109 protein-coding genes and 2 riboswitches (2 of these 111 cut by a window edge) are annotated in these 115343 nt (G+C 46.3%); of the genes, 64 read left to right on the plus strand and 45 right to left on the minus strand.

The genetic code is table 11. From position 1 onward, the window contains the following. A protein-coding gene (locus ICN42_RS00275) for an acetylornithine transaminase (RefSeq protein ID WP_216249228.1) crosses the window boundary here: on the plus strand, nucleotides 1-831 show its 3' portion. It extends 363 nt beyond the left edge of the window; only the last 831 of its 1194 coding nucleotides appear in the window; its start codon lies off the left edge, out of view; it ends in the stop codon at nucleotides 829-831. 56 nt (nucleotides 832-887) lie between these two features. Here the strand turns inward: ICN42_RS00275 and ispH are convergent, their stop codons facing one another. Next, the gene (gene ispH / locus ICN42_RS00280) at nucleotides 888-1853 is read right to left on the minus strand and encodes a 4-hydroxy-3-methylbut-2-enyl diphosphate reductase (RefSeq protein ID WP_216249230.1); all 966 of its coding nucleotides are present in this window, start codon (nucleotides 1851-1853) and stop codon (nucleotides 888-890) included. Nucleotides 1854-1856: 3 nt separating this feature from the next. Beyond that, nucleotides 1857-2303 carry a peptidylprolyl isomerase gene (locus tag ICN42_RS00285; RefSeq protein WP_216249233.1) on the minus strand — a complete coding sequence of 149 codons (447 nt, stop codon included), beginning with the start codon at nucleotides 2301-2303 and terminating at the stop codon, nucleotides 1857-1859. Nucleotides 2304-2333: 30 nt separating this feature from the next. On the opposite strand from ICN42_RS00285, the gene radC reads away from it, so the two are divergent. From radC to rpmG, 3 genes are all read left to right on the plus strand, one after another. Further along, a complete protein-coding gene (gene radC / locus ICN42_RS00290; RefSeq protein WP_370625988.1) occupies nucleotides 2334-3029 on the plus strand; it encodes a DNA repair protein RadC in 696 nt (231 codons plus the stop codon). A 144-nt stretch (nucleotides 3030-3173) separates the two neighbouring features. Beyond that, nucleotides 3174-3407 (plus strand): 50S ribosomal protein L28, encoded by a 234-nt coding sequence (gene rpmB / locus ICN42_RS00295; protein ID WP_011903570.1) that lies wholly within the window; start codon nucleotides 3174-3176, stop codon nucleotides 3405-3407. A gap of 11 nt (nucleotides 3408-3418) precedes the next feature. Beyond that, the gene (rpmG, locus tag ICN42_RS00300; RefSeq protein WP_015421876.1) at nucleotides 3419-3586 is read left to right on the plus strand and encodes a 50S ribosomal protein L33; all 168 of its coding nucleotides are present in this window, start codon (nucleotides 3419-3421) and stop codon (nucleotides 3584-3586) included. Nucleotides 3587-3665: 79 nt separating this feature from the next. On the opposite strand, the gene ICN42_RS00305 is transcribed toward rpmG, so the two are convergent. The 3 genes from ICN42_RS00305 to purN are packed head-to-tail and all read right to left on the minus strand — an operon-like array spanning nucleotide 3666 to nucleotide 7098. Then, a complete protein-coding gene (locus tag ICN42_RS00305) occupies nucleotides 3666-4865 on the minus strand; it encodes a fatty acid desaturase (RefSeq protein WP_255539191.1) in 1200 nt (399 codons plus the stop codon). Nucleotides 4866-4894: 29 nt separating this feature from the next. Next, nucleotides 4895-6472: an RsmB/NOP family class I SAM-dependent RNA methyltransferase gene (locus tag ICN42_RS00310; protein WP_216249254.1), complete on the minus strand. Its 1578-nt coding sequence runs from the start codon at nucleotides 6470-6472 to the stop codon at nucleotides 4895-4897. Continuing rightward, on the minus strand, nucleotides 6469-7098 hold the full coding sequence (gene purN / locus ICN42_RS00315) for a phosphoribosylglycinamide formyltransferase (protein WP_216249257.1): 630 nt from the start codon (nucleotides 7096-7098) through the stop codon (nucleotides 6469-6471). Before purN ends, ICN42_RS00310 begins: the two co-directional genes overlap by 4 nt. A 51-nt stretch (nucleotides 7099-7149) precedes the next feature. Here purN and ICN42_RS00320 point away from each other — a divergent pair, with 51 nt between their 5' ends. The 5 genes from ICN42_RS00320 to dut are packed head-to-tail and all read left to right on the plus strand — an operon-like array spanning nucleotide 7150 to nucleotide 13192. After that, a complete protein-coding gene (locus tag ICN42_RS00320; RefSeq protein ID WP_216249260.1) occupies nucleotides 7150-8100 on the plus strand; it encodes a bifunctional riboflavin kinase/FAD synthetase in 951 nt (316 codons plus the stop codon). Then, nucleotides 8075-10954, plus strand: a complete 2880-nt coding sequence (gene ileS, locus ICN42_RS00325; RefSeq protein ID WP_370626010.1) for an isoleucine--tRNA ligase — start codon at nucleotides 8075-8077, stop codon at nucleotides 10952-10954. The genes ICN42_RS00320 and ileS overlap by 26 nt, the downstream gene beginning before the upstream one ends. Before the next feature lie 26 nt (nucleotides 10955-10980). Beyond that, on the plus strand, nucleotides 10981-11475 hold the full coding sequence (gene lspA / locus ICN42_RS00330; protein WP_216249265.1) for a signal peptidase II: 495 nt from the start codon (nucleotides 10981-10983) through the stop codon (nucleotides 11473-11475). A 9-nt stretch (nucleotides 11476-11484) separates the two neighbouring features. After that, on the plus strand, nucleotides 11485-12696 hold the full coding sequence (gene coaBC / locus ICN42_RS00335; protein WP_216249267.1) for a bifunctional phosphopantothenoylcysteine decarboxylase/phosphopantothenate--cysteine ligase CoaBC: 1212 nt from the start codon (nucleotides 11485-11487) through the stop codon (nucleotides 12694-12696). A 46-nt stretch (nucleotides 12697-12742) separates the two neighbouring features. After that, complete coding sequence (gene dut / locus ICN42_RS00340) at nucleotides 12743-13192, plus strand: dUTP diphosphatase (protein ID WP_216249270.1); 450 nt, start codon at nucleotides 12743-12745, stop codon at nucleotides 13190-13192. Nucleotides 13193-13251: 59 nt separating this feature from the next. On the opposite strand, the gene clpA is transcribed toward dut, so the two are convergent. Together clpA and clpS are read right to left on the minus strand one after the other, a co-directional pair. After that, nucleotides 13252-15558 (minus strand): ATP-dependent Clp protease ATP-binding subunit ClpA, encoded by a 2307-nt coding sequence (gene clpA / locus ICN42_RS00345; protein WP_216249271.1) that lies wholly within the window; start codon nucleotides 15556-15558, stop codon nucleotides 13252-13254. Then, the gene (clpS, locus tag ICN42_RS00350) at nucleotides 15555-15911 is read right to left on the minus strand and encodes an ATP-dependent Clp protease adapter ClpS (protein ID WP_062310600.1); all 357 of its coding nucleotides are present in this window, start codon (nucleotides 15909-15911) and stop codon (nucleotides 15555-15557) included. The genes clpA and clpS overlap by 4 nt, the downstream gene beginning before the upstream one ends. A 275-nt stretch (nucleotides 15912-16186) precedes the next feature. Here clpS and ICN42_RS00355 point away from each other — a divergent pair, with 275 nt between their 5' ends. Together ICN42_RS00355 and ICN42_RS00360 are read left to right on the plus strand one after the other, a co-directional pair. After that, a complete protein-coding gene (locus ICN42_RS00355; protein ID WP_011903586.1) occupies nucleotides 16187-16390 on the plus strand; it encodes a cold-shock protein in 204 nt (67 codons plus the stop codon). A gap of 122 nt (nucleotides 16391-16512) precedes the next feature. Further along, on the plus strand, nucleotides 16513-16968 hold the full coding sequence (locus ICN42_RS00360) for a DUF192 domain-containing protein (protein ID WP_216249274.1): 456 nt from the start codon (nucleotides 16513-16515) through the stop codon (nucleotides 16966-16968). 6 nt (nucleotides 16969-16974) lie between these two features. Here ICN42_RS00360 and ICN42_RS00365 read toward each other — a convergent pair whose 3' ends face one another. From ICN42_RS00365 to argF, 4 genes are all read right to left on the minus strand, one after another. After that, on the minus strand, nucleotides 16975-17715 hold the full coding sequence (locus ICN42_RS00365) for an alpha/beta hydrolase (protein WP_216249278.1): 741 nt from the start codon (nucleotides 17713-17715) through the stop codon (nucleotides 16975-16977). A 71-nt stretch (nucleotides 17716-17786) separates the two neighbouring features. Continuing rightward, a complete protein-coding gene (locus tag ICN42_RS00370) occupies nucleotides 17787-18092 on the minus strand; it encodes a pyrimidine/purine nucleoside phosphorylase (RefSeq protein WP_216249281.1) in 306 nt (101 codons plus the stop codon). Between the two features lie 45 nt (nucleotides 18093-18137). After that, nucleotides 18138-19367, minus strand: coding sequence for an argininosuccinate synthase (locus tag ICN42_RS00375; protein ID WP_216249284.1), 1230 nt, complete (start codon nucleotides 19365-19367; stop codon nucleotides 18138-18140). A 58-nt stretch (nucleotides 19368-19425) separates the two neighbouring features. Further along, nucleotides 19426-20373: an ornithine carbamoyltransferase gene (argF, locus tag ICN42_RS00380; protein WP_216249286.1), complete on the minus strand. Its 948-nt coding sequence runs from the start codon at nucleotides 20371-20373 to the stop codon at nucleotides 19426-19428. A 153-nt stretch (nucleotides 20374-20526) separates the two neighbouring features. On the opposite strand from argF, the gene ICN42_RS00385 reads away from it, so the two are divergent. Beyond that, nucleotides 20527-20841 (plus strand): DUF3579 domain-containing protein, encoded by a 315-nt coding sequence (locus tag ICN42_RS00385; RefSeq protein ID WP_216249289.1) that lies wholly within the window; start codon nucleotides 20527-20529, stop codon nucleotides 20839-20841. A gap of 75 nt (nucleotides 20842-20916) precedes the next feature. Here ICN42_RS00385 and rpsT read toward each other — a convergent pair whose 3' ends face one another. Continuing rightward, a complete protein-coding gene (gene rpsT / locus ICN42_RS00390; protein ID WP_216249292.1) occupies nucleotides 20917-21183 on the minus strand; it encodes a 30S ribosomal protein S20 in 267 nt (88 codons plus the stop codon). 154 nt (nucleotides 21184-21337) lie between these two features. On the opposite strand from rpsT, the gene murJ reads away from it, so the two are divergent. Together murJ and ICN42_RS00400 are read left to right on the plus strand one after the other, a co-directional pair. Continuing rightward, nucleotides 21338-22891: a murein biosynthesis integral membrane protein MurJ gene (gene murJ / locus ICN42_RS00395; protein ID WP_216249294.1), complete on the plus strand. Its 1554-nt coding sequence runs from the start codon at nucleotides 21338-21340 to the stop codon at nucleotides 22889-22891. A gap of 5 nt (nucleotides 22892-22896) precedes the next feature. Then, nucleotides 22897-23739, plus strand: a complete 843-nt coding sequence (locus tag ICN42_RS00400) for a SirB1 family protein (RefSeq protein ID WP_216249296.1) — start codon at nucleotides 22897-22899, stop codon at nucleotides 23737-23739. Nucleotides 23740-23771: 32 nt separating this feature from the next. On the opposite strand, the gene ICN42_RS00405 is transcribed toward ICN42_RS00400, so the two are convergent. Next, nucleotides 23772-24431 (minus strand): DedA family protein, encoded by a 660-nt coding sequence (locus tag ICN42_RS00405; RefSeq protein ID WP_216249298.1) that lies wholly within the window; start codon nucleotides 24429-24431, stop codon nucleotides 23772-23774. Nucleotides 24432-24498: 67 nt separating this feature from the next. On the opposite strand from ICN42_RS00405, the gene miaA reads away from it, so the two are divergent. After that, entirely contained in the window at nucleotides 24499-25503 is a 1005-nt protein-coding gene (gene miaA, locus ICN42_RS00410; RefSeq protein WP_216249300.1) for a tRNA (adenosine(37)-N6)-dimethylallyltransferase MiaA, read from the plus strand. Between the two features lie 13 nt (nucleotides 25504-25516). On the opposite strand, the gene purM is transcribed toward miaA, so the two are convergent. Further along, nucleotides 25517-26569 (minus strand): phosphoribosylformylglycinamidine cyclo-ligase, encoded by a 1053-nt coding sequence (gene purM / locus ICN42_RS00415; RefSeq protein ID WP_216249302.1) that lies wholly within the window; start codon nucleotides 26567-26569, stop codon nucleotides 25517-25519. 73 nt (nucleotides 26570-26642) lie between these two features. Here purM and ICN42_RS00420 point away from each other — a divergent pair, with 73 nt between their 5' ends. The 6 genes from ICN42_RS00420 (at nucleotide 26643) to panB (ending at nucleotide 31920) form a co-directional block, all read left to right on the plus strand. Then, nucleotides 26643-27632 (plus strand): AI-2E family transporter, encoded by a 990-nt coding sequence (locus ICN42_RS00420; RefSeq protein WP_216249304.1) that lies wholly within the window; start codon nucleotides 26643-26645, stop codon nucleotides 27630-27632. Between the two features lie 12 nt (nucleotides 27633-27644). After that, nucleotides 27645-28403: a DnaA regulatory inactivator Hda gene (gene hda / locus ICN42_RS00425; protein WP_216249319.1), complete on the plus strand. Its 759-nt coding sequence runs from the start codon at nucleotides 27645-27647 to the stop codon at nucleotides 28401-28403. A gap of 6 nt (nucleotides 28404-28409) precedes the next feature. After that, complete coding sequence (locus ICN42_RS00430; RefSeq protein WP_216249322.1) at nucleotides 28410-29090, plus strand: HAD family phosphatase; 681 nt, start codon at nucleotides 28410-28412, stop codon at nucleotides 29088-29090. Continuing rightward, nucleotides 29087-30487 (plus strand): polynucleotide adenylyltransferase PcnB, encoded by a 1401-nt coding sequence (gene pcnB / locus ICN42_RS00435; protein ID WP_216249323.1) that lies wholly within the window; start codon nucleotides 29087-29089, stop codon nucleotides 30485-30487. Before ICN42_RS00430 ends, pcnB begins: the two co-directional genes overlap by 4 nt. A gap of 72 nt (nucleotides 30488-30559) precedes the next feature. After that, nucleotides 30560-31087, plus strand: coding sequence for a 2-amino-4-hydroxy-6-hydroxymethyldihydropteridine diphosphokinase (gene folK / locus ICN42_RS00440; protein ID WP_216249325.1), 528 nt, complete (start codon nucleotides 30560-30562; stop codon nucleotides 31085-31087). Nucleotides 31088-31104: 17 nt separating this feature from the next. Next, a complete protein-coding gene (panB, locus tag ICN42_RS00445; RefSeq protein ID WP_216249328.1) occupies nucleotides 31105-31920 on the plus strand; it encodes a 3-methyl-2-oxobutanoate hydroxymethyltransferase in 816 nt (271 codons plus the stop codon). Nucleotides 31921-31933: 13 nt separating this feature from the next. Here panB and dnaJ read toward each other — a convergent pair whose 3' ends face one another. From dnaJ to hrcA, 5 genes are all read right to left on the minus strand, one after another. Then, nucleotides 31934-33067: a molecular chaperone DnaJ gene (gene dnaJ / locus ICN42_RS00450; protein ID WP_216249330.1), complete on the minus strand. Its 1134-nt coding sequence runs from the start codon at nucleotides 33065-33067 to the stop codon at nucleotides 31934-31936. 99 nt (nucleotides 33068-33166) lie between these two features. Beyond that, nucleotides 33167-35101 (minus strand): molecular chaperone DnaK, encoded by a 1935-nt coding sequence (gene dnaK / locus ICN42_RS00455; RefSeq protein WP_216249332.1) that lies wholly within the window; start codon nucleotides 35099-35101, stop codon nucleotides 33167-33169. Between the two features lie 175 nt (nucleotides 35102-35276). Continuing rightward, complete coding sequence (gene grpE, locus ICN42_RS00460) at nucleotides 35277-35837, minus strand: nucleotide exchange factor GrpE (RefSeq protein ID WP_216249334.1); 561 nt, start codon at nucleotides 35835-35837, stop codon at nucleotides 35277-35279. A gap of 100 nt (nucleotides 35838-35937) precedes the next feature. Then, a complete protein-coding gene (gene hemH / locus ICN42_RS00465) occupies nucleotides 35938-37032 on the minus strand; it encodes a ferrochelatase (protein ID WP_216249338.1) in 1095 nt (364 codons plus the stop codon). Nucleotides 37033-37075: 43 nt separating this feature from the next. Further along, a complete protein-coding gene (hrcA, locus tag ICN42_RS00470) occupies nucleotides 37076-38098 on the minus strand; it encodes a heat-inducible transcriptional repressor HrcA (RefSeq protein WP_216249341.1) in 1023 nt (340 codons plus the stop codon). A gap of 37 nt (nucleotides 38099-38135) precedes the next feature. Here hrcA and ICN42_RS00475 point away from each other — a divergent pair, with 37 nt between their 5' ends. Beyond that, the gene (locus ICN42_RS00475) at nucleotides 38136-39041 is read left to right on the plus strand and encodes an NAD kinase (protein ID WP_216249344.1); all 906 of its coding nucleotides are present in this window, start codon (nucleotides 38136-38138) and stop codon (nucleotides 39039-39041) included. A 26-nt stretch (nucleotides 39042-39067) separates the two neighbouring features. Then, the gene (gene recN / locus ICN42_RS00480; protein WP_216249347.1) at nucleotides 39068-40738 is read left to right on the plus strand and encodes a DNA repair protein RecN; all 1671 of its coding nucleotides are present in this window, start codon (nucleotides 39068-39070) and stop codon (nucleotides 40736-40738) included. A 5-nt stretch (nucleotides 40739-40743) separates the two neighbouring features. On the opposite strand, the gene glnE is transcribed toward recN, so the two are convergent. Next, nucleotides 40744-43560, minus strand: coding sequence for a bifunctional [glutamate--ammonia ligase]-adenylyl-L-tyrosine phosphorylase/[glutamate--ammonia-ligase] adenylyltransferase (glnE, locus tag ICN42_RS00485; RefSeq protein WP_216249350.1), 2817 nt, complete (start codon nucleotides 43558-43560; stop codon nucleotides 40744-40746). Nucleotides 43561-43638: 78 nt separating this feature from the next. On the opposite strand from glnE, the gene ICN42_RS00490 reads away from it, so the two are divergent. From ICN42_RS00490 to ICN42_RS00505, 4 genes are read left to right on the plus strand one after another with little or no spacing between them, the layout of a single operon-like run. Beyond that, on the plus strand, nucleotides 43639-47799 hold the full coding sequence (locus ICN42_RS00490) for a YhdP family protein (protein WP_216249352.1): 4161 nt from the start codon (nucleotides 43639-43641) through the stop codon (nucleotides 47797-47799). Nucleotides 47800-47803: 4 nt separating this feature from the next. Continuing rightward, on the plus strand, nucleotides 47804-48637 hold the full coding sequence (locus tag ICN42_RS00495) for a carbon-nitrogen hydrolase family protein (protein WP_216249354.1): 834 nt from the start codon (nucleotides 47804-47806) through the stop codon (nucleotides 48635-48637). 24 nt (nucleotides 48638-48661) lie between these two features. Next, nucleotides 48662-50152, plus strand: a complete 1491-nt coding sequence (gene tldD, locus ICN42_RS00500) for a metalloprotease TldD (protein ID WP_255539192.1) — start codon at nucleotides 48662-48664, stop codon at nucleotides 50150-50152. Nucleotides 50153-50171: 19 nt separating this feature from the next. After that, on the plus strand, nucleotides 50172-51296 hold the full coding sequence (locus ICN42_RS00505) for a 3-deoxy-7-phosphoheptulonate synthase (RefSeq protein ID WP_216249357.1): 1125 nt from the start codon (nucleotides 50172-50174) through the stop codon (nucleotides 51294-51296). A gap of 38 nt (nucleotides 51297-51334) precedes the next feature. On the opposite strand, the gene ICN42_RS00510 is transcribed toward ICN42_RS00505, so the two are convergent. Continuing rightward, nucleotides 51335-51904: a cob(I)yrinic acid a,c-diamide adenosyltransferase gene (locus ICN42_RS00510; RefSeq protein WP_216249359.1), complete on the minus strand. Its 570-nt coding sequence runs from the start codon at nucleotides 51902-51904 to the stop codon at nucleotides 51335-51337. A 27-nt stretch (nucleotides 51905-51931) separates the two neighbouring features. On the opposite strand from ICN42_RS00510, the gene ICN42_RS00515 reads away from it, so the two are divergent. The 5 genes from ICN42_RS00515 to proC are packed head-to-tail and all read left to right on the plus strand — an operon-like array spanning nucleotide 51932 to nucleotide 57453. After that, nucleotides 51932-53437, plus strand: a complete 1506-nt coding sequence (locus ICN42_RS00515) for an FAD-linked oxidase C-terminal domain-containing protein (protein WP_255539280.1) — start codon at nucleotides 51932-51934, stop codon at nucleotides 53435-53437. Next, nucleotides 53437-54585 (plus strand): glycolate oxidase subunit GlcE, encoded by a 1149-nt coding sequence (gene glcE, locus ICN42_RS00520; RefSeq protein WP_216249361.1) that lies wholly within the window; start codon nucleotides 53437-53439, stop codon nucleotides 54583-54585. Before ICN42_RS00515 ends, glcE (ICN42_RS00520) begins: the two co-directional genes overlap by 1 nt. 8 nt (nucleotides 54586-54593) lie before the next feature. Next, a complete protein-coding gene (glcF, locus tag ICN42_RS00525) occupies nucleotides 54594-55874 on the plus strand; it encodes a glycolate oxidase subunit GlcF (protein WP_216249363.1) in 1281 nt (426 codons plus the stop codon). After that, nucleotides 55871-56596 carry a YggS family pyridoxal phosphate-dependent enzyme gene (locus ICN42_RS00530; protein WP_216249365.1) on the plus strand — a complete coding sequence of 242 codons (726 nt, stop codon included), beginning with the start codon at nucleotides 55871-55873 and terminating at the stop codon, nucleotides 56594-56596. The genes glcF (ICN42_RS00525) and ICN42_RS00530 overlap by 4 nt, the downstream gene beginning before the upstream one ends. Continuing rightward, a complete protein-coding gene (gene proC / locus ICN42_RS00535; RefSeq protein ID WP_216249366.1) occupies nucleotides 56593-57453 on the plus strand; it encodes a pyrroline-5-carboxylate reductase in 861 nt (286 codons plus the stop codon). Before ICN42_RS00530 ends, proC begins: the two co-directional genes overlap by 4 nt. Nucleotides 57454-57460: 7 nt before the next feature. Here the strand turns inward: proC and ubiA are convergent, their stop codons facing one another. Next, on the minus strand, nucleotides 57461-58318 hold the full coding sequence (gene ubiA / locus ICN42_RS00540; RefSeq protein WP_255539193.1) for a 4-hydroxybenzoate octaprenyltransferase: 858 nt from the start codon (nucleotides 58316-58318) through the stop codon (nucleotides 57461-57463). Between the two features lie 48 nt (nucleotides 58319-58366). Then, on the minus strand, nucleotides 58367-60457 hold the full coding sequence (gene recG / locus ICN42_RS00545; protein WP_216249372.1) for an ATP-dependent DNA helicase RecG: 2091 nt from the start codon (nucleotides 60455-60457) through the stop codon (nucleotides 58367-58369). A gap of 30 nt (nucleotides 60458-60487) precedes the next feature. Between recG and queA the strand changes: the two genes are divergently transcribed. The 5 genes from queA to secF all read left to right on the plus strand — a co-directional run bounded on the left by queA (nucleotide 60488) and on the right by secF (nucleotide 66000). After that, entirely contained in the window at nucleotides 60488-61522 is a 1035-nt protein-coding gene (gene queA, locus ICN42_RS00550; protein ID WP_216249374.1) for a tRNA preQ1(34) S-adenosylmethionine ribosyltransferase-isomerase QueA, read from the plus strand. An 8-nt stretch (nucleotides 61523-61530) separates the two neighbouring features. Beyond that, nucleotides 61531-62688, plus strand: coding sequence for a tRNA guanosine(34) transglycosylase Tgt (tgt, locus tag ICN42_RS00555; RefSeq protein WP_216249376.1), 1158 nt, complete (start codon nucleotides 61531-61533; stop codon nucleotides 62686-62688). A gap of 122 nt (nucleotides 62689-62810) precedes the next feature. Next, a complete protein-coding gene (gene yajC / locus ICN42_RS00560; RefSeq protein ID WP_216249379.1) occupies nucleotides 62811-63137 on the plus strand; it encodes a preprotein translocase subunit YajC in 327 nt (108 codons plus the stop codon). 25 nt (nucleotides 63138-63162) lie between these two features. Continuing rightward, complete coding sequence (gene secD, locus ICN42_RS00565) at nucleotides 63163-65022, plus strand: protein translocase subunit SecD (RefSeq protein WP_216249381.1); 1860 nt, start codon at nucleotides 63163-63165, stop codon at nucleotides 65020-65022. 3 nt (nucleotides 65023-65025) lie between these two features. After that, on the plus strand, nucleotides 65026-66000 hold the full coding sequence (gene secF, locus ICN42_RS00570) for a protein translocase subunit SecF (RefSeq protein WP_216249385.1): 975 nt from the start codon (nucleotides 65026-65028) through the stop codon (nucleotides 65998-66000). Nucleotides 66001-66015: 15 nt separating this feature from the next. Here secF and ICN42_RS00575 read toward each other — a convergent pair whose 3' ends face one another. Together ICN42_RS00575 and purB are read right to left on the minus strand one after the other, a co-directional pair. After that, nucleotides 66016-67392, minus strand: coding sequence for a 3-deoxy-D-manno-octulosonic acid transferase (locus tag ICN42_RS00575; protein WP_216249387.1), 1377 nt, complete (start codon nucleotides 67390-67392; stop codon nucleotides 66016-66018). A gap of 2 nt (nucleotides 67393-67394) precedes the next feature. Next, a complete protein-coding gene (gene purB / locus ICN42_RS00580) occupies nucleotides 67395-68774 on the minus strand; it encodes an adenylosuccinate lyase (RefSeq protein ID WP_216249390.1) in 1380 nt (459 codons plus the stop codon). 94 nt (nucleotides 68775-68868) lie between these two features. On the opposite strand from purB, the gene ICN42_RS00585 reads away from it, so the two are divergent. Continuing rightward, nucleotides 68869-69483, plus strand: coding sequence for a glutathione S-transferase N-terminal domain-containing protein (locus tag ICN42_RS00585; RefSeq protein ID WP_216249393.1), 615 nt, complete (start codon nucleotides 68869-68871; stop codon nucleotides 69481-69483). Nucleotides 69484-69502: 19 nt separating this feature from the next. Here ICN42_RS00585 and mnmA read toward each other — a convergent pair whose 3' ends face one another. After that, the gene (gene mnmA, locus ICN42_RS00590) at nucleotides 69503-70618 is read right to left on the minus strand and encodes a tRNA 2-thiouridine(34) synthase MnmA (RefSeq protein WP_216252780.1); all 1116 of its coding nucleotides are present in this window, start codon (nucleotides 70616-70618) and stop codon (nucleotides 69503-69505) included. A 174-nt stretch (nucleotides 70619-70792) separates the two neighbouring features. On the opposite strand from mnmA, the gene ICN42_RS00595 reads away from it, so the two are divergent. The 4 genes from ICN42_RS00595 to ICN42_RS00610 all read left to right on the plus strand — a co-directional run bounded on the left by ICN42_RS00595 (nucleotide 70793) and on the right by ICN42_RS00610 (nucleotide 74228). Continuing rightward, nucleotides 70793-71923: a Re/Si-specific NAD(P)(+) transhydrogenase subunit alpha gene (locus tag ICN42_RS00595; protein ID WP_216249407.1), complete on the plus strand. Its 1131-nt coding sequence runs from the start codon at nucleotides 70793-70795 to the stop codon at nucleotides 71921-71923. A 24-nt stretch (nucleotides 71924-71947) separates the two neighbouring features. Next, nucleotides 71948-72286, plus strand: a complete 339-nt coding sequence (locus ICN42_RS00600; RefSeq protein WP_114691891.1) for a proton-translocating transhydrogenase family protein — start codon at nucleotides 71948-71950, stop codon at nucleotides 72284-72286. 32 nt (nucleotides 72287-72318) lie between these two features. Beyond that, a complete protein-coding gene (locus tag ICN42_RS00605) occupies nucleotides 72319-73686 on the plus strand; it encodes an NAD(P)(+) transhydrogenase (Re/Si-specific) subunit beta (protein WP_216249409.1) in 1368 nt (455 codons plus the stop codon). Nucleotides 73687-73781: 95 nt separating this feature from the next. After that, nucleotides 73782-74228 carry a cupin domain-containing protein gene (locus tag ICN42_RS00610; protein WP_216249411.1) on the plus strand — a complete coding sequence of 149 codons (447 nt, stop codon included), beginning with the start codon at nucleotides 73782-73784 and terminating at the stop codon, nucleotides 74226-74228. Between the two features lie 82 nt (nucleotides 74229-74310). On the opposite strand, the gene oxlT is transcribed toward ICN42_RS00610, so the two are convergent. The 7 genes from oxlT to ICN42_RS00645 form a co-directional block, all read right to left on the minus strand. Then, on the minus strand, nucleotides 74311-75579 hold the full coding sequence (gene oxlT, locus ICN42_RS00615) for an oxalate/formate MFS antiporter (RefSeq protein WP_216249413.1): 1269 nt from the start codon (nucleotides 75577-75579) through the stop codon (nucleotides 74311-74313). A gap of 368 nt (nucleotides 75580-75947) precedes the next feature. Beyond that, nucleotides 75948-76223: a hypothetical protein gene (locus ICN42_RS00620; RefSeq protein WP_216249415.1), complete on the minus strand. Its 276-nt coding sequence runs from the start codon at nucleotides 76221-76223 to the stop codon at nucleotides 75948-75950. 71 nt (nucleotides 76224-76294) lie between these two features. After that, entirely contained in the window at nucleotides 76295-76642 is a 348-nt protein-coding gene (locus ICN42_RS00625) for a hypothetical protein (protein ID WP_216249419.1), read from the minus strand. A gap of 172 nt (nucleotides 76643-76814) precedes the next feature. Beyond that, complete coding sequence (gene groL, locus ICN42_RS00630; protein WP_216249423.1) at nucleotides 76815-78464, minus strand: chaperonin GroEL; 1650 nt, start codon at nucleotides 78462-78464, stop codon at nucleotides 76815-76817. Nucleotides 78465-78490: 26 nt separating this feature from the next. Continuing rightward, a complete protein-coding gene (locus ICN42_RS00635) occupies nucleotides 78491-78781 on the minus strand; it encodes a co-chaperone GroES (protein ID WP_015421939.1) in 291 nt (96 codons plus the stop codon). A gap of 468 nt (nucleotides 78782-79249) precedes the next feature. After that, entirely contained in the window at nucleotides 79250-79627 is a 378-nt protein-coding gene (locus ICN42_RS00640) for a DUF779 domain-containing protein (RefSeq protein ID WP_071539722.1), read from the minus strand. Nucleotides 79628-79703: 76 nt separating this feature from the next. Beyond that, nucleotides 79704-81224: an aldehyde dehydrogenase family protein gene (locus tag ICN42_RS00645; RefSeq protein ID WP_071539723.1), complete on the minus strand. Its 1521-nt coding sequence runs from the start codon at nucleotides 81222-81224 to the stop codon at nucleotides 79704-79706. A gap of 231 nt (nucleotides 81225-81455) precedes the next feature. On the opposite strand from ICN42_RS00645, the gene ICN42_RS00650 reads away from it, so the two are divergent. The 4 genes from ICN42_RS00650 (at nucleotide 81456) to panD (ending at nucleotide 84196) form a co-directional block, all read left to right on the plus strand. Next, nucleotides 81456-82616 (plus strand): sigma-54-dependent Fis family transcriptional regulator, encoded by a 1161-nt coding sequence (locus tag ICN42_RS00650; RefSeq protein WP_071539724.1) that lies wholly within the window; start codon nucleotides 81456-81458, stop codon nucleotides 82614-82616. A gap of 211 nt (nucleotides 82617-82827) precedes the next feature. After that, on the plus strand, nucleotides 82828-83100 hold the full coding sequence (locus tag ICN42_RS00655) for a hypothetical protein (RefSeq protein WP_216249427.1): 273 nt from the start codon (nucleotides 82828-82830) through the stop codon (nucleotides 83098-83100). A gap of 180 nt (nucleotides 83101-83280) precedes the next feature. Beyond that, nucleotides 83281-83370: riboswitch (glycine riboswitch) on the plus strand. A 3-nt stretch (nucleotides 83371-83373) separates the two neighbouring features. After that, nucleotides 83374-83478: riboswitch (glycine riboswitch) on the plus strand. Between the two features lie 110 nt (nucleotides 83479-83588). After that, nucleotides 83589-83777, plus strand: a complete 189-nt coding sequence (locus ICN42_RS00660) for a hypothetical protein (protein ID WP_216249429.1) — start codon at nucleotides 83589-83591, stop codon at nucleotides 83775-83777. 59 nt (nucleotides 83778-83836) lie between these two features. Beyond that, a complete protein-coding gene (gene panD, locus ICN42_RS00665; RefSeq protein WP_216252781.1) occupies nucleotides 83837-84196 on the plus strand; it encodes an aspartate 1-decarboxylase in 360 nt (119 codons plus the stop codon). 351 nt (nucleotides 84197-84547) lie between these two features. On the opposite strand, the gene ICN42_RS00670 is transcribed toward panD, so the two are convergent. From ICN42_RS00670 to ICN42_RS00685, 4 genes are all read right to left on the minus strand, one after another. Then, nucleotides 84548-85171, minus strand: coding sequence for a tyrosine-type recombinase/integrase (locus ICN42_RS00670; RefSeq protein ID WP_062310081.1), 624 nt, complete (start codon nucleotides 85169-85171; stop codon nucleotides 84548-84550). Nucleotides 85172-85348: 177 nt separating this feature from the next. Then, on the minus strand, nucleotides 85349-86008 hold the full coding sequence (locus tag ICN42_RS00675) for an MIP/aquaporin family protein (RefSeq protein WP_216249434.1): 660 nt from the start codon (nucleotides 86006-86008) through the stop codon (nucleotides 85349-85351). Continuing rightward, nucleotides 86005-86484, minus strand: coding sequence for an arsenate reductase ArsC (locus ICN42_RS00680; protein ID WP_216249437.1), 480 nt, complete (start codon nucleotides 86482-86484; stop codon nucleotides 86005-86007). The genes ICN42_RS00675 and ICN42_RS00680 overlap by 4 nt, the downstream gene beginning before the upstream one ends. Further along, the gene (locus ICN42_RS00685; RefSeq protein ID WP_216249439.1) at nucleotides 86481-86810 is read right to left on the minus strand and encodes a helix-turn-helix transcriptional regulator; all 330 of its coding nucleotides are present in this window, start codon (nucleotides 86808-86810) and stop codon (nucleotides 86481-86483) included. Before ICN42_RS00685 ends, ICN42_RS00680 begins: the two co-directional genes overlap by 4 nt. A gap of 112 nt (nucleotides 86811-86922) precedes the next feature. Here ICN42_RS00685 and arsD point away from each other — a divergent pair, with 112 nt between their 5' ends. Continuing rightward, nucleotides 86923-87282, plus strand: a complete 360-nt coding sequence (arsD, locus tag ICN42_RS00690) for an arsenite efflux transporter metallochaperone ArsD (RefSeq protein ID WP_216249441.1) — start codon at nucleotides 86923-86925, stop codon at nucleotides 87280-87282. Between the two features lie 19 nt (nucleotides 87283-87301). Continuing rightward, nucleotides 87302-89062, plus strand: coding sequence for an arsenical pump-driving ATPase (gene arsA, locus ICN42_RS00695; RefSeq protein WP_216252782.1), 1761 nt, complete (start codon nucleotides 87302-87304; stop codon nucleotides 89060-89062). Between the two features lie 327 nt (nucleotides 89063-89389). Here arsA and ICN42_RS00700 read toward each other — a convergent pair whose 3' ends face one another. Genes ICN42_RS00700 through gcl form a run of 7 tightly spaced genes read right to left on the minus strand, consistent with a single transcriptional unit; the run spans nucleotide 89390 to nucleotide 97377 of the window. After that, a complete protein-coding gene (locus ICN42_RS00700) occupies nucleotides 89390-89851 on the minus strand; it encodes a hypothetical protein (protein ID WP_216249443.1) in 462 nt (153 codons plus the stop codon). A 2-nt stretch (nucleotides 89852-89853) separates the two neighbouring features. Beyond that, on the minus strand, nucleotides 89854-91140 hold the full coding sequence (gene eno, locus ICN42_RS00705; protein ID WP_216249444.1) for a phosphopyruvate hydratase: 1287 nt from the start codon (nucleotides 91138-91140) through the stop codon (nucleotides 89854-89856). Further along, nucleotides 91137-92552 carry a pyruvate kinase gene (pyk, locus tag ICN42_RS00710; RefSeq protein WP_216249445.1) on the minus strand — a complete coding sequence of 472 codons (1416 nt, stop codon included), beginning with the start codon at nucleotides 92550-92552 and terminating at the stop codon, nucleotides 91137-91139. Before pyk ends, eno begins: the two co-directional genes overlap by 4 nt. A 2-nt stretch (nucleotides 92553-92554) precedes the next feature. Further along, nucleotides 92555-93859, minus strand: a complete 1305-nt coding sequence (locus ICN42_RS00715) for a glycerate kinase (protein WP_216249447.1) — start codon at nucleotides 93857-93859, stop codon at nucleotides 92555-92557. 11 nt (nucleotides 93860-93870) lie between these two features. Beyond that, on the minus strand, nucleotides 93871-94767 hold the full coding sequence (gene glxR, locus ICN42_RS00720) for a 2-hydroxy-3-oxopropionate reductase (protein WP_216230498.1): 897 nt from the start codon (nucleotides 94765-94767) through the stop codon (nucleotides 93871-93873). Between the two features lie 21 nt (nucleotides 94768-94788). After that, on the minus strand, nucleotides 94789-95577 hold the full coding sequence (hyi, locus tag ICN42_RS00725) for a hydroxypyruvate isomerase (RefSeq protein WP_216230499.1): 789 nt from the start codon (nucleotides 95575-95577) through the stop codon (nucleotides 94789-94791). Nucleotides 95578-95586: 9 nt separating this feature from the next. Further along, nucleotides 95587-97377, minus strand: a complete 1791-nt coding sequence (gcl, locus tag ICN42_RS00730; protein WP_216235353.1) for a glyoxylate carboligase — start codon at nucleotides 97375-97377, stop codon at nucleotides 95587-95589. Nucleotides 97378-97478: 101 nt separating this feature from the next. Here gcl and ICN42_RS00735 point away from each other — a divergent pair, with 101 nt between their 5' ends. The 6 genes from ICN42_RS00735 (at nucleotide 97479) to ICN42_RS00760 (ending at nucleotide 105105) form a co-directional block, all read left to right on the plus strand. Then, nucleotides 97479-98387: a LysR family transcriptional regulator gene (locus ICN42_RS00735; RefSeq protein ID WP_216249449.1), complete on the plus strand. Its 909-nt coding sequence runs from the start codon at nucleotides 97479-97481 to the stop codon at nucleotides 98385-98387. A 15-nt stretch (nucleotides 98388-98402) separates the two neighbouring features. Next, entirely contained in the window at nucleotides 98403-99302 is a 900-nt protein-coding gene (locus ICN42_RS00740) for a LysR substrate-binding domain-containing protein (protein WP_216249451.1), read from the plus strand. 67 nt (nucleotides 99303-99369) lie between these two features. Further along, nucleotides 99370-100881 carry an FAD-linked oxidase C-terminal domain-containing protein gene (locus ICN42_RS00745; protein ID WP_216249453.1) on the plus strand — a complete coding sequence of 504 codons (1512 nt, stop codon included), beginning with the start codon at nucleotides 99370-99372 and terminating at the stop codon, nucleotides 100879-100881. After that, the gene (glcE, locus tag ICN42_RS00750; protein WP_216249457.1) at nucleotides 100881-102026 is read left to right on the plus strand and encodes a glycolate oxidase subunit GlcE; all 1146 of its coding nucleotides are present in this window, start codon (nucleotides 100881-100883) and stop codon (nucleotides 102024-102026) included. Before ICN42_RS00745 ends, glcE (ICN42_RS00750) begins: the two co-directional genes overlap by 1 nt. A gap of 8 nt (nucleotides 102027-102034) precedes the next feature. Then, entirely contained in the window at nucleotides 102035-103378 is a 1344-nt protein-coding gene (gene glcF, locus ICN42_RS00755) for a glycolate oxidase subunit GlcF (RefSeq protein ID WP_216249459.1), read from the plus strand. 65 nt (nucleotides 103379-103443) lie between these two features. After that, a complete protein-coding gene (locus ICN42_RS00760; RefSeq protein ID WP_216230506.1) occupies nucleotides 103444-105105 on the plus strand; it encodes an L-lactate permease in 1662 nt (553 codons plus the stop codon). A gap of 174 nt (nucleotides 105106-105279) precedes the next feature. On the opposite strand, the gene ICN42_RS00765 is transcribed toward ICN42_RS00760, so the two are convergent. Then, nucleotides 105280-106023 carry a hypothetical protein gene (locus ICN42_RS00765; protein ID WP_216249463.1) on the minus strand — a complete coding sequence of 248 codons (744 nt, stop codon included), beginning with the start codon at nucleotides 106021-106023 and terminating at the stop codon, nucleotides 105280-105282. Nucleotides 106024-106224: 201 nt separating this feature from the next. Here ICN42_RS00765 and ICN42_RS00770 point away from each other — a divergent pair, with 201 nt between their 5' ends. From ICN42_RS00770 to ICN42_RS00815, 10 genes are all read left to right on the plus strand, one after another. Next, complete coding sequence (locus ICN42_RS00770; protein ID WP_216249467.1) at nucleotides 106225-106692, plus strand: hypothetical protein; 468 nt, start codon at nucleotides 106225-106227, stop codon at nucleotides 106690-106692. A 205-nt stretch (nucleotides 106693-106897) separates the two neighbouring features. Next, nucleotides 106898-107596: a TnsA endonuclease N-terminal domain-containing protein gene (locus ICN42_RS00775; protein ID WP_216249469.1), complete on the plus strand. Its 699-nt coding sequence runs from the start codon at nucleotides 106898-106900 to the stop codon at nucleotides 107594-107596. Continuing rightward, on the plus strand, nucleotides 107593-109560 hold the full coding sequence (locus tag ICN42_RS00780) for a Mu transposase C-terminal domain-containing protein (RefSeq protein WP_216249473.1): 1968 nt from the start codon (nucleotides 107593-107595) through the stop codon (nucleotides 109558-109560). Before ICN42_RS00775 ends, ICN42_RS00780 begins: the two co-directional genes overlap by 4 nt. 14 nt (nucleotides 109561-109574) lie before the next feature. Beyond that, complete coding sequence (locus ICN42_RS00785) at nucleotides 109575-110432, plus strand: TniB family NTP-binding protein (protein WP_216249475.1); 858 nt, start codon at nucleotides 109575-109577, stop codon at nucleotides 110430-110432. A gap of 1 nt (nucleotide 110433) precedes the next feature. Then, on the plus strand, nucleotides 110434-111447 hold the full coding sequence (locus ICN42_RS00790) for a TniQ family protein (RefSeq protein WP_216249478.1): 1014 nt from the start codon (nucleotides 110434-110436) through the stop codon (nucleotides 111445-111447). Continuing rightward, complete coding sequence (locus ICN42_RS00795; RefSeq protein WP_216249481.1) at nucleotides 111404-112216, plus strand: TniQ family protein; 813 nt, start codon at nucleotides 111404-111406, stop codon at nucleotides 112214-112216. Before ICN42_RS00790 ends, ICN42_RS00795 begins: the two co-directional genes overlap by 44 nt. A gap of 360 nt (nucleotides 112217-112576) precedes the next feature. Continuing rightward, nucleotides 112577-113149, plus strand: a complete 573-nt coding sequence (locus ICN42_RS00800; RefSeq protein WP_216249484.1) for a hypothetical protein — start codon at nucleotides 112577-112579, stop codon at nucleotides 113147-113149. Next, the gene (locus tag ICN42_RS00805; RefSeq protein ID WP_216249488.1) at nucleotides 113119-113403 is read left to right on the plus strand and encodes a hypothetical protein; all 285 of its coding nucleotides are present in this window, start codon (nucleotides 113119-113121) and stop codon (nucleotides 113401-113403) included. The genes ICN42_RS00800 and ICN42_RS00805 overlap by 31 nt, the downstream gene beginning before the upstream one ends. Then, on the plus strand, nucleotides 113403-114026 hold the full coding sequence (locus ICN42_RS00810) for a response regulator transcription factor (protein WP_216249490.1): 624 nt from the start codon (nucleotides 113403-113405) through the stop codon (nucleotides 114024-114026). The genes ICN42_RS00805 and ICN42_RS00810 overlap by 1 nt, the downstream gene beginning before the upstream one ends. 22 nt (nucleotides 114027-114048) lie before the next feature. Further along, on the plus strand, nucleotides 114049-115343 hold the 5' portion of the coding sequence (locus ICN42_RS00815; RefSeq protein ID WP_255539194.1) for a response regulator. Its footprint extends 1114 nt past the window's final position; 1295 of the gene's 2409 nt are visible here — the first part of the coding sequence; the start codon lies at nucleotides 114049-114051; its stop codon lies beyond the right edge, outside the window.

Raw genomic sequence — 115343 nt, forward strand, 5'->3', positions numbered from 1 at the left:
AATAAAGCGGGTGCCTTTGAAATCATCACCTTTGATCACAGCTTTCATGGTCGTACTTTAGCGACTATGAGCGCCTCTGGTAAACCTGGTTGGGATACGATGTTTGCCCCACAAGTTCCAGGCTTTTGTAAGGCGGATTTAAATGATTTAGAGTCCGTCAAAAAATTGGTGACCGATAAAACGGTTGCAGTAATGCTCGAGCCAGTTCAAGGTGAAGGCGGCGTAATTCCTGTCACTAAAGAATTTATGCAAAGCCTACGCAAGTTCACCAAAGAAAATAATATTCTGTTGATCGTAGATGAAGTGCAAGCTGGCTGCGGTCGAACTGGCACTCTTTTCGCCTACCAGCATTACGGTATCGAGCCTGACATTATGACTTTAGGCAAAGGTATTGGTGGTGGCGTTCCTTTAGCGGCGCTAATGGCTACAGATGCGGTTGCTTGCTTTGTACCCGGCGATCAAGGCGGCACTTATAACGGCAATCCGCTAATGACTGCGGTAGGTATCGGTGTGATCGAACAGCTATTGGCGCCGGGATTTTTGAATGCAGTGCGCGCAAAAGGCGAGCTGCTGAGCAAAGAACTGCTTTCCATCTCTGCAGAATTTAATCTGCAGGGTGAGCGTGGGGAAGGACTCTTGCGCGCTCTGATACTCAGCAGTGATATTGGTGGCAAGCTGGTTGAACTAGCTCGCGATCGAGGCCCAGAAGGATTGTTGATTAACTCACCAAGGCCGAATCTATTGCGCTTTATGCCAGCACTTAATGTGGCTGACGATGAAATCCTTCAGATGTGCAACATCTTGAGAGAGCTACTCAAGCAGGTTGCCTAAAAAGCATAGAGACAAAATGCAATGCAATTAAGGGGCCTTGAGCCCCTTAGTTTTTGCTAGCCCACCAAATTCTTTGGTAGTGAGAATGTGACATCTTCCACAACACCCTCTAAGTTGCGAATGCTCCGCGGGCCAAATTCTTGAATCTTTTCGACAATTGAAAGCGCTAGGCTTTCAGGGGCTGATGCGCCCGCAGTTAAGCCGACCCGCTTTTTGCCTGCAAACCATTCGGCTTGAAGTTGTTCTGGCGCATCCACCATGTAGGCTGGTACACCGAGTTTTTCAGCTAATTCACGCAAGCGATTCGAGTTCGAGCTTGCCTTACTTCCCACCACAATAACTACCTCAACCTGAGGCGCCATAAATTTCACAGCATCTTGGCGATTTTGAGTGGCATAGCAAATATCTTGCTTGCGAGGCTGAACAATATTGGGAAATTTTTGAGTTAAGGCGTCAACGATTTCCTTCGTCTCATCTACAGAGAGCGTAGTTTGCGTTACAAAAGCAATTTTTTCATTTTCGGCAAAAGGCAGCTTAGCCACATCGCTTACTTTTTCAATCAGGCGAACACCTTCATTGACCTGCCCCATCGTACCTTCGACTTCTGGATGTCCCGCATGACCAATCATCAAAACCGTAAAACTATCCTTACACATCTTGACGACCTCAAGATGAACCTTTGTAACCAAGGGGCACGTAGCGTCATACACCTGCAAGCCGCGCGCCTCAGCATCTTGGCGCACCTCTTGAGAAACACCATGGGCACTAAACACCACAATGCCGCCTTTGGGTACTTCATGCAGCTCATCCACAAATACGGCGCCTTTTTCACGCAGGCCATTGACAACATACGCATTGTGAACAATTTCATGACGCACATAAATTGGCGCGCCAAAACGTGTCAGCGCTTCATTCACAATATTGATTGCGCGATCAACCCCTGCGCAAAAGCCGCGGGGCTGCGCCATCAAAATTTCCGCGGTATTTTCTGCGTTTGTTTGCGCAGTGACTTGTTTATTCATGGCTTAAAGAATCGCAACGATTTCAGCTTCGAAAGTAACTGGTCTTCCAGCCAACGGATGATTGAAATCAAACCAAGCACCCTCTTCGTTAATGGATTGCAATACACCAGCATATTGAGCGCCACCAGGCGCATTAAATTCAATCACGTCACCAGGATTAAATTCCGCATCATCATCGCGACCTTCTTTGAGCGCGCCCAAAGAAACCCACTGAATTAACTCCTCTTTACGTTCGCCAAAACTTTCTTCGGGCGGCAGTAAAGCGCTTTTCTTTTCACCCACACCCAATCCGATTAATACCTTTTCAAAACAAGGCGCAAATTGTCCCGAACCCATCAGCACCGTCGCAGGACGATCGATAAAAGTATTGATGTAATCATCCCCACTAGGCAAAGTGAGCCGATAGTTCAGAGTCAGGAAGGAGTTGGGCAAAACCGTAAGCTTAGTCATAAGGTAATTGTATCTAGGCCTGACCCCAGCGTGCACTCACCCATTACGGATTGGCCAAAAATGGAGCAACCTCGCGAGAAACTGCGCGCCCTTGGAGCAGCAGCCCTCAGCGATGCCGAACTACTGGCAATCTTTCTGCGTGTTGGAGTCAAAGGTAAAACTGCCGTGGCTTTAGCTGAGGACCTGCTCCACCATTTTGGCAATTTGCCGCGCCTACTCTCCTGCACCTCAGAAGAATTAACCCAGATTCACGGCATGGGTATTTCAAAATGGTCCCAAATTCAGTCTGCCTATGAGCTTGTTAAGCGTAGCCTCGAGGAAACCCTCTCCCAAGATTCCGTTTTCTCATCGCCAGGCTATGTCAGAGAGTTCTTGCAAGCCCGATTTGGACGCCTGCCACACGAGGTCTTCCTTTGCCTATACCTCGACTCCCGCCTATGTCTGATTGAGTGCCAGGAGCTCTTTAGGGGCTCCCTAACCCATACTGCAGTCTACCCCCGGGAAATCCTCAAGGAAGCACTTGCCAGGAACGCTAGCGCCCTTATCGTGGCCCACAATCACCCCAGCGGAGACCCGCTGCCCAGCATTGCTGATCGAGAATTAACTAAGATGCTAGCTAAAGCCTTGCAGTTGGTTGATATTCCGCTACTAGATCACTGTATTGTGAGTGATAGCGGTTTTTTCTCATTCTCAGATGCAGGCCTTATGAAAAATGACTTAAATTAGAAGTAATCACTAACTTATTGAGCATTTTCAGGTAATATAAGGCATCAGAAAGCCAAATCCTTCAAACTAAAGCCAATTAGGGGTAGATCAAAGTGCTCGGAGACTGATACAATCTTCTTTTTTCGCAATTAATGGAGTTATGTCATGGCAAAAGTTTGCCAAGTCACTGGGAAGAAGCCGATGGTTGGCAACAATGTATCCCATGCAAACAATAAAACGAAGCGTCGCTTTTTGCCGAATTTGCAAAACCGTCGTTTCTGGGTTGAATCTGAAAACCGTTGGATTAGCTTGCGCTTAACCAATGCTGGTTTGCGCGTTATCGACAAAAACGGCATCGATGCTGTGTTGTCTGATCTCCGTGCACGTGGCGAAATTTAAGGAGCGCACAAATGGCTAAAGGCGGCAGAGAAAAAATCAAGTTAGAGTCATCAGCAGGTACTGGTCACTTCTACACAACTTCAAAAAACAAGCGTACAAAGCCTGAGAAAATGGAGATCATGAAGTTTGATCCAACCATTCGCAAGCACGTTGCTTACAAAGAAACAAAGCTCAAGTAATTTATCGATTCGATATTTATTTGCAGTAAATAAAAAACCCGCTAACTCAGCGGGTTTTTTATTGTCTTCAATTTCTCTCTCATGCGTATCGACGCAGCCTTAAAGAGAAGTCACGCAAACTCGATAGACCGCTCTCTTCTGCATGGTGACACCAAGCGTGCAACTGAGACAGCAATTGGTCACCAGTGGCATTAGAGCGACTCCAGATGGCCTGTAAATCACGACGCATCTCAATCATCTTGCGTAGCTGTGCGTTACTTGCCATTAACTCTTCTAGTTTGATTTTTTCTTCCATAGTCAAACGAGACTCGTCCTTACCTAGCCAAGCGCGCGCGTCTTTTAAGTGAGCCGCCAATACCTGCATATGCTGCACTTCATTACTAAAGAAAGTGCTCAGGGTCTTGCTATACCGGGCCATGATTTCATAACGGTTGGCAATAATTGCCTCAAGCGTTCCATGATCAGCAGGCCGCAAGTCGCTCAGCACTGGCTTAGGAGAAGTCTTCTTCACCTTAGCTAAGCCCACGGCACTCATCATCTGAATGTACATCCAGCCAATATCGAACTCATACCATTTGCTAGAGAGCTTAGCGCTGGTAGCAAAGGTGTGATGGTTGTTATGCAACTCTTCACCACCAATCAAAATGCCCCAAGGAAAAATATTGGTTGATGCATCTTCACAGTCGTAATTACGATAGCCAAAATAGTGGCCAACGCCATTAATAATTCCGGCGGCAGTAATAGGAATCCACAGCATCTGCACTGCCCAAACCGTCAAACCAATTGCGCCAAACAAGAACACATCGATGATCAACATCAAGGCAACACCCTGCCAAGAGAACTTTGAATAGATGTTGTGCTCAAGCCAATCATCTGGCGTGCCATGACCAAACTTATCCAAGGTCTCTTGATTGTGCGACTCTTTTTTATATAACTCAGCACCACGAGCAAGTACAGTCTTGATGCCAAGTACTTGAGGGCTATGCGGATCATCCACAGTTTCACACTTAGCATGATGCTTGCGATGAATGGCTGCCCACTCTTTAGTCACCATGCCCGTTGTTAGCCAAAGCCAAAACCGGAAGAAATGAGACATGATGGGATGCAGATCCAAAGCACGGTGCGCTTGGCAACGATGCAAAAAGATAGTTACCCCGGCAATCGTGATGTGCGTCACCACCAAGGTGAAGACTACGATTTGCCACCAAGCCCAATTAAGGTATCCGTGAGAAAGCCAATTAAGGAATAAATCAAAACCTGAAGCTGAAACTGTGTTCAAAAGGGGCATCCCTAGAAAGATCTAAAAGCCTATTTTAGTTCTTTAACAGCTTTCTTGCTTTTGACTTTTACCGACTTTTCGGCATCTTTATCGACAGTTACCGCTGAAATAGCGGCTTTCTTCTGAAAAACAGCCCCAAAGAAGCCATCCGTACCATGAATATGAGGCCATAACTGCCACCAAGGATTGTCAGGACTACATCCCAAAGGCATTTTATCCTTTGGAAACAATGGCTTAAGAACTTCAGCAGCAGGAACAGCCTCAAAATTAGGGTGTTTTGCCAGAAAATCTTCAGCAATTTGTTGATTTTCTTGTGGCAACAAGCTGCAGGTGGCGTAAACCAGGCGGCCGCCTGGCTTTAATAGGCGGCTTGCAGAAGCCAAGATATTCATTTGCTTTTGATTGAGTTCCAGAACGCCTTCGGGGGTCTGACGCCATTTCAGGTCAGGGTTACGTCGCAGTGTGCCCATACCGCTACAAGGGGCATCCACTAGGACGCGGTCAATCTTGCCAGCCAAGCGCTTGATCTTGGCGTCATTCTCACTATCAATCCAGACAGGATGGACGTTAGAGAGGCCGCTACGTGCCTGTCGTGGCTTTAAATTAGCCAAGCGACGTTCTGACGTATCCAGGGCATACAAACGGCCTGTGGAGCGCATGATTGCCCCAATTGCTAAAGTTTTACCACCAGCACCGGCACAAAAGTCCACCACCATCTCACCACGCTTAGGGGCAAGTAAGTAAGCCAATAACTGACTACCCTCGTCTTGAACCTCAAACATTCCCGCTTTAAAACCAACTGTATTTTGCAAAGCGGGCTTACCCATAATGCGCACACCATCAGGTGCGTACGGAGTGGGGATTGCTTGATAACGACCGCCAAGGGCATTCATCTCTACCAGCAATTGCTCACGAGTTGTCTTCATGGTGTTTGCACGCAAATCCAAAAGGGCTGGGTGCATCAACGATTTTGCCAACGCCTCACGAGATTCTTCGCCAGGATATTTTCCAAAGGCATCCCAAAGCCATTCAGGCAAATTATTGCGAACCAATGGATTTAATGCTGATGGATCGACTGTTGCAAAACGCTGCAACCACTCATACTCACCGGTCTTGAGTACGTGCGCAAGATCAGCAATCGCACTCTCAGCACGGTTCGCTGAACCTAGACCACCTTCGGAGAGGGCGGACACCAAACCCAATAGGGCTAAGCGTCTAGCCTGTGAGCCTTCACCGCTTGAAGCAAATTGTGAGAACTCATTTTTACGGCGTAGGATGGCAAAAGCACTCTCTGCAATCAAGGCACGATCACGATTACCTAATTGAGGCTCGGAGCGGAAGTAGCGACTCACCACACGATCGGCCGGCTGCTCGAAATTGAGCAACTCAGGAAGCAAGCGCTCCAAATGAATTGCATGCTGAGGCAAAGCCTTCGCATTAGAAAAGTTTTTTTGGCCTTCAGGCGCAATGATGTTACCGCTCGCATTACGACGCTCTGGGCGACGCTGTGGATCTTTGGATTTAGCGGCGTAACTTTTTTGTGGGCCTAAGCGTGATCCGGATCTTGATCCGGAGCTGGCTCCGCGGGAGGAACGTTCTTTACTCATAATTTTATTAATTGCGACTCCGGTGGTTGAACCTGAACTTGATTACCTACTATTCGCAATCGTCCATCTAGGAACCATTTTACGGCCCGCGGATAAATCTGATGCTCAGCAGCCAAAACTCGTGCCGCCAAACTATCCGCATCATCCCCTGGGAGCACTGGAACTGAGGCTTGGCAGATGATGGGGCCTTCGTCCACGCCCTCAGTAACAAAGTGGACGCTGGCACCATGTTCAGTCACTCCGGCCTCCAAAGCCCGCTCATGGGTATGTAATCCCGGGAAGGCTGGCAGTAATGCAGGGTGAATATTAATCAGGCGACCCTCAAAATGGCGAATGAAGCCTGGGGTCAGAATTCTCATAAAACCCGCCAGAACGACCAAATCAGCCCCTAATTCATCGATTTTCTCGATGAGGGCGGCATCAAAGGACTCGCGGGTGGCATGCTCTCGGTGCTCAATGGCAAAAGCTGGAATACCTTGGGAGCGAGCAAAATCAAGGCCCTTAGCCGCAGAGTGATTAGCAATTACCCCGGCAAAAGTGACTGGCCACTGCTCTTTTTGAGCTGTTTTGACGATGGCCTCGAAATTAGATCCGCGGCCTGAGATTAAGGTGACGATAGATGGCATGCCCACAATATAATTGATGGTTACCCCGAAAGCGACCCTGAAAGCGATTTAGTGAACGTATTCCGTGGCCCTACCCAGTTTTCTGCAGGACCAGCTTGTGCCTTAACCATCGGTAATTTCGATGGCGTGCACAGGGGTCATCGCGCCCTGCTCAAGCAACTGAAGGATGGCGCTCAAGAACGTGGACTAGTTAGCTGCGTCATGACTTTCGAGCCGCATCCGAAGGAATTCTTTTCTCCGGAACAAGCGCCACCACGTATTCTCAATTTGCGCGACAAACTTGCCGCCTTCGCGGATATCGGCATCGATCGCGTTGTAGTTGAACATTTCAATGCTGCATTTGCTCGACTCACGCCTGAAGAATTTGTTTCTGAAATCATTGTCAAACAACTTAACGCTCAGTGGATTTTGATTGGAGATGATTTTTGCTATGGCGCAAAACGTGTCGGCAACTTTGCGAGCCTCAAAGCAGCTGGTGAAAAATATGGTTTTGAAGTTTCCAGTATTCATACCGTACTTGAGGATGGTGAAAGAATTTCCAGCTCAGCATTACGTAATGCATTGGCCAATGGGAACATGGATCAAGCTAGTAAATTATTAGGTCGCCCCTATGGTATTTCTGGTCACGTGATTCATGGACAAAAACTCGGGCGCACTTTAGGTTTCCCGACTTTGAACCTCGCCGTTGCCAGCCACCTGCATCACCGCAAACCAGCCTGTTCTGGCATCTTTACCGCACAGGTGGTGGGACTTGGCGATAAACCACTGCCAGCTGTAGCTAGTCTTGGCGTTAGACCAACAGTCGAAGACGAAGGTCGCGTTCTTCTTGAAACACACATCTTTGATTACGACGCCGATGTCTACGGAAAAATCATTACCGTAGAACTCTTAGAAAAAATTCGCGATGAGGCGAAGTACTCCGACCTCGACACCCTTACCCAAGCGATTGCATCTGATGCAGCGCATGCCAGAAATTATTTCCAGAAAAAATCTTATGTCTGAAAAAGAAAACTCATACTCCGTCAATCTACTTGAGACCTCATTTCCAATGCGGGGAGATCTTCCTAGGCGAGAGCCTCAATGGGTTGCTCAATGGCAGAAAAATAAACTCTACGAAAAGATTCGTGCAGCGCATGCCAATCAACCGAAATTTATTTTGCATGATGGCCCTCCTTATGCAAATGGTGATATCCATATTGGTCATGCGGTAAATAAGATTCTGAAAGACATGATTGTGAAGTCCCGCTGGTTGATGGGCTTTGACTCTGTATATGTCCCAGGCTGGGATTGCCACGGCATGCCGATTGAGATTCAGATTGAAAAAGAATTTGGTAAAAATTTACCCACTGCTGAAGTCCAATCGAAAGCGCGTGCTTACGCTAAGGTGCAAGTAGACAAGCAGAAGAAAGACTTTGAGCGCTTAGGCGTGTTGGGTGATTGGAATAACCCCTACCTCACTATGAACTTCCGCAATGAAGCCGATGAAATTCGTGCTCTTGGGAAGATCTGGGAAAAGGGTTATGTTTTCCGTGGCTTAAAGCCAGTGAACTGGTGTTTTGACTGTGGCTCCGCGCTGGCTGAAGCTGAAGTGGAATACCAAGACAAGACTGATCCGACAGTAGATGTTGGCTTTGCCTTTGATGATGCGCAGCGCCCACAACTCGCAAAAGCATTTGGTCTATCTGATATCCCAGCCAAACCTGGAATGATCGTGATTTGGACAACAACTCCTTGGACGATTCCGTCGAACCAAGCGCTTAATGTTCACCCCGAACTCAGTTACGCGCTAGTAGATACTGGCGACAAATTACTTATCTTGGCAAAAGACCGTGTAGAAATTTGTTTGCAAGATTTTGGCCTTGAAGGGAAAGTGATTGGTACTTGTTTGGGTAGTGAGCTAGCCAACATTTCTTTCTGGCATCCCCTCGCTCCGCTGCACGAAGGCTACAAACGCCTCTCACCAGTCTACCCCGCTGAATACGTCACCTTAGATACTGGTACTGGTGTAGTGCACTCTGCACCAGCCTATGGCGAGGAGGACTTTAAGTCCTGCAAAGCAAACAAGCTTGCGGATAAAGACATTCTCAATCCAGTTATGGGTAATGGTGTCTACGCATCCTGGTTGCCACTCTTTGCAAATGAATATATTTGGAAAGCGAATCCGAAGATTGTGGAAGCAATGCGTGAAGCAGGAAGTCTCTTGCGAGATAAGACCTATACCCACTCTTATATGCACTGCTGGCGTCACAAATCCCCGATTATTTACCGCGCAACTTCACAGTGGTTTGCGAGCATGGATAAGAAGCCATCTGATGGCAGTGCCAGCTTGAGAGATACTGCGATTGCAGGCATTGAAAATACCGAATTCTTCCCAGCCTGGGGCAAGCAGCGCTTGAATAGCATGATTGCCAACCGGCCTGATTGGACTTTGTCACGTCAACGCCAATGGGGTGTACCGATGGCTTTCTTTGTTCATAAGGAAAGTGGTGAGCCACACCCTCGCACAGTTGAACTGCTGGAGGAAATTGCCAAGCGTGTTGAAAAAGAAGGTATTGAGGCCTGGCAAAAACTCGAAGTGGCAGAACTGCTTGGTGAAGAAGCTACCCAATATGAAAAGAATCGCGACACCTTGGACGTTTGGTTTGATTCTGGCACTACACATTGGCACGTCATTCGTGGCTCGCATCGCAATGAACTCTATCGTCCCGAAGCCGAGAATGCAGATGGTCGTTTAGCTGACCTTTACCTTGAGGGCTCGGACCAGCATCGTGGCTGGTTCCACTCCTCCTTACTCACAGGCGCTATGCTCGATGGCAAGCCACCATACAAAGCGCTTCTAACCCACGGCTTTACCGTTGATGGCCAAGGCCGCAAGATGAGTAAATCCGTAGGTAACGTCATTGCCCCGCAGCAAGTTGCCGATAAGTTAGGCGCTGAAATTATTCGTCTCTGGGTTGCGTCTACCGACTACTCTGGCGAGATGACTATCTCTGACGAAATCTTGAAACGGGTAGTAGAAAGCTATCGTCGTATTCGCAATACATTGCGCTTCTTGTTAGCCAATCTGTCTGACTTTGATCCAAGCCAACATGCGATGCCCGCTAGTGAATGGCTAGAGATTGATCGCTATGCCATTGCACTCGCCAATCAGTTACAGCAAGACGTTCAAGCGCACTACCAGGCTTATGAATTCCAACCCGCAGTTGCGCGTATGCTCACTTTCTGCTCAGAAGATTTAGGTGGCTTCTACTTAGATATTCTGAAAGATCGACTGTATACGAGTGCACCGGACTCGAAAGAACGTCGTGCAGCACAAAACGCCCTTTTCCACATCACCCGCAACCTACTCAAATGGCTAGCACCCTTCCTCTCCTTTACCGCTGAGGAAGCCTGGCTATCTTTCCCGCATGGTGCGAATGAAAAGGTCAACGAGTCGATCTTCATGGAAGAATTCAGCGCTTTCCCGGAAATCGACCAAGCTACCGAGCTTCTCGCCAAGTGGAACCGTATTCGAGAAATTCGCTCTGAAGTAACCAAGGCGATTGAGATTGAACGCGAAGCTGGCAACGTAGGCTCATCTTTGCAGGCGGAACTCACTATTAAAGTAGGTGATGTTGATTTTGCAATTCTGCACTCACTCGAAGATGACTTGCGCTTTGTAACCATCACCTCCAGCGCCAACGTAGAGCTCAGCAATGCAGGTCTCGAAGTTCTCGTTCGTGGCAGCCAGTATAAGAAATGCGGCCGTTGCTGGCATCACACTCAAGATGTTGGTGCCAGTACTGAGCATCCAGAGTTATGTGGCCGTTGCATCAGCAATCTTTTTGGAGATGGTGAAGCGCGCTTGTTTGCATAATCAAGCAAACGAACCGCTACAAAATCATGAGCGCAAATCTTTCTTTTCTTCGTTATCTAGCGATTGCGATCGTGACGATTTTGCTAGACCAACTGAGCAAATGGTCCGCATTAAGTCATTTACAGCTGGGGGTACCTGAACCTATTTTGCCGTTCATGAACTGGCTCTTACTTTTCAACCCAGGCGCAGCATTTTCATTTTTAGCGCAGGGCTCAGGTTGGCAACGCTGGTTCTTTACCGCCCTAGGTTTGCTAGCCTCAGCGTATATCGTTTGGTTAATCCGCAAGAGTTTGGGGGACAAGATGCTTTGCTGGGCTCTCAGCCTTATTTTGGGTGGCGCGCTAGGCAATGTCCTTGATCGCATCATGTATGGCGCTGTAGTGGACTTTATTGACCTGCATTACGCCAACTGGCATTGGCCCGCATTCAATATCGCTGATAGCGCTATTTGCATCGGAGCAGCCCTCATCATTTGGGGCGAGTTACGCAAGTCATTTGGCAAAACCTCTCAACCCCAGTAAGCTGGCGCCATGCAATCACTTCTCAATAAGAAAATCGTTCTCGGCATTTCTGGTGGTATTGCGGCCTATAAGTCGGCTGAGCTTGCACGTCAATTGATGCAGGAAGGTGCCAGCATCCAAGTGGTCATGACAGAAGCTGCTCAGCAGTTTGTAACACCTGTGACTATGCAAGCATTGACCGGTAATCCGGTCTACACCAGCCAATGGGATAGCAGTATTGCCAACAACATGGCGCACATTGAGCTTTCAAGAGCTGCGGATGCGATTTTGATTGCACCAGCAAGCGCGGATCTCATGGCCAAGCTTTCTCTGGGTTTGGCCGATGACTTACTCACCACACTTTGCCTTGCAAGGGACTGCCCACTCCTGCTAGCCCCCGCTATGAACAAACAGATGTGGGAGCACGCGGCAACACAACGAAGTGTCGAGCGACTCATGGCAGATAAAGTCTCCCTACTGGGTCCAGCAAGTGGCTTTCAGGCATGCGGCGAAGTCGGCTTTGGGAGAATGCTTGAGCCAGCAGAAATTACCGAGCAACTCGTTGCCTTCTTCCAGAAAAAACCTTTGATGGGCAAGCGGGTACTTATTACCGCAGGCCCCACCTTTGAAGCTATTGATCCTGTACGCGGCATCACCAACCGTAGCTCAGGCAAGATGGGCTTTGCGATCGCACGCGCAGCAATTGAGGCTGGAGCAGAGGTTCACCTGATAGCAGGCCCTTGCGATTTAGATACCCCCTTAGCCGCTACTGGGAAAATTACGCGCACCAATGTAGTCAGCGCCAAAGAAATGCATGCAGCAACCATGCAATCCGCTGATTGCGACATCTTCTTTGCCGTTGCCGCAGTCGCTGACTGGGGCATTGCTAAGCCGGCCAAAGAAAAGATGAAGCGCCAGGGCAAGCAAGCTCCAAGCTTAGAGTTCGTCGCCAATCCCGACATCCTGGCTGACCTTGCTAAGACAGTAAAGACTAAAGGTGGCAAGTCACACCCGTACTGCGTTGGTTTCGCAGCTGAATCCAACGATCTCCAAAAACATGCCGAAGAGAAACGCAAGCGCAAAGGCATTCCAATGGTCGTTGGCAATATTGGCCCAGATACTTTTGGTAGCGATCTCAACCAACTGCTCATCATCGACGAAACGGGTAGCAAGAAAATAGCAAAAGCTCAAAAACTTCAGCTAGCACGCCAACTCATTCAGCTGGTGGCCAAAAAAATCTAGCATCACTCTCGCTTTTATTTCAATTTATTTAGCTTTAGGAAATTCCATGCAACAACTTCAAGTAAAAATTCTCGATGAGCGTATGCGCGATCAACTTCCCGCTTATGGAACTCCAGGAAGCGCTGGTTTAGATTTGCGCGCTTGCATTGACGAGGCTATTGAAATTGCTCCAGGACAAACAGTCTTGGTCCCAACAGGTTTAGCGATCTATGTTGAAGATCCGCGCTATGCGGCATTCATCCTCCCGCGCTCCGGTCTGGGCCATAAGCATGGAATCGTCCTAGGAAATTTAGTAGGCTTAATTGACTCGGATTACCAGGGTCAATTGATGGTCAGCACTTGGAACCGTAGCTCTACAGCATTCAAACTTGAGCCCATGGAGCGCTTAGCTCAGCTAGTAGTCATGCCGGTGCAACAGGTAGAACTCAAAGTGGTCGAAGAGTTCACCGAAAGTAGTCGTGGGGCCGGTGGCTTTGGAAGTACAGGACGCAGTTGATTTAACTTCATCAGTGCTACAGAATAAAAAACCACCCGAAGGTGGTTTTTTATTGTTAGTTAAATCTCCTCGACCGGGGCTAAATCTGCCTTTGGTCGCTTACCCGGAATCACCGGCGCATCAAACTGAAGCTGAACTTTTCCATCGGCATCAATATCGACTGCCACATGACCGCCTTGTGCCAACTTACCAAATAACAATTCATCAGCAAGCGCTTTACGAACCGTATCCTGAATAATGCGCTGCATTGGTCTTGCACCCATGAGTGGGTCAAAGCCATGTTTAGCTAAATGCGCGCGTAATACTGAGCTAAACGTTGCATCTACCTTCTTCTCGTGCAGCTGCTCTTCCAACTGCATCAAGAACTTATCAACTACGCGCATGATGATGCTTTCATCAAGCGCTTTGAAGGAGACAATCGCATCTAAACGGTTGCGGAACTCTGGCGTGAAGAACTTCTTAATATCAGCCATCTCATCACCAGACTCGCGCGCATTGGTAAAGCCAATAGTGGACTTCTGCATCGCTTCGGCACCAGCATTGGTTGTCATGATGATGATGACGTTACGGAAATCCGTCTTACGACCATTGTTATCTGTAAGAGTACCGTGATCCATTACCTGCAAGAGGATATTGAAAATATCTGGATGCGCTTTTTCAATCTCATCAAGCAAGAGAACGCAATGCGGTTTCTTATTCACGGCCTCAGTTAACAAGCCGCCTTGATCAAAGCCAACATAGCCAGGAGGCGCGCCAATTAAACGGCTGACAGCATGACGCTCCATGTACTCGGACATGTCAAAGCGCAAAAGCTCAATCCCCAAGATATACGCAAGCTGCTTGGCGACTTCAGTCTTACCGACACCAGTTGGGCCAGAGAATAAGAATGAACCAATCGGTCTATCGATCTTGCCAAGACCTGCACGAGTCATCTTGATAGCACTCGCCAAGGCCTCAATGGCAGGATCCTGACCAAACACTACGCTCTTAATATCGCGATCTAGTGTTTGCAATTTACTGCGATCGTCCACGGTTACAGACTGTGGCGGTATACGGGCAATCTTCGCTACGATCTCCTCAATCTCTGGGCGACCAATGGTTTTCTTCTGTTTGGACTTCGGCAAAATACGTTGCGCGGCACCAGCCTCATCAATCACATCGATTGCTTTATCTGGCAAATGACGGTCATTGATGTAGCGCGAAGAAAGTTCAGCGGCAGCTACCAAAGCAGCAGATGCGTATTTCACGCCATGATGCTCTTCAAAGCGTGACTTAAGGCCACGCAAGATTTGCACAGTCTGATCTACGGTTGGCTCAACTACATCCACCTTTTGGAAGCGACGTGATAGTGCCGCATCTTTTTCAAAGATGCCGCGGTACTCAGTAAAGGTGGTTGCACCAATACATTTGAGCTGGCCATTAGAGAGTGCGGGCTTTAATAAATTGCTTGCATCTAATGTGCCACCCGATGCAGCGCCAGCCCCAATTAAAGTATGGATCTCATCGATAAATAAAACACCATGCGCACTGTCTTTTAAAGATTTCAGGACGCTCTTCAAGCGTTGCTCAAAATCTCCACGGTACTTAGTACCTGCCAATAACGCACCCATATCCAATGAATAGACTGTGGCATCAGCCAAGATCTCAGGAACATCACCCTTCACAATGCGCCAAGCTAGACCTTCAGCAATTGCGGTCTTACCTACGCCAGCCTCACCTACCAATAGCGGATTGTTTTTACGGCGACGGCACAGCACTTGAATCACGCGCTCAACTTCACTATCGCGGCCGATGAGTGGATCAATCTTGCCCTGTTTAGCCAGTACATTGAGGTTCTGGGTATATTGCTCCAAAGGACTCTCTTTACCGCTAGAGCCAGCCTCCTCAGTCTCTTGAGTAGATTCAGCAGGTTTGACATGCTCGGTTTGATCCTTGCGCACACCATGGCTGATGAAGTTCACCACGTCTAAACGCGTTACACCTTGCTGCTGCAAAAAGTAAACCGCATGAGAATCTTTTTCACCAAAGATAGCAACGAGCACGTTAGCTCCAGTAACTTCTTTCTTACCATTTGAGGTCGATTGCACATGCATGATGGCGCGCTGAATTACACGCTGGAAACCTAAGGTTGGCTGGGTATCAACCTCATCATTACCAGGGACAACAGGCGTGTTGTCATTGATAAAATTTTTAAGCTGCGCGCGTAGCTCAGCGATATTGACAGCACAGGCTTTTAATACCTCCACTGCTGTTGCGTTGTCTAGCAAAGCGGCAAGCAAATGCTCCACCGTAATAAATTCATGTCTTGAAGCTCGCGCATCAACAAACGCCATGTGCAAACTGACTTCTAGTTCCTGGGCAATCATGCTTCCTCCATAGTGCACTGTAGTGGGTGACCCGCTTCGCGGGAGAGCTCGATAACTTGATGCACTTTTGTTGCAGCAACATCACGCGTGAATACACCGCAAATGCCTTTGCCAACTAAATGAACCTGCAACATGATCCGTGTAGCTGTCTCATGATCCTTATTAAAATACTCCTGAATGACCATCACCACAAATTCCATGGGCGTGTAATCGTCATTCAATAGTAAAACTTTATACATTGAAGGCGCCTTTAGTTTCTCGGCCTGCTTTTCGAGAAGGATGGTGTCTTCAATATGGGGGTTGTTTGGATTACCAACCGTGGGATTTTTCGTTGTACGACTCATGAGAAACATTCTAAACACAGATATAAAAATTTGGATTTGAGGGCTTTGTTGCAAAAAACCATCAAGAAAGGGCTCTTAACCCCATATTGGGGCATTTTTCGATAAAAAAAGGGGGTATTACTAGTAACTATCTTTGCCTAACCCCTTGACACCCCACCATAAAGGGCAAACAATCAGGGGGTAGGCTTTATTTGAAGTCCTATTTAGGCGTGTTGTAGAGCGAGACTGATTAAAAAGTATTCACCCTCATCACGGTTGTTTTAAGTTTATGTAATGGAGTTCGCATGGCGACCGGAATTGTTAAGTGGTTCAATGATGCAAAAGGTTTTGGCTTTATCAAACCTGATGATGGTGAAGAAGAGTTGTTTGCGCATTTCAGCGCAATCACAATGCCTGGGTTCAAAACCCTCAAGGAAAACCAAAAGGTAACGTTTGATATTACCCAAGGCCCTAAAGGCAAACAAGCTACTAATATCCAAGCAGCTTAATCTGCTTTAGATCATTACTAAAATCCCAGGACTAGTTCCTGGGATTTTTTTCGTCTGTATTTTCTGCTCGCACTAGCCCTGCCTTAGAATTACCCACACCTTCACAGAACTCTCAGAACACCATGCGCTTACTCAACATCAAACCATGTATTTTTTCACTGGCAGTAATCGCTGGCATATTTTCATCGACTTCCTTTGCACAGCAGAATATTGGCCTACCCACTATTGAGCTCAAGACCGGCATCTATCGTATTCAGGCAGAGTTAGCCGATACGCCTAAGGCTCGTGAAGTTGGACTCATGAATCGCACCAGCATGCCCACCAACTCCGGCATGCTGTTTATCTTCGAGCAAAAAGCAGGCCATTGCTTCTGGATGAATAACACCAAAATTCCTTTATCGATTGCATTTATTGCCGATGATGGCAAGATCGTCAATATCGAAGAGATGCAAGCAGAGACTACCAACAATCACTGCCCTAAAGCGGCTGTACGTTATGCGTTAGAGATGAATAAGCAATGGTTTTCCGAAAGGCTTATCACCCCAGGCACTGTGGTGCAGGGGCTACCTAAGAAATGATGCCGTTTAGTTCTTGAGAATAAATTGCGCTGCAGCCTTAATAAACTCAGGCTCTTTTTGGTTGAAGCCGTGATAGGCCTTTGAACCGCACACATCACCCTCGCTACTACCGCCCTCCATCGCAATGAACTGAGACGGAGATTTACTAGGTCTACTTTTAATAATGTCTTCAGATGCGGAAAACGGAGTATTTGCACAGCCATCTTCCACATGATGAATGCCCATGACTGGCACACTAACATCAGAATCAACTGAAGCCGACCGATAAGTACCAGCCACAATCACTCCAGAAATTAGCGCCACCTGTTCTTTTCCGCCGTTGACAAACTCGGTGACACTCACAGTTCCCATGCTGTGCCCAAAAATCCAGACAGGTAAATTGAACTTCTCTTTGTAATAACGCACGACATTCAGAATTCTTTGCTGGTGATCCCTAATGGATCTGGAGTTTCGCATTCCGCCACCCAAGTCATAGGGCGTATCCACCAATACAGCATCTATTCCATATTGAGCCCATAAGTTCTGAGAGCGCACAAAAGTATGGAAGTTCGTACTTGATCCATCCTCTTGTAAGTGCAACATGCCCCCACCGCCAGGAAATAATAAAACTACTGCCTTGGCATTTTGAGTTGGGATGAGTAATGTTTTTGTGGGTGCATCATCCTTGTACGGAATATCAAATACCTGCGCACTCGCGAGAGTAGAAAATATGAGTCCCAGAAAAAAGAGTATGTGAGTCGGCTTCATATTCTCTTTTTTACACGGATTCAAATGAAAAAACCACCCGTAGGTGGTTTAAACATCTGCAAAGTATCTGTTTACTCAAAATGGCAAACATAGTGCACGGGGGCCTCGGCGCGAATAATGAAATATCCACCCTTTTCTACTTCCCAGCTTTGACCAGCTTTGAACTCCACCTCTGGGGCGCCGTTAATACTGACAAATGCATTGCCGTCGACTACTTCCATGATTTCTTTAGTGCTGAGGTCAAAACGTAAAGTGCTTGGCAACACTACGCCCACAGACTTACGAATGCCATTTGGCAAAGTCACAGTATGAGATACGCACTTACCATCAAAAAATACATTGGCTTTTTTGCCTACAGAAACTTGATCAAATTGCATCTTTATTCTTTCTAATCTGAATTACTAGCTTGTTGTTTATCTTAATTATTTAGCACGCTTACGTCTTGCAGTTTCAGCAATTCGCATACGCAAAGCATTGAGCTTAATGAACCCACCAGCATCAGCTTGGTTATATGCACCGCCATCATCATCAAAGGTAGCAATAGTCTGATCAAACAGGGTATTCGCTGAATCACGCGAGATCACGGAGACGGATCCTTTGTAGAGCTTCAAGCGCACCACACCATTGACCATCTGTTGCGTGTGATCGATCAAGGTTTGCAAAGCAAGACGCTCAGGCGCCCACCATAAACCGTTATAAATCAAGCTGGCATAGCGTGGCATCAGATCATCTTTAAGGTGAGCCACTTCGCGATCCAAGGTAATACTTTCAATACCGCGGTGGGCCTTTAGCAAGATCGTACCGCCAGGAGTTTCATAGCAGCCACGGCTCTTCATACCCACAAAGCGGTTCTCAACCAAGTCGAGGCGACCAATACCGTGCATGCCACCGATGCGATTGAGCTCAGCCAACAACTCATGCGGCTTGTAAGCTTTGCCATTAATCGCCACTGGATCACCAGCCCGGAATTCAATTTCAATAATTTCTGCTGCATCAGGAGCTTTTTCAGGAGATACCGTCCAACGCCACATTGACTCTTCAGCTTCAGCGTTGGGGTTCTCGAGATGACGGCCTTCATAACTGATGTGCAATAAGTTGGCATCCATTGAATAAGGTGAGCCGCCTTGCTTGTGCTTCATCTCGACAGGGATGCCATGCTTTTCTGCATAGGCCATCAATTTTTCACGAGAAAGTAAATCCCACTCACGCCACGGAGCAATGACTTTGATTCCTGGTTCGAGCGCGTAGTAGCCCAACTCAAAGCGTACCTGATCATTACCTTTGCCAGTAGCCCCGTGTGAGACTGAGTCCGCACCCGTCTGACGCGCAATCTCAATTTGACGCTTAGCAATCAAAGGACGCGCGATAGAAGTGCCCAAAAGGTATTCGCCCTCGTAAATGGTATTGGCGCGGAACATTGGGAAAACAAAATCGCGCACAAACTCTTCACGCAAGTCGTCAATGAAAATATTTTCTGGCTTGATGCCAAACTGCAAGGCTTTAGCGCGCGCTGGCTCAAGCTCTTCCCCTTGACCCAAATCCGCTGTGAAAGTCACGATCTCACATTGATAAGTATCTTGAAGCCATTTCAAGATCACGCTAGTGTCAAGACCACCGGAATACGCTAGAACTACTTTTTTAATATCAGACATGATTTCTATTCAATCAAAAAATTAACTAATAACCAACAAAAATAAATTATTTAAAACATCAATCCAAACGGCCGCAGAGTAAATACTCCATCAAAGCTTTTTGAACATGCAAACGATTTTCGGCTTCCTCCCAGACAATACTTTGAGGACCATCAATCACTTCTGCCGTAACCTCTTCACCACGATGTGCTGGCAAGCAATGCATAAAAAGGGCATCTGGCTTAGCCAAGGACATCAACTCTTCATCTACCATCCAATCTTTGAAGGCGGCCATACGAGAAGTATTTTCATCCTCATAGCCCATACTGGTCCATACATCAGTGGTAACTAAGTCAGCGCCCTTGCAGGCATCTTTTGGATCTGCGCAAATTGTCAGGTGCTTTAAAGCTTCAGCAGTCAATCTGGAGTCATCCAGTTGATAGCCGCCGGGCGCAGAAAAGTGAATTTGAAAATCTAAACATTCCGCAGCCTGAATCCAGGTATAGGCCATATTGTTGGCATCACCTACCCAAGCGACTGTTTTTCCCTGAATTGGACCGCGCGCCTCTACGAAGGTAAAGATATCGGCCAATACCTGGCAAGGATGGTACTCATTGGTTAAACCGTTGATCACGGGTACGCGAGAATTGGCGGCAAAGCGCTCAATAATCTCTTGGCCAAAAGTACGAATCATGATGATGTCAGTCATCCTTGAAATCACCTGCGCAGCATCACCCACAGGCTCGCCACGACCCAATTGAGTGTCTCGGGTGTTGAGGTATACGGCGTGACCGCCAAGCTGGTGTATGCCCGCCTCAAAAGAAAGGCGGGTACGGGTGGAATGCTTCTCAAAGATCATCGCGAGAGTGCGATCGTGCAAGGGGTGCCAAGTCTCATAACTTTTGAACTTGGTCTTGAGCCAAGCAGAGCGTTTAAGAAGGTAGTCATACTCTTCGCGCGTCAGGTCGGTAAACTGCAAGTAATGCTTAACCTGGCCAGGCACTTGAGGCTTTGCCAAAGATGTCATTGTTGAGCTTTCCACTAGAGTTTTAGCTTGCATTTTTAGTTTGAGGCATCGAACTGCACGAAAATAGTTCCTAAAGTCATCTTAAGGCCTTCGCAGACTGTTAAGCTAGAGGGCTGAGCAACACTGATTCCTTACAACGATTTCTACGCCAACTTGAACCACAAAAAGCTTTTCATTCAAGGCATTACGACTTCTGGCAAACCTTTTCGTCCCAGCGACTGGGCCGAACGTCTTTGCGGAGTGATGGCCACCTTTCGCCCGCCAGGCGATGCTGGCGACCCCCGCTTCACTTACTCGCCTTATGTCAGACCAGTGGTTATTGCAAAAGTGAAATGCGTTGTTATTGATACCAGACTAAGAGACCTTGATCCGAGAGCGCTCGACTTTGTCGTGAACTTTGCCAAAGACAACAGTCTGCCAATCGAAGAAGCCTGCGAATTCGAGCCGAACTCGCAATCCCAGTCTTAAAAACAAAAACCCGCTCTGATAAGGAGCGGGCTTAGACTCAGATTACTCTAGAGCCTGCCTAAAACTATAAAAGTCTTACGCTGCCATTGCCTTAATAGCTGCAGACAAACGTGACTTCTGACGTGATGCAGTGTTTTTGTGAGCAATCTTTTTATCCGCAATCTTGTCGATTGTTGATTGAGTTGCTGCGAATACTTTAGCTGCAGCAGCTTTGTCACCAGTTTCAATTGCTTTACGAACTGCCTTAATGGAAGTGCGAAGTTTAGAACGCAAACTGGAGTTGTGATCATTCTGTTTTACTGCCTGCCGTGCGCGTTTACGCGCTTGTGCGGTATTGGCCATCTTTAAACCTTGCTATATAAAAAATTACAAAATACGATTAACTGAAAATCTGCGTGGGTTAGCCAAATTTGTAAGCTGACTCACCGAAACCCAAGATTTTACATTAAAGGACCAAAAAAGCCCAGTCGCTTGATAAATAGGGGAAAATTGGCCCATGAATCTGCTTTCTGCTGCCGCCAAGGTTAGCTCCCTCACGATGCTCTCTAGGATCACCGGACTTCTCCGGGAGACCCTGATTGCCCGTAGTTTTGGGGCTTCAGAGTGGACTGACGCCTTTAATGTGGCCTTTAGACTACCCAATTTGCTGCGCCGACTCTTTGCCGAGGGGGCCTTTTCCCAGGCATTTGTACCGATTTTGGGGGAAATTTCGAGCCAAGGGGACGTAAAAGACTCCCAATTCCTCGTAAATGCGGTTGCTACGCTCTTATTTTGGGCTTTGCTACTCACGGTACTCCTTGGGGTTATTGGTGCCCCACTGCTGATTCTGGTGATTGCTACAGGCTTTGAAGGTGGTCCAGCCTACGAAGCGAGCGTAGTGATGACCCGCATCATGTTCCCCTATATTGGCCTGATTTCGATGGTTTCTCTGTCGGCAGGGATCCTCAACACCTTTGGTCGCTTTGCAATCCCTGCATTTACGCCTGTTTTACTCAATTTAGCCCTAATTGGTAGCGCCATATTTTTGGCACCCCATCTAGAGCAGCCAATTTATGCCCTGAGCATTGGCGTGCTCCTGGGCGGTTTCTTGCAGTTAGCGATTCAGGTTCCAGCGCTATCACGTCTGGGCTTATTACCTAAAGTAGGTCTTTTGCCGAGCGCCATCAAAGCGGCCATCAAAAATCCAGATGCAAGACGGGTCATGAAATTAATGGGCCCTGCGGTGTTTGCAGTTTCAGTCGCCCAAATTTCACTCATCATCAATACCAATATTGCCTCCCGCTTGCAAGCAGGTAGCGTGTCCTGGCTCTCTTATGCTGATCGCTTAATGGAGTTTCCGACAGCGCTCTTAGGTGTAGCACTGGGAACAGTTCTACTACCAAGCCTCAGCAAAGCAAATGCAAAAAATGATTTAGTACACGCTGGCGAACTCCTGATTTGGGGATTGCAACTCACCTTCTTGCTAGCTGCGCCTTGCGCGATTGCCCTCTTTATCTTTGGAGAGCCACTCGCTGCAGTGCTTTATCACTACGGTAAGTTCAATGCCTTAGATGTCCTGATGACGCAGCGCGCACTGGCTGCTTATGGCGTTGGATTGATTGGCCTCATTTTGGTGAAGATCTTGGCTCCCGGCTTTTACTCACGCCAAGATATCCGCACACCAGTAAAGATTGGCTTATTAGTTTTGGTGGCAACCCAATTGGCGAATTTGGTTTTTGTTCCCTGGTTGGGACATGCTGGCCTTGCACTCTCAGTTGGTACGGGTGCCTGTCTGAACGCAACACTCCTTTGGGTGGGCCTGCATCGACGCGGTGCCCTACCGAACGCTTCGTGGTTTAAGTATTTGGGACAGCTATCACTTGCCTTAATTCCTTTTGCGTTCCTCTTGTATTACGCAGCTAGCGCACATGATTGGATTGCACTGCAATCTAGCCCTTGGATCCGCGTTGGATTGGTGGCTGCTTGGCTCGCTGCTGCTGCAGTAGTTTATTTTTCAGCTTTAGCGCTTGTCGGTATCCGCTGGCAAAAATTCCTACGTCATGCAAAATAGCTTTTATGCCAACACAACAACTCGACTATTTCACCTCTCTCGTTGCTGAAGACGAGCACTTTCCCTTAACCGAGGCGACGGTAGCGGTTGCACAACATGCCTACCCCGACCTCGATGTTCAGGGAGTGCTTGATCAGATCGATCAGTGGGGTAACAAACTCAAACAACGCATTACTCCAGATACGCCCCCGATTCAGCGCCTGCAGCTACTCAAGCATTTCTTTTATAACGAGCTAGGCTTTGGCCCTAATCCAAATGACTTCTATGCGCCGGAGAATTCTTACCTCCATCAGATCATCGAGAATCGCCGTGGCATTCCTATCTCATTGGCCGTCTTGATGATGGAACTCGGCCAGCAAATTGGTTTAAATATTCGCGGGGTGTCTTTCCCGAATCACTTCATGATGCGCATCTCCTTACAGCAAGGCGAAATCATCATGGATCCATTGAATGGCGAGTCCCTCTCTAAAAACCAATTGCAAGAAATGCTCGATCCCTACCTAGATGCCAAAGGCTATCGCGGTGAACTTAGTCTGCCACTCAATATTTTCTTGCGGGCCTCAAGCGCACGAGAAATCCTCTCACGCTTTATGAGAAATCTCAAAATGATTTACTCGGAAGATGAGCGCTGGGAGCGTCTACTGGGAATTCAAGAACGTCTAGTGATTCTGTTGCCAGATTCACCCGAAGAGGTTCGCGATCGTGGCTTGATTTTTGCGCAACTAGAGTACATTCGCCCTGCGATAGCTGATCTACATCGCTACTTAAGCGAAATGCCTGGCGCGGAAGACGTGGCGGATATTCGTGAGCACATCGCTACTCTAGAGAGTCAAACTAAACTGCATTAAGGAAGAGGTTCGGCAATCTCTTTGGAGATTGCTTATTTCTTTTTACGCTGAAATAGTTTGTAAAGTGCGGCCAATACGATTGGAACAGCTGCAGCGCCAATACCAATCAAGACGATCACATTCAGATTTTGGCGAATGATGGGGATGTTGCCAAAGAAGTAACCAGCCACCACCAAACCAAATACCCACAAGACAGCGCCAGTCACATTGAATAACTGAAAGCGCGAGAAATTCATTGCTGATACACCAGCGACAAATGGAGCGAAGGTGCGAATGATCGGTAAAAAGCGTGCCACGATAATCGTTTTGCCACCGTGCTTCTCGTAAAAAGAATGTGTCTTACGTAAAGCCGCCTGATCGATCCAGCGTGATTGACTGCTAAAAATTCTTTCACCAATCCAGCGACCAATAAAGTAGTTCACTGTATTTCCACTGATTGCAGCTATCAACAATCCAATACAAAGAGTCCACAGATTAAAATGCTCGGTAGCGCAATAGGCTCCAGCAATAAACAATAATGAATCCCCCGGCAAAAAGGGGGCGACTACTAAACCAGTCTCTGCAAAAACAATGGCGAAAAGTAAACCATACGCCCAATAGCCATATTGCTGAATCACCACATCTAGATGGCGATCAATATGTAATAGCAAATCGCCTAACTGCAATAAGGTATCAATCAAATCGCGCTCCATGTATTAGTTGCAAGGATATTAACAGGCTAACAATACAGCTCACGACATTTCATTCCTATAATGAGATATGCAAACTGAACCTCACATTCAGCCTACGCATTTACTTCGGCAGCCACCCATACTCTGTATTGTTGGCCCCACAGGCGCAGGCAAAACCCATCTCGCCATGGCATTGGCAGAGCATGCCAAATCAATTGGCCAAACTGTTGAATTGATTAGCATGGACTCCGCATTGGTATATCGCGGACTGGATATTGGTAGTGCGAAACCAACCAAGGCAGAACAAGCTGCGGTTCAGCACCACCTGATTGATATCTTGGAGCCTACTGAATCCTATTCGGCGGCACGCTTTGCGAATGATGCGAAACGACTATGCGAAGAAATTCGTACACGAGGCAATATTCCTGTTGTAGTGGGCGGTACGATGTTGTATTGGCGCGCCTGGGCATATGGTCTCTCCTCCCTACCGCCAGCAGATCCAGAAATTCGGGCCCGCCTAGATGTGCGAGGTAAAGCCATTGGTTGGCCAGCGATGCATACTGAATTGGCCAAAGTGGATCCCATTACCGCCGCTCGTTTACAGCCCAATGATTCTCAACGAGTGCAACGTGCTTTAGAGGTTTATGAGATCACTGGTAAACCCATGTCGGAACTATTGGCAGATTCGCCTAGTGAAGATGGTAGAGCGGGCTCAGATATTCCGGAGTGGATTGATCTAGTCTCCCTCGAACCAAGTGACCGTTCTCGCCTGCATCAGAACCTAGAAAAACGATTTGATGAAATGCTCACTGGAGGATTATTAGAAGAAGTTGAGCTACTGAAAAAAAATCCCGCTCTGCATGGCGACCTTCCTGCCATTCGCTCTGTTGGCTATCGACAAGTTTGGGAATACTTATCTGGAGAAGTCGATCAAGCTGAAATGCGCTACAAAGCACTGGCCTCGACTAGACAGCTTGGGAAGAGGCAGCTGACTTGGTTACGCGCTATCGCTGGAAGAAAAACGTTTGACCCCTTCAACCCAACTGAATTGAACGCAGCCCTAGAGCACTGCAAGCAAAGCCTAAGTAAATAGGCTTTAGCAAGTATTAAATGACGATGGTTTGAGGTGCGCCAGCTGGACGCTCTACAACTTCACCAACAGTCCAAGCATGTAAACCTTCAGCCTTAAGAGATTGGATTGCGACATCCGCCTGATCGGCAGAGACAATCACCACCATGCCAATACCGCAGTTAAATACCCGCACCATTTCTGCATCAGCTACGCCACCCTTCATCTGCAACCAGCGAAAGAGTTCTGGCATTTGCCAGCTATCGCGATGTAATACAGCTTGAGTATTTTCTGGCAGTACACGTGGCACGTTGTCCACTAAGCCGCCGCCAGTAATATGAGCCATGCCCTTCACATTGATCTCGTTGATCAACTTCAGCAGTGGCTTAACGTAAATTTGTGTCGGGGCCATTACTACATCACCCAATGGACGACCACCTAAATCATCGGTCGGCTTTGCACCAGCACGCTCAATAATTTTACGAACTAATGAATAGCCATTGGAATGCGCGCCACTCGAAGCAATTGCCAAAACCACATCGCCTGGCGCAATCGTTGCACCAGTAATGATTTTAGATTTTTCAACAGCGCCAACAGCAAAGCCAGCCAAGTCGTACTCACCAGGGGGATACATACCCGGCATCTCGGCAGTTTCACCGCCAATGAGTGCGCAACCAGATAGCTCGCAACCCTTAGCAATCCCGCCAACTACAGTTGCGGCAGTATCTACAGTGAGCTTGCCACAAGCAAAATAATCCAAGAAAAAGAGGGGTTCAGCACCTTGAACCAAAATGTCGTTCACGCTCATCGCCACTAAATCCTGGCCGATCGTATCGTGACGATTCCATTCGAAAGCTAATCTCAGTTTTGTACCAACGCCGTCAGTACCGGAGACTAATACCGGCTCTTTATAACGTTTAGGCACTTCAAACAGGGCGCCAAAGCCGCCAATTCCGGCCAGCACACCCTCACGCATGGTTTTCTTGGCTAAAGGCTTGATGCGATCCACCAAATCATCCCCTGCGTCGATATCGACACCTGCGTCGCGGTAGGAAAGGCCTTTTGAGGAAGAATGAGTAGATGAGGTCATGGCAGAGATAGAAGATTAGTAAAAAACACTACTTGGTCGGTAGAATCATTGAATTCTAGAGGATTCGAGCACGATGGCTGAAATTTTTACCCCTTTTTTAACTGCATTTATTCTGGCTTATGCCTTACGCCCAGTTTGCTTGTGGCTTGAGAGGCATAAGCTACCCCGCGCAGCCGCGGCTGCTATTGCCATGATTATTGGTCTGGGAGTGGTTTTTTTGATTTTGAGCCTGTTTATTACGCTTCTCAAAACCGAAATCCCCCTAATTAAGGCCCAATTTCCAGAATGGATCCAAAACACCCAGTCTTGGCTTGGGCCCAAATTAAGTGAATTTCACATTAATGTAGATTGGAACACCCTCAAGTCCAGCGCTACCCAAAAGATTACCGCACACCTTAATGACAATTCTGATGCACTAATGTCATCCACTTTGGAGACAGTATTGATGTCTGGCAGCTCAGTCATCACAGGATTCGTTAATGCAGTTCTGACGCTATTTGTCATGTTTTATCTATTGATCGACTGGGATCATTTTTTCAAGCTAGTCAAATCGATTGTTCCGGTTCGTGCGCAAGAAACTATTCACCACCTCGCAATGCATGCCGATGGCTTACTCTCCCAATATCTCAGGGGTATGCTCATTGTGATTTCGATCATGTCTGTTTTCTACAGCGTAGGATTAAGTCTTATCGGAATTAAAGGGGCAGTGGCATTGGGAGTCTTTACTGCCCTCATGATTGTGATTCCCTACATCGGGATTACCTTAGGCTTCACCCTGGCCCTCCTCGCGGCCCTTTTGCAATTTGGGCCTGGCGGTGCAATCATTGGTGTGCTGGTGCTATACGCACTCGGTCAATTCACTGAGGGCTTCTTCCTCACACCGCGTCTAGTGGGTGAGCGCATTGGCTTGCATCCTGTCGCCGTACTTTTTGCTTTATTGTTATTTGGAAAATTATTTGGTTTCTTTGGCGTGTTGCTGGCATTACCAACGAGCGCGGTCAGCTTAGTACTTTTGCAATACGGATGGTCGCGCTATACCCAAAGCTCGTGGTATCAAAAGTAAATTTTTGCAGTAATGAATAGCCCCTCACTACCAAAACAGTTTGCGCTCGACATCGGCCACACACCCAAGCCCAGCTTAAATAATTTTTTGGCCGGCGAAAATCTGGCGCTGCACTCTACCTTACTGGCATTAACTCAATCTTGGGAAATCAATGCCCCAAGACTAGCGAGTGAGAACCCCTTAAATCAACGCTGGATTTATTGGTGGGGGCCGGAAGGCTCTGGTCGCACCCATTTACTCAGCGCAATTGGCGATGCCGCTCAGCAATTAGGCTTGGAGTACATTTCCCTCACCCCAAATGAACCCATTTCCTGGGTGCGCTTGGAGGAATACCTGCCTAGCCTCTGTGCGAGCGATACCCCCTCAGTAATTACAGTAGATGACGTAGATCGACTTGATGAGCGCTTAGTCGCCTCTTTATTTCGTATTCTGAATGCTATTCAGAGCAGTAAGGCCGTTCATATCTTCATGGCTGGCAATGCCGCACCCGGCGCGCTAAGGCTCAGAGAGGACCTTCGCACCCGCCTAGGATGGGGTTTAATCTTTCAAACTCATCTTTTGGGCGATGATGAGAAAATAGAGGCCTTACAGCAGGCAGCGCAAGCGCGCGGCTTGGTTTTATCGCCAGATGTATTACCTTGGTTGTTGAATCGCTTTTATCGCGATATGCCTAACCTCATGGCCTTGATTGATGCTTTGGATGCTTATTCACTAGAAACAAAACGTGCTGTCACATTGCCTCTTGTTAGAGAACTCTTGCAGCCTAAATAAATATTAATGACCCAATTAGCACTGTTCGACTTAGACCACACTCTTCTCCCCTGCGATAGCGATTACGAATGGGGTCAGTTCTTGGCACGCATTGGCGTAGTGGATAGCAAATACTATGCGCAGCAAAATGAACGCTTCTATCAGGATTACAAAGACGGGAAGCTCAATATCCAAGAATTCTTACGCTTTGCTTTGAAGCCACTCTCGGAACATTCCCGTGCAGAACTCAAAGAATGGCATGACACCTTTATGCAGGAAGTGATCACTGGTCAACTTCGTCAACAGGCCGTCGACCTGGTAAAGCGCCACCAAGATGCTGGCGACCTTTGCTGCGTTGTGACTGCAACCAATAGCTTTGTTACCCGCCCCATCGTTGAAAGTTTTGGTATTGAGCATCTTGTCGCTACCGAGCCTGCCACCGTGGGAGATAACCCCCTCGCTAATTTCACTGGCGAAGTCAAAGGCATTCCGAGTTTTCGGGAAGGCAAAATCCAACGGGTGCAAGATTGGCTTGCCAGTCAAAATCTTGTATTAGATCAATTGCCACAAAGTTATTTTTATTCAGACTCCATGAATGATTTACCCCTCCTGGAAAAAGTCAGCAATCCTATTGCTACCAATCCAGATACCCGCCTGCGTGACGAAGCTACAAAGCGCAACTGGCCCATACTTGAACTGTTTGCATGATTACCAAATTTATTAAACGTATTTTGCGTCGCGACCCTATGGTCAGGCATACCGCTGCCCATACCTCTGGCGCGCCGAAACGAATCCCTAGAAAAACTCATCGTATTGATCCGCATTTGCTTTCTAAAAATGCAGTCAAAGTAACCCAGACATTGCAACAAGCTGGCTATGATGCTTTTATTGTCGGTGGCGCAGTCCGAGATTTAGCTCTAGGGATTGGCCCTAAGGATTTTGATGTGGCAACCAATGCCACGCCGGAGCAAGTACAAAAACTGTTTCGTAAGGCACGCCTAATTGGTCGTCGCTTTCAGATTGTGCATGTGACTTTCTTTGGCAAAGGTCAACCCGAAATCATTGAGGTATCTACCTTCAGAGCCTTGCTGGAAAACGCTGGCGAGCATGTCGCCGAAAATGGCCGCATCCTGCGCGATAACGTCTGGGGCAGTCAACATGAAGATGCCGAACGCAGAGACTTCAGTATTAATGCGATGTACTACGACCCCGCCACTGAAACCGTGCTCGACTATCACGGTGGTATGGCCGACATGCAGAAAAAAACTTTGCGCATGATTGGTGACCCTGCTAAACGCTATCGCGAAGATCCGATTCGCATGTTGCGCGCGATTCGTTTTGCCGCAAAGACAGGTTTTACTTTAGATGCGGCGACACGCGCACCCATCGCTAAACTAGGTAAGTTGATCCATGATGTTCCATCCGCACGTCTTTTCGATGAAATCCTCAAGCTACTCATGTCTGGCTATTCATGGGCTGCGATTCAAGGATTAAAAGATGCAGGCCTACACCATGGCCTTCTTCCCTTGCTTGATCACATATTAAATAAGGGGGCCGATTCCAAAGAGGCAAATGATTTTGTTCGCATTGCTCTCGCGAATACTGATCAACGCATTCAATCCGGGAAAAGTGTTTCGGCTGGATTCTTGTTTGCAACTTTGCTTTGGCCAGACCTTCTGAGCAATTGGAAAAAGAATATCGCCAAAGGGATTTCCAATATTCCCGCCCTGCATGATGCGATGGATGAAACTATTGCCAGCCAAAGCAGCGGTATGGTGATTCAACGTCGCTTTGAGAGTGATATGCGAGAAATCTGGTCCATGCAACCCCGCTTTGAAAAGCGAGTTGGACGCTACCCTTATCGCCTGATTGAATCCCCACGCTTTAGAGCGGGTTATGACTTTATGCTTCTGCGCTGCGCCACGGGCGAGAAAAATCCAGCCCTGGGTGAATGGTGGACTAGCTTCATTACAAGCGATCCAACAGGACAAGAAGCCTTGATGGTAAGCGTCAAAAACGAGACTGGCAATCCGGCCTCCCCCGCAAAACGGCGTCGCCGCAGAAAAACAAAAGTAGCTGTGCCCACTGAAGGTGCAGCAGACTAAGCAGACTTAAGAAAAATTCAGTAAAGTAGGTTCAGTAGTCTCATGTAGTTTTCTCTCTCGTTTGGAATGAGCATGGCTCGAGCTTTTATTGGATTTGGCGGTAATATCGGCGATACGCGTCAGCTCATAACTGACGCGATTGTGTGCCTTGCCCAACGCTGTGAACTCCAAATCCTCGCCAAAAGCTGCTTCTACCAAAGCGCGCCTTTCCAAGCCACTGGCGGCGACTATATCAATGCCGTGATTGAAATTGAAACGCAATTAAGCCCCTATGGCCTATTACATGTCTGCCAAGCGGTCGAGCAAGAGTTTGGCCGTGAGCGTCCTTACGCTAACGCACCCCGAACGATTGACTTGGATATCCTGGCTTTTGAGGGTGTATCTCAAACAGATACCGAGCTCACCATCCCCCATCCCAGAATCATTGAGCGCTCTTTCGTCCTGCTGCCACTCCTAGAAATTGCACCAGATTTCTTTTTGCCGAATTGGGGCGAATTAAAGGCCTATCTGCCTCAAGTTGCCGACCAGCGTATTGAAAAACTCCCTTGCCGCAACTGTAATTGTGGTGAAAATGCCGTTTATAGCCAATCAGCGCATTAATTCATTAAACTCACGCCATGGGTTACTTACAGGGCGAAAAGCCAATTACGATTTCTAAACTCCTCTCCATGTGCGCTGAGGGTGAAAAAATTACAATGCTGACGGCATATGATTCAACTATGTCAGCCTTGTTAAATCGCTGTGGTGTTGAAACCATTCTGATTGGCGATTCCTTGGGTAATGTGATTCAAGGTCACTCAAGCACAACACCAGTAACTGTTGAACAAGTGGCGTATCACACCGAATGTGTAGCCCGCGCCAATTCTCATGCCTTCATCATTGCCGATCTTCCTTTCGCCAGCTATGGAGATCCTGTTCAAGCCCTCGATTCAGCGGCAGAGCTCATGCGCGCTGGAGCGGATATGGTCAAACTTGAAGGTGGGGATTGGCAAATCGACATCATTCAATATTTAGTCGAACGTAGCGTTCCTGTTTGCGCGCACTTAGGGCTACTACCTCAGTCTGTTCATGTCTTGGGTGGTTATAAGGTTCAAGGCAAATCGAAAGATGCCGCAAGTCTGATGATTGAACAGGCCATTGCTTGTGAGCAAGCTGGCGCGCAAATGATTGTGCTTGAGGCGATTCCCTCTTCATTAGGTAAGCACATTACCGAAGCACTCTCTATTCCCACTATTGGAATCGGCGCAGGAGCAGATTGCTCCGGTCAAGTATTGGTACTACAAGATATGCTGGGCATCAGCCCCGGAAAGCCCCCGAAGTTCGTTAAGAACTTTATGGATGGTCATGCCTCTATTGAGGCGGCAGTCAAAGCCTATGTTCGAGAAGTTAAATCCGGAAAATTCCCCGGACCCGAACACGGCTTTGCTGGATAAGCCTGAATACTAGTTAACTAAAAAAGCTTTTTACACCATCAAACCAACCCTTTTGATGGGGATTGTGTTTGTCGCCACCAGACTGCAAGCTGTCATCAAACTTTTTGAGCATTTTCTTTTGCTCATCAGTCAGTTTCACTGGAGTCTCAACGGCAACGTGAACAAACAGATCGCCCACCATCGTTGAGCGCAAACCCTTGATACCTTTGTTACGCAAACGGAATGTTTTTCCTGTCTGAGTACCTTCCGGAATTGGGAACTCGACGCGCCCTGATAAGGTTGGCACTTCAATATCACCCCCAATAGTCGCAGTCGCAAAGGAAATCGGCATCTGAACATGCAGGTCACTGCCATCACGCTCAAATACTTTATGTGGCTTTACTCTCACCTCTACATAAAGATCACCAGATGGACCGCCATTGACGCCTGGCTCACCATTTCCAACAGAGCGCACACGCATGCCGTCATCAATACCGGCAGGGATCTTGATCTCGAGTGTTTTTTGTTCTTTATGTTTACCGCTACCATGGCAGGTCTTGCATGGCTTAGGAATGTATTCACCTGTGCCGCGACACTTGGGGCAAGTTTGTTGCATTGAGAAGAAACCTTGCTGGACGCGAACTTGACCATGACCATCGCAAGTAGTGCATCTCTCGGCCTTGCTTCCTGGCTCAGCGCCAGTACCATGACATGGTTTGCAATTGCTCCAACTGGGCACCCGGATTTGAGTGGTGTAACCCTCGGCAGCTTGCTCGAGAGTGATCTCCATGTTGTAACGTAAGTCGGCACCCTTGTACACTTGTGGTCCAGACTGGCGTCCACCACCTTGACCAAAAATATCGCCAAAGATGTCGCCGAAAGCATCAGCAAAACCGCCGCCACCGCCAAAGCCACCACCCCCAAAACCGCTGGATTGATCAAGGCCTGCATGACCATATTGATCATAAGCAGCGCGTTTATTTGGATCCGTTAAGGTTTCGTAAGCTTCTTTAACTTCCTTAAATTGCGCTTCCGCAGTTTTGCTATCGGGATTGCGATCGGGATGATGCTTCATCGCCATTTTCCGATAAGCCTTTTTTAGCTCCTCATCACTGGCGCCTTTCGCAACACCAAGCACTTCGTAATAATCGCGTTTACTTTTAGGCACAAAATTCCTCTCAACAACCTGAATGACACAAGTCGGCACGAGGCCGACTTGTTATTTAATTACTTCTAAACTACGTTAAATGGCTTTCAATCTCCGGGATTACTTCTTGTCATCCACTTCTTTGAAATCAGCATCTACAACATCAGCATCTGGAGCGGCAGCTTGCGCACCGCCTGGAGCTGCGCCAGGAGCGGCACCACCAGCTTTAGCTTGCTCAGCAGCCATGGCTTTTTCGCCTAACTTCTGACTTGCCTTACCCAAAGCTTCGGTTTTAGCTTCAATAGCAGCTTTATCGCTACCCTTGATTGCCTCGTCCAATTCTTTCAAGGCAGCCTCAATTGCTTCTTTTTCAGAAGCCTCTAAGGCAGAACCATGCTCTTCCAAGGCTTTCTTGGTTGAGTGAGCCAGTGCATCAGCAGTGTTGCGCGCCGTTACCAATTCCAATGCTTTTTTATCTTCGTCGGCATTCGCTTCGGCATCTTTCACCATGCGTAGAATTTCTTCTTCAGTCAAGCCAGAGTTTGCCTTGATGGTGATCTTGTTCTCTTTGCCTGTAGTTTTGTCTTTTGCAGTTACATGCAAAATACCGTTGGCATCAATATCAAAGGTCACTTCAATTTGTGGCATACCACGCTGTGCTGGAGCAATACCTTCCAAATTAAACTCACCGAGCAGTTTGTTGGCAGCAGCCATCTCACGCTCGCCCTGGAAACATTTAATCGTTACCGCAGGCTGGTTGTCTTCCGCTGTGGAGTAAACCTGTGAATGCTTGGTAGGAATGGTTGTGTTCTTCGGAATCATCTTGGTCATAACGCCGCCCAAGGTTTCGATACCCAATGACAAAGGAGTCACGTCCAAGAGTAATACGTCTTTACGATCACCTGACAATACAGAGCCCTGAATCGCGGCACCAACAGCAACTGCCTCATCTGGGTTCACGTCTTTGCGTGGCTCTTTGCCAAAAATTTCTTTTACCTTGTCCTGAACAGCAGGCATACGGGTTTGACCACCAACCAAAATCACATCGTCGATGTCAGTCACATTCACGCCAGCGTCTTTGATCGCAGTCAAGCAAGGACCAGCCGTACGGTTGATCAACTCTTCTACCAAAGACTCTAACTTAGCGCGCGTCAATTTTAAGTTCAAATGCTTAGGACCGCCTGCATCAGCAGTCACGTATGGCAAATTGATCTCAGTTTGTTGAGCGGATGACAACTCGATCTTGGCTTTTTCAGCAGCGTCTTTCAAACGTTGTAGAGCCAATACGTCCTTGCTCAAATCTACGCCTTGCTCTTTCTTGAACTCAGCAATGATCCAGTCAATGATGCGTTGGTCAAAGTCTTCACCACCCAAGAATGTGTCACCGTTAGTGGAGAGAACTTCGAACTGCTTCTCGCCATCTACGTTAGCAATCTCAATAATAGATACGTCAAATGTACCGCCGCCTAAGTCATACACAGCGATCTTGCGATCCACTTTGTCTTGCTTATCTAAACCAAATGCCAATGCCGCTGCAGTTGGCTCATTGATGATGCGCTTTACGTCCAAACCAGCAATACGACCTGCATCCTTAGTTGCTTGACGTTGACTGTCATTGAAGTAAGCGGGAACAGTAATCACCGCTTCAGTGACTTCTTCACCGAGATAATCTTCGGCAGTCTTTTTCATTTTGCGCAGGATTTCCGCTGATACTTGTTGTGGCGCCATTTTTTTATCGCGTGCCTCAACCCAAGCATCACCGTTATCTGCCTGAACAATCTTATAAGGCATTAGACCGATGTCTTTTTGCACTTCAGCATCAGTAAATTTGCGACCCATCAAGCGCTTTACCGCATAGATGGTGTTTTTAGGGTTGGTAACTGATTGGCGTTTTGCAGGCGCGCCAACCAATACTTCGCCGTCTTCAACGTAAGCAATGATCGATGGAGTTGTACGGCCGCCTTCTGCGTTCTCGACAACTTTAGGTGCATTATTTTCAACAACGGAAACGCACGAGTTCGTGGTTCCCAAGTCAATTCCGATAATCTTTCCCATAATGGCTCCAAAAAAATTAAGTTATGTGTAATTTCGTAAAACTGCGAATAAATCGATATACAATAAATGGGGCCGAATGAGGAGAATTCAAGGGCTAAAAAAGCAAAAAAGGCAGATTTCTGCCTTTTTTATCTCTTTTTCCACCAGAAACCCCTAATTTAGGGCCTTAAATAGCTTATTTTGGCGCACTCACAGTTACCAAGGCTGGGCGAAGGATCCGATCTGCAATGGAATAACCCCTCTGCAGTACTGAAACCACGGTGTTAGCCTCTTGATCTGAGGGTACCGAGGCAATTGCCTGGTGATGGTGGGGATCGAACTTATCGCCTACAGCAGGATTAATTTCAGTTATGCGACCTTTTTCGAATGCTGAAAGTAGCTGTTTAAGGGTGATATCCAAGCCCTCTTTAAAGGCTTTAGCATCAACTGCTTCTGCATTCAGGGCGGCGTACAGACTGTCAGTTACGGGCACGAGATGCTCGGCAAAACTCTCAATTGCAAACTTATGAGCCTTGGAAATATCTTCAGCGGCACGGCGGCGGATATTCTCACCTTCGGCCTTAGCGCGAAGATAGTTATCCTGCATCTCGGTTAGTTTTTGATTTAACTCAGCGATTTCTTGCTCTGGAGTCTTTACTTCAGCATCGGTAGGGGCTACATCAACACCACCTTCAGCCTGAGGATCGGCGGTCATATTTTCCTGCTCAGGAGATGGGTTTTGATTTTCTTGGGTCATAGGTGCAAATTCACTTTTCTATCAGAATGGCTACTTCTCAACAATATGGGGTCGATTAAGGCAATTTCAAGTGCGCTGGAGTTACTGAAGCTACTGAAGTTTAGACAATGTTAGCTTTTGCCAAATCAGCCAAGCGATCACGCTCCTGCAATATTGAATCCGACTCCACACCCAGATTCCAACCAGCCAAATGCTGCTGGGCAATATCGTACATCGCATCAATCCACTTTGGATTGCTATTGAGGCAGGGAATGTAGCGGTAGTCTTTTCCGCCATGCTCCAAGAAGATCTCGCGGGCTTCCATGGCAATCTCTTCCAGGGTCTCCAAACAATCCGCTGGAAAGCCTGGACAAAAAATATCCACTCGCTGACAACCTTCTTTACCCAACTTTTCAATTGTTGGTGCCGTGTAAGGCTTAAGCCATTCCGCTTTACCAAAGCGAGACTGAAAGGTCACCAAGTACTGTCCAGGTACTAAACCTAAGGATTCACCTAACAAGCGACCTGTTTTTAAACACTCGCAGTGATAGGGGTCGCCTTTCATTAAATTACGCTTAGGTAGTCCATGGAAAGACATGACGAGACGATCGCCAGCAGCAAAATCTGGGCGTCCGTCCTTATCCCATGCACCGAGCACTTGGTCACGCAATGCGGCAATGTATTCAGGGTTGTCGTGATAGTGTTTCACCAAGCGTAACTCAGGCTGATTGCGCCATGTTCCGAGCACACGAAACACTTCATCAAAACTTGAAGCAGTGGTTGTTGCTGAATATTGTGGATACAGTGGTAACAACAAAAGACGCTCCATACCTTGTGCCTGAAGGGCTTCAAGGGCTTGCTGGGTCGATGGTTGACCATAGCGCATCGCTAAGTCTACCAATACTACTTGACCATGATTAGCGAATTTTTCACCCAATTCTTTGGCTTGCAAGCGTGAATAATGCATTAAAGGTGAGCCTAATTTTGGCAGCCAAATTGAAGCGTATTTTTTAGCGGAGGCACCGCTACGAATCGGCAAAATAATGCCGTTCAAAATGCACCACCAAATAATGCGAGGAATTTCTACGACGCGTGGATCCGATAGAAATTCTTTGAGATAAGCCCTCACTGCTTTGGCAGTTGGCGCGGCAGGAGTGCCTAAGTTCAGCAATAGCACTGCTGTCTTAGAGGGGCGTAAGTGAGGGTTTTGATTCAAGAGAGATCCATCTTAATTAAGAGAGCTAAAAAAATAATAGTGCCTAGGAATTCACCGGGGAACTCAATGCGCCAGATAACAACTTAGAGGTGATGTCGACAATCGGAATGACCCGATCGTATGCCATGCGAGTAGGGCCAATGACACCGAGAGTTCCAACGATCTGCCCATCCACGCTATAGGGTGCACTGATGACTGCCAAATCTTCATATGGCAGCAAGTCACTTTCACCACCAATAAAGATTTGAATACCATCAGCATGGCTCGATACGTCCAGCAATTGCATGAGAACCGACTTTTGCTCAAGCATGTCGAACATCTTGCGCAGCTTATCTAAATTGGTGCTGAGATCGCCAACATTCAGTAAGCGCCGCTCACCTGACAAAAGCATATCTCCTTGACCCATACCGTAATCGCTAACGCCACTGTGCAAGGCTAAGGCCATGAGTCCAGAGATGTCACTACGTAAGTTATCCAGGTCGGAAGCGAGGTGTGCCCGCACCTCAGCAAAGCTCTTACCTGCGAACTGCATATTGATGTAATTGCCCGCCTCCACCAGCTGGCTTGGGGTGTAATCCTGCGTGGTGGGAAGGATACGATTTTGAACATCCCCCTCGGGGGTCACCATAATGAGCAAGATCTTGCCTTCGCCAAGCCGTAAGAACTCGATGTGTTTGAACACCTGGGCCCGCTTAGGCGTCATCACCACCCCGGCAAAATGGGTCAAATTAGACAAAATTTGCGCCGCGGAGTTCATCACCCTTTGTGGAGAATCTGGCAAAAGTCCTTTTTCCATTTCTCGAGCGGCAATTTCCTCTAAGGGGCGAACGGTCACCATCGTATCCACAAAGAGGCGATAGCCCCTTGGGGTTGGTATGCGACCAGCCGAGGTATGGGGGCTAGTTACTAGGCCCATTTCCTCTAAATCCGCCATGACATTGCGAATCGTGGCCGCAGAAAGATCCAGGCCCGAGAATCGAGACAGAGTGCGTGAGCCAATAGGCTGCCCCTCTTCGATATAGCGCTCGATGAGGGTTTTCAGTAAGGCGCGGGAGCGATCATCCATAGTGGAAGGGATTTTATGCGTATGGTTTAATCGTTATATGTTAAGCCCATCCCCAAATTCCAGCAAAAAGGCATTTAGCCGGGTTGCGCTTGTCGGTAAATATCAGGCTGACGGCATGCAGGAACGCCTCAACGACCTGGCGATACTACTAAGCCAGCAAGGCTGCGAAGTCTATGTTGAAAGCGCTACCGCCAGCCATCTTGGGCTAACTGCCTACCCTATTAAAAAGGTTGAGGAGTTCGCCGACGCCATTGATTTGGCAGTTGTTTTGGGCGGTGATGGCACGATGCTCGGGATTGGACGTCAGCTGGCTGGGAGTGATGTCCCTCTAGTTGGCATCAATATGGGCCGCTTGGGCTATATGACCGACATCCCTATTCAGAATGTCCAGACTGTCTTACCGCAAATTATTGCCGGTGAATACGAAGCAGACACTAGAACCTTGCTGGATGCGGTGGTCATGCGCAATGGCAAAAAGATTAATCAAGCACTCGCCTTAAATGATGTTGTAGTCAATCGCTCTGGAATCTCTGGAATGGTAGAGCTCGCAGTGCGCGTTAACGGCTCATTTATGTATAACCAACGCTCTGATGGATTGATTGTGTCAACACCGACGGGCTCAACTGCTTACGCCCTTTCTGCTGGTGGACCTATTTTGCATCCACGGGTGGCAGGGATTCTGTTGGCGCCAATTGCGCCGCACTCTTTATCCAATCGCCCTATCGTATTGCCACAAGATATTGTGGTGAGTATCGAGGTCGTAGATGGCAGAGAAGTGATTGTGAACTTTGATATGCAATCACAAACTCACTTGCAATCAGGCGACACAATTGAAGTCAGTCAATCTGAAAAAACAATCACCCTACTTCATCCTCGCAGTCATAGTGACTACAAAACCTTGCGAGAGAAGTTACATTGGAATGAGTATCCATCGACATTCTGATGTCGAATTATTTGGTACTCTAAGGCATGCTTCAAACCCTATCGCTTCGCGACTTTGTCATTGTTGACCAGCTAGAGCTAGACCTTTCCTCGGGCTTCACAGTCCTGACTGGTGAAACGGGTGCCGGCAAATCTATCCTCTTGGATGCACTCAGTCTTGTATTGGGTGAACGTGCGGATAGCAGCCAAATCCGTGAGGGGTGTAATCGCGCTGAAATCAGCGCCCACTTTCGAATTGATCAACAGCAAATTCAGCACTTCAATCAATGGCTTGATGAGCAAGGCTTTCCGATTGAGGATGAAGGACAAAGCCTGCTTCTCAAAAGAACTGTAGAGGCAAATGGTCGAAGCCGCGCTTTCATTAATGGCAGCGTGGCAACTTTGGCACAACTCCGTGAAGCGGGCGATCAGCTAGTAGATATTCACGGACAACATGCGCATCAACTATTACTTAAAGGTGGTGCCCAGCGTGAACTACTGGATCGCCATGCCAATCACATGGATCTTGTTATTGAGGTCTCGCAATTATTTAAAACACTGAATGAATCGCGTCACAGACTAGACCAAGCTGAAAATGCTGGTCAAGATGTTGAGCGAGAACGTGATCGCCTAGAGTGGCAGCTAGAGGAGCTCACCGAGCTCTCCCCACAAGAAGGTGAATGGGCCGCTATTCAAGGAGAGCATGCTCGCCTAGCGAATGGCGCAAAAATTATTAGTGGCTGCCAAGAAGCAATTGAAGTTCTGAGCGATGCTGACAACTCTGTAGAGTCCACTCTTTCTAAAGCTAGCGCCAATATGAGCGCATTAGCGGAACATGACTCTGCACTGAGCGATATCAGCCAAGCACTAGAGTCGGCACAAATTCAGATAGATGAAGCAGTTCATAGTCTCAACCGCTATTTACAAAAACTGGATTTAGATCCAGCGCGCCTCAGTGAAGTTGAGGAGCGTATGCAAGCACTCCATGGCGCGGCCAGAAAATACCGTACCGAAGCAGATGGCTTGCCAAAACTACTACTAGACACTACTGAACGTTTAGAGGCATTGACTGCCTCTCAAAATATGGAAGCTTTACGCGAGAAAGTGAAGCAAGAAGAGCTCGCCTATCTCAAGCAAGCAAAGCAGCTCTCACAAAAACGTAGCAAAGCTGCGCTGGATTTAGGCAAGCAAGTGACTACCGCAATGCAGGACTTGTCGATGGCAGGCGGACAGCTCGAAATCGCTTTGCTGCCTCTAGCCGAAGGGGGTGCTCATGGTCTCGAACAAATTGAATTTCTGGTTGCGGGCCACGCTGGTAGCACCCCACGCTCATTAGCAAAAGTAGCCTCTGGCGGTGAACTGGCTCGCATTAGCTTAGCCATTAGCGTAATCACCAGCAAAGCGTCATTTACACCCACGCTCATATTCGATGAGGTAGATGCGGGTATCGGGGGAGCGGTTGCCGAGACAGTTGGAAAATTGTTGCGTCAACTTGGCGAGTCACATCAGATTCTCTGCGTCACCCATTTGCCACAAGTGGCGGCGCAAGGCAATCACCATCTTAAGGTGAGTAAATCTCAGGCGGGGGATAAAACCCTTTCCCAAGTCACGCCTCTAGGCAGGTCTGAGCGAGTAGAAGAAATTGCTCGCATGCTGGGCGGAGCAACTATCACTGACACTACGCGTCGTCATGCTCGAGAACTGTTAGAGCAAAACTAAGTTTTTCAAACATCCGAAGGGGCAAGAAATATCTCTTGCCACAAAGCCAACACCGCTTCTCTTGCTTGAACTAGTTGAGGCTCAAGCCCTAAATCTACCCGCGTCTTTTCCGCGCCATCTAAACGTAAGCGATGTTGACGAGCTCGGAGCAGGCGATAGGCATCCCCTACCTCTTGGGCTATCGAGGCTTGAATTAACCCCACCTCTCCCGCAATCCGCAGTAAGGCGATATTCCCCAAGTTACCAATAAGTTGCGGGTGACTATTTGAAAATGCCAGAACTAAAAACTGCACAATAAATTCAATATCAACCATGCCGCCAGCATCGTGCTTTAAATCAAAATCAGGACTGGGGTTTGGATGTCCAGCATGAACCTTGCGACGCATTTCTAAAATCTCATGGCGCAATTGATCAACATCGCGCTTCTGACTTAAAACCTCAAAACGCACATCATCAAAGAACTTTCCAACTAATTTACTGCCCGCAGAACACCTAGCTCGCGTTAGGGCTTGATGTTCCCACACCCATGCCGCGTTATCCCCCTCACGCAGTTGATATTTCTTAAACGCATTAGCATTGGTCACTAAAAATCCAGCAGAGCCATTTGGACGAAGACGGGTGTCGATTTCAAACAGGCTGCCGGCAGATGTATAGGCGGTTAACCAATTAATCATGCGCTTGGCGAGTAAAGCGTAAATTTCTTGAGCCGCAAAATCGGTTTCTTCTGCTTGATACAAAAATACCAGGTCTAAGTCAGACGCATACCCCAACTCTTTACCACCCAGCTTTCCATAAGAGATCACCGCAAAAGGTGCTTTTGCATCTACAGATAAGCTAAATTTTTTAACCACACTAGGCCAAACACGCTCGAAGGTAGTCTCTAATATTAAGTCGGCTAAAGCAGATAAATGATCACTGACTTTCTCAACGGAAAGCTCGTGATCAACACCAATTCCTAAATCCGCCAATAAAGTAATAAAGGTTTCGGTGTGATGGGTAATACGCAAGATATCCATTGCCTGCTCTGAGCCATCACCATCCGCCATCACATCATCAAGCCGCATTTCTAGAGTGGCTTTTACTTCTTGCCAATATTGTTCTGGATGCTCAATCAAGGCCTTTTCAGTGCGCGAGTTGAGTAAGTAATCTAACAAATGGGGGTGCCTAGTTAAATATTCCGCACCCCATTGCGATGCCTTGAGTAAAGCCAATACATTGGATAGCGCCTGTGGATATTCAGAAAGAATAGATAAATAAGCACTACGCCGAGCAACCGCCTCCAACATATCAAAAAAGCGCAGTAAAGTTTGGTCCGCACTAATTGCAGCAGGCTGATCTACTTGTAGGCTATCCGCAGCTTTACGAATCAAGTTATTAAAAATGATCCTGCTTTTCTCAGATAGCTGTCTTTGCTTAGAGCTATCGGCCCAAGCCACCCAACGAGCCGCAGACTCTGGGAAGAGCGTGCTATCAGGCTCCCATCCTGCGGGTAAGGAGGTATTGTCTAGGCGTGCGGAATCGTCCAGCACAAAAGCTTTTTCAAAATACTGAGCTACTGCCATTTGATGTTTGTCGAGCTCGGGCAAAAATGCGGCCTTCTCTTGAACACGATCAGGGCCAACCATACTTTCCGCCAAGCGAATCCGAGCACCTTCATCTTCTGGTAAATAGTGCGTCTGCTGATCCTCCCACACCTGTATGCGATGCTCTAAGCGACGCAAGTAAACATAAGCCGCCTTTAGATCCTCGACTTCATCGGCCGGCAAAATTCCTTGCTGCTTCACCAGCTCCAATACTTTAAGGGTGGGGCGAATACGAAAGCGGGGATCTGTACCACCACGCATCAACTGAAACATTTGCGCTAAGAATTCAATTTCACGAATACCCCCACGGCCTAACTTAATGTCTCTGGATCGACCATGATGGTTGGATGAGCGCTTCTCAGCTTCATGCTGTATCTGCGCATGCAATTCACGGATAGAGGCAATCACGCCGTAATCCAAATGTCGGCGATACACGAACGGGCGAATGAGTTGGTCAAGCTCACGTTCGCAATAGGCAAAGGCAGGTGAATCAGGCAGGGGTGAAATTAATCTACCTTTGATCCAAGCGTAACGCTCCCACTCCCTACCCTGCACCAATAGATACTCTTCTAACATGTCAAGACTACATACCAGAGGGCCAGAATCCCCATTCGGTCTTAGGCGCATATCCACCCGGAATACAAAACCATTCGCATCATGCTCTGCTAATAGTTTGATCAGACGCTTACCCATGCGCGTAAACCACTCGTGATAAGACAAACTCTTAGGTCCGCCCTGAGTATCACCTTCATGCTCGTATAAAAAGATAAGGTCAATATCAGAGGAAAGATTGAGCTCTAGACCCCCCAACTTACCCATACCCACAACCATCAAGGGCATCTCTGAGTCCGTCACTGAACTCCAAGGTAGACCAAAACGACGCTGAAGATCTGCGCGAATATACGCAATGGAAAGGGCAACTGCCTCTTCCGCAAAATGACTCAATGCGTGCGTCACCTCACTAAGATCGGCCATACCGTTCAGATCTCGAAAGGCAATCCAGAGCATGAGGCGCTGTCTCGCTAGCCTCAGATCTGCCATAAATTGAGCCTCATTCTGCTCTGGAATAGCTAATGCATCCTGGCAGGGCGTTAATAAACCCCTAATTCCAGCGATATCCACTTTAAAAGTACTCTGGGACTGAAGCCACTCCAGCCATTCAGGGCGAGAATTGAGCCAACGTTGAGCATAGCTGGAATGCTGCTTTAAAAATTCAATTTGGGCGGCAAAATCGGTCATAACTCCATCTTAATCCGACTCTAGACTCAAACCTCAGAAGCTTGGCGCTCACCCAATGGCTGACGGATAATAGAGCTCATGCTTCGAAATATCATCCGGACTCGCCTGCAGAGCGTGCTTCAAAAACGTCCTCCAGATTCTGGCGGTCGTTGGCGTAAGCGTGCCCTAATCCTTGCCGGTATCACCGTGGCTTTTTTTGTATTTGGTCATCTTGGCGTGCGTTTTATTTTATGGCCTCAGATTGAGAAATCGAAACCTACCTTAGAGCGCTTAATGAGCGCTCGTTTGGGCACTAAGGTTACGATGGATAAGGTGCAAGTTTCTTGGACTGGAATTCGCCCAAGCTTTTCGATTGAGGGATTGCGCTTCAACAATGAAAGCGCTTCCACCCCGCCCCTGCTCATTCAAAACATTAACGGGCAACTCAGTTGGCTATCTTTTTATCATTTAGCCCCTTATTTTCATGAGATCACATTTGACCAGGTTCAGCTCTACGCACAACGAGATGCAAAGGGTGCGGTATCCATTGCCGGAATTCCAATACATAGCGAGGCCGATGATTTTGCGACACAGAACTGGTTACTGTCTCAAAGCGATATTCAGATTAACAATGCCAAAATTTTTTGGGAAGACCAACACAGTCGAAAGCTAAAGACCTCTGTTGATATTCAGAGTCTCCACCTAAAAAATGGCATTCGCAGTCATGAAGGTCAACTAGTCACCCTAACCCCTTGGAGTCCAAACCCAATCAAACTTGAGGTCGACTTTGTGCACCACCTTGGCGGACAAGCTGGTGATTGGCGTGATTGGGTGGGTAGTTTTTCATGGGACCTAGCTGAACTGAATCTCGACCAAACCTCTAAAGATCTCAGTCTTCCACTCTACGACCTCGGTGGCAAGCTCAACTCTAAGGGTAGTCTGAAGCTCGACGCTGGCAAGGCCAATGGTGGACAAATGTCTTTAACAGCCGATAACCTCAGAGTCCAATTAAATAAAGATGAGGATCCCATTGAGTTCGGCAGACTAGAAACCAATCTAGTACAAGAGACAGATGGCGGTCTTAACTCTATCACCACGAAAACTTTGGCATGGCGCAATATCGACAGTCCGAAGACTGCACCACTTGAAAAATTAAGCCCAGTTACTTTCCGTTGGCGGCCAACAAAAGATGGTGGTGAGATTAAAGAGTTCGGTTTCTCATCACCAAAAATACAAGTGGAAGATATTGCACTCTTCGCGCTCAATCTTCCTCTACCAAAAAAGATTCATCAATGGATCAAGATTTCTGAGGCGGATGGCGAGCTACAGAATTTGGAAATGAATTGGTCCGAAAGCCAATCCGCCCTATCGGCTTTACCAATCCCGGGAAATTGGTTTTCTTCCAGCAAGCTCGACTTCACTATTAGCGCAAAACTCAATGACATTAGCTTCACCGGGGTAAACAAATCCATGCCCTCAGCCTCGCATTTATCTGGCAACCTAGTAAGCAACCAGAAGCAAGGCAACTTCACGCTGGATTCCAACAATCTTGAGCTGGAGATGAGTGATTTTTTATCAGCCTCCGAAATTCAACTAGACCGTGCGAAAGGTGACATTACATGGTCTAAGCAAAAAAGTGGCTGGCTCATCAATGCCAAGAAATTGCAACTGAGCAACTCTGACATCACTACTAATTTTGACCTAAGCTATCTGATTGGCGGCCCCAAACAGCCTGATCAAATGACATTAGATATGGAGTTTGTTAAAGCTAATTTAGCAACAGCATATCGCTACCTACCCGTCAATATTGATAAAGAAACTAGGCAATTTCTCAGCAAGGCATTCGAAGCAGGAGAAATTCAAAACGGCTCCCTCCACATTAAAGGAGATCCCGACCAAGTCCCCTTCCCAACAGGAACGGTTGGCGAGCTCACACTCCATTTACCTATTTCAAAAGCTACCTTTAAGCCAGCACCCTTGCTTCCAAGAAACCAAGGGATTTGGCAAGCATTTAGCAATGTCAGCGGCAATATCGATATGAAGCAAGCGACTCTCAATATTGATATTGATAAAGCCAGCTACAAAAAAGTAGCTCTTACGAATGTCAAATCACAAATCCCTAATCTCAGCGCTAAACACCTTAACCTACTTATCAATGGATCAGTTGCTGGTGATGGCTCTGAAATCCTAGAGTATGTATTCGCATCCCCTGTAGGCATTCAACAAACCAGCGTGGCAAAGAATTTGAGCTTAAAGGGTCCAATTAATCTGGATCTTGATTTAAAGATTCCTCTATCCGGAAATGATGATGCCAACTTTGATGCAAAAATTACCCTGCCAGGAAATCAGGCTCAATGGGGGAGCATCCCCCCTCTGGAAAATTTAAAGGGAAAGATTCGAATTACTGAGGTCAATCCAGAATTTGAAAATGTCACTGCAAACTTTTTGGGTGGTGCCTTCAAGATTTCAAGTGCATCCGCTGCAGCAGGAAATACCAGCTTTAACATTGGAGGCGACATCAATGCCAGCTTTATCAAAGATTATGTTTCAGGAAATTTAAAATCTCGAACCCAACCAGCGCTACTTACCGCGATGAGCGGTTCAGCCAAGTACGAAGGCTTGATCAATTTTAATAAAGTCGGAAGTCAAACCAATCTGAAGTTTGATTTGCGTAATTGGGCAAGCTCTGCCCCAGTTCCTGCCAAGAAATTAGCAGGAACTCCCATGATGGGCGAGCTCAACCTAAAAACTTACGCAGCTAATAAAAATAATCCAGTGCGCGCGGATTGGTCTGGAAAATTAGGGGATCAATATTTCATTCAAGGCAATCTCAATGCTACTGGCGAAGTAAAAAATGCACTAGGTATTGGGTCGTCGGCACCATTGCCGCCACAAGGCATTGCATTGCACTTAGCAAGCAATGAGCTGGACCTTGATCAATGGGTGGAGTTTTTGGACCCAGGAAAGCTGAAGAGTGAAACGAATAAATCAGATGCTCCCGAACAAGATATTCAAATTTCAGCTCAGGTAAAAAAATTGATTGCCTTGGATCGGGAGTGGCTCGATGTCAACATCCAGTCGCAGAAAAAAAATATGGCTTGGCAGCTGAGATTAAATTCACCTCAAATTGCTGGTCAAGTGCAATGGAATCCTAGCGGCGGCGATCACCCTAGTGGATTCATTTCTGGAAGACTGGCGCGCCTGAAAGTACCGGACCAACGTACCCCGCCAAACTTACCTTCCAAAGAAGGCGCTCCACCAAAACCAAGCGCCCTCAAGACCCCTGTTAGCCCAAATGCCATACCCAGCCTAGATTTAGCGATCGATGACTTAAGTTGGACGAAAGCTCAACTAGGCTCTGTAAAAATCAAATCTAAAACGAGTCAGGACCTGATGCGGGTCGAATCTATTCAGGTTAACAATCCGCAAGGCAGCTCCACAATTAAAGGTCAATGGAGTGCCCGCACTCAAAACACTGCGGAACAGAGCTCTGTCACTGTGGACATGAATATCAAGGATGCGGGCCAAATTATTACTCACTGGACTAGTGCTAAGCCAGTAGAGGGTGGCGTAGGTAAGCTTAATGCTTCACTCTCTTGGTCTGGGCCACTATTTTCTCCAGCCTATGACTCTCTGACTGGCGATGTCACTCTTGAACTTGCCAAAGGTCGCTTGCTCGAAGTCAATACTGATGGCGCGAAGCTCCTGGACGTTCTGAGTCTACAAAGTTTATTTAGGTTTGCAACCTTGGACCTGAAAGGCAGTTTAGGTAATTTGGCGACTAAGGGCACACCCTTTAACTCAATTAATAGCAACTTTGAAATCACGCAAGGAATTGCACAGACTAAACAATTCACGATGATTCTGGACCAAGCGCGTGTCGCGATGACGGGTCAAATCGATATCCCCAAAGAAACTCAAGATTTGCGTATCACCATATTCCCTACTATTGATGCGACTGCTGGTTCCCTAGCGGCATTTGCGATCAACCCCATCATTGGCCTAGGAGCGGTCTTGGGTCAGTACCTCATTACCAATCAAATTAATCGCACTATGCAGACCGATTATTTAGTTCAGGGCTCCTGGGAAAATCCAGAAGTGATTCCGCTCGATCAGAAGGGTCAACCTCTCGACGCCAAAACCTTAGAAACGATTCGCACCAAAAATCTTTTGAAAGAGCAAACGAAACCTAGCGCACCAAATTCCGCTCCTACAAGTCCACCTGTGAACCAAAGCAACTCCATCCAAATGCCAGGCTAAATAGATGAATATGGCAACCAATACCTCTGAACTCAATATGGCATCGATACAAATGGTGTCGACCCCCAGCCTCGATGAGAATCTCGAAGTAGCTGCGCGTTTGGTTAAAGAAGCCGCAGCTCGCGGGGCTCAGCTTGCTGTGCTGCCCGAATATTTCTGCTTAATGGGGTTAAAAGATACCGATAAGGTAAATGCCCGAGAAGTTGCTGGATCTGGCCCGATTCAAGAGCGCCTTGCTGCGATGGCACAAGATAACCATATTTTCCTAGTTGCCGGCACTATCCCTCTGGAAGCTAAAGAATCTAATAAAGTTCTTAATTCCTCCCTAGTATTTAATCCTCAAGGCCAGCAAATCGCTCGCTACGACAAAATTCATTTATTTGGATTTCAGACTGAAACAGAGCGCTATGAAGAATCCGAGACTATTGCAGCAGGCAATCAACCGGGTAAAGTCACTATTAATATTAATAAAGTTGATTGGTGTCTCGGCTTAAGTATTTGTTATGACTTACGCTTTCCAGAGCTATACCGCGCCCTTGGACAGGTTGATTGCCACATCATTCCAGCTGCGTTTACCTACACTACGGGCAAAGATCATTGGGAAATTCTGCTGCGCGCTCGCGCTATTGAAAACCAATGCTATGTCATGTCTTCAGCACAAGGTGGCCTCCACCTCAATCAACGACGTACTTGGGGCGAAAGCATGCTCATTGACCCTTGGGGGGAGATATTGAGCATGCTTCCTGAGGGTGAGGGATTTATTCAAGGCACACTCAGCAAAGATAAATTAAAAGAGGTACGCTCTAAGTTACCCGCACTAAAACACCGCAAGCTTTAACCAAGAAAGTTCAGCAAAATCAAGATGAGAGCACCAGAAGCATTATTTCCAAGTGATTGGACTAAGCCCAAGAAACAAGCTGACCTTATCAAGCTGGCTAAATCTATCCTGCTTGAGCCCACCGGTCTCTCTGAACAAGATTTGCACCACACCTTTGGCAATATGTTTACGCACCAGCTCGATGATGCTGATCTGTACTTCCAGCACACCCGCAGTGAAAGCTGGAGTTTGGAAGAAGGTATTGTGAAATCGGGTAGCTTCAGTATTGACCAGGGCGTTGGTGTGCGTGCGATTTATGGCGACAAAACTGCCTTTGCTTACTCCGATGAAATTAATTTAGAAGCCTTAAACAAGGCCGCTAAATCTACTCGCGTTATTGGTCCACAAGGTGGGACGCGTGCTGTTGCTAGCAAAATATTTACGCCTATCTCCAACGAGCTCTACTCAGACTTAAACCCCTTAGATTCGCTTGCTCCACAAGAAAAGATTAGATTGCTTGAAGGTATTGAGCGGCGCGCAAAAGCACGTGATCCGCGCATCATTCAAGTCATGGCTAGCTTAGCTGGCGAGTTTGATGTCGTACTAGTAGTCAGAGCGGATGGTTTATTGGCTGCTGACGTACGCCCACTAGTGCGGGTATCAGTTCATGTGATTGCCGAGCAGAATGGTCGTCGAGAATCTGGATCTTCTGGCGGTGGCGCTCGTCATGATTACCACTACTTCAATACTGAACTCATCAATCAATATGTTGATGAAGCCGTTGATGGCGCGCTGATCAATCTAGATTCTCGCGCTGCTCCAGCTGGTCCAATGACAGTGGTAATGGGGCCAGGATGGCCAGGAGTGCTATTGCACGAAGCGGTAGGCCATGGCCTTGAGGGTGACTTTAATCGTAAAGGCTCTTCCGCTTTCGCTGGTTGCATTGGGCAGCGTGTTGCCGCTAAAGGCGTCACTGTAGTAGATGACGGAACACTTTCTGGTCGGCGCGGCTCGCTTAATATCGATGATGAGGGCACACCGACCCAGTGCACCACCCTGATTGAAGATGGTATTTTGAAGGGTTACATTCAAGACAGTCTCAATGCCAGACTCATGAATATGCCCCTGACGGGCAACGGTCGGCGTGAGAGTTTTGCCTCCCTACCTATGCCTCGCATGACCAATACCTACATGTTGGCCGGCAAGGATGATCCTCAGGAAATCGTCGCCAGTATTAAACGTGGCCTTTACGCAGTGAACTTTGGAGGCGGCCAAGTCGACATTACTAGCGGAAAATTCGTGTTTTCAGCCTCGGAAGCCTATTGGGTAGAAAACGGCAAAATTCAATACCCCGTTAAAGGCGCCACTATCATAGGTAGCGGCCCAGAGTCCCTAAAACAGGTCTCTATGATTGGAAATGACCTGAAATTAGACGGTGGCATCGGGGTTTGTGGCAAAGAAGGTCAGAGTGTCCCAGTGGGTGTTGGGCAGCCAACTTTACGTATCGACAGCCTGACTGTCGGGGGAACCGCTTAATACGGCTTAAAATAGCCGTATGAGCCAACAAAATACTAATCCCGCAAACTGGTACGCTGCCGTCGACAAAACGTCAGACACAGACGATCAACGCATTCATAACATTACTGTTCTGCCACCACCAGAGCATTTGATACGCTTCTTCCCAATCTCGGGAACCCCTATTGAAGCGCTCATCAGCAAAACACGTAAAAAGATTCGCGACATCATTCATGGGAAAGATGATCGTTTACTCGTCATCATCGGACCTTGCTCGATTCATGATCCCCGTGCGGCTTTAGAGTACTGCCAACGACTGCTAGCGGAACGCGATCGTTTTGCCGGTGAACTCGAAATCGTGATGCGCGTCTATTTTGAAAAACCTCGTACGACTGTTGGTTGGAAAGGTTTGATTAATGACCCATACCTAGATGAGAGCTATCGTATTGAAGAAGGTTTACGAATTGCCCGTCAAGTGTTGATGGAAATTAATCGCCTTGGTATGCCTGCAGGTAGTGAATTTTTGGATGTCATTTCTCCACAATATATTGCCGACCTCATTTCTTGGGGCGCTATTGGAGCACGAACAACCGAGAGTCAAGTTCACCGTGAACTCGCTTCAGGCCTCTCCGCGCCAATCGGATTTAAGAATGGCACCGACGGCAATATCAAGATTGCGACTGATGCTATTCAGGCAGCCAGTCGCCCACACCATTTCTTATCAGTACACAAAAATGGTCAAGTTTCTATTGTGGAAACTAAAGGCAATAAAGATTGTCACGTTATTTTGCGTGGTGGCAAAGAGCCTAACTATGAAGCTCAATATGTTCAAGCAGCCTGCTCTGAGCTAGAAGCTGCCAAGCTTCCAGCCAGTTTGATGGTTGACTTATCCCATGCGAACTCCAGCAAAAAACATGAGCGCCAAATTGTTGTGGCAGAAAATATTGCCGAGCAAATTGAATCTGGATCACATCAAATTTTTGGTGTGATGATTGAAAGCCACCTCAATGATGGTGCGCAAAAATTCTCACCCGGCAAAGACGATCCAAGCAAGTTGGAATACGGAAAAAGTATTACTGATGCTTGTATTAACTGGGAAGATTCAGTGAATGTGTTGCAGCGCTTAGCTTTGGCAGTGAAGAATCGCAGAAAAACAAAGAAGTAAAAAAGTAAAACGCGACTGCATTATCAAAAGAGACTAATTTATTTAGTCTCTTTTTTTTCATGCCTCCACAAAACATCTTGACCACCTGCACCACGATTGAGTACACGCGCCAATACAAACAAAAGATCGGACAGGCGATTGACGTATTGACGTGGAGCATCGTATAACGGCTCTTCCCAACCCAAACGCACAATCGATCTTTCGGCACGTCTACATACCGTACGACAGACATGCGCCTGCGCAGCTGCGCGAGTACCACCCGGAAGAATGAATTCAGTTAAAGGCGGTAAAGTCGCGTTGTATTTTTCCAGCCAAATATCTAACTGGGCTACCTGCTCAGGTTTGAGCAAGGTGTAATTGGGGATACAGAGCTCACCACCCAAATCAAATAAGTCATGCTGCACCTGCAAAAATAAGGCCTTGAACTCATCGGCAATAGCTTCAGGAATGGATTCGGTCATCAAAACACCGATTTCGGAGTTCAATTCATCCACATCGCCCATGGCGCAGATGCGCAAATGATCCTTTTCCACTCGGCTACCGTCACCAAGCCCAGTCATGCCCGCATCACCAGTTCTGGTGGCTATTTTTGAAAGTCGATTTCCCATAAAACTAATTATAGGTAAATGGCTAAAATGATTCCTATGAATATGGTGACCCCACCCCCCGAACTCGCGGCTATTACCGCCCTTCAATCCAAATTGGTATCGGCCTTGCGCCCCCTCCTCCCAGAGCATGCCTTGCTATGGGAGCCTGAGGACACGATTCCCTATGAATGTGATGGTCTGGCAGCCTATCGCCGCATGCCACTGGCGGTCGCCCTGCCTGAAACTGAGGAGCAGGTTGCCCAGATTCTGAAGGTTTGCTTTGAAATGCAAGTACCCATCGTCCCACGTGGATCTGGTACCGGCCTATCCGGTGGCGCCATGCCTATTTCTCAAGGTTTAGTACTCTCACTGGCTAAGCTGAAAAAAATCATCAACATTGACCCCTTTACTAGAACTGCGGTTGTGCAGCCTGGCGTACGCAATCTAGCCATCTCGGAAGCGGTCGCCCATCTTGGCCTCTATTACGCCCCAGACCCCTCCTCACAAATTGCCTGCTCTATTGGCGGCAATGTGAATGAAAACTCCGGCGGCGTGCATTGCCTTAAATATGGCCTTACGCTTCACAACGTATTAAAAGTTCGCGGCATTTTGATGAACGGTGAAATCGTGGAGTTTGGAAGTCTTGCACCAGATTCTCCAGGACTCGATTTATTAGCAATTGTCATGGGTAGTGAAGGCATGCTTGCGGTGGTAACAGAGGTCACCGTTAAGTTGGTTGCTAAGCCTAAGTTGGCACGCGTCATCATGGCAAGTTTTGACGATATTGAAAAAGGTGCCGATGCGGTTGCCGCCATCATTGCCGCCGGCATCATTCCTGCCGGCCTAGAAATGATGGATAAAGCGACTACTCGCGCGGTAGAAGAATTTGTTCATGCAGGGTATGACTTAGAAGCTGAAACCATCCTTCTTTGCGAGTCTGATGGTACGCCAGAAGAGGTTGCAGAAGAAATTGGGCGCATGACTAAGGTGCTGGAACAAGCGGGCGCTAGCGGTATTCAGATTTCTGAGAATGAAGCTGAGCGTTTGAAGTTCTGGAGCGGTCGAAAGAATGCTTTCCCTGCGGCCGGGCGATTAGCGCCTGACTACTACTGCATGGACGGTACTATCCCACGCAGAAATATTGGAACACTGCTAAGACGCATTCAGGGTATGGAAAAGAAATATGGCCTAGCCTGCTTGAATGTATTCCATGCGGGTGACGGCAATATGCATCCACTCATTCTATTTAATGGTGCCGATCAAGAAGAATGGCATCGCGCTGAGGAGTTTGGTACTGAAATTTTAGAAGCCTGTGTTGAGCTCGACGGCACGATTACTGGTGAGCACGGCGTTGGTATTGAAAAGATCAACTCCATGTGCGTTCAATTTGGTGAAGGTGAACGTGAATCTTTCTGGGGCGTTAAATCCGCATTTGACCCCGAACGACTGTTGAATCCTGATAAAGCCATTCCTACCTTGAATCGCTGCGCTGAGTATGGTCGCATGCGTATTAGCGGCGGTAACTTACCGCATCCCGAATTGGAGCGCTTCTAATGTCCAAGTCCAATAATCTACATATTGATTTATTTCGCGAGCAGATTCTGGCAGCAGCCAAAAATAAAACCCCTCTATCTATTGAAGGCGGTGGCACAAAGTCTTGGTATGGCAACGTCAATTCATATACTAAGTTAGACACTCGCCCTTACTCTGGGATCCTGGAATATCAACCTGAAGAGCTGGTGATTACCGCTTGTGCCGGTACGCCATTAAAGGAAATTGAGGCAGCTTTAGCCGAGAAGAATCAAGTACTGGCTTTTGAGCCCCCACATTTTGGTGACTCCGCAACGTTTGGTGGAGCGATTGCCGCAGGCTTAGCGGGGCCAGGCCGTATTAGCGTTGGTAACTTACGCGACTTTGTTCTCGGTGCACGCATCTTGGATGGCAAAGGCCAGGACTTATCTTTTGGTGGCAAGGTCATGAAGAACGTCGCAGGATATGACGTCTCTCGTTTGCTACCTGGTTCTATGGGAACCCTGTCGCTATTACTCGAGGCCTCCGTAAAAGTGTTGCCTCGACCAGCAGCCACGACAACACTTCGCTGCAACATTAGTCAAGCGCGCGCCCTGCAACTTTTAAATCAATGGGCGGGCCAGCCTCTGCCACTCTCAGCTAGTTGCTGGATAGGAAGCTCAACCGGCGGTGATGGTGAGCTCACTATTCGTCTGGCAGGTGCAGCCGCAGCCGTGAAGGCAGCCATTCCTTTCATGGGTGCAGCAGTCAATGCAACAGAATTAGATCCAAACGCTGCCCAAACTTTCTGGCATCAACTGCGCGAGCAACAATTGCCTGCATTTACCAATCTCAAGGACGATGACACCCTCTATCGCCTTGCACTTCCAGCTGCCTGCGGTCCACTGACCCTTAAAAATATCGGTAGTGACCTGGTTTTGGAATGGCATGGGCAACAACGTTGGTTTGCAGCGTCTAGTGATGACGCTACCTTTGCGTCCATCAAAGCTTTAGCTAATGCAAATGGTGGGCATGCAACTCGTTTTAAACAAGGAAGCAATGTTGATCCAAGCAAGCCACGCTTTACCCTTCTGAGTGAGCAAGCTCACTCAACTGCCTTAGAGGCAGTACAAGCACGCCTAAGAGCCGCCTTTGATCCAGCAGGCGTATTTGCTACTTCACGTCTTCCTTAAGTCTTTATATGCAAACTCAACTCGCCCCCCAATTCGCCAATACCCCTGAAGGTATTGAGGCAGCCAGAATTCTTGGTAAATGTGTGCACTGTGGCTTCTGTACCGCCACATGTCCTACTTATCAAATTTTAGGTGATGAACTAGACGGTCCTCGTGGTCGCATCTACTTAATTAAGCAAATGGCAGAAGGGCAAGTGCCAACCGAAAAAACACGTTTGCATTTAGACCGCTGCCTGACTTGCCGTAATTGCGAAAGCACTTGCCCTAGTGGCGTGCAATATGGGAACTTGATTGATATCGGCCGCAAGTGGGCAGAAGAAAATACTCCAGAGCGTCCTATTGGTCAGCGCCTTACACGCTGGGCCCTCAAAGAAGGTTTAACCAGTCCTAAGTTATTTAATTCCGCAATGACTCTGGGGCGCTTAGTACGCCCACTCATGCCGGCTGGTATCGCACGCAAGATTCCAGAAGCAAAAAATAAAGCTTTAGCGAGTAGCACTGATCCTTACGCCAGACCACAAGCCAGCCACTCTCGCAAGATGCTTTTGCTTGAAGGTTGTGTGCAGCCGGGCATGCTACCAAATATTAACTCCGCGACTGCACGTGTTTTAGATGCGCTCAAGATTCAATTGATTAGCGCACCTAATGCCACTTGCTGCGGCGCGTTGCGCTATCACCTCAACGATCAAGCTGGTGGCCTAGAAAACGCCAAACAAAATATCGATGCCTGGTGGCCACAGGTTGCCCAAGGTGTAGAGGCGATTGTGATGACTGCCTCTGGATGTGGTGTGATGGTCAAGGACTACGGACATCTATTTGCAAATGATCCGCAATACGCGGCTAAGGCCAAGACCATCTCCGAACTCACTAAAGATATTTCTGAAATCTTGCCAGCACTTCAGGAAGAGCTTATTACTCTAGTGGGCGCTGATCCAAAACCTGGTGTGGTTTATCACCCGCCCTGCACGCTGCAACATGGTCAGCAAATTCGTGGAAAGGTAGAGGGTCTTCTATCTGGCATTGGTATTGGCGTACGCCTTTGTGCCGATAGTCATCTTTGCTGTGGCTCCGCAGGCACATACTCAGTAACCCAACCCGAGTTATCTGAACAATTGCGTAAAAATAAATTAGGTCACCTCCAAACTGCATGTGAAGAGTCTGGCGCAGAAGTCATTGTTTCTGGCAATATTGGCTGCATCACGCATCTTCAGCAAGATGACACTCCAGTTCTTCATTGGATCGAGATTGTTGATCAACTCATTAGCCAACAGAACCGAACCAAACAATGAGTCAAGTTACTGCCAACCTGATGTTGGTAAGGCAAAGACTGGAGTTAGCAGCGCTAGCGGCTAAACGCGAGCCCGAGGATATCCAACTGCTTGCCGTGAGCAAAACTTTTCCGACCATGGCGATTGAGGAGGCTATGCATGCTGGCCAAACCGCTTTTGGCGAAAACTATGTCCAGGAGGGTGTTGAAAAAATTCAGCAACTCGCTAAATTACGTCCCTGGCTAGAGTGGCACTTTATTGGCCCACTTCAAAGTAATAAAACGCGTGATGTGGCAGAGCATTTTGACTGGGTGCACAGTATTGACCGTCTCAAAATTGCAGAACGTCTTTCTAGCCAGCGCGGAGAATTTCCTGACTTAGGCGAATTACAAGTTTGCGTTCAAATTAATGTCAGCGAAGAAGAATCAAAAAGTGGTTTAGCAATTGAGGAAGTAGAAGTACTTTGCGATGCGATTGCCAAATTGCCTAATCTTGCTCTTCGCGGACTGATGGCTATCCCTGCGCCTAGCGATAATGTGAATCAACAACGCCAAGCGTTTTCGGCCGTCAGAGAGTGCTTTGCTAGCATTAAAGCGAAGCATAGTAATGATGTTGGGTATGATTTCTTTGACACTCTCTCTATGGGGATGTCGGATGATATGGAAGCTGCAATCGCTGAAGGCAGTACCATGGTACGTGTAGGAAGCGCCATTTTTGGGAAGCGCGATAAGATAAAAGCATGAGCACACAACAAATAAACCAAAACGCCCATATCACCTTTATTGGCGGTGGCAATATGGGCCGCGCATTAATTAGTGGATTGCTATCTAACGGCTTTGAAGCCAATCAACTTTCTGTAGTCGAGGCCAATGCCAGCACTGGCTTGCAATTACATCAAGATTTTGGCGTTCAAATCATTGGTGCTTTAGATCAAATCGCTTTTGACTTTTCAAAGAACAATGTCGTAGTTATGGCCATTAAGCCTCAAGACTTTAATGTTGTAGCCAAGTCTTTAAGTGCGAAGCTTAAGCATGCCACCTCACCCGGTCCGTTGATCCTGAGTATTGCCGCTGGCATTCGTCTCAAAGATATGAGTCGTTGGCTTGACCATGAGCGTTGTGTTCGCGCCATGCCGAACACGCCAGCCCTGATTGGTAAAGGCATAACTGGTCTATTCGCCGATGCTGCCGTCAATACATCTGACCGCGCTCTAGCGGAAACTATTTGCAGTGCAGTAGGCCAAGCAGTCTGGGTAAATGAAGAGAAACTCATGGATGCCGTTACTGCTGTCTCCGGAAGTGGTCCTGCCTATGTTTTTGCTTTTTTAGAGGCAATGCAATCTAGTGGCGAGAAGCTTGGGCTCGATGCAGCCACTGCCCGCAAGCTAGCTTATGCGACCCTAGAAGGTGCCACCCAGCTAGCCCATAACTCAGATGAACATGCAGGTGTACTACGTGAACGAGTCACCTCCAAGGGTGGTACAACAGCCGCAGCATTGGACATGCTGAAGCAGCTCGATTGGCATGGAGCGCTTGAAAAAGCAATTGACGCTGCCAGCCAACGTGGCAAAGCAATGGGTGATGAACTAGGAAAGAGCTGAAGGCGAGCTAAATACGAGCAAGGCCCAAGAGGATTCCTAGAAATAGGAATCCGCCCAACCAGTTGTTGTGACGAAAAGCCTTAAAGCAATCCTCGCGCTTACGAGTAGACACTAATTTCAGGTGATACACAGCGCAAGCTAAAGCTAAGCACCAGCCTACCCAAAAGTAATTATTGAGGTTCGCCAGCTGAGCCACCCAAATCTGACTGAGAAATAGTGCCCCGTAACTCAGAGCAATTGCGAGCACCTCAAAACGTCCAAAGGTAATAGCGGAGGTGCGCAAACCTAAACGCAAATCATCTTCGCGATCAACCATGGCATACGCGGTGTCATACGCAATGGCCCAGAAGATATTGCCGATAAATAAAACCCAAGCTTCTAATGGGATAAAACCGAGGACTGCTGCATAGGCCATCGGAATCCCAAATCCAAAGGCAATACCAAGGACTGCTTGTGGAATAGCAAAGAAGCGCTTGGTAAAGGGATAGAGAATCGCGACCGCTAAGGCAAAGAAAGAGAGTTCTTTAGTTAAAGCATTCAGGGGTTGAATGAGCAAGAAGGCCATCAACGCTAGAGCAGCTGCTACTCCGAGAGCCTCTTTCCCAGAAATCTTTCCACTCGTAATGGGGCGATCCTTTGTTCTCAATACATGACGATCAAAATCTTGATCTGCATAGTCATTGATAGCGCAACCGGCGCTACGCATTAAAAAAGTTCCTAGGGTAAAAATAATGAGGAGATGCCACTCGGGGAAACCGCCGCTGGCTAGCCACAGCGCCCATAAAGTTGGCCACAATAGAAGCAAAGTTCCAATTGGCTTATCCAAACGAATCAAGTAGGCATAGTCAACAATACGATTACGCATTAGAGAAATCATCTTTCTTTATTTACAAGAATTGTCATGGCGCAATTATCAAGCCTTTAAAAATTCTGTACGAGATCCCAGCCAACGCTCAAGATGTCTTTCTACTAGATCACTATGCTCAGCTAGCAAGCGCTCTGCCGCGGTCTGTGCCAACTCAATTAACCACGCATCGCGCTGAAGATCCACAAATCGCAACATGGCATCGCCAGACTGCTTTGCACCTAGCAACTCGCCAGGGCCACGAAGTGATAAGTCCCGCTCTGCAATTACAAATCCATCTGATGTTTCTCGCAAAGTCTGTAGCCGCTCTTTGGCAGCCAAAGATAAGGGCTCTGCATACATCAAGATACAAACTGAATCGGCTGAGCCTCGCCCGACGCGCCCCCGCAACTGATGAATCTGCGCATAACCAAACCGTTCGGCATGCTCAATTACCATCAGTGCTGCATTAGGAACGTCCACACCCACTTCAATCACTGTAGTAGCAACTAGCAGTTGAATTTCATTGGCCTTAAAAGCCGCCATCACAGCAGCTTTCTCTTCACTCTTTAAGCGTCCATGAACTAGACCAACTTTGAAATTCGGCAAAGCTTGCGTGAGCTGCTCAAAACTTTCAACGGCTGTTTGCAATTGGAGGACTTCAGACTCTTCAATCAAAGGGCAAACCCAATAAGCCTGTAGACCCTTAACCAACCAATCATGTAGGCCATTAATTACTTCATCCCGGCGCGCTGCTTTCACTACTTTGGTGGCAATGGGTTTACGTCCCGGAGGTAATTCATCAATCACCGAAACATCGAGATCAGCGTAATAGGTCATCGCCAACGTGCGAGGAATGGGAGTGGCCGACATCATGAGTTGGTGACAATAAAATAATTCGGAGCCAACCCGTTGCTGAATCTCTAAACGTTGTCTTACGCCAAAACGGTGTTGCTCATCAATCACCGCTAAACCTAACTTCGCAAAACTTACCTTATCCTGAATGAGGGCATGCGTGCCGACAATAAGTTGCGCATCGCCACTTTCAATTATCTCTTGTGCAAGTCTTTTTTCCTTTGCTTTCAAGCTACCCGAAAGCCAAGCAATCTTCACACCTAAAGGCTCAAACCACTCCTTCATTTTGAGATAGTGTTGTTCCGCCAGAATTTCCGTTGGTGCCATGATCGCAGCTTGATAGCCATGGTCCATAGCGCGGGCAGCGGCCAAGGCTGCAATCACAGTTTTTCCGCTACCAACATCACCTTGCAATAAGCGATTCATTGGAAAGGTATTTGATAGATCGAGCCCAATCTCAGACCAGACACGTGTTTGAGCGCCAGTCAGATCGAAAGGCAAGACTTTAAGCAAGCCGTCTTCAATACCAAGATTTTCTTTATTTGCTGCTTTGGTTTTTTGCTCACTCTTCTCAAAACTTGGGGCACGCCTTTCTCTACGAATAGCATGCGCCCGCTTTAGGGAAATCTGCTGCGCAAGCAATTCTTCAAACTGCACACGGCGCCAAGCAGGATGCGTACGTTCAAGCAGTGATTGGGTATTTGCGTCCGCAGGCGGTTGGTGCAAATAGGCAATCGCATCTTGCAAAGGGGGCCAGTCGTTTGTTGGTAATATTTCCGCCATGAGCTTAGGCGGTAAAAATTCAGCCAAACTTTCTTTCAGACTAGCGTCACGCAAGGCCTGTAAGACTGCCTTACGAATAATGGTTTGCGAGATTCCCGCACTAGCTGGATACACCGGGGTCAAACTCGCTGGCAATGGTGAATCCGGTGTTACAGCGCGCACTGTGGGATGAACCATCTCCGCGCCTTGATAACCCTCACGGACCTCACCGCGCACCCGTACATGACTGCCGACAGCCATCTGCTTCTGCTGGCTAGGATAGAAATTCAGAAAACGGAGTTGGAGAGAGCCAGAGTCATCCTCAATCGTGACTAAAAGCTGTCGTCTAGGGCGAAACATGACCTGATTTCGGATAACCACACCCTGAGTCTGAATGGAATGGAATCTCCCTAGCCCCAGGGCTTCCTCAATAGTGAAGAGCTCGGTCTCATCCTCGTAACGTGATGGCAGATGCAAAGCAAGTGCCATAGGGCTGTTTAAACCCATCTTTTCGAGTGCAGTTGGCGGTCGCTTAGTCGTCATCGTTAAAATCCAATACCTGATGGTAATGCTATGCAACTTTCCGACTTCAATTACGACCTCCCCCCTCAACTAATTGCCCAGCACCCGCTGGCAAATAGAACGGATAGTCGCCTCCTGGAACTTAGGGCGGATAGGGGTAATGCCGCCCAAATGATCGATCGGCAGTTCCCGGACATTCTTAACCTTATTAAGCCTGGGGATTTACTAGTCTTCAATGACACCAAGGTCATACCCGCTCGCTTACACGGCAAAAAAGAGACTGGTGGGAATGTAGAGCTTCTGATTGAACGCATCAGCGGAGATAAGCAGGCTTGGGTACAAATTAGAGCCTCTAAGGCTCCTAAGACTGGCAGCATTGTTCACGTACACAATAAAGCGGGTGAGACCTTCCCTGTAGAAATGATTGGCTATGACGGCCGCTTCTATGAAGTACGCTTCCCTGAGAATGTGTTTGATTTGCTGGAGCGCTTCGGTGAATTACCTCTACCACCTTATATCGAGCATCAGCCAGATCAAGAGGATGCCAATCGCTATCAAACTGTTGTGGCAAAGAATCCTGGCGCTGTCGCAGCCCCTACGGCGGGCCTACACTTTGATGAAGCCATTCTCAAGCGACTAGGTGAACTCGGTGTTAAACAGGCCACTGTTACCCTGCATGTGGGCGCAGGCACCTTTACCCCAGTTCGCGAAGAAGATCTCAGCAAACACAAGATGCACTACGAGTGGTTCTCTGTTCCCGCTGAAACTATTGCGGCAATTGAAGATACCCACAAAGCAGGCGGCAGAGTCATTGCAGTCGGTACGACCAGCTTACGCGCCCTAGAGAGTCAAGCCCAAACCCAACAGACCAGCGGCGAAACGAATTTATTTATAACGCCTGGATATACCTTCAAAACCGTGGATTGCTTGTTGACGAACTTTCATCTGCCCAAATCTACCTTGCTCATGTTGGTAAGCGCTTTTGCGGGGGTGGACAATATCCGCAACGCCTATCAACATGCTATTCAAAATGAATATCGCTTCTTTAGCTACGGCGATGCGATGTTCTTAAGCCGCCTTAACTAAATAAGCTCATGACAAAACCTGTTCACTTCAATATCCTGGCACGCGACTCCGCCAGCCCTGCACGCCTTGGTCAGCTTGACCTTCCTCACGGTAGCGTCCAAACGCCGATCTTTATGCCAGTGGGAACCTATGGCACCGTGAAGGCCATGACCCCACGGGATCTTCATGAAGCCAAAGCTCAAATTATTTTAGGCAATACCTTTCATTTATGGTTACGACCAGGCCTGGATGTCATCAAAAAACATGGCGGCTTACATCGCTTTATGGCCTGGGATAAGCCAATCCTGACGGACTCAGGTGGTTTTCAGGTCTTTAGCTTAGGTGCGCTGAGAAAGATCTCCGAAGAAGGTGTGACCTTTGCATCGCCGATCAATGGCGATAAGTTATTTATGTCTCCAGAGGTGTCGATGGAAATTCAGGCGGTACTCAATAGTGATATCGCGATGCAGTTTGACGAATGCACTCCTTACGAAGTTAAGGGACAAGCAACCTCAGAAAAAACTGCACGCGCCTCACTAGAAATGTCGGTGCGCTGGGGTGATCGCTCTTTGAAACGCTTTCGCGAGCTCGAGACAGGCAATGGTCTTTTTGGCATTGTTCAAGGCGGGATGTTTGAAAATCTCCGTGAATTGTCCTTAGATGCCGTCAGTCAACAGGGCTTTGATGGGATTGCTATTGGCGGCTTGTCCGTTGGTGAGCCAAAACCCGAATTTGAGCGCATTCTTAATTTCACAGCCCCGAAGCTACCTGAGCACATGCCCCACTACTTAATGGGCGTGGGAACCCCAGAAGATCTGATGCTGGGCGTCAGCTTGGGCATTGATATGTTTGACTGTGTGATGCCGACTCGCAATGCCCGCAATGGCTGGCTCTTTACCCGCTTTGGCGACCTTAAGCTGCGTAACTCAGGGTACAAGGACGATGATCGACCTGTAGACCCTACCTGTGCGTGCTACACCTGCAAAAACTTCACCAGATCCTACTTAAATCACCTCCAAAAGGCGAATGAGATCCTCGGATCACAGCTCAATACCATCCACAATCTCTCCTACTACCTCCAACTAATGGAGGAGGTCAGGGAATCTCTAGCCAAAGACCGTTTTAGCGCCTATCGCGAGGAATTTCATCGAAATCGCCAACGCGGTGTAGAGCCCGGACAGGATTAATAGCCCCTGGGCAGTAAATCGGCCCTCAAAGCCCCATACAGTTTAGAATTGCGGGTTTACGGCTTCGCTTTAAAAGCCTAAAACTGAAGCAGTTTTCAATTGGTAATTAATGGAGGTTTTGTATGTGGATTAGTAACGCTTTTGCCCAGGCTCCAGCCGCGGGTTCAGACTCTAGTGGCTTGATGAGCTTTCTCCCCCTGATTTTGATGTTTGCAGTGCTGTACTTCATCATGATTCGCCCACAAATGAAGCGTCAAAAAGAAACTAAAGCCATGCTTGAATCTTTGTCTGTTGGCGACGAAGTAGTCACTGTTGGCGGCATCATCGGCAAAGTGACCGCATTGAAAGATCAGGTAGTGACTGTTGAAATTTCTGCTGGCACTGAAGTGCAGATGCAAAAAGGCGCCATCACAACAGTATTGCCAAAGGGCTCACTGAAGTCTGCTTAATACGCTTGTTTAAAAGTATCTCAATATGAATCGCTACCCTCTCTGGAAATACATAGTCATCCTATTTGCTTTATTAATCGGAGGACTGTATTCATTACCCAATTTCTATGGAGAGGCTCCAGCGGTTCAAGTCTCATCCGCCAAACCAACCATTAAGGTTGATTTGGCGACTCAGTCTCGAGTCGAAAAGATTCTGACTGATGACAACATTAGTAATACCGGCATCTTCTTTGAATCTACAGGCAACGTAGGTTCAATCAAAATCCGCTTTAACAATACCGACATTCAACTTCGCGCACGCGACTTGCTGCAGCAGAAATTGAACATCGATCAAAACGAACCCAACTTTACGGTTGCATTAAATCTACTCTCCAATACGCCTGGATGGTTGAATGCGCTAAATGCATTACCAATGCCCCTGGGTCTTGACTTGCGTGGCGGTGTTTATTTCTTGCTGCAAGTGGACATGAAGGGTGCGGTGCAGAAGAAGGTGACTTCTTTAGCAACGGATATTCGTAGCCAGTTGCGTGATAAATCGATTCGTCAACAAGGTATTGAGCGCGGTCAAGACACTATCACTCTCACTTTTGGCAGCACTGAAGACGCAGAAAAAGCACGTACTGTTTTGATGACAAGTCAGCCTGAGTTGACCTGGCAAATTAAACCTACTGGCTTGTCTCCAAAACTCGTGGGCGAATTCAAACCTACTGCTTTGAAAGAAATTCAAGATAACGCAGTCAAACAAAATATCGTCACACTCAATAAGCGCGTGAATGAATTGGCTGTTAAAGAACCAGTCATTCAACAGCAAGGTGCCGAGCGCATCGTTGTTCAACTACCCGGCGTTCAAGACACCGCTCGCGCCAAAGATATTATTGGTCGTACCGCAACCCTCGAATCTAGACTCGCTGATCCAATTGTTTCAACTATCGCGATTGGTGAAACTCCTCCTCCAGGTATGGACGTCTTCCGCTTTGGTGAAACCCGTCAAGGTGTATTCAAAAAATCGGTGATCTTTAGTGGTGATCGCATTACTGATGCAAGCGCAGGCTTTGATCAAAACCAACGCCCTGCGGTGAATATCTCCTTAGATGCTGCTGGTGGTCGCGTCATGCAAGAAGTTACTCGTGAAAACATTGGTAAGCCAATGGGCATGATCTTGTTTGAAAAAGGTAAAGGTGAGGTTCTCACGATTGCCACGATTCAAGGTGAGTTTGGTTCTAAATTTCAGATCACTGGTCAACCAACTACCGAGAGCGCTAATGACTTAGCTCTCTTGTTGCGCGCGGGCTCCTTAGCCGCTCCAATGGAAATTATTGAAGAGCGCACGATTGGACCAAGCCTCGGCGCGGAAAATATTGAGAAGGGCTTTAAATCCCTCATCATTGGTTTTGCCGCAATCTCTGTCTTTATGATTGCCTACTACCTCCTGTTTGGTACTTTCTCAGTCGTAGCTCTGGCAGTCAACTTATTACTGTTGATCTCTGTGCTTTCGATGTTGCAAGCCACCTTAACGTTGCCAGGTATCGCTGCGATGGCCTTAGCACTGGGTATGGCGATTGACTCCAACGTCTTGATTAACGAACGTATTCGTGAGGAGTTGCGCAATGGCGCCGCTCCTCAAACAGCTATTGCGGTTGGTTTTGATAAGGCTTGGGCAACCATTCTGGATTCGAACGTCACCACCTTGATTGCTGGTCTTGCACTTCTCGCATTTGGCTCTGGCCCAATCAAAGGCTTCGCGGTAGTGCATTGCCTTGGTATTTTGACTTCAATGTTTTCAGCAGTCTTTTTCTCACGTGGCCTGGTTAACCTCTGGTACGGCAGAGGTAAAAAAGTTCAAAAACTCGCTATCGGCCAAGTTTGGCGTCCACAGGAGAAATAAGACATGGAATTTTTCCGGATTAAAAAAGATATTCCCTTTATGCGCCATGCATTGGTGCTTAATGCGGTTTCTTTAATTACCTTTCTAGCTGCCGTTTTCTTCCTCTGGCATAACGGCCTTCACCTGTCGATTGAATTTACTGGCGGCACGGTGATGGAAGTCACTTATCCGCAAACAGCACCTTTAGACTCGATCAGGGCCAATGTTGAAAAGCTCGGTTACGCTGACACTCAAATCCAGAACTTTGGTAGTTCACGTGATGTGATGATTCGCCTGCCACTGCAAAAAGATGCTGAAGGAAAAATGATTTCCTCAGCGGATCAAAGTGCCGCAGTGATGAAGGCACTTGAACCAGCAACTTCTGGCGTCAAGCTACAACGTGTGGAGTTTGTTGGTCCTCAGGTTGGTCGCGAACTCGCAATGGATGGGTTGATGGCACTGCTGTTTGTGATCATCGGGATTGTGGTTTATCTCTCCTTCCGCTTTGAGTGGAAATTTGCTGTCGCGGGCATCATCGCGAACTTGCATGACATCGTGATCATTCTCGGCTTCTTCGCCTTCTTCCAGTGGGAGTTCTCACTCTCAGTATTGGCAGCGGTATTGGCTGTGTTGGGTTACTCGGTAAACGAGTCAGTAGTGATTTTTGACCGTATTCGCGAGAACTTCCGTAAATACCGCAAGATGAACACCCGCGAAATTATTGATAACGCCATCACCAGTACGATCAGCCGTACCGTAATTACTCACGGTAGTACCGAGATGATGGTTCTGGCGATGTTGATTTTTGGTGGTCCGACCCTCTTCTACTTTGCTTTAGCTCTGACCATCGGTATTTTATTTGGTATCTACTCTTCAGTATTCGTGGCAGCGGCTCTAGCCATGTGGCTTGGTGTGACCCGTGAGGATTTAGTTAAAGGCGAGCGCAAACCTGAAGATCCTACTCGCAATGACGACCCAAACTTTGGGGCGCAGGTCTAAGTTTTCACTGAGTTGTTAACTTAGCTTGAAATTTTGATGCTCGAGGGCGGCTAATATTCTCTTAGTCGCACCTTGATGCTCAATCGAGTAAGTCTTTGCGGCGCTCGACATCTTTTCCAGCTCAGCGGTATTTAATAGCAATTCTTTCAAGCTATCCATGAGGGCAACTGGCTCACTCAATAAGAGTTCGCCCTTAATGCGCTTCGCGGCACCCATCTCAATAGCATCTAATGCTGCCTGTTGAAAGTTATAAGTATGCTCACCAAGCAATACTGGACATCCCGCAGCACAAGCTTCAATTAGATTCTGCCCACCAAAAGGCAGTAGGCTACCACCCATGACAACCAAGTCAGCGGCACTGTAATACATTGGCATCTCACCCATCGAGTCCCCAAGAATCACATCCACATCGACCTCATCCTTTGGCGTCTGAATCCATTCTGTACGGCGTCGAAATTTCAAGCCAGCATCCTGAATTTGATTAGCAACTTCGGCGAAGCGTTCAGGGTGACGCGGCACCAAACAGAGCAATGGGGCAATCTCAAAGGTATTGCTAAGTAAGAGATCTTTCCAGGCCTTGAGGATAATCGCCTCTTCACCATCGCGAGTGCTGGCTGCGCACACCATCAGTCGCAGCCCCCCATGCAACTCTTGCTTCCAGGACTTTCCTTGCTGCACTAGCAGCGGATCCAGCGGAACATCAAACTTCAAATTACCAACGATCTCCACTTTCTTCACACCAAGACTACGATAGCGTTCTGCATCAAATTCGGTCTGAGCTAAGATGCCGGCAAAAGCCTGAAATAAAGATCTTCCTGCTTTACCAAATCGATTGACACGTCGAGCACTACGTTCAGATAAACGAGCATTCACCAAAAATAATGGCAAGCCAATTTCTGCGCAATAAAACACTATGGTTGGCCAAGCTTCGGTTTCCATGAACAAACCAAACTTTGGCTTAAACGCCCGAATGAAATTAGCAACTGCCCAGCAAAGGTCATACGGTAAATAGACTTGGCGTAGCTGGCCTGCAGCAATAGCTTTTGCAAATAAAGTAGCACCAGTGCGGCGACCATTCAATGTCATGTGTGTGAGCAAAATCGTTTCGCCACGCCCTAGGTACGCATCAATCAGAGGTTGAGCGGCTCTTGTCTCACCAACCGATACCGCATGAATCCAGATTGAACCTTGAGTAATCGACTTTCCGTAAGCAAAGCCAAGACGCTCAGAGAAGTGGTTTAAATATTCAGATGAGTATCGTGTGCGCCAAGCAAGGCGAATGAATGCAAAAGGCAGTAGCAGATGCCACAGCAGTTGATAAACAGCAAACCAGAACTTGGGACGAGCACCGTATTTAGAATCCTGCGGTGCGCGCCCAAGGCTTGGAGTCAAACTCACTTTTTCAGACGTTCGGTCAATTCGACCGCCTTACCTAAATAAGAAGATGGTGTCATCTCTAGCAGCAGTGTTTTTGCATCATCCGGAATTTGCAAACCACGAATAAAGGTTTGTAAATCAGCCTGGTTGATGCCTTTGCCGCGAGTGAGCTCCTTAAGTTGCTCATACGGATTCTCGATGCCATAACGACGCATGACGGTTTGCACTGGCTCCGCCAATACTTCCCAGCATCCATCTAAGTCAGCAGCAATGGCAGCATGGTTCACTTCCAATTTACTCAGACCGCGCAAGGCGCTGTCATAAGCTAAGACACTGTGACCAAAGGCTGGGCCCAGATTGCGCAATACGGTTGAATCAGTCAGGTCGCGCTGCCAGCGAGAAATTGGCAACTTCTCAGCTAAGTGGCGCAATAAGGCATTCGCGACGCCTAAGTTACCCTCGGAATTTTCAAAGTCAATCGGGTTCACTTTATGCGGCATAGTGGAAGAACCAATCTCGCCTGCTTTAGTGCGTTGCTTAAAGTAACCAATCGAAATATAAGCCCAGAAGTCACGGTCCATATCTAACAAGATCGTGTTGGCACGGGCAATCGCATCAAACAACTCAGCCATGCCATCATGCGGCTCAATCTGAATGGTGTACGGATTGAAGGTAAGACCTAAACGCTTCTCAACTACATTCTTAGAAAAGTTTTCCCAATCAAAATCAGGATAGGCAGACAAATGGGCGTTGTAATTTCCAACTGCGCCATTCATTTTCCCCAACAAAGGTACTGCGGCAATCGTCGCAATCGCACGCTCTAAACGTTTAGCGATATTGGCTAACTCTTTTCCCAATGTACTTGGAGATGCTGGCTGACCATGAGTGCGGGATAAGAGGGGAACTTTAGCGTTCTCAATTGCTAAATCCGTAAGTACGGAAAGTACTTTTTTGAGTTGCGGCAGCAAAACTTCATCACGCGCCCCACGCAACATCAAACCATGCGAAGTGTTGTTAATGTCTTCAGAGGTGCAGGCGAAGTGAATAAATTCACTGGCTTTTAATAAGTCTGGACGACCCGCCACTTTTTCTTTTAAGAAGTACTCAACCGCCTTAACATCATGATTAGTAACTGCCTCAATATCTTTAATACGCTGGGCATCTGTATCTGAGAAGTTTTCTGGCAAGGACAATAAAAAAGCTTCATCAGCAGCGCTAATTTTCGGCACATCCGGCAAGCCTGCAGAGGCCAAAGCCAGCAGCCAATGAATCTCTACAAACACCCTTTGACGCATAAATGCAGCTTCGGACAACCATGGTCGTAAGGCATCTAGCTTTCCGGCATAACGACCATCTAAAGGGGAAAGTGCATTGAGGGTAGAAATCGGCTGACTCACGAATATTGCCTTTACATTGAATGTTTCAATAAACCCTGATTTTAATCGTTCTTGGAGGCGACCCAATCTGGCCGGCTTGGCTATACTGACCCCTATGAAACTTATCGGATCCCTCACTAGCCCCTACGTACGCAAGGTACGCATTGTTTTCTTGGAAAAAAAGGTTGATGTAGACCTAGAACTTGAGAATGTCTGGGCTGCAGACACCAAAATTGCCCATAACAACCCTTTAGGCAAGGTTCCCTGCCTGCTTTTAGATGATGGTGAAGCTATCTACGACTCCCGTGTGATTGCGGAGTATGCCGACACCCTGAGCCCAGTTGGAAAGCTGATCCCCACAGGCAGCCGTGAACGCGCTACTGTCAAAACCTGGGAAGTTTTAGCTGATGGGATTGAGGATGCTGGAATTTTGGCTCGTTTAGAGGTGACTTTGCGCCCACCTGAGCAGCAGAGTCCAGACTGGATTCAGCGCCAAATGGGCAAAATTGACGCTGCTTTAGCCCAAATGTCCCGTGAATTAGGCGAAAACGCTTGGTGCCATAGTAATCAAATGACTTTGGCTGACATTGCTGTGGGCTGCGCATTGGGTTACTTGCTGTTTCGCTTCCCGAATGTTACTTGGCAGTCCCAATATCCGAATCTAGACGCCCTGTATCAAAAGTTGATGCAAAGACCTTCTTTTGCTGAAACAGCGCCTCCAGCTGCCTAATTCAGAGAATTAAACATGCTTAGGCGGAAATAATTCCGCCGCCTAAGCAAATATCACCGTCATACAAAACAGCGGATTGGCCAGGGGTCACTGCCCACTGCGCCTCCGGAAAAGCCAACTGAAAACTCAAAGCACCTTCTGCTCCTGCGGCAAGCGAGCACGCAGAGTCTGCTTGGCGATAACGGGTTTTTGCTGAATACTGCCCAGACACAGGCATTTCCCCCGCAACCCAGCTGGCATCAATTGCAGAAAGCTGATTGGCTAATAGCCATGGGTGCTCGTGGCCTTGAGCCACATATAGAGTGTTGTTAGCTACATCTTTGCGAGCCACATACCAAGCATCACCATTGCCGTCTTGACTACCCCCTAAGCCAATGCCTTTGCGCTGACCTAGAGTGAAGAAAGCAAGCCCCATATGCTCTCCCACCGTTTTACCTTCAGGAGTTTTGATGGGTCCAGGGGTACGAGGTAAGTAACGATTTAAGAACTCGCGGAAGGGGCGCTCACCAATAAAACAAATACCAGTGGAATCTTTTTTGCGTGCATTGTGCAAACCAATTTGTTCAGCAATTTTGCGCACTTCCGTTTTTGGGATTTCTCCCAAAGGAAAAAGAACATTTGCTAATTGGCTTTGAGTTAAGCGATGCAAAAAATAGCTTTGATCTTTGGTGGCATCAAGCGCCTTCAATAATTGCACTCGGCCACCCTCATGACGCACCCGCGCGTAGTGGCCAGTAGCAATAGCATCTGCGCCCAAACTCATGGCATGGTCCAAAAAGGCTTTGAACTTAATTTCTGCATTGCACAATACATCGGGGTTAGGCGTTCTGCCGGCAGCATATTCGCGCAAAAACTCTGCAAAAACCCGCTCACGGTACTCAGCTGCGAAATTGACTGCCTCAACATCAATTCCAATGAGGTCAGCCACAGAAACGACATCTAGCCAATCCTGGCGTGAGGAGCAATATTCGTCGTTATCATCGTCTTCCCAGTTTTTCATAAAAAGACCAATAACTTCATAGCCTTGTTGCTTGAGCATCCAAGCTGCTACAGACGAATCCACCCCTCCAGACATCCCAACGACGACTTTGGACGGTTTTGAGGCGGGTATTGCGGAAGAATTGAGCGGGATCATCAAAAAATGCGAGAATTCAATATAAGCTGAAAACCCCATTGTAGAAGTCTTCCTTCAAACTTACCAAGATTTGAAGTAAACCAAACGAATGGTGATCAGGGTAAATAGATAGGTAGTTTTTTGCCTATTTAACTAAAATAGATTTTTCGAAAAATTTGTATTTGGAGACATGCCATGCGCATAGGCGTACCGCTGGAAATCAGACCCGGGGAAACTCGTGTTGCTGCCACACCAGAAACCGTTAAGAAACTGATTGGTCAAGGCCACACCGTTGTTATTCAAAAGAATGCAGGTGTAACCGCCAGCCAGCCAGATGCTGCATATGAAGCAGTGGGCGCAACCATTGGTAGCGCCGCTGATGCCTTTGGAGCGGAGATCGTTCTCAAGGTTCGCGCTCCCGAAGCTGCAGAACTCAAACAAATTAAATCTGGCAGCGTGCTCATCGGCATGCTCGATCCATTTGATAACGACAATATTGCCGCAATGGCTGCGCAAGGTGTAACCGCATTCTCATTAGAGGCTGCCCCACGCACTACTCGCGCCCAAAGCATGGACGTCTTGTCATCACAAGCCAATATTGCTGGATACAAAGCAGTCATAGTTGCCGCAAATGAATATCAGCGCTTTATGCCAATGCTCATGACCGCTGCAGGAACCGTCAAAGCTGCGCGCGTGCTCATCTTGGGTGCTGGTGTTGCCGGCCTCCAAGCAATTGCGACTGCTAAGCGTTTGGGTGCCGTCATCGAAGCATCTGATGTACGCCCTGCTGCTAAAGAGCAAATTGAATCCCTCGGCGCGAAGTTCGTCGATGTTCCTTATGAAACTGACGAAGAGCGTGAAATCGCACAAGGTGTTGGTGGCTATGCCCGCCCAATGCCAGAAGCCTGGATGAAGCGTCAAGCAGCCCTTGTTGCGGAGCGCGCTCAACAAGCTGACATCGTGATTACTACCGCTTTGATTCCAGGACGTAAGCCACCAGTCTTATTGCACAGCGATACCGTTGCCAATATGAAACCTGGCTCCATCGTGATCGACTTGGCAGCAGGTCGAGGTGAAAACGGTTCAGGTAACTGCCCTTTGACTGAAGCAGACAAGATTGTTGAAAAGAATGGTGTGAAGATTATTGGTTACACCAACCTTGCCAGCATGGTTGCCGCAGATGCTTCGGCTTTGTATTCACGTAACTTGCTCGACTTCATGAAACTCATCGTCGATCCAGAAGCGAAGTTAGTGATCCCAACAGATGACGACATCGTAACTGCCTGCCTCATGTGTCGTGATGGCCAAGCTGTCCGTAAAAACTAATAAAGAACATTCGAAGGAAATATCATGGATCTCGCTGCTTTTCAAAGCATCCTCACCGTCCAAAACATCACCGTGTTTGTACTGGCTATTTTTGTTGGCTACCACGTAGTTTGGAACGTCACTCCTGCACTACATACACCACTCATGGCGGTTACTAATGCTATTTCTGGAATCATTATTGTTGGCGCCCTACTTCAAACTGAAGTGATTGGTGGCGATGAGATCACTCTCACCAGCATTATTGGCGCCGTAGCAGTCTTCCTGGCCTCAATCAATATTTTTGGTGGCTTTATGGTTACCCGTCGCATGCTTGAGATGTTCAAGAAAAAAGCTCCCAAGGCTGATGCGACTGGAACTAAATAAAACTAGAACAAGATCTTATAGAGACCACAATAATGTCAAACATAACCGCGATTTCCTACCTCATTTCATCAGTGCTCTTCATCCTCGCCTTGCGTGGATTGTCATCACCAACCACTTCACGTCAAGGTAATACCTTTGGCATGATCGGCATGTTGCTTGCCGTGATTACCACCTTCATGATCCCTGACTTTAAGCCAGTCTTCTCATTGATTATTGGCGCCATTGTTGGCGGCGCGATCATTGGAACGCTCGCAGCCAAGCGTGTGCAGATGACGAAGATGCCTGAGCTCGTTGCGCTCATGCACTCCTTTGTTGGTTTGTCGGCTGTCTTAATTGCTATTGCAGCGGTATACAACCCAGCTCATGACCATACCGGCGCGCAAAAGATTGAACTCTTTATCGGCGCATTTATTGGTGCAATTACCTTTACCGCTTCTGTAATCGCTTTCGGAAAACTATCTGGCAAGGTTAGCGGCAAGCCAGTGACATTTGCTGGCCAACATTTACTCAACCTCATCCTTGCTATCGGTATGGTTTCTGGTGGAGTCATGTACTTCATGACGGGTAGCCATGAAGCATTCTTGGTCATGTGTGCGATCGCCCTGGTATTGGGTGTTACTTTAATTATCCCAATCGGTGGCGCGGATATGCCAGTGGTGGTATCGATGCTCAACAGCTACTCTGGTTGGGCAGCTGCAGGTATTGGTTTCACATTGAACAATCCAGTATTGATTATTGCAGGCGCTTGCGTTGGCTCTTCTGGTGCCATTCTGTCTTACATTATGTGTAAGGCGATGAACCGCTCTATCTTGGCAGTGTTGCTTGGTGGCTTCGGTGCCGAAGCTTCTGCTGGTGGCGCTGATGATGGTGGTCCAAAAAATTACAAAACTGGCTCTCCAGAAGATGCGGCTTTCCTAATGGAAAATGCCGACACAGTTGTGATTGTTCCTGGATATGGCTTAGCAGTTGCCCGTGCTCAACACGCTCTGAAAGAATTGACAGAGAAATTGACTCATCACGGCGTAACTGTAAAGTATGCGATCCACCCTGTTGCAGGCCGTATGCCTGGTCACATGAACGTTCTCTTGGCTGAAGCTGAAGTTCCATACGATCAAGTATTTGAAATGGAAGATATCAATAGCGACTTTGGTCAGGCTGATGTGGTGTTGGTGCTGGGTGCAAACGACGTAGTAAATCCTGCTGCTCGCACTCCAGGTAGCCCTATCTTCGGCATGCCGATTTTGGAAGCTTTCAAAGCTAAAACAATTATTGTGAACAAGCGCTCCATGGCTGCTGGTTATGCCGGTCTTGATAACGAACTCTTCTATATGGATAAAACGATGATGGTCTTCGGTGATGCGAAGAAAGTTGTAGAAGATATGGTGAAGTCTGTTAGCTAATGTAAGTAATTTAGAGTTGTAATAGCACTAAACCAGAATGGCTAGTAAGTTAATTTACTAGCCATTTTTTATGTCGAATATCAAGAAAAACTCTAATGACATTACCTAAAAAAATTTTAATAGCTTTTGCGTTGACGTACTCTTGGCATAGCCATGCTGAGGACACTCAAAAGCACTATTACACAGATATTCCAGGCGTAGAGGCGAATGTTTTAATCAAAACTACCAAGTCTTGGAATGGATCCACACTTCCAGCATACAGCGAAGGTCAGCCTGAAATTACCATCGTGAGATATACATTTGCCCCTGGGGCGTCAATACCGATGCATATGCACCCCGTCATTAATGCCGGCGTTTTACTAAAGGGTGAGCTCAATATCCTGACCAAAGCCGGCGAAAAAGTAATAGTGAAAGCAGGCGAACCATTGGTTGAACTTTTTAAAGAGTGGCATTTGGGCTCCAATCCAGGGACCGAGCCAGTTGACCTAATCATTGTCTATGCAGGGACAGTAGGCACCGCCTTAGTTATACGTGAGCACTAGGATTCGTAAGGACAAGGAAATGAACTGCAAATAAAAATAGAGCTACAAGAGCTCTATTTTTACAATTTCAAAAATATTAAACCTATGCTGCTTTAGCCTTTAGGTAATTTGCGCGCATTGGACGCAATACAAAGAAGGCAAGAAGTGCTGCGGTTGCATCTAAAGCAATCATGATGGCAAACACTGGGATCCAACTCTCAGTAACACCATGGATGTAAGCTGCAATTGGGCCACCGATGATGGATCCAACACCTTGAGCCATGTACAAGAAACCATAGTTAGTTGTTGCATGCTTTTGACCAAAAGTATCTGTCAAGGTTGATGGGAATAAAGAGAAAATCTCACCCCAGCCAAAGAACACGATACCCGACAAAATCACAAACATGACGGGATCAGAGCGTGTCATTACCCAGAAAAACATTGCTACTGCCTCAAGACCAAATGCAATGGTCATTGTGTATTCGCGTCCGATTTTATCTGATACCCAACCAAATAATGGACGTGTCAAGCCATTGGTTACACGGTCAATAGTTAAAGCCAAAGGCAATGCAGCCATTCCAAAAACCATTGCTCCAGTAATGCCAAAATCTTTCGCAAATGCACCCATTTGAGAAATTACCATCAAACCTGATGTGGACATCATGGACATCATCAAGAACATCAACCAAAAAACTGGGGTCTTGAGCATTGCTTTAGGAGTAACACCTGACGCAGCGGCTTCAATCTGGCCAGCAGTTTGAATACGGTCAGCATGTGGCACTCGAATACCTTGCGCAGCTAGCAGGCCTACGGCGCCAATAATGTACCCAAAGAATGTTAAAGTGCCTTGGAGACCAGTCTCAGTGAGGCTGGTAGCGATAGGAAATGTGGTTAAAAGTGCGCCGATACCATATCCAGCGGCAACCATTCCGACTGCAAAACCTCGGTTATTGGGAAACCAGCGAACCATCAGACCCACAACGCCGATGTACACAATTCCGGTACCCAGACCACCAAGCACACCATAAGTGATGTAGAGGTTAGAAACTGTTGTGAGGTTTGCGGAGAGAACCCAGCTTAGACCAGTGAGAATCGTACCAATAGATAGCAAAAGACGAGGTCCAAATTTATCTACCAAATAACCCTGAAATGGCGAGAAGAAAGTTTGCAGCACAATCAAAATCGAAAAGGTTACCTGCAACTCAGTCAGAGTTACACCAAGCTGACCCATGATGGGTTTGGTAAATAGCGCCCAGACATACTGAGGGCTTGAAATCGACATCATGCAAATGACGCCAAGGGCAAGCTGCACCCATTTGGACTTCAGGGGGTTAGTGCTAGCAGGTGCCGCACTCATTGTTACTGAACTCATACAAGTCTCCTTATTCAAAATACTAGAATTTTTAAATTCAATCCTTAGGAGTTCATTGTGTTCCTTAGGGCAAGGGGAATCCCTAGCTCAATCACCGCTTTGGTGCATCATGCATTCCATGGATGCACCAATCTAGAGCAATAAAAAACGTCTACTCTTTTGGAGCTTCGCAGACTCCATGGCTGCAGGTAATGCCGACCTTGATAGCAAACCTTTTTCTATATAGATAAAACCATGATGGTCTTTAGTGATACGAAGAAGGTTGTAGAGGATATGGTTAGGTCAGCTTCTTGAAGATCTACTAGTTGGATTCAAATTTAAAAACCGCCCAGAGGCGGTTTTGGTCTGACATAGCGTAAGCAAGAGGCCTACCAGCTTCCTTTGCTAGCTTTCTGAATCGAGATAGCCACACTTCCAATAATCAACTTACCCCAGTCTGGGCAGACAACGACAGCGCCCCCATTGTATGGAGAAATCGTTTGATATTGACCACCAGAAACCTTCCAACTAGAACCATCGGATGGCTGAAAAGTATCACCAGAGAATCCCATAAATGAATAAGGGTTTTTAATAGACTCTCTATAACAAATGATTTGTTTGGTATCGACTGTTTGAGCAAGCGCATTCGATGAATGCAGTCCCACAAATAGTATGGCCAAAAAAGCCAAGGGCTTAAAAATTTCTTTCGCCCTGCAGATGGAAGAGCAGAATATTTTCATCGCTTCTTTTGGATTTTTTGCAACAATGCTTCGCACTCTTTTAGCCTTTTTAGGGCGAGCTTTGTGGGCAGCACAATTTTTACCCGACCATCTTCAGAATCGACTTTGGTAAGCAGTAGATTCTTTGCAATTAATTTCTTCAATATGGCATGCAGGGTTGGCTGGGAGGCAATGTCCTCCATAAGCAAAATATCAAGCACTCTTAAGCGATTGTTATCCAACACTGCAGAATGCACGGCATTAAGAACTGACACCTCATTGTAAGAAGTAAGTCCATACCGCTTATTGATTGCTACAACTTCCGCAAAAAGCAATAAATACTCTGATTGGTCATTTTTTTGCATATGCAAATGGTATTGTGAATGCCCCGCAAACACCACGACTTTCAATTAAAGTTATTTATGTCACTTTTCATATTGATTATTAATAATCAAAGTACATAAATAAAAAACGCCTGGTCTTTTGAACCAGGCGTATTTGTTTCTACAGCTTGAGAGCTGAGGAAATTGACGGCAATTACATCATGCCACCCATTCCACCCATACCACCCATACCACTCATATCAGGCATACCACCAGCGGAATCATCCTTTGGAGCTTCGCAGATTGCGCAATCAGTAGTCAACAATAGGGCTGCAACAGAAGCTGCATTAACCAATGCAGTTTTTGTTACCTTAGTTGGGTCGATCACGCCTTGAGCTACGAGGTCGCCATATTCACCAGTTGCTGCGTTGTAACCGTTATTGCCTTTGCTGGCCAATACCGCATTAACAACTACGCTGGCTTCATCACCTGCGTTAGAAACGATGATACGAATTGGCTCTTCCATTGCGCGTAATACGATGCTGATACCAGCGTCTTGATCAGGATTGTCGCCTTTTAAGCCCTTGATACCTTGCATTGCGCGTAATAAAGCTACGCCACCGCCAGGAACAATACCTTCTTCAACCGCTGCGCGAGTTGCATGCAATGCATCATCAACGCGGTCTTTCTTTTCTTTCATTTCAACTTCAGTAGCAGCGCCAACACGAATCACTGCAACACCGCCTGCCAACTTGGCAACGCGCTCTTGCAATTTCTCTTTGTCATAGTCGCTAGTTGCTTCTTCGATCTGAACACGAATATTCTTTACGCGCGCTTCGATTGCTTTAGCATCGCCAGCACCGTCAATGATGATGGTGTTTTCTTTGCCAATTTCGATGCGCTTCGCTTGACCTAAGTGCTCAAGAGTTGTTTTCTCGAGTGTAAGACCGATTTCTTCGGCAATCACAGTACCGCCAGTCAAAATCGCGATGTCTTCCAACATGGCTTTACGACGATCGCCAAAGCCTGGAGCCTTAACAGCGCAAGTCTTAATGATGCCGCGAATGTTGTTTACAACCAAAGTTGCCAAGGCTTCGCCTTCAACATCTTCTGCAATGATCAACAATGGACGACCAGACTTGGCCACTTGCTCGAGTACTGGGAGCAAGTCACGAATGTTGCTAACTTTCTTGTCAAACAAGAGAACGTATGGAGTTTCCAATACGGCAACTTGCTTTTCAGGTTGGTTAATGAAGTATGGAGAGAGGTAACCGCGGTCAAACTGCATACCTTCAACTACTTCAAGCTCATCTTCCAAAGACTTGCCATCTTCAACAGTGATGACGCCTTCTTTACCTACTTTTTCCATTGCTTCAGCTATACGCTGCCCAATGCTGTGATCGCTGTTAGCTGAAATAGAGCCAACTTGAGCGATTTCTTTAGTAGTTGTGCACGGCTTGCTGATTTTCTTCAACTCTTCGATTGCAGCTGAAACTGCTTTATCGATACCGCGCTTCAAGTCCATTGGGTTGTGACCTGAAACTACGTATTTCATACCTTCGCGAACGATGGACTGAGCTAATACAGTAGCGGTAGTGGTACCGTCACCAGCGATGTCATTAGTTTTAGAAGCAACTTCCTTCACCATCTGAGCACCCATGTTCTGGAGCTTGTCTTTGAGTTCGATTTCTTTTGCTACGGATACGCCATCCTTAGTGATGGTTGGGCCGCCAAATGAACGCTCGATAACTACATTACGACCTTTTGGTCCTAAAGTTGTCTTTACTGCGTTCGCAAGAATGTTTACGCCTTCTACCATCTTGGTACGGGCGTTATCTCCAAATACGACGTCTTTTGCTGCCATGATTGAGTTCCTTTCTTAGGTACCGATTACTTCTGTACAACAGCCATGATGTCTTCTTCGCGCATTACGAGAAGCTCATCGCTGCCGACCTTAACTGTTTGACCTGCATATTTGCCAAATAACACGCGATCGCCAACTTTGACGTCTGGTGCATTCAACTTACCGCTGTCATCACGCTTGCCTGGGCCAACTGCCAATACTTCGCCTTGGTCAGGCTTTTCAGCAGCAGCATCCGGGATGATGATTCCAGAGGCAGTTTTTGATTCTTGATCTAAACGTTTAATGATTACGCGATCATGTAAAGGACGCAGATTCATTCCTTCTCCTATGTTAGTAAGTGTTAACTAATTAAAAAACCAATATAAATCAATGTGTTGCAATCTCTTAACACGAAGGCAACAAGCTTTTAAGCTTAGTAAGCCTGTTTTAGCACTCGCGTGTAGGGAGTGCTGATTATATAGGTCTGATTCTAGGGATTTCAAGGGCAAATTGTTGGAGTTTCTTAAGGATTGAACTCTGGATACCCGTGATTGAACTGAGAAATCCATAAAAATCATAGAGATATGATTTTTCCACAAATTTTGACATTAAATATAGGCGAATATTTATTGAGGGAAGTTATCTAATTTTTCTGTAAATAATGCCGTCAGCAACCAAAGTCACGGCAACGGTTAATTAGGTGCCGACCGCTTTTCATTCAATTGCAGTCATTCAAAATAGAGTATTTAGGATTCCTGTGGGGCGGAGATCGGCCAGTAAGAGACGTTTACATATTGAATATTGTTTCAGCTCAAATCTTTCAGGACCTGGGATTCAATTAACTGCCATTCTTGATCAGTAAAGAGGCGTGAACGAGTATGAAATGCTTTTCCAGTTGAGCCTTCAAGAGAAAATGTTCCACCATGCCCCTCGATTACATCCAGAATTAGTTGTGTATGTTTCCAATACTCATATTGGAGCTTGCCAATAAAAAATGGCACACCACCAACTTCACCCAATTTGATGTCATATGGACCAATGGTCAAGTCCGTTGGTAAATAGCAATTAGCTGCACTGTTATCGCAGCATCCCCCAGATTGATGAAACATGATTTCACTATGCTCAGCCTGTAGCTGAGCAATCAGGGCTAGCGCCTCATCTGTAGCTATAACGCGTTCAACCATATTTAATCCTTTCCTAACTCCAAGAATAAAAAAGGGCGGATTACTCCGCCCTTTGATTAAATCACTAACTATCCACTTAGAAGAATCCCAGCTTAGTTTCACTGTAACTGACTAATAAGTTTTTGGTTTGCTGATAGTGGTCGAGCATTACTTTATGGGTTTCTCTTCCAATGCCAGACTCTTTATAGCCACCAAAGGCTGCATGGGCAGGGTATGCATGGTAGCAATTAGTCCAGACACGGCCAGCTTTAATGGCGCGGCCCATGCGGTATGCCACGTTGCCATTACGGCTCCATACTCCAGCACCCAAACCATAGAGTGTGTCATTGGCAATTTCTAAAGCTTCAGCTTCATCTTTAAATGTCGTTACCGCTAAGACTGGTCCAAAAATTTCTTCTTGGAAGATGCGCATCTTATTGTGACCTTTAAATAAGGTGGGCTGAACATAGTAGCCGCCTTCAAGGTCTCCGCCCAAGTTCGCTTGTGCGCCACCGATTAACACTTCTGCACCTTCTTGTTTCCCTAAATCTAAATATGACAAGATCTTAGTAAGCTGCTCTTTGGAGGCTTGCGCACCCATCATGCTGTCTGTATCAAGAGGATTGGCATGTTGAATAGCCGCTACACGCTTGAGAACTTTTTCCATAAATTTCTCATAAATGCTTTCTTGGATAAGGGCTCTAGATGGGCAAGTACAAACTTCACCCTGATTAAAGGCAAATAGCACCAAACCTTCAATGGCCTTGTCTAAGAAGCCATCATCCTTATCCATTACATCCGCAAAGAAGATATTCGGAGATTTTCCGCCTAATTCGAGGGTGGCTGGAATTAAGTTGTTCGCAGCAGCTTGAGCAATGACTCGACCAGTAGAGGTGGATCCAGTAAAGGCAATCTTCGCAATACGTTTGCTTGTGGCCAATGGCATCCCGGCTTCACGTCCATAGCCATTGACGATATTGAGTACTCCAGGTGGCAACAGATCGGCAATTAACTCCATTAATACCAAGATGGAAACAGGGGTAGATTCTGCTGGTTTTAGTACTACGCAATTACCAGCCGCGATTGCGGGCGCTAATTTCCAAGCTGCCATCAAAATAGGGAAGTTCCAGGGAATAATTTGACCCACCACTCCCAAAGGCTCGTGATAGTGATAAGCCACAGAGGTCTCGTCGATTTGAGAGAGTGCCCCTTCTTGAGCGCGAATACAGCCTGCAAAATAACGGAAATGATCAACTGTGAGGGGAATATCCGCATTGAGAGTTTCGCGAATAGCCTTTCCGTTATCTACAGTTTCAGCATAAGCAAGGAGCTCTAGGTTGGCTTCAATGCGATCAGCAATCTTTAATAAGACATTGGCTCGATCAGCAGCAGCTGTCTTACCCCAAGCATCAGCCGCTTTGTGAGCGGCGTCTAGCGCCAACTCGATATCTTCCGCGCTTGAACGCGCAGCTTTTGTATATACCTTGCCACTTATTGGGGTGATGACGTCAAAGTACTGGCCTTTCACCGGCGGAGTCCACTTGCCGCCAATAAAGTTGTCGTACTGAGATTTGTATTGAATTTTTGCGCCTGCAGCGCCGGGGGCTTCGTAGATCAAGATTTTCTCCTATGAATGTGCTTATGAAATGCTATTTATTCCAATTAAGAAATAGCAATAGAGCGCAATTTCATCGAAGCAGAAAAATTACGCAATCAGATGCAGTGCAGCAATTTTTCAAATATTCAAAAAGAGCTATAAACAAGGGTATTTCCTGAGTGGCGAAATAAACAAGTGTTCATTTATGTGACACTCTAGCGAGTACTGACCTAACTCATTAGTGGACTCAAAATGAAAGTTTCCAATCTCCGGGATATCAGAAGAAGCTGGCTTCTTCGCGGAGACGTGCCTGCCGGAAATCTCGAGTCACAATTAGGCTTAACGGTTTACCGTTCTTGGCAAAGGTGCTTGCACTCGGGGCTGGAGGCATTTCAAAAGCAGTTACCTGACAATATTTTAAGTGGCTCTATATTGCAATCTCGCATTGATCAACGACGTGATCTCATTGCTTTAGCGAAACCCACCATGAATTATTTGCATGGATTAATGTCTGGCAGTGGCGGGGTTATTATTTTGTCTGACCACCAAGGAGTTATTGTCCATTCTGTGGGAGATGCTCAATTTGTTTCTAAAGCTGATCGAGTATTACTTAAGACGGGCGCTTCATGGCAAGAAAAGCATCGCGGGACCAATGCAATTGGCACTGCTTTAGTTGAACGAACTGCAGTTTCAATTAATGGACCTGAACATTTTTTAGAAAACAATGGGTTTTTAAGCTGTACAGCTGCACCAATCTTTGCGCCAGATGGAAGCATTAGTGGTGTTTTAGATATCTCAACGGACAAAAACGCTTATCACCCCCACACCATTGGACTCGTCAAAGCAACTGTTCACTCCCTAGAAAAACAATTGTTTTGCTCTATTGAGTCCCAATACACTCTTGTCCTAAAAGTGCATAGTAGTCCTGAGGGACTTGGGTCAATGGGAGAGGGTCTCATGGGACTCGATGAAAATGGCACTGTACTTGGAGTAGATCGTGCCGCGCTTTCGCTAATGGAAATCAATGCCTTGGATATTGGAGCTGTAAAGATTCAACAACTTTTAGATATTTCATTGGATCGAATATTGGATTACGCCAAAAAAGACCAAAGTAAGATATATGAATTAAGAACCCATTTTTCTAAATCTTTATTTTTTAAATTTGCTTTGAACTCATCATATGCCCGCTCTCACCAAACGAAGAACTTCGATATTGCCGTCGACTTATCTGAGGAACAAGCTAATGTGAGCCACATTGAAGAATTTGAATCGGGAGCGTTAAAACAGCTTTCTAGAATTGCTATTCAGAAAACCCTAGAGAAGACAAATGGCAACATCTCTCTTGCAGCCAAGCTTTTAAGTATTAGTAGGAATACCTTATATCGCTATCTTAAAAGCGAGCCCAAAAGATAGGCGATACCTAGAAAATGTCTTTTAATGGGAGCATAAGTAAATACGTCTCCAAGTAAGAGCAGGGCAATGCGGCTCTTAGCTCAGTTGGTAGAGCAGAAGACTCTTAATCTTTTGGTCGCGTGTTCGAGTCACGCAGGGCCCACCAAGAATCATTAAATTAAGTATTGGTATCAATATGCGTTTTCATAATCTCTATTTGTCTCCCTTGATCATGATTCTTGCCTCCTGTGCAACTCAGTCGGGCGTATGGATCAAGAGCGGTGTTGCGCCACTGCAATTTAATCAGGATAACTACGCTTGTCTTCAGGAGTCGCAGCAACCCTATGGGTACAGTCAAGGCGGTTATGGTTGGGGCAATGGATGGGGTCCTGGATGGGGAGGATATAACGGCTACTCTGGCGTTCAAACAAATCAAGAGCTTTATTCAGCGTGCATGAAGGCGCGTGGATATAGTTGGCAGCCGGATAAAGTACCGGGTCAATAAAGCTTCTATTTCGTTGGCGAAGGGATTGCTCTGCCATAGTCCCTTATGGGTCGAATTACGCCATCTTGGCTTGGTTGGGATGAAGGCCTGCTCACCATCTCGTAAACGCCATAACCAGATACTCAAATAAAGAGCTGCAGTACATTCTTTAGTGGTTGGGCTTAGAGTTTAACGATATACTCTGCTTAAGCAGGAGAGTGAGGTTTTATCTCCACCGAAGGCGCAAACTCCCATGAACGCTCAGGTATCCGATAGGAAGGTACTGCTTATCCTAAATAGCCGTCTGGAGAGTCACCATCTTTATGGTGCACCGAAGGAGCAAGCACTCAGCCACGCTGCAGTGTGAATCTCTCAGGTATCAGGGACAGGGGGAGCGGCAGCCATATTGCTATGGCACTTTAGGAGAACTCGCATGCATAGCCTTCCTGGCTAATTTATTTCTGAACTTTTGTTATTTAAATTTTCATTTATTAAATTAGGAATTCATCATGACTAACAAATTCGTTGAAGAAGCCCCATTCCACCCTGGATATGAGGATGCCGCTTATCAACATGAGGTTTCACCAATGTTGGCAGAATTAGAGAGCTTTAGAAAAATCAATGCTCGCTACCTTAGATTTTCAGAGGTAATAGTACATTTCTGCAAGTCTTCAAAAATAAGCCCATCTACCCCATAGATGATGCGATAGCCCAGCTAGGAATAGCCGTGGCTTTACTTTTAAAATTGGAAAATCAAGTGAATCGAATTATGCTTTTAGCAAAATTGCATCGTGTAAAAGTTACTGAGGCTGACTTGCACTATGAAGGCTCATGTGGGATTGATGAGGACTTGTTAGATGCGGCAGATATGCGGGAGTTTGAAAAAATTGAGCTATATAACATTAATAATGGCGAGCGCTTTTCAACATACATTATTAAAGCGGCTCGTGGATCTGGAGTGATCTCTCTTAACGGAGCGGCCGCAAGAAGAGCGCATGTTGGGGATCATTTAATCATCTGTACCTATGGTCAGGTTAGTGAAGTTGATCTGGAAAGCCATACCCCTAAAATTATCTTAGTTGGAGAAGGTAATAACATCAAAGAAATTAAAAAATAGTCTCTGAGTGACCGCAAATCCGTTGCTATCCATCGATGTTGATATGTTTTTCAGTCTTTCTCTGCCCAATTTGGATCTTAGGCCTTTCCGAATGCAGCCTCTATGGACTATCTATAGACAAGAAGCTTAACAAGCAGTTTCTACAACTACTGTGATGGCGACTTATACGGTTGGTTTGTAAAGTTGGTAACTCAGCCCTCGATAAGAGGCCCGCTTTTGAGCAGGTCTTTTTTGTTAAGTGCGAGGGGCTGCTTTGGGTCGGATTGAGCCTATCGCCCAAAGTCCATCTGACTGTCTGCTTATGTGAGAGGGGTAGACTGCGGCGATGGCATTAACGCAGCCTCCCCAATTTCAAACCTCAGTTTGTTCTGCCATCTCTAAAGCATCATCTACTTCAATGCCTAGGTAACGAACTGTACTTTCCAGCTTGGTATGACCCAGCAGCAGCTGAATTGCTCGTAGGTTTTTAGTCCGGCGATAGATTAAAGAAACCTTAGTGCGGCGCATGGTGTGCGTTCCATAGTTTGCTGATTCCAAGCCAATAGAGCTAACCCAACTATGCACAATCCTAGCGTACTGCCTAGTCGATAAATGTGGGGATTCTTTAATCCGACTGGGGAATAGATAATCCTCCAGGTGCAAACCATCCGCCTGAATCCATTGCTCAACTGCAGTCCTTGTTAATTCAGTAATTTCAAACTGAACTGGTCGATGGGTCTTTTGTTGCAATATGTTGGCTCTAGATGAAACATGGTCTCCAGTCGCGATATCTCGAACTTTTAACTTAACTAGGTCACAAGCTCTTAATTTGCTGTCGATAGCCAAATTAAATAAAGCTAAATCCCGCTTGTTGCCATTTAGTTGAAGTCGGACCCGAATGGCCCAAATATCTTTTAACTTAAGTGGTGCTTTCTGCCCTGTCAGTTTGCCTTTGTTCCAGGGTTCTTTATGCGTAGTTGCAATAAGCTGTTCCATGACATTCTCCTTATGTGAAAGGGAATATCACTTTGCGCTGAATTAATGGCATCAGCAAGGACTCTAGAAATCTCAAAAGCAGCCATTCAAGCTAGTTAGCTACTGGAGGCAAATATCGACCCAAAGGAGCCCTTGAGGTCTGACCCGACCTCATGGCTAATCCACCAAACAATAACCCTACATTCCAAAATTTGGTTTTTTTGCCGAACGACAGAACAGCGCCATAAAAATTACTACAGCGGCAATTTCAGCTATCAGAAATGGGCCAATATCCTTTGGTGAAATCCCTACAAAAGTATTTGTAAAGCCCCTAGCAACTGCCACAGCAGGATTACTAAAGAAGGTGGAAGAGGTAAACCAGTAGCCAGCAGTCACTGTTAGCGCAACCAGCATGGGAACTTTATCTTTAGCCACTTTATCCCCCAAGTGAATCACAGAGAGCAGAACCAGGGTAGAAATTAATTCACTAACCCAAATTCCTGTACCCGTTCGCACCTTAACTGACTCTTGAAGAATGGGTGATCCGAACATAGTGTGGGTAAGCCAAATTCCAGCAATAGCGCCACAAAATTGAACAAGCCAGTAACCAAAGAGCTTGTTCTTACTAATGTGCCCGAGCTTCCAAAACATAGCACTAACCACTGGATTAAAGTGCGCCCCTGAAATAGGTCCAAGTAGGGTAATTAATACATACAATCCTGCCCCAGTAGCAATGCTATTACCGAGTAGAGCTACAGCGTTATTGCCACTTGCCAATGACTCGCCCATCATTCCTGAGCCCGTCACAATTGCCAACAATAAAGCTGTACCTACAAATTCACTTACATAACTTCTCATGCTTTTGTGTGGATTTCTTTCAAGCTCATTGAATCTAATTTGTCCAAAGGCATGGCAGCAAGAATATCAATACGCTTCTTGAGGCCGTTCATTACATTTACAAAAGCCGCTTTCTTCTCCAGGTCTGTACCCTCTACCTGCGATGGGTCAGGAAAGCCCCAATGTGCTGTTGCTGGGTTTCCTGGCCATATTGGGCAAACTTCGCCAGCCGCATTGTCACAAACAGTGATGATGAAATCCATCTTAGGAGCACCAGCCTCTCCAAATACATCCCAGCTTTTAGACTTTAATTTCGCTGGGTCCAAACCCATCTCCAACGCTAGCTCTCTAGCAATTGGGTTAACAGATGTGCCTGGAGTAGAGCCAGCAGAAAAACCAACAAACTTACCACTTGGATGTGTAGATGCTAGTGCTTCACCCAAGATAGAGCGAGCAGAGTTATGAGTACACAAGAACAGGATGTTGTATTGCTTCATGGTGCTTTAACCTTTTTGGAAGATTTAATAGGTAAACAGGATTGACCGCCACAACAGTTATCCAGCAAAAACTGGCTTAACTCTTGAACTAAATTGGCATTAGGGCGATAGATTAGGTTGCGACTTTGACGCTCTACCGAAATTAAATTGGCTTGATAGAGCTCTTTTAAATGAAAACTCAGCGTGGCATTGGGTATACCCAGCATCTCATGGATCTGAGACGGCGTTAAACCCTTATCCCCTTTTTGAACAATCAATCGAAACACGTTAAGGCGTGATTCCTGTCCTAAGGCGATAAATGCTTGTACGGCTTCTGTATTTTTCATATTTCGATGATAATGGAAATAATATGACAGTTTTATGACATGGATCAAATGATTGGCTAAACCTTTTTGCCACAATAAAGGCATAGACTAGCCACGTTAACAAGGAGTTCTTATGAAGACAATTCAAGTATTTGACCCAGCAATGTGCTGCAGCTCAGGTGTATGCGGCGTCGATGTAGACCAAGCATTAGTCACCTTTTCTGCTGATGTGGAATGGGCAAAACAAAATGGCGCCAAGATTGAGCGATTTAATCTTTCATCTGAACCAATGGCATTTGCTGACAACAAAACAGTGAGTTCATTTTTAGAACGCTCTGGCGCAGAAGCCCTGCCATTAATACTGGTCGATGGTGAAATGGCTCTAGCTGGTCGTTATCCCAATCGTACTGAATTAACTCGTTGGGCAGGCATTATTCAAACTGCAGAAGCAAAGCCTGCCTCAAGCTGCTGCGCTGGAAGTAAGTGCTGTTAATTAAGGATTTTTTATAATGATGCAATTTCTCAACTCCCCTCCTCGCTTTTTATTCTTTACTGGTAAGGGTGGTGTTGGGAAGACTTCTATTGCCTGCGCCACAGCGATTGAATTAGCTGAATCAGGCAAACAAATCTTGCTAGTGAGTACCGACCCTGCATCGAACGTTGGCCAAGTATTTGGCATAAAAATTGGCAATAACATCACTGCTATACCCGCTGTACCGAATTTATCGGCCCTAGAGATTGACCCACAAGCTGCCGCCCAACTCTATCGGGATCGCATTGTTGGCCCCGTAAGAGGTAAGCTACCTGATACGGTGGTTAAAGGCATTGAAGAGCAGCTTTCGGGCGCATGTACTACTGAAATTGCGGCCTTTGATGAGTTCACTGCACTGTTGACCAACAGCGTATTAACTGCTCAATATGATCATGTCATTTTTGATACAGCCCCTACAGGTCACACCATTCGACTATTGCAACTGCCAGGGGCTTGGAGTGGATTTTTAGAGGAAGGTAAAGGAGACGCCTCGTGCTTAGGTCCTTTAGCTGGACTAGAAAAGCAGCGCACCCAATACAAAGAAGCAGTTGATGCGCTAGCAAATCCTGAGCGTACACGCTTGATATTGGTGGCTAGAGCCCAAGCATCTACCTTGCGTGAAGCTGCCCGTACCCATGATGAATTAGCTGGCATTGGCTTATCTAAACAACACCTAGTTATCAATGGTGTTCTACCAAAGAGTGAAGCATCTCAAGATGAGTTAGCAAAAGCCATATATGAGAGAGAGCAAAAAGTTCTTGCCTCCATTCCGGAGGTCCTTAAGACCTTACCTACCGACATCATTGAATTAAAGCCGTTCAACCTGGTTGGCTTAGATGCATTGCATCTATTACTTAAAGATCAGATTATTGAGCCTGACCCTTCTGAATTTAAAGCAATTACCCTTAATGCCCCTAACTTATCCACCTTGGTAGATGAAATTGCCAAAGATGGTCACGGCTTAGTAATGACCATGGGTAAAGGTGGGGTTGGTAAAACTACGATTGCTGCAGCAGTTGCCGTAGAGCTTGCCCATCGCGGCCTGGCTGTTCATCTCACCACTTCGGACCCAGCAGCGCACATCAATGAAACCTTAAATGGCGCCATGGATAACTTAACAGTTAGTCGCATAGATCCTCATGCCGAGATTGATCGATACAAACAACACGTCATGGACACCAAAGGTAAAGAACTTGATGACGCTGGGCGCAGATTATTAGAAGAAGATTTGCGCTCCCCTTGCACAGAGGAGATCGCAGTATTCCAAGCCTTTTCTAGAATTATTCGTGAGGCTGGCAAGAAGTTTGTTGTTATGGATACTGCTCCAACTGGGCATACATTGCTATTGCTAGATGCTACCGGCTCATACCATCGTGATATTGAGCGCCAAATGGGTAAAACCAATACGCATTACACAACGCCAATGATGCAGCTACAAGATCCAAAACAAACCAAAGTACTCTTGGTCACATTAGCCGAAACGACCCCAGTACTGGAAGCTGCCAACCTACAGGCAGACTTAAGAAGAGCGGGAATCGAGCCGTGGGCTTGGGTAATCAACAATAGTGTGGCAGCATCAAACCCCCATTCACCACTTCTTAGAAAGCGGGCACAAAACGAATTGGTTGAAATTGATCTAGTAGCCAACACCTACGCCACTAGATATGCAGTGTTACCCCTTCTTAAAGATGAGCCCATTGGCGTTGAAAAATTGCTGGGGCTATCCAGACACCAGAAGTAACCACAGGCTCATATTGGCCGATTTGAGACTATGAAGTCAATTGCAACTAACGGTCGCATCTCGACCCATAGCCGTCATTAGTGTGAAACCAATTAGTACCAATGAAAAAGTTGGGGGGCTTTTAGCAGATTATCTCTTTGGACGATCTGAATCAACTACTGGGTATGCATCATCCCACTGCATTTTGGCTGAAAGCCTATAACAGATTGCCAAGTCAATACGAGATTGCTTTTCTTGGGCAGATATTTCTCCCAAGCAATCCCAGGATCGATTGTGGATTGAAAAATAATGTTCAATATCAAGCATCTGATCTGACTAACGGCCTGTTTAGATTTCAGTTGTAGATAAATTTCGTAGATTATGAACTTTCTCATGATACTGGTCATAAATCGGCTTAAGGACGGCGTCAGAGGATGCCATAAAATAATTTATCGCTGTATCTAGAAAGCATTCATGCGCTATCAAAATAAATTCTGAGAGCACCTTTTGACTATTAACGGGATCTGCAATTCTTTTTTGAATAGGTACAAACAAATTCTTGCTAAGCATAACTACTAAATCTTTGTAATAAGAATCCAATTGATGCTCGTTTGCTAAATATGAAAGTCGCTCGAATGAATTCTGAATCAGCTCTTGATGTAGTTGCAAAATTTCATTTGCATTTAATAACTGCTGAGACCAATAATGAACAATAGCCTCTGAGTCTAACTCACAAGACTTATATAACAAATCCAGTATTGGAAATGTACGGGATGACCTTTTATTTCTCATCATATAAGCTTGTAACATGGTCAACTCTCTAAGTTGTAGAAAACAGACTTACCTGGATAAGTAGCTACATCACCCAAATCTTCTTCGATACGCAACAGTTGGTTGTATTTGGCAATACGATCAGAGCGTGATAAAGAGCCAGTCTTAATTTGTCCAGCATTCGTACCCACTGCAATATCGGCAATCGTGCTGTCTTCTGTTTCACCAGAGCGATGAGAGATTACTGCTGTGTAATTGGCTCGCTTAGCCATCTCAATCGCCGCAAAGGTCTCAGTCAAGGTGCCAATTTGATTAATCTTAATCAGAATCGAATTAGCAATACCCTTCTCAATCCCTTCCTTGAGAATACGAGTATTGGTAACGAAGAGATCATCTCCGACTAATTGGATTTTCTTACCCAATTTTTGAGTAATGTCTGCCCATCCATCCCAATCACTCTCATGCATGCCATCTTCAATCGATACGATTGGGAACTGATCGGCTAAATTGCCAAGGTAATCTGAGAATTCACTGGAAGTTAACTGCAACCCTTCACCTGACAAGTGGTACTTGCCATCTTTATAGAACTCACTGGCAGCGCAATCCAAAGCCAATAAGACATCTTCACCCGCTTGATAGCCAGCGCCTTCAATAGCCTTCATGATGGTCTGCAAGCACTCTTGATTGCTCTTGAAGTTCGGGGCAAAACCACCCTCATCCCCAACAGTAGTTGGCATACCTTGTGCGCCTAAAATTTTCTTCAACTCATGGAAAATTTCCGCGCCACAACGCAAGGCTTCACGGAAGCTTTGTGCGCCGACTGGCATCACCATAAATTCTTGAATATCCAAGCTGTTATTGGCGTGCGCGCCACCATTGACGATGTTCATCATTGGCACTGGCAATTGCATGCCGCCAGATCCGCCAAAATAGCGATACAAAGGCAAGCCAGCCTCTTCTGCAGCAGCACGCGCCACAGCCATAGAGACAGCTAAAGTTGCGTTAGCGCCTAATCGAGCCTTGTTATGAGTTCCATCTAATTCAATTAAGGTGTGATCAAGGAAAGCTTGTTCGCTAGCATCAAGACCTAAAATCGATTCAGCAATCTCGATGTTGATATTTTGAACCGCCTTGAGAACGCCCTTACCTAAGTAGCGCGCTTTATCGCCATCGCGAAGCTCAATGGCCTCACGTGAACCCGTGGAAGCCCCTGAAGGCACTGCAGCACGCCCCATAACGCCAGACTCTAGCAATACATCGCACTCAACTGTTGGGTTGCCGCGTGAATCTAAAACTTCTCTACCGATGATGTCAACAATGGCGCTCATCGTTTTAGCTCTGCAATTTTCAGAAGGTTTGTTGATCCCGGTTTTCCAAATGGAATTCCCGCGCTAATTGCAATCTTTTTCTTAGCCTTAAACCCCATATCTAAGCAGGTATCAATTGCCAATCTTTCCATTTCTTCAATGTTTTTTGATTCAGCACCAATGACTGAACGCACCCCCCAAACCATGCAAAGACGTCTAGCTGTGCTGATATTTGGAGTAATACTCAATATATTTGTATCGGGGCGCTGTCTCGCAGCTCTCAGACTTGTATAGCCGCCACTGGTGTAGGTAACAATAGCTGCAGCATTAATCGCTTGAGCCACATCTCTTAAGGCGCCACAAATTGCATCAGCTTCATTTAATACTTTAGCGCCCAATTGCTGCGCGTCTGATGCATTTGTTTTGGAGTAGCCAGGATCCTGCTCTACTTCACTGACAATCTTATCCATCATAGTCACTGCTTCAACTGGATACTTCCCACTAGCTGATTCTGCGGAAAGCATCACTGCATCTGCTCCGTCATAGATTGCATGCGCTACATCTGATGCTTCGGCGCGCGTTGGGACAGGAGTGTTAATCATGGACTCCAACATTTGCGTAGCTACAACTACGGGTCTGCCGTATTTTTTTGAAAGCGCGATGATATTTTTCTGTGCTTGGGGCACCTTTTCCGGCGGTAACTCAACTCCAAGGTCGCCTCGGGCAACCATCACACCATCAGAGGCCTGAATAATTGCATCTAGACTTTTCAATGCTGCTGGCTTCTCTAATTTAGACATGATCCAGGCCTTACCCTTAACCAGATGACGAGCTTCATGAATATCTTCGGCCCGCTGCACAAACGATAGGGCAATCCAATCGACGCCTAATGACAGAGCAAATTCCAAGTCAATTTTGTCTTTAGCCGTTAAAGCCTTAATAGGTAGGATCGCGTCGGGAACATTAACCCCTTTTCTATTTGAAATCGCCCCTCCCACCACTACCTCTGTCTTGATCTCTGTTTTGGTAGAGCCGATTACTTTTAAACGCACCTTGCCGTCATCAATCAACAGATTTTGTCCTTTTGCAACCACCTTGAATAATTCAGGATGAGGAAGATACACTCTCTGGCTGTTACCAGGTTTATTTTTACTATCCAAAGTAAATGATTGGCCCTGCTTGAGAACAACCGATCCCTGGGTAAATGTTCCCACCCTCAATTTTGGCCCTTGTAGATCAGCTAAAATTGCTAAAGGTTTCTTTACCTTATCCTCAACCTTCCGAATAGTTTGATATCGCAATTTATGGTCGTCATGTGTTCCGTGGCTAAAGTTCAAGCGAAATACATCTACTCCAGCTTTTACTAAAATTTCTATTTCTTTGGCGCTACTACTCGAAGGACCTAAAGTCGCTACTATTTTTGCTTTACGCATGATTAGCTTTCTAAAATTAAAATTGCCCGAAAATCATTTACATTAGTTCTGGTTGGCCCAGTTCTAATTAAGGCATCTACTTGTTGAAAATAGGTATAGGCATCATTGCGCGCCATATAGCCCTTAATAGAAAGACCCTTTTCAGCAGCTAACTGAATAGTCTCTGGCGTTGTAATTGCACCCGCGTTATCTTCTGAGCCATCAATTCCATCAGTGTCAGCCGCAAGGGCGAAAATTCTTTTATCTCCATGCAATGATTCTGTAAGACCCAGCAAAAACTCGGCATTGCGACCACCCCTTCCACTGCCTTTAACTGTTACGGTAGTTTCTCCACCGCTTAATAGGAGTAAAGGCTTGGTAAAGGCCTCGGACTTTATATTAGCTAAGCCCAAGGCAATTGAACCCAGCACCCCGCCAACTTCTCTAGCCTCGCCTTCTATACAGTCAGATAACACGACAGCGTTAATTCCCTGCTTCTCTGCAAACTCTTTCGCCGCATCCAATGATTGTTTTGCAGTACCCATCACCACAGGTTTTGCAACGTTGCTAAAGATAGGATTTGTTTTTTTCGGGGTTTCTAGTTCACCATTAGCAAGGCTATTTAATATCCGCATCGGCAATTGAATGTTGTACTTTTTAATAATTTCCAACGCATCTCTGCAAGTAGTCTCATCTGGCAAAGTAGGCCCGCTGGCAATCACACTAGGATCATCACCCGGTACATCAGAGATGACAAAAGTTACTACCCTGGCCGGGGAGGAAAATTGTGCAAAACGTCCACCCTTAATTTTTGAGAGATGCTTCCTTACGCAATTAATTTCTGAAATAGATGCTCCGCAAGACAGCAATTGCTTATTGACATCTTTTTTTTCATCCAGACTAATTCCATCGGCTGGCACAGTCAATAAAGCTGACCCTCCACCAGAAATCAAGCAAACGACTAAATCATCCGCGGATAAGCCGCTAACTCTTTGGATTATCTGATGAGCTGCTTGCTCACCGGCCTCATCGGGAACTGGATGAGATGCTTCAACCACCTCGATTTTGTCGCAACCTAGCCCATGCTGATAACGCGTAATTACTAGTCCAGAGATTTTTTCGTACTCACTCTCCGGCCATAGAGCTTTAGCTGCCTGCTCAAAGGACTTGGCCATAGATGCGGATGCTTTGCCAGCACCCACCACAATCACTTTGCCTTTAGGTGGATCAGGAAACAAGTCCGTGAATTTTAAAAAATCTGGACTTGCTGCCTTGACTGCAACAGCAAAGAGTTCTTTTAATAAATTCTGTGCTGAGCTTGAGTTCATATTGCGCTTACTTAATTTGCAATCTGATGATTTGACATAATCTCAATGGCTCTGCATAGGGCTGAATGATCCATTTTGCTTAAGCCATTGGCTGCACAAGCATTCATTAGCTCCTGAGTAGTTGCAGTATTTGGCAACGAAATATTGAGCTGTTTTGCGCCCTGTAGAGCCAAATTTAGATCTTTTTGGTGAAGCTCAATCCTAAATCCTGGCTCAAATGTTCTTTTAACAATTCGCTCACCATGAACTTCGAGAATCCTTGATGAGGCAAATCCACCCATAAGAGCCTCCCTCACCTTAGCTGGGTTTGCGCCAGCTTTAGATGCAAACAATAAAGCCTCTGATACAGCCTGAATATTTAAAGCTACGATAATTTGATTTGCCACTTTGGTTGTTTGGCCATCACCATTGCCGCCAACTAAGGTAATATTCTTGCCCATTAACTCAAATAATGGTTTGGCGCGATCAAAATCTGCTTGCGAACCACCAACCATGATAGTCAAGCTTGCAGCTTTTGCACCCACTTCACCGCCAGAAACTGGCGCATCGAGATAGGTGGCTCCAATGTCATTAATCTTTTTAGCGAATTCCTTTGTTGCCATCGGTGATATAGAGCTCATATCCACAATGATTTTTCCTTTGGCGCCTGATTTCAGACCATCAGCAATACCATTTTCACCAAATAGAACGGCTTCTACATGTGGCGTATCGGGAACCATCGTAATGATGATGTTTGATTTTATTGCCACATCTTCTGAGCTATTGCAAACCACAGCACCAGCATCTAAAAGATCTTTAGATGGAGCCTTAAAATCAAAGACATTAACTTCGTAGCCACCCTTTAACAAGTTAAAAGCCATGGGCGTACCCATAATGCCTAAACCAATAAATCCAATTTTCTCTTTCATGTTTTATCCCTTATATTTTTGCTACTGATGATTTAAACCATGTGTATCAACCCATACGAGCCCCAAAACCGTATCTTTGGCCGGCTTATATTCGCAACCTACCCAACCTTGATAGTTAAGCCTGTTTAGCGACTTAAATATATTTTTGTAGTTAATCTCACCAGTTCCAGGCTCATTTCGACCCGGGTTATCGGCTATTTGAATATGGGCGATCCGATCAAAATACTTTGAGATATTGCCCAATAGTTCACCTTCCATGCGCTGCGCATGGTAAATGTCATATTGCAGGTAGATATTGTCACTACCCACTGCATCCATGATTCCAATGGCTTTTTTAGTTGAATTCAAAATAAAGCCAGGAATATCATAGTTATTGATAGGCTCAATCAGCAACTTAATATTTGCACCCTTTAGTTTTTCAGCAGCGTACTGTAGATTGCTAATGAGTGTATTTTCCGCATCCTCATCGCTGACATTTTCTGGCTTAATTCCCGACAGACAGTTCAATTGATTAACGCCTAGAGCATTCGCGTACTCAATTGCAAGATCTACACCCTTCTTAAATTCATCAACGCGGCTAGGAATACAGGCTATCCCTCGTTCACCAGATTCCCAATTTCCCGCCGGAAGGTTATGTAAAACAATTTTTAAGTGGAATTGTTTTAGCTTTTCTTGTATCTCTTCCACCTTGTATTCATAGGGAAAAAGAAATTCAACCGCTGCAAATCCATTATCTGCTGCGCGTTTAAAGCGGCGCAGAAATGAGTCTTCAGTAAAGAGCATCGATAAATTGGCTGATAACTTAATCATGTCATCTCCTTAATCAAGCAAGCCAGCAAGCTCAAGCCCCTTAATACCTTCTGGGTGCTTACAATCAATCTCTTCAAATTCCATGATGTTGTCAATTTCAGTACCCATAGCGATATTGGTTACTTTTTCTAAAATTACCTCGACAACTACTGGGACACTAAACTCACGTGCCATCTTTTGGGCCTGCACTAAAGCATCCTGAATCTCTCCTGGATCAGTTACGCGCAATGTCTTACATCCCAAGCCCTCAATTACCGCTTGATGATCCACTCCATACCCTTTTAGGTTTGGATCTTCTACATTTTGATTTTCAAAAGCTAACTGAACACAATAGTCCATATCAAAGCCGCGTTGTGCCTGACGAATCAAACCTAGATAACTGTTATTAACCAATACATGTACATAGGGCAGATTAAATTGCGCACCAACTGCTAACTCCTCAATTAAAAACTGGAAGTCATAATCACCTGAGAGACCTACTACGGTTCTCGTTGGATCAGAGGCAACAACGCCTAAGGCCGCCGGTATTGTCCAACCAAGTGGGCCTGCCTGTCCGCAGTTGATCCAATTTCTTGGACCATATACATGCAAGAACTGGGCACCTGCAATTTGAGATAGCCCAATTGTCGATACAAAAATCGTATCCCGTGGGAATGCCTTATTCATCTCCTCGTAAACTCTTTGCGGTTTTACTGGGATGTTGTCAAAGTGACTCTTACGTAACATCATCTTCTTACGATCCGCGCAACGTTCCGCCCACTCGTTAAAATCTTTTAGCTGGCCTTTTGCCTTTCTCTCTTTGGCGACTTCAACTAAAAGTTTCAATGCAGAGCCAGCATCAGAAGCGATGCCTAAATCTGGCGTAAATACACGACCAATTTGAGTGGGCTCAATATCAATGTGCACAAAACGACGACCTTTAGTGTATGTTTCAACTGAGCCTGTATGACGATTTGCCCAGCGGTTACCGATACCGATTACAAAATCACTGGCGAGCATCGAAGCATTTCCATAGCGATGGCTTGTTTGCAAGCCGCACATTCCCGCCATCAAGGGATGGTCATCAGGAATAGTTCCCCAGCCCATAAGGGTTGGAATTACCGGTATTCCCGTAATTTCTGCAAACTCAACCAATAAATCCGATGCATCCGCATTGATAATTCCACCGCCAGCGACAATCAAGGGCTTCTCAGCACTCATTAACATATCGATTGCTTTTTCGATCTGTTTACGCGATGCATGTGGCTTGTAAACCGGCAATGGTTCATAAGTATCGATATCAAATTCAATCTCTGCCAACTGCACATCAATTGGAAGATCGATTAAGACGGGCCCAGGTCTTGCTGAGCGCATTAGGTGGAAGGCTTGCTGGAATGCACGAGGTACCAAGCCTGGTTCACGTACTGTGACAGCCCATTTAGTAACAGGCTTAGCGATTGACTCAATATCAACCGCCTGGAAGTCTTCCTTATACAAACGTGCTCTAGGGGCCTGCCCTGTAATGCATAAAATTGGAATTGAGTCAGCACTCGCAGAGTACAAGCCGGTAATCATGTCAGTACCAGCCGGTCCAGATGTACCAATGCAAACTCCAATGTTGCCCGCTCTCGCACGGGTATAGCCTTCAGCCATATGTGAAGCGCCTTCAACATGTCGCGCAAGGATATGACTTATCCCACCATGCTTTTTCAAAGCGGAATACATTGGGTTAATTGCGGCCCCCGGAACACCGAATGCTTGATTCACACCCTCCTTCTCCATTACCAATACCGCCGCATCAATTGCCCGCATCTTTGCCATATCGATCTCCATTAAAAGTTTTATTAGGTTCGAATCATAGGTATACTTTTTGGAAACATCGACAATGCTTTAATCAACTGAATACTTAAAAAAAGTATCGAATGGATAAATTCAGAGAAGCAAAAGCACTTATTCTGGTTGCTGATTTTGGCAGTCTTGCAAAAGCAGCGGTTCAGGAAAACGTTACTCCAGCAGTCATTAGCAGGCGTTTAGACTCGCTTGAGAGAAGGCTTGGAGTTAAGCTATTGCACCGCAGCACAAGATCCATTAAGTTCACGGATGTAGGTATTGCATTTTTAGAAGACTGTCGCAGACTGACTAAAGAATGGGATCAAGTAGAGGATGGGATCTCATTGGGTCCGCGAGAAGTCTCCGGCTATCTCAATGTCACAGCACCTGCAGCTTTTGGACGAATCCACATTGCGCCACATGCAACTTCATTTTTAAAGCAGCATCCAAAAGTTAAGCTCTCCTTTAACTTCACTGACAAAGTGTTGGGCTTTGTTCAGGAGGGTTACGATTTATCTATTCGTATCGGGGGCACCATTGACCCAAACCTTGTGGCAACAGAACTTGCAGTCAATAAGCGGGTTGTATGTGCAAGCCCGAGCTATCTTAAGAAGATGGGAATGCCAAAGCACCCTAAAGACTTGCTCAATCACGAATGCTTAGTTCTCAATTACAGAGATACCTCATCTAATGCCTGGCACTTTCAAGAGAATGGGGTACCTTTCCAAGTAAAAACCCATGGTACGATTGATTGCAATGATGGTGAGATTTTGAAAAATTGGGCAATTGATGGACTTGGACTTGTTTGGAGATCTACCTGGGAAGTCCAGAATGAGTTACTTAATGGCAAACTAATCACAGTTCTTGATGAGTTTAGTATTCCAGGGTACAACATCATGGCGGTATACCCGCACCAAAGAATCGTGCCAACTAAGGTTAAAGAATTTATCAATCATCTTAAAAAAATATATACGATTGAAATTCCTCCGCCTAAGGGCTAATGGAATACATTGCCCATGACTAACCAGTTCAATCGAATTCCTCCACTGCATCTGCTAATTGCATTTGAGGCGATAGCCCGTCATAGTAGTTTTGCAAGAGCATCAGAAGAGTTGGCCCTCACTCCATCAGCTATTTCCCATCGAATAAAGAATTTAGAGGAGTTGTGGGGTATCGAGCTTTTCAATCGAACCGGCAATCAACTTCGACTTACAACTGCTGGAGCAAGGTATTTACGCGAGGTGAAAGAATCACTCACGTCGCTAAATACCCTCGCAAGACCCGAGTTCAAGGCTAAGAAGACCAGGCTTCGTATTGCGACTCCACCAACATTCGGTAGACAACATTTGCTGCCAAAACTAAGTGAATTTACAAGGCTTCACCCAGAAATAGACATAGAGCTTCACATTCAGATCCCTTTAATGGATGTCAATGCAGAAGAAGTAGACATTGAGATTCGATTTGGGGATGGCCACTATCCTGGATTCGAAGTAATTACCCTGATTGCTGAGCCCTGTGTACCCGCCTGCAGCAGAAATTACTTTCAGAAAATTGGCGGCTCATCAATCTTCAACCCAGTACAGAAACCAAAAGATCTCAAAGACCTGGTTTTACTGAGAAGCCCGCTAGAGCCATGGAAACCCTGGTTTGATGCCGCTGGTCTAGATTGGAAAGAGCCCGATGTGGGTCCACAATTTAATGATCTTGGCTTGCTGATTGAGGCAGTAGTTGCTGACATGGGAGTCGGATTGGTGCGGCCTAGAATGGTTAGATCCTTGATGGGCACGGGTCAAATTATTAAATTGATCGATATTGAATCTACCTCTCCACACAACTACTATATTGTCAAAAACCCTAATAAGAACTTCTCAGAAATTCAATCTTTTGTAAATTGGCTAACTCTGCAGCAATGGTGAATTTTATTCACCTTCTACATGTAAATCTTCCATCACCGATTGGCTCCTTTCTTCGTAAAGTGAGCCCATGGAAACCACATCAACCACTGCTGACAACTTAGATGAAGTGACTGCCGCTCTACTAAGCAAGCAGTCACTATTAGTATCGGCCCTGCGCCCCATCCTCCCGGAGCATGCTTTGCTTTGGGAGCCTGAGGACACGATTCCCTACGAATGTGACGGCTTAGCAGCATATCGGCGCATGCCACTGGCAGTTGCCCTTCCAGAGACTGAGGAGCAGGTTGCCAAGATTCTGAAGATTTGCTTTGAAATGCAAGTGCCCATCGTCCCACGCGGATCTGGCACGGGCCTATCTGGCGGTGCCATGCCCATTTCTCAGGGTTTAGTGCTCTCACTAGCCAAACTCAAAAAGATCGTCAGCGTTGACCCCTTTACCAGAACTGCGGTGGTACAGCCAGGCGTACGAAATTTAGCCATCTCCGAGGCAGTTGCCCATCTTGGCCTTTATTACGCGCCAGATCCATCATCACAGATTGCCTGCTCTATTGGCGGCAATGTGAATGAAAACTCTGGTGGTGTGCACTGCCTTAAATATGGACTCACGCTTCACAACGTATTAAAAGTCCGCGGCATTTTGATGAACGGCGAGATTGTGGAATTTGGCAGTCTTGCGCCAGACTCTCCAGGGCTTGATTTATTAGCAATCGTGATGGGTAGCGAAGGCATGCTTGCGGTTGTGACTGAAGTTACAGTGAAGTTAATTGCTAAGCCAAAATTGGCGCGCGTCATCATGGCGAGCTTTGACGATATTGAAAAAGGTGCAGATGCTGTTGCCGCCATCATTGCTGCTGGCATTATTCCGGCAGGCCTAGAGATGATGGATAAAGCCACTACTCGTGCCGTTGAAGAATTTGTTCATGCAGGCTATGACCTTGAAGCTGAGACCATTCTCCTATGCGAGTCAGATGGAACGCCTGAAGAGGTAGCGGAAGAAATTGAGCGTATGACTAAAGTGCTCGAACAAGCAGGTGCTAGCGGTATTCAGATTTCTCAAAATGAAGCTGAGCGCCTGAAGTTTTGGAGCGGTCGTAAGAATGCATTCCCTGCAGCTGGACGCTTAGCGCCTGACTACTACTGCATGGACGGCACGATCCCACGCAGAAATATCGGCACTCTACTAAGACGCATTCAGGGAATGGAAAAGAAATATGGCCTTGCTTGCTTGAATGTATTTCATGCGGGCGATGGCAATATGCATCCACTCATTTTATTTAATGGTGCTGACCAAGAAGAGTGGCATCGCGCTGAAGAATTCGGTACTGAAATTTTAGAAGCCTGTGTTGAGCTCGATGGCACGATTACCGGTGAGCATGGTGTTGGTATTGAAAAGATCAATTCCATGTGCGTTCAATTCGGCGAAGGTGAACGTGAATCTTTCTGGGGCGTTAAAGCCGCATTTGACCCAGAAAAACTCCTTAATCCTGATAAAGCCATTCCGACTTTAAATCGCTGCGCTGAATATGGTCGTATGCGCATTAGTGGTGGCAACTTGCCGCATCCTGAGTTGGAGCGCTTCTAATGTCTCAGTCCAATAATATGAATATTGATTTATTTCGTGAGCAAATTTTGGCGGCAGCCAAAAACAAAACCCCGTTATCCATTGAAGGTGGCGGTACGAAATCCTGGTATGGAAACGCTAATTCTTTTGCCAAGCTAGATACCCGTTCCTACTCTGGGATCTTGGAGTACCAGCCTGAAGAGCTGGTGATTACGGCTTGTGCCGGCACACCTTTAAAGGAGATTGAAGCGGCTCTGGCTGAGAAGAATCAAGTGCTGGCTTTTGAGCCACCCCATTTTGGTGATAACACTACTTTTGGTGGCGCCATTGCCGCAGGCTTAGCTGGGCCTGGCCGCATTAGTGCTGGCAACTTGCGTGACTTTGTTCTAGGCGCACGCATCCTCGATGGCAAAGGTCAAGACTTATCGTTTGGCGGCAAGGTTATGAAGAACGTCGCTGGATATGACGTTTCACGTTTACTGCCTGGATCCATGGGAACCTTGTCACTGTTACTTGAGGCTTCTGTCAAAGTATTGCCCAAGCCAGCAGCGACTGCAACGCTCCGCTGCCAGATCTCTCAAGAAAAAGCCTTACGGGTTTTAAATGAATGGGCTGGGCAACCGCTGCCACTATCAGCCAGTTGCTGGATTGGTAAGCCAAGACAAGATGGCGAGCTGACAATTCGCTTGGCTGGTGCTCTTGCAGCGGTTAAAGCCGCTATCCCCCTAATGAATGCCGCTATTGATGCTGTTGAATTGGATTCGACAATTGCACAAGTATTTTGGAATGATTTACGTGAACAGCGTTTAGCTGTTTTCACAAACCTAGATAGCGTTGACACACTCTATCGCTTAGCTCTACCAGCCGCATGCGGCCCGCTAGCAATTGAGAATGCCGTTGGCGATATTGCTTTGGAATGGCATGGTCAGCAGCGCTGGATTAAAGCGCCTGGCGATGATGCAACTTTTGCATTATTCAAAGCCTTAGCTCACTGTCACGGCGGACATGCCACTCGATTTAAACAAGGAAATGATGTTGACCCAAGTAATCAACGCTTTACCCTTCTGAGTGAGCAAGCACACTCAACTGCTTTAGAAGCAGTACAAGCACGCCTAAGAGCCGCCTTTGATCCAGCAGGCGTATTTGCTACTTCACGCCTTCCTTAAATCTTTATATGCAAACTCAACTCGCCCCCCAATTCGCCAATACCCCTGAGGGTATTGAGGCCGCCAGAATTCTTGGTAAATGTGTGCACTGTGGCTTCTGCACCGCCACTTGCCCCACCTATCAAATTCTGGGTGATGAACTCGATGGACCACGTGGTCGCATCTATCTCATTAAGCAAATAGCTGAAGGGCAAGCTCCGACTGAAAAAACACGCATGCATTTAGATCGCTGCCTCACTTGCCGCAATTGTGAGAGTACTTGTCCGAGCGGCGTGCAATACGGCAACCTGGTAGATATTGGTCGCAAGTGGGCAGAAGAAAACACCCCTGAGCGCCCCCTTGGTCAGCGCCTAACCCGCTGGGCTCTCAAAGAAGGTTTAACTAGCCCTAAATTATTTAATTCCGCAATGGCAATTGGTCGCTTGGTTCGCCCACTCATGCCCGCTGGCATCCAACGCAAAATTCCAGAAGTCAAAAATAAAGCGTTAGCCAGTAATACCAATCCCTACGCTAGGCCACAAGCAAGTCACTCTCGTAAGATGCTCTTGCTCGAGGGTTGCGTACAGCCAGGTATGCTGCCAAACATTAACTCAGCAACGGCACGTGTTTTAGATGCACTCAAGATTGAATTGATTAGCGCGCCTAATGCCACTTGCTGTGGCGCATTGCGTTACCACCTAAACGATCAAGCTGGCGGCCTTGATAACGCCAAACAGAATATCGACGCTTGGTGGCCACAAGTCGAGCAAGGTGTAGAAGCCATCGTGATGACTGCATCTGGTTGCGGCGTCATGGTGAAAGACTATGGACATCTATTTGCAAATGACCCTCAATATGCAAGTAAAGCAAAAAAGATCTCTGATCTCACTAAAGATATTTCAGAAATCTTGCCAGCACTTCAAGAAGAGCTCATCACCCTAATCGGAGCAGACCCCAAACCTGGCGTGGTATATCACCCGCCATGCACCCTGCAACATGGCCAACAAATTCGGGGCAAGGTTGAAGGTCTGCTATCTAGCATTGGTATTGGTGTACGCCTGTGTGCCGATAGCCATCTGTGCTGTGGCTCAGCAGGAACTTACTCTGTTACTCAACCAGAGTTATCAGAGCAGCTGCGTCATAACAAACTCACCCATCTCAATGCTGCTTGCGAAGAGTCCGGCGCTCAAGTGATTGTTTCTGGAAACATTGGTTGCATCACCCATTTACAGCAAGATGACACTCCAGTGCTGCATTGGATCGAGATCGTTGATCAATTGATATCAAAAGTATCAACACAAAAGTCAGTTAAAACAATTCACCAACCAGGTGAAAAGTTTGATGAGTTTTTAGGTATTAGCCCTAGAGCCTGAATGCAATTCTGAGGAATAGGATTCACATCTAGTTTTACTTTAAAAAATTATTTAAGGAGATCATCATGGTTTGGCAACAAATTTATGACCCAATTGGGAATATGGTCCTCTCCACCCTTCTTGCGGCTATCCCTGTTGTCGTCATGTTGGTTGGATTAGGATTTTTACATTTAAAAGCACATATAGCTGCAGGAGCAGGCTTATTAAGCGCAATTATCGTTGCAGTCTTTGTATACGGAATGCCTGGAGAGATGGCAGGTAAAGCCGCTCTCATGGGGGGTCTAACAGGCTTACTCCCAATTGGCTGGATTGTATTGAACATCATCTACCTTCACCAACTTACCGAGCAGAATGGTTCATTCAAAATTCTGCAGGACTCAATCGCTGGTATTACTGAAGATCGACGCCTGCAATTACTTTTGATTGCCTTCGCTTTTGGCGCCTTCTTTGAGGGCGCTGCAGGTTTTGGTACGCCAGTAGCGGTAACAGCTGCTATTTTGATTGGCCTAGGCTTCTCACCTCTTGCCGCATCTGGTCTTTCTTTAATTGCCAATACTGCACCGGTAGCCTTTGGTGCGCTCGGTACCCCAATTATTACTTTAGCGAAAGTGCATGACTACGATTTAATGGAAATCTCAGCGATGGTTGGGCGTCAACTTCCACTTTTCTCTCTGATCGTTCCCTTCTGGTTGATTTGGGCTTTCGCCGGCAGAAAAGGTATGATGCAAATTTGGCCGGCTATTCTGGTAACTGGCGCAACATTCGCAATCGCTCAATTCTTGGTATCCAATTACATCGGGCCAGAATTAGTAGACGTTATCGCTGCTATTGTTTCAATGGCATCTTTGGTCATGTTCCTAAAAGTTTGGAAACCAAAAGAGATTTGGAGATCTACATCCCTCAAGGGGCATGAAAGTGATGGAGGCGCATCCATTGCCCCAACTGTCCCAACCGTTCACCCACGTGCAGATGTAATACGAGCTTGGATGCCTTGGTGTATTTTGACTGTGTTCGTCTTTATTTGGGGCTTGCCAGATGTTAAGAATTACTTAAACAGTATCTTTGCACCTAAATTCCCAATCGAAGGCTTGCATTTGATGGTTGAGAAGATTGCCCCTGTAGTCTCTAAGCCAACCAAAGAGTCTGCAGTCTATGTATTAAACCTACTATCTGCCACCGGAACTGGGATTCTATTTTCAGCAATCCTAGGCGGCTTGTTTATGAAGTACAACCCTATTACCCTAGTAACAAGCTATTTCAGAACATTCTGGCTCGTTCGTTACTCATTAATCACTATCGTGTTGATGCTAGGTCTTGGTACATTGACGCGCTACTCCGGCCTTGATACCACTCTCGGTTTAGCATTTGCTGCTACAGGTATGTTCTATCCATTCTTTGGCACTTTAATGGGATGGATGGGTGTAGCTCTTACAGGCTCTGATACAGCATCTAACGTTCTATTTGGTGGCATGCAAAAAGTTGCCGCTGAGCAAATTGGAATAAGCCCCAATCTAATGGGTGCCGCTAATAGTTCTGGAGGTGTAATGGGCAAAATGATTGATGCACAATCTATTGTTGTCGCCTCAACAGCAACCCGTTGGTTTAATCATGAAGGCGATATCTTGCGTTATGTCTTCTTCCACTCAGTAGCACTTGCTTGCTTAGTGGGTATTTTTGTGACACTTCAAGCATATGTATATCCATTTACTTTGATGGTCATTCAGTAACAACTTGTAGCTCCCTTTCAAGACCGCCTTGTGCGGTCTTTTTTTTGACTTGGCGGAGGAGGTTTATAACTGCTCTCTAGCGTCTCTTATTGGCCGATTTGAGACGGCCAAATCTATAAAATTTCCCAGCTTTAATGGCTGCAATTGCTTAAATAAGGGGCTAGAGCTTGCTGGCTAGGGCGCTTCAAAAACGCGAATTACCTGAACATTTTGAATGCTCTTGAGCGCCACTAAAAAACACTCCTGACCAAAATCCCCCAGCCTTTCCTCGAAATAATCTCTTAATGCATCTGTATGAAGCTTAAGGACCCGCTCAGATCTGGCTGCTATTGTTGTTTTAACAAAAAAATAGAAAAGTATTGTCAGATACATCCAAGTAATTTTGTTTAAATTTGCCGCCTGTAAACCTAGCATCTCCAATGGGCTTACTGGATGCTGAACATCTATCTCGGGATTTCTTCCGTAACGCCAGCTTTCAATCTGCGGGAGGGGGTGTCGTTTCACTTGATGATCAAGAAACACCTCGTCAATTCGCTTAAGTACCTCTGCTTCACTAATTGAGTTCAGCTCAAATAAGTCCCAAAGCCTGGAATTGAAAACAATCGAGGTGCCCTGAAAATCAGGATGCATCTCTACAACTTCAACCAGCTCTTCAATACCTCTTCTATGGCCAGCTTCCCGAGGATATATTCCACGTCGCCATATTTTTTCAAATGCTTTAGGGGGCTCAAAAAAAACTTCCCCAGGATCCTTGCCCAAGAACATCTCGTCCAGCGCCTTATAGGGAAGGGCTGTGCGCTCTTTTACCTCCAGGCACCATAACTTAGCCCGCGCTATTGCAAGGGATGTCTTTCTTTGTCCGCCTCTAGACTTTTTTACTTCCAATTCCATGGGCAGGGGCGATTGAATCTGATTCATTGTTCCTTGAGTTTATGTGAACCCCGTCCCAAAATGAGCGAAATTTTGATACTCGCTAAATGATAAGAAACCCAGTTAATCAGGTTTGCCCATCTCAATAGGCTATAGCGCGCCTAAAGTTGGGCTGCCTCAAGTACCCAACGACCCATTCAACTATTTACACGGGGCCAGTCAATACCCCCCATGCGCCTAAAGAGCCTTATGAACACACCAGAAAAATACCGTACCTTAAGCAGGCCATTCCACTGGCCAACAAGCTCTAAAATTATTTGTTCAAAATTTAGAAAAAGTGTTGACATTTACAAAATTATCATGTGGGGTATTGACAAATCGACGATCTTGGATTATGATGGCTACTCTCTCATAGCAAATCGTCGTCCTTCAAGGGGATGGCTCTTCGGAAAGTCAGCAATTAATATGAATGCATCGAGCATCATTACAACCCGGTTCAACACTTGTGCAACCTGGTTTCAATATCCAAAAGCTTCTCAACAATATGGCAAGCTAATCAATAAGGCTCTCATAAGCCTCTTATCTCGCGTTTACACAATTAACGCATCTTCGAAAAAATTGCAGTATTTAGCACCAACAAAGCTGTTGCATGGACAAAGCCGTCCAAGCCTGCCCCTCGAATTCAACTCAGAAGAAAACGAGGCACCCAAAATGTAAAAAGCCGAGTTAACCTTGAGGGTTAAACCGGCTTGTCCGATTAAATCGGGTTACTGCGTATCGTAGCGAAAGTATACCCGCTTCTTTTTTGACAAGCAAATAAATTCCCTCAATTTTTTTAATGAAAAACGCTCTATCGAGCGAGGGGGATTCTTTACCTAAAAAACAAAGAATTCGCAAAGTAAATGTCATGAAGGAGAAATACATGAACACAATTAATGCAACATCAAACGGAAATTTAATTTCCACTAAAAACCAAGTAAGCACAACTTACAAACCTGTAAGGCAACCTGGAGGTAAAAGAAAAGCGCCACATCGCCGGATTAACTATCTCAATATTCCAGCGCTGCAAGATGATCTCATCATCTGCGAATCCATACTAGAGCGTGATTGCGCCTTAATTCTTGCACTCAATCCAGAAGTGGTTCGCATTGAGTGTCAGCCCGAGACCATCAGCTTAGGTGAATGCGGGGAATATACACCTGATTTTCGGGTTATTTATAAGTCAGGGCCACCATCTTATGTAGAAGTAAAACCAACTGTATTTGCATATGAGAAAAAAATGTGGGCAAAGATTTGTGCTGCCTTTGAATACTACAAATCTCAAGGAATCCATTATGAGTGGATATCGGACTGGGAAATAGAAAAGAAAGACAGGCATCTCAGAGCCGCATATATTCATCGTTGCGCAAGATTATTAATACCTGTAGAGCAAAGTCAAAAAATCATTCAAGCAGTGAGCAATTACCCCCAGGGAATACGAATGGATGATTTGCAAGCTATTACTGGCCTATTAACTGACCATATTCTTCACTGCGTTGGCTTACGTCAACTCAAGCTCAATCATTTTTTTGAGTACTCCCTAGACAGTCTTGTATTTCCATTGAAAGGAGAATGCAAATGATTGGATATTCAATTCAAAACGGATTTTCAGCAAGCTATGGCGGCGTAGAGTTTTCATTCGAACGCATGAGTGCCCCTGGACCACAAGAACGTACCGTATCACTCATTAATCGGGCAGAAAACCGACCCGTTGAATTTTTAGAGCATGAAATTTGCCAAAAGATTGACCATGGCGAAATGAAAGTACTCACCAGCGGGCTAATGACCAAGCCAGGCCAAGTTGAGAATGTACACGTACAAAAATCTCCATACCAGCTCCACTACGAAGCCCAAGTCTATGCCTACTGCAAAGGATTAGAGCAAAGAGGCATCTCCAAAGGGATGCGCAAACAAATTGAGGCAGCAATACGACAGATTGCTCAAGAAATTGTAGATGACAAACCGCCCAGCACATCAACCGCAATGCGCTGGATGCGAGAAGCCGGCGGAAATCCCGCCAACTATAAAAACGTCACCCAGAGCTTCCTATTGCAAAAACGAGCCTCCAAGAAACCACTAGCAATTCTTGAAATTGCCAAAGAAATTCTTGATGACTACTATTTCATCCCTAAAACAGGCATCCAAAAACCGGATGATATTGAAACCTGTACCGCCAGAATTAATCTAGAGTTTGAAAGACGTGGCATTGACGAGAGCATGAGCATGAGCGCTGTCAAAAGAATGATTTACAGAGTGCCAGCTTACGAAAGAGACCGCATTCGCCTTGGAACGGCAGAGGCAAAGTACAAACATCGCCACTCATCAGGTGGCAGATGGCCAACCAGAGCTTTTGAAACGGTTGAGCTTGACCATACCGTGCTGGACTTAAACGTAGTAGACCGCCTTACAGGAAAGCAAATGGCAAGGCCTACGATTACGGTTCTCAAAGACCGCTATACGGGCTACATCCTTAGCATGTGGATTGGCTATGAAGGCGAATCCATTGGGCGAATTGTGAGGGCTATTAGCGGGGCACTAGAAGACAAGAGGCATCTTAAAGATGAATATGGACTTTCACACGAATGGCTCACTACACCCATCGTTTGGGAGAAACTGGTTCTAGATAACGCCTTATCTCATCACTCAGAGATTTTGCACTCGATGGCTAAAAACCTTGGCTTTAGTATCGAATTTTCTGCAGTTCGCTCGCCATGGGAAAAAGGTTCTGTTGAAAATTTAATGCTGCAATTTACTAGAGCGCTGCCACATCATGGTCGCCCCACTAAGCCCACTGAAGTTAAGTCAAAGCAGTCCAAGAAACTAGAAAAGGCTCGGGTGTATTTTGATGATTTAGTTCAATACCTTCATCAGTTTGTAGTGGATATTTATCCCCACAAACTGAATAAGAGAACCAATACCAGCCCTTATATTGAGATGGAGAAAGCCCTTAGAGAGCATGGCAGTCTACCTAAGATTCACTTCACACCCTTATCGGATGAGTTAAGAATCCTCACCTCCCTCCCTTTTGACAGAGCTTGCAAGCATGGGGGGATTGAGCTCAATGGGCTAACTTACAGAAGTCGCGAGTTAAGCGAACTAGTCCACTCTATAGGCCCTAAGCAAAAACTGAGAATTTGCCAAGACGTCAATGATATTGGCGAAGTTTTTGTACTGCATCCTAAAACCAATCAATGGATTAGCGTTCCAGAAAAAAACTATTCCCAGGCCAAAGGCAAGCCCCTTTACAAACATAAGTTAGAGCGTAAAAAAATAAATCAAGACCTTCTTGATAATGGCATTAAGCAAAAGGACTGGAATGCACGCATAACTCAATCTGATGCCGTAACGCAACTCGTTGCTAATGGGGTAAGACCTGAAAAAATTAGCGGCAAAGAAGCAAGGGCTAGCAACATTCATGGGGGTAATCCGAACGGTGATAGAGGGCTTATCGATGTCGAGGTAAAGGAAATTACCCAAAACACAATTGGGCGGGACTTTATGCCCGAGACTGTTGGCACATCCAATAACAAGCTTATCGAAGAATAAAAAAGGAGGCACATATGAACATCATCAAACCAATTTCAGTAGCCGAGCAGATGAGAAATGTAATTATTACCCATGATGCCTATGCAAAAGTGGTTAATGGGTGCATTAAGATTATCCAATCTGGCGAGCGCATTAATCGCTCAAATAAAGGTATCGCCATTATGGGTAGCGGTGGTACCGGCAAATCCACTGCCATAGAACACCTTAAGAGCTATCTAAATAAAAAGTATGCCGGGCAATTTAATGCCCCCGTATTGCTTACCAAGGTTTCTAGCGACACAACTATTAAATCTTTTTACATTGGTATTTTGGGCGAACTTAACCATCCCATTACCGACAAGCGAGAAGATAAAAATATTACGGCAGATAAGCTACAAAAGCTTGTGGTGTGCGCACTTAAAGGGCATGTTGGCACGCTCTTTATTGACGAAGTCAGCGATGTCTTTAGTAATCGCAATAAAAAACAATTTGCACAAGACTTCTTGGTGATGATTAAGCATCTACTGAGCGATACCTCAATCAACATTATTTTGGTTGGAACGCCAGCTCTTGAACAATTGTTTGAAATTGCAGATGAACAATTTCGTACACGCTTTCCATCAAAGTTTGAGCTGCCGATATTCGCAATGGATACCAGTTGGGTGCGTCTTTTAAATGATTATGTTGCACAAACAACCAAAATCTATGACATCAGCATCCTTCCAAATCTATTTTCACAACTGCATGAGTGGACTGGAGGCAACCTGCGTAACTTAGCCAATCTGCTAACTACCGCAATTGATGCGGCTGAGCAGGAAAAGGCGCCAGCATTAACGGCGCAGCACCTGCTAGATGCAAGAGACCTAATCTTTCCATCCCTCATGGCCGCTTAAGATGCAATTGGACTGGCTAAGGCCCACCACCTTTCCCAATCATGACCAGATTCACGACGAGGAATCGGGTCCTGGCTACGTCCTGCGCATGTGCGATTTAAATCTTGTGCAATTTTGCGATATCTCCAATATTTTGGGATTAACTGGCTTTACTTACATTCCCGATAATCGTATTCCTGAGATTTGCAGGCTATTTGGAGCCAACCACTCTAAGCTTGTGCCAAGATTTGTCGCTCAATCCAAACAAAAGAGTGTTGTTACTACTTTTGTATTGGGTCATAAGCTTCAAAAGCCATACTTAGCACGTCAGCGTCACCCGCAGATATGTCCACATTGCTTGGCAAGCAAGCGCATTGTGCAATTAGCGTGGGATATTACGCTAGTGACCGCCTGTCACATTCACCACAATCAACTCATTGATAGCTGTGCTCAATGTGGACGGAAAATCACATGGCGTAGAAGTAGCCTAATCAACTGCCAATGCGGGGCATCTTTTTTGCCCATGCATCAACCAAGTAAATTGGCTAGCAAAGCAGAAATATATGTATCTCGATTAATTTGGGAAAAACTATTTGGGATTTTTGAACCAAAAAATCACTCCCTATCATTTCTAAATAATCTTCAATTAGATACGGCTTTACGCCTCATTTGGTCATTTGGACAGTTAGAAGACGATGGGCATAGCCTTGCAGTTCGGCCCGGAAAGGTTCCAAGCACTGCTATTGCGGGGCAAGTAGTACAAAAGGGAATAGAGCGTATTTACAAGACCCTTAACCACCAAGTCAAGAGAAGAAAACTCTCATCAAGTATTTATATCAACGGAATTAAACAACTCAAGAAAGACACCCCATGGAATGACCAGCTAAAAATTCAATATCTAATTAACTTAATTATCGAAAAAGACCTCACTACGTCAAAGCTACCTAGCTTGACCACTCACAATCAACTTACTCTTTTCGGAACTACTACACATGAGAAAACACTACAGACTTTTAACCGCCCCGCGCGTTATTGAAACAGAATCGCCTGCTTCTTGGCTACTAAGATTATGTTATTTACATCAAATGAAATTCGATGATGTATTTACCTCTCACAGATTAGGCCCGCCAAAAGATATTGATATCGCCTCTTATTGCAAATTATTCAAACGATTTGCCTACAGCGGCGATATACCGCCAAGCCACCTAGATGCAATAGCAAAATGGTTTGAGCCCTTAGTGAGAAGCTCACGAGCCAAACCAGCGGTTTTAAAGGAAATTAATAAAACCCCTTATTCTCGCTTTTGTCCTCACTGCCTAGAACAAGACAAGATTCCGCACTTTCGCCCAGAGTGGCGCCTCAAATTTTGGACAGTCTGCCCAGAGCATCAAGGCAAAATGCACGATGAATGCCCAGAATGCGGGGAACATCAACATACAAATAAGGTCAACCTCAAGCTTGATGCACAGAAAAATGAACGAGCCTTGCAATACTGCCTCCATTGCAATGCAGACCTTACGAAATCATGCGCTCGACACTCTTCCGACAAAGAAACCCATGACAAGCTGATTGCGCAAGATTACCTGCTCAAAATTTGCCGATTCGGTAAATATTCAGTAGAGCCCTACATTCTGAATTCAGAAAATCAAGCAGTCTCAATAAATTCTAGCTATGCCCTCACTGATACTCAGCGACTGATAGTTAATTTTCATATGGCTTATATTGAATGCTCAGATAACAACCGCATCTTTATTGGCTTTAAAAATCCAATCAGAAAGAGAAGCAGCGAAGAACTCTATATGTAGATAGAGTGTCAGCTAGACTAGAGACTGCTTCGGCGGTCTTTTTTTTGGATCTCATCTCAAAAAGTATCATCGCTATCGAACTTTTTACTCATAAGTTCCTTCGTTAACGAACCATATCAAGAAGTATCTTCTTTTGGATAATTTAGTACCTCGTTGTTTTTAAAGAGAATCTTTGTTTTTAAGAATTCAATCCTTAAAGAACCCCAACAGCAAAATTGCCTTAAATTTCAAATGGGCTTCCTGCACTTTCTATAATAGGGGCAGGCAAGTAGGTAGATTCCTACAAATAAATAAGCCTTAAGCCCTTACCGCTCCAATCTGTCCTGCCTAGACTGGCTATTCAATGATTGGAGAATGCTGATGAGCCCGAAATCCCGGCTGTACACGCTTGTAAAGGCTTGGAAGAACAAACCCTTCCAAGAAGTGCGCGATGCCTGCGGCCAGCCTTGGCTTGGTCTTAGCGGCGAAGTGCTTGAAGAACACCAATCCTGGTCCCAGCGACAAGCGATTAGTAACGAACCCATCTTTAATAGCCAAGGAAGCAAGCTGACCAGTTCTTTATTTAGACCATTACTGACCGCCACCGACACGCAGCTCCTTAGATTATTCATGGAGGGCTTAGACACCATTACGTATTGGTACCGTAGCGGTCGCTTCATTCCGGGCATCTTGCCCCTGCCAGCGCAACACCTGGCGTCCAGCAACTTCATAGACGCTTTAAGCGACCTGATTCTGAACTCTCGACTACCTGTTGGTCTCGTAAGCTTAGGAGTCCACAAACTCAACGAGGCCGACTCCGTGGATTCCTGTATGGAGGGCTTATTACGAATGCGTCGTCTTGGCGTCCTAATCCATGCTCTCGATTTTGTGGGACAAACTCACAAATTCAATGGATTGAACAAATGGAGCCAGAGGGTATCCACATTGAGATAGGGCAATTCCGAGCCAATGGTTTGCCAAACGAGATGATTTCTCTTGGCCAGAAATTCCACACTGAAATCTATGCCAGCAACATCACCTTAGCGAAGGATTTAGACAATGTCATCGCAATGGGCGCACACCATAGCTATGGCGGACTCATGATGCCGCCGGTAAGCCGACATCAAATGCTACACCTGAACGATAGCCGTATCGCTAAGGCCATTTTTTCGCTGCACCCTCATAAAAACCTAAATGGAGACAAGTAATGAGAAAACGCGTGATGTTGGTGGATGACCATCCAGCTATGCTGATGGCTTTAAAAAGTATGTTGCAGGACCAATTGCTTTTTGAGATAGCGGGACAAGCGCAGCATGGTGAAGAGTGTCTACGCTCAATCAAAGAGGTCAATCCAAATATGGTGATTTTAGATTTGGATATGCCTAAGACGGATGGGTTTGATGTCATCCGCCGGATTGGCTTGATGCATCCCGAAGTTCGTATTCTGGTCTTATCTAGCCTAGATGAGGCGGTCTATGGTGGCAGGGTGAGATCTTTAGGCGCCCATGGGTTTGTTAATAAGACCGCTGGAGCAGATGTCATCCTAGCGGCATGTGTTGCCATCTCACAGGGATATACGTTTTTCACGCACGGAAAGAACGGCAATACCTCTCTAAGTGATAACGATAAATTGGCATTGATATCTGATCGCGAGCTGCAAGTCATGAAATATCTTGGCAAAGGCAATAGTAATCAGCAGATATCAGACCTTCTACATATCAGCAATAAGACAGTAGCAACCTACAAGACTAGAGTCTTTGACAAACTAGGCATTAACAATATTGCCGATTTGATCTTGTTCTGCCGCATGAATAACATCATCGAAAGCTAAAGCCAGTATGCATCGATCCATATTGAAAAAAGTATTACCCCTCTGCTGCATTTATGCAGGTCTGGCTCAGGCTGGACCGTTCAGTGCTGAAGAGCAATCATGGATCGATGCCCATCCGATCGTACGATATAGTATTCACGAGAAATACGCACCCTACCTTGCTCAATCAAATAATCAAGAAGGCACTGGTCCCTTTAAAGCGCTACTGTCACAGATTGAAGAGTGCACTCATCAGCAGTATTTACCAGTATGGAGAAAATCTGATCTAGAAGGTCTACGACAACTTAGCAAAGGCGAGGTAGATTTCATCATCGATCCGCCTAGTATTAACGACCACGTATTGCAATTTGGCTCTCTATCAGAAGCCATTTTTTGGGGGCATGATGCTGTCATCACTCAAAACTCAATTAAGCTGGACTCGCCCAATCTAAAAATTGCGTACTTCGATCGAGGTCTGGAGAATGCGCCCTCACATACCCATGGTCAAAACAAAGAAATATATTCTGCTAATGACTTAATTCAATCACTGATTAAACGTGATATCGAGGCACTAGTCATGCCCATTCGCTTAGCACGTCAACTCCTCCAAAGCTCCCAAAATTCAGACTTAAAGATAGACGGCCTATACAGTCGAACTCCTTTTGCCTATCGCTGGTTGATCTCAGATCAAGATGCGCCCTTGCACGATGTACTAAGTCACTTTTTAGATGACTTGGATCCAATTGCATCACGCAAGCTCTTTGCATTAGGCGATGAGCCTCCAGTAAGAGCAACCATGTTGCCCTGGTTAAGCGCTATCTTTATCTTCGTGTTTGGCGGGGCGATGTTGTATCAACTCCAAAGAAAATATTTTCATCAGAAGCAAATCACCCTTGCATTACAGCACTCCAAAGAGTCAGCCGAAAAAGCGAATGCTGCCAAGTCCGCATTTCTGGCGACCATGAGCCATGAAATTCGCACGCCGATGAATGCCATTTTGGGGGTACAAGAACTACTACTTGGAAGCGCACAATTTCCTACAAAAGATAAATCACTCCTCAAGAGTGCTCAAGCTTCAGCAGAATCTCTTTTAGGCATGCTGAACCAAGTATTGGATATTTCTAAGATTGAAGCTGGCAAGCTGACTCTTAATCTAGAACCTTGTAATCCACATCAATTGATCATGGATATTCATGCTGCATTTTCTACGGTGGCCAAAAAACAGAATCTACTGCTCCATACTTCGATTGATCCTAGGATCGCTGAAGTGCTCATGATTGACTCCTTGCGTCTGAGACAAGTTCTTCAGAATTTACTCAGTAACGCAATTAAGTTCAC

It is taken from the genome of Polynucleobacter sp. 71A-WALBACH, assembly GCF_018882365.1.
Classification (GTDB): domain Bacteria; phylum Pseudomonadota; class Gammaproteobacteria; order Burkholderiales; family Burkholderiaceae; genus Polynucleobacter.

What these genes read in the sequence shown, in the direction of transcription:
- ispH (WP_216249230.1), bottom strand. Translation starts at nt 1,853, where the DNA reads ATGAATAAACAAGTCACTGCGCAAACAAACGCAGAAAATACCGCGGAA.
- ICN42_RS00285 (WP_216249233.1), bottom strand. Translation starts at nt 2,303, where the DNA reads ATGACTAAGCTTACGGTTTTGCCCAACTCCTTCCTGACTCTGAACTAT.
- rpmB (WP_011903570.1), top strand. Translation starts at nt 3,174, where the DNA reads ATGGCAAAAGTTTGCCAAGTCACTGGGAAGAAGCCGATGGTTGGCAAC.
- rpmG (WP_015421876.1), top strand. Translation starts at nt 3,419, where the DNA reads ATGGCTAAAGGCGGCAGAGAAAAAATCAAGTTAGAGTCATCAGCAGGT.
- ICN42_RS00310 (WP_216249254.1), bottom strand. Translation starts at nt 6,472, where the DNA reads ATGAGTAAAGAACGTTCCTCCCGCGGAGCCAGCTCCGGATCAAGATCC.
- purN (WP_216249257.1), bottom strand. Translation starts at nt 7,098, where the DNA reads ATGCCATCTATCGTCACCTTAATCTCAGGCCGCGGATCTAATTTCGAG.
- lspA (WP_216249265.1), top strand. Translation starts at nt 10,981, where the DNA reads ATGAGCGCAAATCTTTCTTTTCTTCGTTATCTAGCGATTGCGATCGTG.
- coaBC (WP_216249267.1), top strand. Translation starts at nt 11,485, where the DNA reads ATGCAATCACTTCTCAATAAGAAAATCGTTCTCGGCATTTCTGGTGGT.
- dut (WP_216249270.1), top strand. Translation starts at nt 12,743, where the DNA reads ATGCAACAACTTCAAGTAAAAATTCTCGATGAGCGTATGCGCGATCAA.
- clpA (WP_216249271.1), bottom strand. Translation starts at nt 15,558, where the DNA reads ATGATTGCCCAGGAACTAGAAGTCAGTTTGCACATGGCGTTTGTTGAT.
- clpS (WP_062310600.1), bottom strand. Translation starts at nt 15,911, where the DNA reads ATGTTTCTCATGAGTCGTACAACGAAAAATCCCACGGTTGGTAATCCA.
- ICN42_RS00355 (WP_011903586.1), top strand. Translation starts at nt 16,187, where the DNA reads ATGGCGACCGGAATTGTTAAGTGGTTCAATGATGCAAAAGGTTTTGGC.
- ICN42_RS00360 (WP_216249274.1), top strand. Translation starts at nt 16,513, where the DNA reads ATGCGCTTACTCAACATCAAACCATGTATTTTTTCACTGGCAGTAATC.
- ICN42_RS00365 (WP_216249278.1), bottom strand. Translation starts at nt 17,715, where the DNA reads ATGAAGCCGACTCACATACTCTTTTTTCTGGGACTCATATTTTCTACT.
- ICN42_RS00370 (WP_216249281.1), bottom strand. Translation starts at nt 18,092, where the DNA reads ATGCAATTTGATCAAGTTTCTGTAGGCAAAAAAGCCAATGTATTTTTT.
- ICN42_RS00375 (WP_216249284.1), bottom strand. Translation starts at nt 19,367, where the DNA reads ATGTCTGATATTAAAAAAGTAGTTCTAGCGTATTCCGGTGGTCTTGAC.
- argF (WP_216249286.1), bottom strand. Translation starts at nt 20,373, where the DNA reads ATGACATCTTTGGCAAAGCCTCAAGTGCCTGGCCAGGTTAAGCATTAC.
- rpsT (WP_216249292.1), bottom strand. Translation starts at nt 21,183, where the DNA reads ATGGCCAATACCGCACAAGCGCGTAAACGCGCACGGCAGGCAGTAAAA.
- murJ (WP_216249294.1), top strand. Translation starts at nt 21,338, where the DNA reads ATGAATCTGCTTTCTGCTGCCGCCAAGGTTAGCTCCCTCACGATGCTC.
- ICN42_RS00400 (WP_216249296.1), top strand. Translation starts at nt 22,897, where the DNA reads ATGCCAACACAACAACTCGACTATTTCACCTCTCTCGTTGCTGAAGAC.
- ICN42_RS00405 (WP_216249298.1), bottom strand. Translation starts at nt 24,431, where the DNA reads ATGGAGCGCGATTTGATTGATACCTTATTGCAGTTAGGCGATTTGCTA.
- miaA (WP_216249300.1), top strand. Translation starts at nt 24,499, where the DNA reads ATGCAAACTGAACCTCACATTCAGCCTACGCATTTACTTCGGCAGCCA.
- purM (WP_216249302.1), bottom strand. Translation starts at nt 26,569, where the DNA reads ATGACCTCATCTACTCATTCTTCCTCAAAAGGCCTTTCCTACCGCGAC.
- ICN42_RS00420 (WP_216249304.1), top strand. Translation starts at nt 26,643, where the DNA reads ATGGCTGAAATTTTTACCCCTTTTTTAACTGCATTTATTCTGGCTTAT.
- hda (WP_216249319.1), top strand. Translation starts at nt 27,645, where the DNA reads ATGAATAGCCCCTCACTACCAAAACAGTTTGCGCTCGACATCGGCCAC.
- ICN42_RS00430 (WP_216249322.1), top strand. Translation starts at nt 28,410, where the DNA reads ATGACCCAATTAGCACTGTTCGACTTAGACCACACTCTTCTCCCCTGC.
- pcnB (WP_216249323.1), top strand. Translation starts at nt 29,087, where the DNA reads ATGATTACCAAATTTATTAAACGTATTTTGCGTCGCGACCCTATGGTC.
- folK (WP_216249325.1), top strand. Translation starts at nt 30,560, where the DNA reads ATGGCTCGAGCTTTTATTGGATTTGGCGGTAATATCGGCGATACGCGT.
- panB (WP_216249328.1), top strand. Translation starts at nt 31,105, where the DNA reads ATGGGTTACTTACAGGGCGAAAAGCCAATTACGATTTCTAAACTCCTC.
- dnaK (WP_216249332.1), bottom strand. Translation starts at nt 35,101, where the DNA reads ATGGGAAAGATTATCGGAATTGACTTGGGAACCACGAACTCGTGCGTT.
- grpE (WP_216249334.1), bottom strand. Translation starts at nt 35,837, where the DNA reads ATGACCCAAGAAAATCAAAACCCATCTCCTGAGCAGGAAAATATGACC.
- hrcA (WP_216249341.1), bottom strand. Translation starts at nt 38,098, where the DNA reads ATGGATGATCGCTCCCGCGCCTTACTGAAAACCCTCATCGAGCGCTAT.
- ICN42_RS00475 (WP_216249344.1), top strand. Translation starts at nt 38,136, where the DNA reads ATGTTAAGCCCATCCCCAAATTCCAGCAAAAAGGCATTTAGCCGGGTT.
- recN (WP_216249347.1), top strand. Translation starts at nt 39,068, where the DNA reads ATGCTTCAAACCCTATCGCTTCGCGACTTTGTCATTGTTGACCAGCTA.
- glnE (WP_216249350.1), bottom strand. Translation starts at nt 43,560, where the DNA reads ATGACCGATTTTGCCGCCCAAATTGAATTTTTAAAGCAGCATTCCAGC.
- ICN42_RS00490 (WP_216249352.1), top strand. Translation starts at nt 43,639, where the DNA reads ATGCTTCGAAATATCATCCGGACTCGCCTGCAGAGCGTGCTTCAAAAA.
- ICN42_RS00495 (WP_216249354.1), top strand. Translation starts at nt 47,804, where the DNA reads ATGAATATGGCAACCAATACCTCTGAACTCAATATGGCATCGATACAA.
- tldD (WP_255539192.1), top strand. Translation starts at nt 48,662, where the DNA reads ATGAGAGCACCAGAAGCATTATTTCCAAGTGATTGGACTAAGCCCAAG.
- ICN42_RS00505 (WP_216249357.1), top strand. Translation starts at nt 50,172, where the DNA reads ATGAGCCAACAAAATACTAATCCCGCAAACTGGTACGCTGCCGTCGAC.
- ICN42_RS00510 (WP_216249359.1), bottom strand. Translation starts at nt 51,904, where the DNA reads ATGGGAAATCGACTTTCAAAAATAGCCACCAGAACTGGTGATGCGGGC.
- ICN42_RS00515 (WP_255539280.1), top strand. Translation starts at nt 51,932, where the DNA reads ATGATTCCTATGAATATGGTGACCCCACCCCCCGAACTCGCGGCTATT.
- glcE (WP_216249361.1), top strand. Translation starts at nt 53,437, where the DNA reads ATGTCCAAGTCCAATAATCTACATATTGATTTATTTCGCGAGCAGATT.
- glcF (WP_216249363.1), top strand. Translation starts at nt 54,594, where the DNA reads ATGCAAACTCAACTCGCCCCCCAATTCGCCAATACCCCTGAAGGTATT.
- ICN42_RS00530 (WP_216249365.1), top strand. Translation starts at nt 55,871, where the DNA reads ATGAGTCAAGTTACTGCCAACCTGATGTTGGTAAGGCAAAGACTGGAG.
- proC (WP_216249366.1), top strand. Translation starts at nt 56,593, where the DNA reads ATGAGCACACAACAAATAAACCAAAACGCCCATATCACCTTTATTGGC.
- ubiA (WP_255539193.1), bottom strand. Translation starts at nt 58,318, where the DNA reads ATGCGTAATCGTATTGTTGACTATGCCTACTTGATTCGTTTGGATAAG.
- recG (WP_216249372.1), bottom strand. Translation starts at nt 60,457, where the DNA reads ATGACGACTAAGCGACCGCCAACTGCACTCGAAAAGATGGGTTTAAAC.
- queA (WP_216249374.1), top strand. Translation starts at nt 60,488, where the DNA reads ATGCAACTTTCCGACTTCAATTACGACCTCCCCCCTCAACTAATTGCC.
- tgt (WP_216249376.1), top strand. Translation starts at nt 61,531, where the DNA reads ATGACAAAACCTGTTCACTTCAATATCCTGGCACGCGACTCCGCCAGC.
- yajC (WP_216249379.1), top strand. Translation starts at nt 62,811, where the DNA reads ATGTGGATTAGTAACGCTTTTGCCCAGGCTCCAGCCGCGGGTTCAGAC.
- secD (WP_216249381.1), top strand. Translation starts at nt 63,163, where the DNA reads ATGAATCGCTACCCTCTCTGGAAATACATAGTCATCCTATTTGCTTTA.
- secF (WP_216249385.1), top strand. Translation starts at nt 65,026, where the DNA reads ATGGAATTTTTCCGGATTAAAAAAGATATTCCCTTTATGCGCCATGCA.
- ICN42_RS00585 (WP_216249393.1), top strand. Translation starts at nt 68,869, where the DNA reads ATGAAACTTATCGGATCCCTCACTAGCCCCTACGTACGCAAGGTACGC.
- mnmA (WP_216252780.1), bottom strand. Translation starts at nt 70,618, where the DNA reads ATGATCCCGCTCAATTCTTCCGCAATACCCGCCTCAAAACCGTCCAAA.
- ICN42_RS00595 (WP_216249407.1), top strand. Translation starts at nt 70,793, where the DNA reads ATGCGCATAGGCGTACCGCTGGAAATCAGACCCGGGGAAACTCGTGTT.
- ICN42_RS00600 (WP_114691891.1), top strand. Translation starts at nt 71,948, where the DNA reads ATGGATCTCGCTGCTTTTCAAAGCATCCTCACCGTCCAAAACATCACC.
- ICN42_RS00605 (WP_216249409.1), top strand. Translation starts at nt 72,319, where the DNA reads ATGTCAAACATAACCGCGATTTCCTACCTCATTTCATCAGTGCTCTTC.
- ICN42_RS00610 (WP_216249411.1), top strand. Translation starts at nt 73,782, where the DNA reads ATGACATTACCTAAAAAAATTTTAATAGCTTTTGCGTTGACGTACTCT.
- oxlT (WP_216249413.1), bottom strand. Translation starts at nt 75,579, where the DNA reads ATGAGTTCAGTAACAATGAGTGCGGCACCTGCTAGCACTAACCCCCTG.
- ICN42_RS00625 (WP_216249419.1), bottom strand. Translation starts at nt 76,642, where the DNA reads ATGCAAAAAAATGACCAATCAGAGTATTTATTGCTTTTTGCGGAAGTT.
- groL (WP_216249423.1), bottom strand. Translation starts at nt 78,464, where the DNA reads ATGGCAGCAAAAGACGTCGTATTTGGAGATAACGCCCGTACCAAGATG.
- ICN42_RS00635 (WP_015421939.1), bottom strand. Translation starts at nt 78,781, where the DNA reads ATGAATCTGCGTCCTTTACATGATCGCGTAATCATTAAACGTTTAGAT.
- ICN42_RS00640 (WP_071539722.1), bottom strand. Translation starts at nt 79,627, where the DNA reads ATGGTTGAACGCGTTATAGCTACAGATGAGGCGCTAGCCCTGATTGCT.
- ICN42_RS00650 (WP_071539724.1), top strand. Translation starts at nt 81,456, where the DNA reads ATGAAAGTTTCCAATCTCCGGGATATCAGAAGAAGCTGGCTTCTTCGC.
- ICN42_RS00655 (WP_216249427.1), top strand. Translation starts at nt 82,828, where the DNA reads ATGATTCTTGCCTCCTGTGCAACTCAGTCGGGCGTATGGATCAAGAGC.
- ICN42_RS00660 (WP_216249429.1), top strand. Translation starts at nt 83,589, where the DNA reads ATGACTAACAAATTCGTTGAAGAAGCCCCATTCCACCCTGGATATGAG.
- ICN42_RS00670 (WP_062310081.1), bottom strand. Translation starts at nt 85,171, where the DNA reads ATGGAACAGCTTATTGCAACTACGCATAAAGAACCCTGGAACAAAGGC.
- ICN42_RS00675 (WP_216249434.1), bottom strand. Translation starts at nt 86,008, where the DNA reads ATGAGAAGTTATGTAAGTGAATTTGTAGGTACAGCTTTATTGTTGGCA.
- ICN42_RS00680 (WP_216249437.1), bottom strand. Translation starts at nt 86,484, where the DNA reads ATGAAGCAATACAACATCCTGTTCTTGTGTACTCATAACTCTGCTCGC.
- ICN42_RS00685 (WP_216249439.1), bottom strand. Translation starts at nt 86,810, where the DNA reads ATGAAAAATACAGAAGCCGTACAAGCATTTATCGCCTTAGGACAGGAA.
- arsD (WP_216249441.1), top strand. Translation starts at nt 86,923, where the DNA reads ATGAAGACAATTCAAGTATTTGACCCAGCAATGTGCTGCAGCTCAGGT.
- arsA (WP_216252782.1), top strand. Translation starts at nt 87,302, where the DNA reads ATGCAATTTCTCAACTCCCCTCCTCGCTTTTTATTCTTTACTGGTAAG.
- ICN42_RS00700 (WP_216249443.1), bottom strand. Translation starts at nt 89,851, where the DNA reads ATGTTACAAGCTTATATGATGAGAAATAAAAGGTCATCCCGTACATTT.
- eno (WP_216249444.1), bottom strand. Translation starts at nt 91,140, where the DNA reads ATGAGCGCCATTGTTGACATCATCGGTAGAGAAGTTTTAGATTCACGC.
- pyk (WP_216249445.1), bottom strand. Translation starts at nt 92,552, where the DNA reads ATGCGTAAAGCAAAAATAGTAGCGACTTTAGGTCCTTCGAGTAGTAGC.
- ICN42_RS00715 (WP_216249447.1), bottom strand. Translation starts at nt 93,859, where the DNA reads ATGAACTCAAGCTCAGCACAGAATTTATTAAAAGAACTCTTTGCTGTT.
- glxR (WP_216230498.1), bottom strand. Translation starts at nt 94,767, where the DNA reads ATGAAAGAGAAAATTGGATTTATTGGTTTAGGCATTATGGGTACGCCC.
- hyi (WP_216230499.1), bottom strand. Translation starts at nt 95,577, where the DNA reads ATGATTAAGTTATCAGCCAATTTATCGATGCTCTTTACTGAAGACTCA.
- gcl (WP_216235353.1), bottom strand. Translation starts at nt 97,377, where the DNA reads ATGGCAAAGATGCGGGCAATTGATGCGGCGGTATTGGTAATGGAGAAG.
- ICN42_RS00735 (WP_216249449.1), top strand. Translation starts at nt 97,479, where the DNA reads ATGGATAAATTCAGAGAAGCAAAAGCACTTATTCTGGTTGCTGATTTT.
- ICN42_RS00740 (WP_216249451.1), top strand. Translation starts at nt 98,403, where the DNA reads ATGACTAACCAGTTCAATCGAATTCCTCCACTGCATCTGCTAATTGCA.
- ICN42_RS00745 (WP_216249453.1), top strand. Translation starts at nt 99,370, where the DNA reads ATGGAAACCACATCAACCACTGCTGACAACTTAGATGAAGTGACTGCC.
- glcE (WP_216249457.1), top strand. Translation starts at nt 100,881, where the DNA reads ATGTCTCAGTCCAATAATATGAATATTGATTTATTTCGTGAGCAAATT.
- glcF (WP_216249459.1), top strand. Translation starts at nt 102,035, where the DNA reads ATGCAAACTCAACTCGCCCCCCAATTCGCCAATACCCCTGAGGGTATT.
- ICN42_RS00760 (WP_216230506.1), top strand. Translation starts at nt 103,444, where the DNA reads ATGGTTTGGCAACAAATTTATGACCCAATTGGGAATATGGTCCTCTCC.
- ICN42_RS00765 (WP_216249463.1), bottom strand. Translation starts at nt 106,023, where the DNA reads ATGAATCAGATTCAATCGCCCCTGCCCATGGAATTGGAAGTAAAAAAG.
- ICN42_RS00770 (WP_216249467.1), top strand. Translation starts at nt 106,225, where the DNA reads ATGAACACACCAGAAAAATACCGTACCTTAAGCAGGCCATTCCACTGG.
- ICN42_RS00775 (WP_216249469.1), top strand. Translation starts at nt 106,898, where the DNA reads ATGAACACAATTAATGCAACATCAAACGGAAATTTAATTTCCACTAAA.
- ICN42_RS00780 (WP_216249473.1), top strand. Translation starts at nt 107,593, where the DNA reads ATGATTGGATATTCAATTCAAAACGGATTTTCAGCAAGCTATGGCGGC.
- ICN42_RS00785 (WP_216249475.1), top strand. Translation starts at nt 109,575, where the DNA reads ATGAACATCATCAAACCAATTTCAGTAGCCGAGCAGATGAGAAATGTA.
- ICN42_RS00790 (WP_216249478.1), top strand. Translation starts at nt 110,434, where the DNA reads ATGCAATTGGACTGGCTAAGGCCCACCACCTTTCCCAATCATGACCAG.
- ICN42_RS00795 (WP_216249481.1), top strand. Translation starts at nt 111,404, where the DNA reads ATGAGAAAACACTACAGACTTTTAACCGCCCCGCGCGTTATTGAAACA.
- ICN42_RS00800 (WP_216249484.1), top strand. Translation starts at nt 112,577, where the DNA reads ATGAGCCCGAAATCCCGGCTGTACACGCTTGTAAAGGCTTGGAAGAAC.
- ICN42_RS00805 (WP_216249488.1), top strand. Translation starts at nt 113,119, where the DNA reads ATGGAGCCAGAGGGTATCCACATTGAGATAGGGCAATTCCGAGCCAAT.
- ICN42_RS00810 (WP_216249490.1), top strand. Translation starts at nt 113,403, where the DNA reads ATGAGAAAACGCGTGATGTTGGTGGATGACCATCCAGCTATGCTGATG.